We start from the raw sequence: 115,343 nt of genomic DNA, 5'->3' as shown, positions 1-115,343 counted from the left end.
TGTAGTGGCTGAAGGAGTAGAAACGGAATATCAGCTGATGAAGTTAATTGAAAGTAGATGCAAGATTGGTCAGGGTTATCTCTTCTCGAAACCTGTTGAACCCAGTCAGCTTGAAGAACTACTAAAAAGAAAACAGCTTTAAGCAACGGCTAAACTGTATTTAGTATTTGAATAAATTAAAAATGTCGATTCCCTATTCAATTAGAGAATCGACATTTTCTTTTATTTCTATCATGAATAAATAGAAGGTAAATCACTAGCAGGGGTTGGATAAGCAAAGATGTGGCTAGCAAGTTCACTAGCTGAAACCTTTTGCTCGATTAATTGACTGAAGTAATTGATCAATTCGTCTGCTTCGTTATTCAAGCAAGCTGCACCGACTAATAATCCGGATTGTTTGTCTTTCACGATTTTGATTGTTGAAATAGGTTCGTTGGTTCTGCGGTAATTGAACCACTGGGTAGCGTCAATTGTAGACAATTCGTAATCATCATTGGTTTCGTCTACCATCATGCCGATTTGAGCCATTTTAGGACCAGAGAATACCATTGTGGGAATACTTGGATAAGCTATCGGTTCTGTCGTTTTCCCAGTCATATAAGAGACGACGTAATTGGCCTCAAACGTACACACAGGCGTTAGTTTCGGTTGGCTCTTAGATAAGATGTCTCCGATGGCAAAAATAGCTGGATTGCTTGATTGAAGGTACTTATTGACCTTGATCCCTTTTTTGTCATACTCTACACCGGCATTTTCGAGTTTCAGCGTATCTGTGTTCGGAATTCTTCCGGTTGTACAGAAGACTAGGTCTGTGTTTAATTCAAAATCGGAATCATCTGTTAATGCATAACCAATAGAGGTTTTTTCAACTTTAGAAATATCTATGTTGAAGTGGAATTTAACACCTTTAGCTTCAAGTTGTTTAACTAACTGTTCGACAAGTTCTTGATTGAAGTCTTTAAGTGGTCTATCGTTATGTTGAATGACGTGAACTCTAGAGCCAGCTGCATTAGCAATTGCTGCAAACTCAAAAGCGATGTACCCTCCACCTACCAAAGTGATTGTCTCAGGCATTTCTGGAAGAGATAAGAAATCGTCGCTGGTCAAAAAATGCTCTTTTCCTTCAATGTCCAATATAGAAGGTCGTGCCCCAGCAGCGAGGATAAAGTGAGTTGCTTTCAATTCATCGCCATTTACCTCTAAATGGTTTTCGTCAATGAAGGTCGCTTTCCCAGTGAATGTTTCTACACCAGAAGATTCTAGACTACTCTTCATCTGTTCAGGAACGGGAGAAGTGAATGTTTCTTTAAATGCCATAAGTTCTGGCCAATTTACTTTAGGAGCTGAATTGAGTCCTTTTCCTTGTAGTTGGTTGACGTGAACTCTTGCTTCAACCGCTGATACGAGTACTTTTTTCGGATCACAGCCTCGATTCGGACAAGTCCCGCCCCATAAACTTTCCTCTATTATAGCAACGTTCTTACCTGCGGAGGCTAGACTAGAAGCTGTTCCCATTCCGGAAACCCCACTACCAATAACGACGACATCAAATTCTTTTACCATAGGTTTAATCTCCTTCACTACGTGTTTCCTTGAATGATCTGCATATTATTTTTAACACAGATAGTAAAATAGAGAAAATAAAAGAACTTAGAGACAGAATTACCAGGAAGGAAATTAAGCATTGAAAAGTAAAAAAAAGGATAATATTTTAAGATTTAGTGTTGATACAATATTAACCGAATAATCCACGTATGCGTTTTGAAAACGAATGAATGTTTTAATGAAAAAAGTCTTTTTAGAAAGATATATTGGAATTATAAGAATACCGGACAAACAGGGTTGCGGTAGTCAGGAAATATGTTAGTATATATTCTTATCAAATTCTACTTTGTAGTCTTAGTGAGGAATTTATAAATGAAACTTCCGATTGAAGATCCCGTTTTGATTTTTACCTCGGCAATGATTCTTTTTTTCATTGCTCCATTAATTATGAAAAAGTTTAAGATACCAGGAATAATCGGTCCAATATTAGCAGGAATTATAGTCGGCCCATATGGTTTACAAATCTTAGAAAGAGATCAGACGATTGAGCTACTAGGCAATATAGGGTTATTATTCATTATATTCATTGCCGGTCTAGAACTGGATATCGATGGATTCAAGAAATACCGAAATAGGAGTCTTTTATTTGGTTCCTTATCTTTTAACATCCCTTTAATACTAGGTACAGTTGTAGGAGTCGTTTTGGGATATAACTTAACAGGATCTATCCTACTTGGCTCCATAATAGGCTCCCATACATTACTGGCCTATCCGATTGCAAGTGCAATGGGTATCTCAAAGAACAAAGCTGTTACAACAGCGGTGGGAGGGACACTCTTAACTGATACATTTGCTTTGTTGATACTAGCCATTGTTACTGGCTCAACAGAAGGACAGTTAACCTTACAGTTTTGGTTAACTATGCTTTTATCACTGGTGGGATTTGCTTTATTAATTATGCTAGGCGTTCCAAAATTGTCAAAATGGTATTTCAGAAATTCAGAAAACGAAGGTATTACAACCTTCTCTTATGTAATGGTTATACTATTCTTTTCAAGTTCTCTAGCTATCTTGATTGGCATGCAGCCATTAATTGGGGCTTTTCTGGCGGGACTAGCACTTAATCGATTTGTACTTGATTATGGAACGTTGATGAATCGGATTCGCTTTTTAGGAAATGCCATATTTATTCCGTTCTTTTTGTTATCAGTCGGCATGCTGATGGATTTGAGTGTATTATTTAACAATCCGAAAGCATGGGTGGTTACAGCAGCTATTGTGGGTTCTGTATTCATAGGAAAAGCTGTGGCGCCATTTATTGTAAGTAAGGTTTATGGATATTCGCCTGAAGAACGCAACGTGATGATTGGTTTGACTACCCCACAAGCAGCGGCAACGCTTGCTTCTACGTTGGTGGGTTATAGGGTAGGTTTATTGGATCAGATGACTGTAAATGCCGTTATCATCATGATACTGTTAACTTGTTTCTTTGGATCGTATGTTGTAGAAAAATACGGTAGACAAGTTGCGCTCAACGAAGAAAGACAACCGAGTATAATAGGACAAGACATAAACCCAGAACGTATTCTTATTCCCATTGCGAACCTTAATACGATGGAGTCTCTAATTGATCTTGCAAGTATGATTAGGGAGTCTAATACGTATGAAGAGGCCTTGCATCCTTTAACCGTTGTTCAAAAAGATATCAATGCAGCACGTGATGAAGTAGCAAATGCAGAGAAAATGTTAGGACACGCGTTAATGTATGCCTCTGGTGCTGAAATTCCAATTCTTCCGATGACACGAGTAGATCAGAATGTCTCTAACGGTATTATAAGAGCGATGGCAGAAAGACGAATCGATACCGTAGTTATTGGATGGAACGCAGAAAGAAAGTTCAATCAAGTATTTGGAAATGTGATTGATCGTGTCGTTGAACAAACAACACAGTCCATACTGGTAACGAAGCTGGATCATCCTTTAGAGATTACCAGACGCATTGTTTTAATTATTCCTCGAGGCGCGGACCGTAAAGGAGGGTTCAGTAAGGCGATTGAAAAGGTTAAAACACTAGCAGTCCGCCTAAGTGCTTCTCTATTAGTATTGGTTATTGAAGATGCTAAAAGTATTTATGAGGATCATATGAACAAGATTAAGCCGGATCCGCCAGTCGAAACAAGAGAGATAGAAGATTGGAAAACCTTACAAGAGACATACGTGTATAATCTAAAAGATGATGATATTGTTGTAATCATGAGTGCACGAAAAGGAACCATTGCTTGGCATCCTCAACTTGAAGAATTACCAAAGAGTCTGGCTAAAGTAAAACCAAAAAGTTTTATTGTGTATTATCCTGAAGAAATGTAATAATGCTATAACTGATTATTAGATGATTGTATGCAATGAGCGAAGCGTAGACGTACCGCTATAAGATCCTTACGGGATTTTTTAGCGGTACGTTTTTTAAATAGGTTATATATAATCATTAGCAATTAAATCATACCAAAATACTTTGAACCTAGTATGCTATGATTAGAGTTGAGGTGTAAGAAAATGGGTCTAATTTTGAACAAAGAACTGATTTATGAGGTACTCTCGGTAGTCGATGAGATCCCTGAGGGAAAAGTTGCAACGTATGGTCAGATTGCCAGATTGATTGGTAGAGAAAAGAACGCTCGTCTTGTAGGTAGAGTGTTGAGTATGTCAGAGTTTTACGGTAGCTATCCGTGTCACAGAGTGGTCAATCATGCTGGTAGGTTGGCACCGGGATGGAAGGAACAAAGAGAACTACTGGAAGCCGAAGATGTACCGATGAAGAATGAGATACAGGTCGAGTTAAAATCCTGTCACTGGGAAGAATAAGTTGAACGAATAGAAACGAAAAGGGTTATGGCTTCAATCGCCATAACCCTTTTGATTTAATATTCTAGTGCTTTTAATTCTTCTAAAGTAACGTCTTGTTCTGTGTAATTGTCGACCATGAAACCACTTAAGTTTGAGAATTCTTTGTAAAATAAATCGTAAGCTGTTTTATCAGAATTGAAGTTATCTTCGTTTAACTCTAGGATCAATTCTTTTGTTTTTGCTTGTGTATCACTGTCTAGTTCCCAGCTATCAGGTCTTAGACGGCCCACTTCATCGTATTCAGGTTTGTTGCCGTAAATCATTTCACGGTAAATACGGTCTTGGTGCATAATTGGCGTTTCGTGGGTGCCTTTTTCTTCCATGATTTTATACAGACCAATGCAGTACACAGGGAAGAATGGAATTACAGAACTCGCTTTAGTGGTTACAGCCGTTGCGACAACAATCAGCGCTTTACCATTGATATCTGTTAATAATTCATTGATATTTTCTGCTTTTTCATCACAATCTGCTTTGGCACGGCCAAGTGTACCGCCACCGTAGTAAGGGTGATTTAATTCTGTTCCTAGATAAGAATAATTAGCCGTTAGAACACCGTCAGATAGAACGCCAGCTTCTTTTAAAGCTTTCATCCATAATTCCCAGTCTTCTCCGCCCATAACTTTAACAGTATCGGCAATTTCCTGGTCAGTTGCAGGATCCAGTGTTTCAGTGTAGAAAGTTTGTTCTTGCATGTTGATGTTTGGTCCAACGACTGGTTCACCAAGGGCCTTGATAGAAGACATATACGTTTCTCCTGTATCAGGATCGTTTCTACGACCACTTGCTAGACTATATACGACTAAGTCGACTTTGCCGCCGAATTCATTTTTAATATAATCAATGACTTCTTGTTTACTTTCATGGCTAAAGGCATCTTGTACGAAGTTTTTCGCCACAAGGCCTTCTTTTTCAGCAGCTTCTTTGAAAGCAATGTTATTATACCAGCCAGCTGTTCCTAATGAACGCGCACTTTTAGGTCCTTTTTCAAAAGAAACCCCAATTGTATCTGCGCCTGTACCGAATGCCAGACTGATCCTCGTTGCTAAGCCATAGCTTGATGATGCGCCAATGATCAATACTTTTTTAGGACCTTCAAATGATCCTTTATTTTTAACGTAATTGATTTGATTTTGTACTTCTTGTTTAAGTCCAACCGGATTGATACCCAAGGCAACGTTTCCTCGAATATTTTGTTTGAATTCCAACATGATTCATTTCCTCCATTAACTTGTTATAGTCATATCATATCAGAAAAAAGGATTACTGATATGACTTACTTGCGAAAAAACGCTTAACTTTTAGTATTTTATAAAATGATCTTTTGAAACTTGTCAGCAGAATGATTTAAGGATATGCTAAGCTTAAATTGCGATAGATAAATATAAGGAGTTGTTTCTTATTTGGAAAAAATTTCATCTGCTTTAAAAGGACTATTTTTAATTTTCGTTGCTTTTATTCTTACGATAATTGGTTACCTATTATTTGGTTATATTCAACGTATCGTACTGGTGCCCGATGACTTTTTACTGTGGACAGTTAATTTTTCTGTGAATACAGTGGTTGTGATTGTTGAATTAGCCTTGATTATCGGTTTATATTACTTATTCCACAAACCTTTCAGAGATCATATCAAGTCGGTTCTTTTGAAAATCACCTTTGTCGAAAAATTTAGAAAACCCATAATAAGGTCTATTATCGCCATAATTCTCTTTTGTTTTTATAGCATGATCACAGCGGTCACTGTGATAACCCCTGACAAAATCATTGATCACTCTTTTTTACATCCACTAGGACGCGAATTTACATACAAAGATGTCGTGAAGATCGATGCAAAAGTGAAAGGCGAAAGATTCTTAATACCCTTTTCGTATTCAGAAGGAGAATTTTTTTACGTAAATTTCAAGTTTAAGTTAGTCACCTAGTTAAAAAAGATATTTGACCTTAATTGTTAGTAGGTTGTTGAAGGATATAGTCGTCATTTCTTTAGCACTAACGTGCTTAGACCACTTGGGACAACAAGCGTAGAGCATTGGCAAAACAGTCATGAGGGGTTTTATAGCCAAGTATTTTCCGAGGATAGTCATTCATCCATTGTTGTATTCTCAAGCACTGAGTTTCACTAAAATGACTGATAGCTTTACCTTTTGGAATAAATCGGCGGATAAATTTATGCTGGTTCTCGCTTGTGCCTCTTTCCCACGAAGCATACGGATGACTAAAATACACTTCAAGTGTCTCTTTCAGCGCTTCGTGAAGCCCTGCAAACTCAGATCCATTATCCGAGGTGATGGTCTTAAATACTTTAGAAAAGGTATCGCCGGCTTTAAGCCGTAATTGTTGGATTGCCTGATCAACGGATTCTTTATCTTTACCTCTGAGCTTAAGGATGATTTCAAAGCGTGTTTGACGTTCAACTAACGTCAATAAAACCGAATCGGTTTTCACTTTATTTCCGACAACTGTATCGATTTCCCAGTGTCCAAAAGTCTGTCTATTATCAATTTCTGGAGGTCTTTGTTCAATAGATTGGCCTAAAATCCGTTTGTTTGTTCGTCCTCTATAAGAAGTGTCTTTTGGTTTTCGTGATAGTTTTTCAAGTAGATCCATATTCTTGGTTCTCATGATACCTTTGTCAATCCATCCATAAAGAGTCGTTGTACAAGGAATAATAGAAGAGTCAAACAAGTCATGTGTTTTAGCAAAACCAATGACCACGTCCGGAGACCACTTTTCTAGTATCAATTTATCATCTGCCCACTCAATAAATGCATCCGTGTCAGCCCATTTTGGCCGACGGCCACAGTTCAATCGAAGCCTATCGTAAGCTGCTTGTCCGGTATCGGGATCGTAGATAGTCGTATAGTAATCATAAACTTTGCCGTTTTGCTTTTGGCGTTTAAGTTGAGTGATAGTTCCACGATGGATTTCACTATTGATGGTTTGCGGGACACGTCCCAGTGCATTCGCAATTTGACGATTGGAGTAGTTCTCAGTTTTTAAAATAGCAATTTGAGACCGTTCTGAATAAGATAAGTGTTTTCCCTTACGTGCTGATGTGTTATCGTTAGAGTGCGTCATGTGAATTCATCCTGTCTATTGAGAGTTAGCGGTAACTTCAATATAACATGAAATTCACATGGCGTTTTTTGTAGGTTAGCCTAAGTGGCTAACTTCATTATAAAATCCAGCGAGAATTTTTTTATGTAATAGAGTTGAATGATGGGAAAAAAATTAATTTGAATAGTGTTGGAGGAACGGGATATTATGAGCACGAAGTTTTCGTAATCGAAAAGATTGACCAGGAGCTTGTACAAATAGGCATTCCTAAAAATTCCAGTATGGATCACTTCGAGTTAACGACTGAGAACTTAGGTAAGGTTTATACTGATGGAATACGGAGGATACTCGAGCACACGGAAGTAACAAATTGAAAGTAGTTTGGGCGTGTTCGTTGAAGTCTACCATTGGAAAAAGCTATACTTTAAAAGTAAGCAATGAGATAAAGGAGCGATAGATATGAATGTTCAACCAATAGAAGCCTTATCCGATAATTATATCTGGGTTATGGATGAAAGTAATCGAGCAGTGGTAGTCGATCCAGGTGAATCTGCGAAAGTTTTAGGCTATTTGAAAGAGAACCAGTTCAATTTAGAAGCCATTCTTTTAACACATGAGCACGATGATCATATTGGCGGGGTCAAAGAAGTCTTAGCGGATTATCCGGATACACCTGTTTATGGTCCAAAAGAAACAGAACAGTTGAACACACAGACTGTTAAAGATGGCGATACCTTTGAAGTATTGGATCAAACGGTTCAAGTATTTAAAACGGCAGGACATTCTAAGGAGCATATTAGCTTTCTGATAGGAACGGCGCTATTTTGTGGAGATGCTCTATTCTCTGGTGGGTGTGGACGTGTCTTTACTGGAGATTATCAAGCCCAGTATGATGCTTTGCAAGTGTTTAATCAGTTAGATGACGGTGTGTCTGTCTACGCTGGTCATGAATACACTCAAACCAATTTGCGATTCGCACAATCCATTGAATCTTCAAATGAATCGATCTCTGAAGAACTAGAGCAAGTAAATGCGTTGAGAGAACAAAATGATCCCACATTACCGTCGACGATTGGAAAAGAAAAACGAATCAACCTATTCTTGAAGGCAGATTCAGTCGAAGCCTTCACGGATCTAAGAAATGCACGTGACAGTTTTAGCTAGAGTAACTGAACGAACGTTACGAGAAGTTAGCATGTTGGAAAGTAGGTAGACTATGCAGAATGATACTGTGGTTCAATTATGGAGTAGGTTTAAAAAAGAGTATCCCGATGCTCCTGTGCACTATGAAGCTTGGGCGTTTGGAGATTCCAAAGAAATGGCGGATGAACTTGCAACGCTGGTTCTCGAGGGAACTAAGACAGCAACGGCATCCAATTATACAATGTACGAAGAGCATGAACCTTTGCCTTACGTAGGTTTATACAATGTCTTGCTAGATGGAAGTGATCAGGCTGTAGCTGTTCTGGAAACAACTTTTGTAGAAGTGATGCCTTTTGATGAAGTGTCAGAGGAACATGCTTTTCTGGAAGGTGAAGGAGACCGAACGCTGACGTACTGGCGTAGAGTCCACCAGGAGTTTTTTGAGAAAGAACTGAGAGAAATAAAACAGGATTTTCACGATAAGATTCCTGTTGTCTGTGAAAAGTTTGAGGTAATTTTCAAATAATCATAAAAAAGGACTAGCGATTTTTCGCTAGTCCTTCTTCTTTTCATCTAAATAGTTCTAAGAACCGTTGTCATGAACGTTGAAGTTCTTTTACAGACTTGACGGTTTGTTTCCTATAGATCATTATTTTTTACCGAGATTCCCTAAACCACCAAGGTCAATATTACCAAAGGATTGTTTTGCCGTATCCATTAATTCATCACGTTCGTTTTTATCGATTTTTCCATCTGAATGAGCTTCTTTAACTTCTTTAACCAATTGTCCGGCTTTATCTTTGTCTACATTTTTGATTTTTTGCTTTAATTCATCAAATTTCTGACTCATCTAATCCATCCTTTTTTGGGCTATTTAGTACAAGTTCACCTTAAGAGAAATCGTTAAAATATTCAAATAATAAGATTGTAAAGTAGGAGTCTAAACGATTCTTTTAAAAGATAAAGTAGCAAGTCTATTTAAATAGGTTCAGAAATTTTTGCCATAAACTTTCATGTTTTTCTGAATGATCAGTTGTTGTAGTATCGACTTCTTTTTCTGGTGCACGATATTGAATTACGAATTGAACATGTTCAGTTTGTTCATTTCGTTCATCCATATAAGACTGGATCTTGTAGTCTGAATTAGAAAATTCTTCAATCACTTCATCAATCTTTTCTTTTGTTTTATCCGGTAGACCGGTTGTTTCTTCTCGGAGCTCTGTCGTTCCGTCCGCTAGTTCACTGGCTCCCTCAGAAAGATCTGAAGAACCGGTTTTTGCAGAGCGTACACCATTAAATAAGTCATCTGCGCCGACATATAAAGCATGCGTACCATCTTTTAATTGAGCCGTTCCAGAATGAAGCTCGCCGATGCCGTCTTTGAAAGCTAGAGAACCTTTGTGTGCAGTGTTTATTCCCTGATTGAGTGTTGAAGCACCTTCTTGTATTTGAGTGGTTCCGCTAGAAAGATCTCTGATACCAGATTGAAGAGATTTTCCACCACTGACTAATGTACTTGAGCCATCATCAAGCTGTTCAGCGGCTATGGTGGCTTTATTGATTCCATCAGACAATTGGTGGACACCAGCTGTATAGTCAGTTACGCCTTGATCTAGTGTACGGTACTGATCGGTCAACTGGCTGATTGCACTTTGAAGCGGTGCGATTTCTTCAGGTATGGAAGACAGACCGTCGACAAGATTCGTTATAGCTTGATCAAATTCTTTGTAGCTCGACACAAGTTGGGTACTACCCGATCTTAATGCACCATCCTCTTTTACTTGGCTGTGAATACCATTAATCAATTGATCGCTACCAGAGATATATTGTGCATTAGCAGAAGTCAGTTCCTCAGTCTGTTCGATCGCTGTTTGTAACTGGACGAGTACACTTTCTTCGATTACACCTTCTTCAACTAGTGGTTGTAATACAGTGAGTTGTTGCTTCAATTGAGATAAACTGTCTGCTGCATTCTGATTTAGTCCAGCTAATTCTGAAGGGTTAACGCCACCATCAGCTAGGTTACCTTTATATTGAGAGATACTGCTGTCCATACCAGCTACACCATCACGAAGTGTCGTTAAACCGGTTTGAATCGAACGAGAGGCTTCTTTTAATTGCGAAACGTTATCCAAAGAAAGTTCGACTTCATTCACTTTACGTTGCATGGTTTCCAGCGCTTCAAGTACAGCAGCAGAGCCACTAGTTAAACTGTCTGACTTGCTATCAAGTTGGCTCAAACCTGTTTCAATCTCTTCAAGCCCTTCTGACAAACTGGAAACACCTTGATTCAAGTCTGTTAAACCAGTGAAAAAAGGTATTGAATCTTCCGATAAGGCTTGACCGCCAGCTTTTAGTTGTCCAGTAGCTTGATAGAGCTGAGTGCTACCTTGTGTTAAAGTGGACAACCCTTCTTCTAGCGTTTTTGACTTCGTAAAAGCTTGACTGGTTCCTTCAACCAATTGCTGACTGCTGCGGTCTAACTGAGAAGTTCCGTCAGTCAGTTGGTTACTTCCGTCAAGTAGGTCTTGCATACCATTTGTCAGGTCTAGACTACCATCGTAAAGTGTTTGAGATCCTTCATCTAAAGTTTGAATACCGGTCTCTAACTCTTTAAGCGGATCAGTGAATTCAGAAAGATCAAAGAGGTCATCTCCAATCGTTAAACTCAAAGGCGCACCATTAATGGACCAGTTTAGTTCCTCAAAATCAGTGGTTCTCACAGTGAAAGAAAGGTCTTCTTCCTGACCAGGCAAAACAGTCCACTGAACTTGCCGATTGTTACCAGCGGTACTTGTAATCCCATTTGGACTATTCAAATCAAAATGAGTATCTAGATCCATAGACGTACTGACTTGCAAAGCGTAGTGATCTACAAAATCCATTAACTGTTCATCTGTCGTGTCTGTTGGGTTGATTGCGATCTTCACTGTGAATGTACCTTCTGATCCTGTGATTGTTTGAGGATCCACTTCTTTTCCATCCATCAAATAAGTGAACTGGAAAGTCCAGGGAAGACGCTTGTCTGTGACTTTTCCTTGTGTGAATACACGTGCTTCGTCTGTTTTGATCGATGTTTGATCATTTTGAGAAGATAGCTCAGAGCGAGATGTGTTGAGCAGATGCAACGATTCGTATTGACCATAGTCTGTTAGATCTTCTGTTGATGATTCGGTTAGCTCAAATAGATTCGTTACATACATACTTTCTAGATTTCCTGACAAATCGATCGTTGAGTAAACAAGTTCTTCTTTGGAATAGGATGGTTCTTCTTGAGCCATAACCGGAAAAGACAAGGAGCTTGCGATGATTCCAGCGGTGCTTAGACTGATGAATGCTTTTTTCATGAGTTTGATCCTTTCTGATGTTTGAATGTCATGTTCAATGAGCCTTTTGCAATCCAGCGATCTGTTAAATAAAGTAGAATCGGTAATCCGAAAAAGACGACGAACATGGAAAGTAGGGTACCTTGAGCTAATAAATAACCGATTTGAGCAGGTACTTGGTTCGTTGAAAAGGTTCCAAATAAAAATCCTGCGGCGGTCATAATAACACCAGAGACGATAATACTTTCTCCAGATTTTTCGATTGCTGCAAGTAAGGCATCTTTTTTAGTTTGAAGATGTCGTTCCTCGATATAACGGTCGGTCAGCAAGACGGCATAGTCAACCGTTGCCCCTAGTTGAACAGAACTTAAGATGAGGAACGCGATATAAAATAGTGCACTTCCTCTAAAGTAGGGAAGTCCTAAATTGATCCAGATGGCAGATTGAATACTGATCACTAAAATCACTGGCAAAATAAGGGATTTGAAGGCAATCGCAATGACGATCAGAATGCCTAAAATAGAAGCGATATTCACAATGCGTTGATCAGAGCTTATGACATCCTTCAAGTCATACGTTGACACACTGTCGCCCGCTAACAGATAATCGTCTCCAAATAAGGAGACTGCTTTTTCGCGAATCTCTTCGATCATGTCAAAGGTCTCGCTACTTTCAGCCGGTAGCGCTGTTTTGAAAGCTACTCGGTTATAGTCATTTGAATGAAGCATTTCTCTGGAAGCCTCTGGAACGTATTGAATCGGGATGGCCCAGCCGACTTCATTTGAATAAGCTTGGACTTCTGTAATGGCTCCTAAGTCATCTAAATACTCGACCATTTCTTTTTCGAGTGCTTCATCTTCTGTTGGAATCATTAGTGCCATAAGGTTTTCATGACCAAAAGACTGTTCAATCGCTTGTTGTTCTTGCATGACCGTATTGTCTTCAGGCAGCCATCTTGAATTACCGTAGTAAAAATCGTTGTGCTTTTGAGCAAGGAAAAAGATGCCTGCAAAAATGATCAGTAACGGTACAGTGAAGTAGCGTACCTTGTAAACCAATTTAGCTAGAGGTCTTAACGACGGGATAAATGATCGATGGATCGTTTTCTCTAATAGGTTCGCACAAACGAGTGTCATAGCTGGGAGGAAGATAAAGACAGAAAGTAAACTGAAAATAACCCCTTTCGCTAAAACAATCCCCATATCCGCACCAATACCGAATTTCATTAAAATCAGCGCCGCAAATCCAATCACCGTAGTTAAACCACTAGACAGTACAGAGCCCAAAGAATTGTGCAGCGCCTTGACCATCGCTTCTTCTTGAATGAGGCCTTCTTTTCGATACTCCTCATACCGGTGGAGCAAGAAGATGGAGTAGTCGATTGAGACACCGAGCTGTAAAATAGGAAAAGCATTCTTTGTCACAAAAGAGATTTCGCCTAGAAAAATATTTGTTCCACTATTGATTAAAATAGCGAGACCGATCGTACCCAGGATTAATACGGGTTCAATCCAAGAAGAGGTTGAAACTAGTAGAACAAGAAAAGCAATGACAACAGCGAGACTAATCGTAGTAAACAAATCGCTACTTGTATGCTGATCCAATTCATAATCCTGAACGACGGGTCCTTCCATGTTTCCTTCTTCTCCGATAACGGTTCTGATTTCTTGAATCACCGCATCTCTTTGTTCGTCTTCCTCAATATCTGCTGAAACGATAAATAAATCTTTTCCATCCTTAAGGTAGTGCTGAACCGTTTCCTGATCCATCATTTCTAAGGGTTCTTCTATGTTTTCTTCATCATTGAGCCACTCTACTGAAGTGACCTGCTCAATTTGAGTGAGCTGTTCTTTCAATTCGAGTGCTGTCGTTGTTCCTTTGTCTTCTACAGCAATACGAATGGTAGAAGGTTGAGGAGGAAACTCATCTTCCATTAAATGAATCGCTTGTGTCGAAGGGGAGGAACTAGGCAGATAATCGACCATATCATTATTGATTCCAACAAATCTTGCTAGAAAAACGGAAAGGATTCCTAGAAAAATAAACACAAAAATAATGGATTTCCTAAATTTCACAATAGCTCTAAATAATCTTTCCTTCATCATACCGACTTCTTTCTTAAATTTTTGACAAATGTTCAAATTTAAACTAGTGTTAATTATAAGGACTAAGTTAGAAAGTACAACATACAGTCATTCTGCATATGTTGAAATTCATACAAAAAGAGCAAAAGTGTTGAAAGAGGGAGAATCATGAAAGAAAATCGGAGCGTACAGAAGACAAAACGCAATTTAAAAGACACATTGATCGAGCTTTTAAAAGAAAAATCTATTCATCAAGTCAAAGTTAAAGAACTAACGGAAAAGGCAGATATCAATCGTGGAACCTTCTATTTCCACTATTCAGATATCTATGAGCTGCTGGATGAGCTAGAAGATGATGTGTTCACTGAATTAGAAAGTCTATTTGATCAATATGATGGGGTTTTACCAGAAGATACAGTCAACCCCCCTTTACTAGAAGTCTTATTTTCAAGTTTGTTTGAAAAGAGAGATATTATCTATATCTTACTGGGCCCAAACGGTAGTCGTTCATTTTCTTCTCGGATTGATGGTTGGGTCGATTATCATTCACGCAACATTTTACAAAGTGCCTTTCCACAAGTAGAACCGGACTATCATCGATTGGTCTCAGCTTTTCTGATTCGAGGTGTAATCGGAACCTTTAAAACATGGTATGAAACAGGTCAAAAACAAACGCATCAAGAATTAACCGATATTATTAGAAATATCATCTGGAATACACCTGTCAAAAGAACCTAGAAGCAGTCAACTTAAGGTCAAGATATAGCGAAAAAGTGTTATAAAGGCAACTTTTAGCGTTTTTTACTATAATGAATATGGGTCATTACAAAAAGGAATCGATAAGGAGCGTATAGGGAAATCTGATAGAAGAGGAGAAGTGTCTTATGAACGAGATAGAACATGCGTATATTCAAACAAATGGTATTCAACTCCATGTTGCTCAGCAAGGACCGGATGATGATGAACTGGTCTTGTTGCTCCATGGATTCCCGGAATTCTGGTACGGATGGCGTAAACAGATGGCAGAACTGGCAGAACAAGGCTACCGAGTATGGACACCTGATCAACGTGGTTATAATTTAAGCGACAAACCAGAAAACGTAAAAGACTACGACATGAAAGAATTAGTGGAAGATATTGCAGGGTTGATTCGACAATCGGGTAGAGATCAAGTGATCCTTGCCGGACATGATTGGGGTGGAATCGTCTCTTGGAAAGTAGCAGAAATGTATCCAGAACTCATTAAGAAGATGATGATTTTGAATGCACCGCATTTAGCGGCCATGAGCAAACATGTCCTGAAACATCCATCACAACTACTGAAAAGTTCTTATATTTTGTTTTTCCAGCTAAGAGGCATTCCTGAGAAATTGGTCAGTCGTGCGAACTGGGGAGTAGCTACAAGTGCTTTAATTGGAAGTAGTATGAAAGGTACATTCAGCTCGAGAGACCTACAGGAGTATCGGTTAGCCTGGTCTCAACCGAATGCTATGACCACCATGATCAACTGGTATCGGGCCAATGGGAAAAATATGATGAATGCAAGTACGACTTCCAACATCACCGTGCCAACCTTTATCATTTGGGGTGTGAATGATCAATTTTTAGGCAAAGAGCTTGCAGAGATGAGTCTAGATTATTGTGAGGATGGCAAAGGCATCTTCGTTGGAGATACAACACACTGGCTGCATCACGAGAAGGCAAGACAAATCAGTCAACTGATGATTGATTATATCAAAGAAGATTAAAAGAAGGAGGGGTTGTTTTGAAAAGAATTTATTCGAGAAGGTTGTTGTTAGGAGCCATTCTCTTTATAGCAGCCTCTACAGTTTATTTAACCGCAGAAGCCATTTCTGCTCATGCTTGGATAGATCCTGAGTATGGGTATACCTTTCATTATATTAGTGACTTAGGTGTTGCCAAACGCATGACAATTGATGGACGAGCGGTCTTTTCACCACTTGCGAGTGTGATGAATGGTGGGTTTATCTCTTATGGGATCTTGTCAATGAGTGCGTACCTACTGACTATCCGTTTAGTGCAGAAGAAAGCACGCGTACTCGTTTCTGTTGCTGCAGTTGTTCAAGGTGTCGGGAATATTTTAGTTGGACTGTTTCCGGGAGAATCCTATAGTTATGCGAATATGCACGTTATCGGAGCAGCTATGGCGATTATTGCTGGAAACCTCACCTTAATTTTAATAGGAATCTACCTAAACAAACAGTATAGGGTTCCAAAAAGAATCGGTATAGGATTGGGTGTTTTTGGACTACTTGCATTAAGTATCATGCTGACATACGATTTTGGTTATCCAGCTGTATTTGAGCGCTTGTCTGTCTATACGATGACTGTCTGGAATTTGATTGTTGGCGTCTGGATTGTCAGGAGACTTAGAAAAGGACCCTTACGCATATTAGGAAAATAAAGAATCCGTTGTATGTACTAGAAAAAGCCAATCTCATTATGGTGAGATTGGCTTTTTCTGGTTATATCGTCATAGGCGTACCAGATCCGATTGTAAGGTCTGAAAAACGGGATCAAGGTTGTGATAGTGTGCTATACTTTTCAACAAAGTCTTCAATGGGTAATTTCAAGTCTTCATAACGTTCTTCTAGTTCTGCTCTTGACCAGTTCCACCATTTGATTTGCAAAAGCTTTTCTTGGATGTCTTTAGAGAATCGCTCTTTTAGTGGTTTAGCAGGAATCCCCCCTACGATTGTATAAGGCGCTACATCTTTAGTAATGACGGCTCCGGCTCCGATCACCGCACCGTCTCCAACGGTCACGCCGGATTGAATGGTCACACCATGACCGATCCAGACATCATTTCCGATTGTTGTGATTTTCTGTTTTCTTTTTTCAAGAAATTGGGTATCTTTATTCGGGAAGCCGTACCCATCTCCGTTATAGGCAAATAAATGCTGAGAGGGTCTCTCGTATGGGTGGTTTGTGGGCCCAATTCTGACCATATCTGCTATACTGGCAAAACGACCAATCACTGAATTTTGGACATAGCAGTAACTACCAGTGTAACTATAACCGCCGATTTTTGAATTATCGACGCTATTGGATGATCCTAACTCAACGTATTCTCCAAAGGTTGTATCTTTGATTTGACTATTGTCTCCAATAACGGGACGATCCGGATAAAGCTTAACCGTTTCAATGTGCACTGTAAAACACCCTCTCCAAACTTTTATTTTAGTTTAACCAATGATAGAATAAAATGCAAAGTGTAAATGAGCAGATTCAAGAAGTATTATAGGAGGCGATAAAGTGTACGACATCAAAGCCATAGATTCCTTTTCCAGTAAACAGTTGGCTAAATTAAAGCATGCAAAAGCTAAAGTGGTGGAAACGGAGCGACCACATGGCATTATGGTCAGAAGTTCTGTTGTTCCAGATCATTTGTTGACAGAAGATCTTCTCGTGATTTCAAGATCTGGTGTTGGGGTCAATACGATCAATGTCGATACCTCTACTGAAAAGGGAATTGCCGTTTTAAATACACCTGGCGTCAATGCAAATGCTGTAAAAGAAGCTGTTCTCAGCAGTTTATTTACCGCTGTTCGTCCAATCGGTCCAGCATCCGAAATGGTTCAGACATTGAAAGGACCGGATTTACTGAAACAAGCAGAAGACAAACGAGAAGACTTTGTAGGTAGAGAACTACAAGGTAAAGTCATCGGTGTTGTAGGGCTTGGATCAATTGGTTCTCAGGTTGCGAGAAGTTGTTACGATTTAGGAATGGAAGTGCTCGGATACGCCAGATCTGACAAAGACTTAGACTATGTAGAACAGTTGGATCTTGAAGAACTGCTGCGTCAATCCGATTTTGTTGTGTTGACCTTACCATTGACGGACGAAACAAAAGGCATTTTGTCAAAAGAGCAATTGCAGTTGATGAAACAAGGGGCTTATTTATTGAATTTTGGAAGAGGGCCACTTGTAAACAATGGAGATTTGATAGAAGTACTAAATACCGACCAAATTGCTGGATATATAACGGATTTTCCAGAGGAAGTTTTATTGGGGCACGAAAAGATAACCCTACTCCCACATATCGGCGGGAATACTCAAGAAGCCTTGGAAGGCGGAGAGCGCTTAGCTAGAAAGTCACTCAGTGATTTTCTTTTATATGGAACAGTCAGAGATTCAGTCAATTTCCCTGGGGCGAGACAATTATTTCATTCTCCCTACCGTGTAACGGTATTTTACGAAGAAACGATGGATACTTTGCCGGAAATCATTCAGATGTTCAATCATTTCGATTTGCGCATGGGGGACATGACGAGTAATCGAAAAAACGGTTACGTTTATGTACTGATTGATCTGGAGGAAGGGCTTGATAAAATCGAAGGGGCTGTAAAAGAAATTCAACAGATTTCAACCGTCAAGCGCGTTCGAATACTAAAAAGACCACACTATAAACGGTCAAGAGGACGTCGAAATAAGAAAGCTAAAGTTGTCCCTAAATTAAATGAACAATAAAAAACACCATCCAATGTTGATTGGATGGTGTTTTTGTAGGATCAAATAGATCGATTTATTTCACTTCGCCTAAAGGCATAAGGTTTTTCTTGTATAATTCATTGATGACTTGAGCTAAACCAGCATAAATTGCTGAGAAACCACAGATGATGCCTTCATAACCAGCAATTGTGATAATCAATTCTGAACCAGTGAAATCTCCAATAGCTAATAAAAAGAATAAAAGCGCTAATGTACCGAAAACAACTTGTAAGGCACGACTGATTCTAAGTGTTCCAATAAACATGACTAAAGTAAATAGTCCCCACATGAACAGGTAAGCGGCCATAGCTTCTGAAGAAGTTGGTTCCCCTAATCCCATCATTGGTAATAAGTTCAATGCAGCAAATGATAGCCAGAAAAATCCATATGATGTAAAAGCAGTTGTACCAAAAGTGTTATTCTTTTTAAATTCCATGATACCAGCAACGACTTGTGCCAATCCTCCATAGAAAATACCCATCGCAATAATCATTGGGTTGATTGGAAAGAATCCAGCATTGTGGATGTTCAGTAATACCGTTGTCATTCCAAATCCAAGCAATCCAAGTGGTGCAGGATTAGCAGTTATTTCACTAAAAGACATGTGTTTGCCTTCTAAATTACCATTACTCATTTTTTGTTCTCCTTTTAGGTCTTGTCGTGGTTAGTCACGCGTTTTCAATTATACAGTAGCGCCAAGCCAAGTCAAATAAAATATAAGGAGAAAAAAAGACAATTTTTGCTAAAGGAGCAAGCTTTCAAAGAGGTCTTTTCAAAACAAAGGGGTATCTCATTCAGGAAGCGTTTCATATGCTAATTTAGTGATAATTTCTTTGTGTTCAGGATACTCTTTTAGCAATTCGGATTGAGTAAATAATTTAAAGTCTGAGAAATCAAAACCAGGAACGACGGTGCAGCTGACTAGAGCGTATCCATCTTCAACAGTGGATCCAAAAATGGTTCCAGCTGGGACGGTATACTGGGGAAATTCCCCTTGGGAAAAGTTTAGTCCAAGCTTATTTTGGCTATAGGATCCATCTGGATTCAGAGAATGGACAGTCAAAGGAGATCCAGCATGGAAAAACCACAGCTCATCTGAAGTCAGTTGATGGAAATGAGAAGCACTTTCTTTTGTGAGTAAAAAGAAAATATTCGTATATAAGGGTAAATCTTTTTTACTATTAGGGTATTGTTGAGCGCTGATATCTGTTTGAACAAAGTAGCCTCCTTCAGGGTGAGCTGCTAGATTCAATTCTTGTATCCATTCTTTAGCAGTCTTCAATTATACCAGTCCTTTCAGTCTTTATTGTGAACAAGTTTACCATATCTATACACAAAATCTAGATGGGGAATAGACTGTTTTAATGTCTGTGAAAGGTTTTCGTGATAAACTGTAGAAAAGTTAAAGATAATGAGGCCGAATTATGAATCCATTCTTCAAATTGATTTTAAAGCTGATGTCTTCTCCGAAAATTGATATCCAAGAAGATTATCAGTCAATCAGAAAATTTCAGCAGATCTTTTACGCTAAGCCTAAAAGATCTTATCGAATATTAAATGAACAGATTTATTCTGAAGACCGTTCGCATAAAATCGACGTCCGAATTTTTATGCCTAAAAAGAAAAAACACGAAGAACCAATTTTATACATCCACGGCGGCGGTTGGGTTATTGGAGATATCGATTCCTATACAAGAGCCTGCATGAACCTTGCGGATGCGCTAGGAAGGGTAGTGTACTCAGTAGACTATAGATTAGCACCTGAATATCCTTATCCAGCTGGTCTTGAGGATTGTTTTCGCGCGGCTGAAATTTTACTTGAACAGTTAGAATTCACTGGTCCAGAAGATACTTCTAAATGGATCATTATGGGGGATTCTGCGGGAGGAAACTTGGCGGCTGTCGTCAGTATCTTATTAAGAGAAAATGGGCTGACACAACCTTATAAACAGATTTTACTCTATCCAGTCACTTATTGGGACCATTCTGAATCGTCTCCGTTTGACTCAATCCGACGCAACGGACACGATTATGGATTAACGATTGAGAAAATTCAGAGTTATATGAAGTTATACGTTCCTGACGAAGCAGAGCGCAAAAACTACAAAGTTGCGCCTTTAATGGCTGAAGATTTATCGAACCAGCCAGAGACATTAGTGATTACAGCAGAGTATGATCCGCTTTGTGATGAAGGCGAAGCTTATGCGAGTGCTTTATTTAAAAGTGGCAACAAAGTCCGGCTGCATCGAGTAGAAAACGCCGTTCATGGATTTATTACATACCCAAAATTTGCAACACCGTTAGATGAGTCTTACCGTATTATGAATGATTTTCTGACTAGAAATTAAAATGAGACGTCGCACTAGAGAGGGGATACGGCTTGGAGAGAAGGAATTGGGTCAGACTGGATAACGCGTCCAATATTTTTCTGGCAGCAAAAAATGATGTGGATACAAAAGTGTTTCGACTGAGTGCTGAATTAGAAGGGGCAATCAATCCAAGAATTTTGCAGCGTGCGCTAGATGCTGTTTACAAGCAGTACGCATTATACCGTAGTGTGCTTAGAAGAGGATTATTCTGGTATTACTTGGAAGAAAGTAACTTGAGACCGGTCGCCAGACCAGAAACCAAACCACCCTGTGCCCCGATTTATCATTTCGACCGAAAAGAATTGTTGTTCCGAGTACTTTACCATAATAATCGTATCCATCTGGAAGTGTTTCATGCATTGTCTGATGGAACAGGGGCGCAGTGGTTCTTTGAAGATTTGGTCTCCAAGTATGTTGCCTTGATGTATCTAGAGGTTCATGATGAAGAAAATCAAAAAGAACAAGCTCGAGTAGCTGACCAAAGAGAAGACAGTTTTGCTAAATATTTTAGAAAAAGTCGTCAGAAGAACTTTAGAAAAGCGGCTTTATCTGCTCTGGAAAAGATTTATCTGGAAAGAGAGTCAGATATGCCTGCAAATAAGCGTTCTATGCCCTCAGCGATGATGGATGCGCCTGATTTAGTGAATCAAGAAGACGATCAAAAAGCGATTTACAGAATTAAAGGGCAAAAGACACCTGATAATCGAACAAGAGTCATTGAATTAGATCTCCCTTTAAATCAGACACTGAAACTGGCTAAGTCATTTAATGTATCGCTGACCGTCTATCTGACCGCACTCTATCTTTTAGCCGTCGAGCAAACAAAAGATAGAGAGGCTAAACCTTCAGCGATAGCGGTCTCGGTACCTGTTAATCTAAGACAATATTTTCCATCCACTTCGGCTAGAAATTTTTTTACTACGGTAAAATTGAAAACGGTAATTGAAAATAGAGAACGACCAGACTTTCAAAAGCTCTGTACAACCCTTTCCGAGCAGCTCAAAGCACAAACAGGGCCAGAGTATCTAGAAGAGAGACTAAATCGGTTTATTTCATTTGAGTTGAACTCGTTTGTTCGGATACAGCCACGACCACTCAAAGATTTTATATTGAAAGTGATTAACAAATTCCATAACCGGAAAGTGACGGTTGCTATGTCCAACTTGGGTAGAATAGAGTTTCCAGAGCAAGTCAGACCTTATGTGCGGTCTGTTTATTTCCATACGTCTGCGATTCGACCGCAATTTTGTATGATCAGTCATGAAAATAGTCTGACGGTTAGTTTCACAACGCCTTTTGTGGATACAATCATTCAAAAACGCTTCGTGGAATTGCTGAGTCAAGAACAGATTCCCGTGACGGTCACAGCTAATAAAGTCACCAAAGAAGAACTGGAGGAGAAAGCAGATGAATCCATGTCCTCACTGTAAGACGATTGTAAAAGGTGAATGGTCAGAATGCCCGCTTTGTGGGAAGCAGATCGTGAAGCTTGAACAAGCAGAAGTGGCGTCTGATCCATTCCCAGCTATTCCTTTACGGTTTAATAGAGCACGTATAACAAAGTTGTTGACGCTAATATCAGTGGTGGCTATTGTGATCTACTTTTTGGTTCAATGGCTCTGGTCTTTTGAGTTTTTTGGATTGGATTACGTTGTCTTTGGAATTATGAGTATGTGGATGGTCGTTTTAATTATTATCCGCAAACGCCGAAATATCACGAAGGGGATATTGTATCTGATTCTGCTTTTATCTGGCATTAGTTTATATTTTGACTTTATCAATGACTGGTCTGGCTGGTCCATTACGTACTCTATTCCCATCATCTGCATATTTGCGCTGGTTGCCATGTTTCTCGCAATCCAAATGGTACGTCTGGATACGGAAGAGTACGTTTTGTATCTTCAAGCAGCTGCTTTACTGGGCTTTATTCCACTGATCTTCCTTTTGCTAGGCTGGACGACTCAGCCCTTACCGAGCTTGATCTCATTTATGATCAGCACCATGATGTTCTGGTCTGTGATTATTTTACAAGGAAAAGAAATTAGAAGAACCTTGAGAAAAATCGTAGATGTATAAGAAGAGTTGAATAGAGAAAAAACGCGCTGAGGTGCTGACCCCCAAAAGTTAGAGTTTTAATATTATGCAGCCGACTGGCTGGCTTGAGTTCGGTATTCTACTGGACTTAAGCCAGCCAGTTTTTTCTTTCTACGAGTGGTATTGTACCACTCAATATATTCTTCAATCTGTTCTCTTAGTTCTTCATAGCTTACTTTAGGTTCTCCGTGATACATTTCTTGCTTCATAATCCCAAAAAAGTTTTCTATAACGGCATTATCAGAACAGGTTGCTTTACGAGACATGCTCTGGAAGATTTTATTCTGTTTTAATAAATTTACCCATTTTTTATGTTGATAGTGCCACCCTTGATCGGAATGAATCGTAGTGCGAACAGTAGCTTTTTGCTTTATCGTTTTAATAGCTTCTTTTAAAGGTTCCATTGCTAAATCTAAAACAGGACGCTTATTAATACTGTAAGAAATAATTTCACCATTATACAAATCTACTATGGGATTAAAATAAAGTTTTTGATCTCCACTACATTTAAATTCAGTGATATCAGTCACTAGTTTCTGTAAAGGAATTGACGTATTAAACCGGCGGTTTAACTTGTTCTTGGCAACTTTTCCTACAGTTCCTTTGTAAGAGTTATATTTTCGAGTCTTACGTGTGAATTTAATACATTTCAACCCTAACTCCTTCATTAAGCGATAGACCTTTTTATGGTTGATTACTATTCCAGCGTCATTCAATTCGTCCGTGATTCGCTTATATCCGTAACGCTCTTTGGATTGATAGAATATATCAGTAATCTGTTCTTTTAAAGACAAATCGTAATCTTCTGCGCCTGTTCGTTTTATATGATAATGGTACGTAGCCTCAGGAATGCCCACAACTTTGAAAATATCTTTCAATCTATATCCTTCTTTTCCATAAGTTTTATAAAGGTTGGTCCATCTTCTAATAGGAGAAGAATCTGGTATACCGTACTTTTTAGCTAGTGATTTATATCCCAATTTGCCATTTTCGTATTCTTTTACAAGTTTTAATTTGAATTCTTGACTATATTTCGCCATGTAAAAAGCCCCCAAAAGTTAGAATGTTACTCTAACTTTTGGGGGTCGGTACAAAACGGGGCTTTTTTGATTCTCTTCCCAGGTTATGTTAACATAATTAGTGGAGTCTATTGGAGATCAAAAAGAGTATGTCGTTCAATTTCTGATTTTAGGAAAACAAATTGAGTAGAAATACATATCATCTCTTTTAAAAAAAAATCTTCAACGGACTAATTTTGGAGGAGGAAAAGAATGTTTTATCAAAAATCTATAGGAACACTGTCAATTGTATCAGGGGCTTTGCTACTCGCAGGATGTAGTACCGGAGAAGGAGCAGAGGATACAGGAGAAACCCATTTAGGAGAAGCGCTCGATTACACAATCACCGGGACAGAACCGGGAGCAGGCTTAACTCAAATGGCTAAAGATACTATAGAGACATACGATAACTTGAATGGTTGGGATTTACAGGAAAGTTCTGCTGCTGGAATGCTGACAGAATTGGATCAAGCGATCCGAAATGAAGAGCCAATCATCATTACAGCTTGGGCACCACACTGGAAATTTGAAGAGTATGATATTAAATTTTTAGAGGATCCAGAACTGACTTTTGGAGAAACAGAGAGCATCCACACAGTGACCAGACTCGGATTCGAAGAGGATATGCCAGAAGCTTATAAAATCATAGAGCAATTCAACTGGGAAGTTGAAGATATGCAAGATGTTATGCTTGAGGCAAGAGACACGCCCTTTGAAGAAGTTGCTGCGCAATGGGTAGAAGACAATCAAGACAAAGTTGAAGAATGGGTATCTGGAGCAGAAAAAGGTAATGGAGAAACCGTTGAACTTCTTTCGACGCCTTGGGATACGGAACGTGCTTCAGCAAACGTCATGAAAGTGGTACTAGATCAGCACGGATTTAATACAACAATTTCTAGTGTTGACCCGGCCATTATGTTTAGTGCCATTGCAGCAGGTGAAGGAGATGTCAGTTTAGCACCTTGGCTACCAGGTTCTCATGGCGCGTTTATGGAAGAGTATGGAGAAGACATCAATGATTTAGGGGCAAACTTAGAAGGAGCCCGCAGCGGCTTGGCTGTCCCAGCGTATATGGATATTGATTCTATCGAAGACATCCCGAATAGAAACTAAATAGATTTAACGTTTTAAGAAATAGACAGATCACTCATAGTTGAACGAGTGATCTGTCTATTTTAGTTATTTGTCATAAATTGTTCTCAAAGCGTTTTGTTCGAAGTCGAGATAACTGTGCTATAGTAAAATAAAAACAGAGTATAGAGGTACAAACTATGCATGGACAACTATTAGCTTACATATCCGTTACCGCAACATCGGGTGTTCTAAATTTATACTTATTTCTATATATTTTTCGTAAGAGACATCTGTACAAAAGCATATCTTCTTATTTTCTACCGTATATAGGCACAATTACCATCTACTGCTTAGGGTCTGCCTTCGGAATGCTTTCTTCAAATCTTGTTGAAATGAAATTTTGGACAACTGTTCTGTACTGTGCGTTGCCTTATGCTTCTCCATTAGGTTTGCTGTTTATTTTGAAGTATCTAGGATTCAATCTTAAAAAGAAACAAATTGCTGGATTATTAATTATTCCGGTGATCACAACCACTTTGGTAGCTACCAACGATTTTCATCATCTGTACTATAGAGTGTACGAAATCCATCCAACATTAGGCGCGCCTTTTTTCTATCAAGAGATTGGGTTCTGGTATCTACTTCAGGGGATTCTAACATTTGGTTGTATGCTAGCCGGTTTCTTGTTGTTGGCATCTAGATATAGAGAGATGTCTAAACAGTACCGTCCACAAATTCTGGCACTTCTTTTTGGGCAATTCCTACCTATGACGACAGCTTTTGTTTATCTGGTTGGTTTAACACCTGAGGGGATTGATCCTGTACCTATGGTGATGTGGATTTCGACCTTACTTTATTTTTGGGCCATCAATTCATCTAGATTATTCAGCTTGATGCCCGTTGCAAAAGATGTGATATTTAATAGTATTAACGATGCTGTTATGGTACTAGATGAATCTTTAAGGCTAGTTGAAATGAATCAGGCTTGTAGAAGGCATTTTACGCAAGTCAATCGGTCGTTGATTGGTTTAGATATTCAAGATATATGGGAAACCTTATTTGAGACACCGTTCAATATGAAAATTGGTATGGCAGAAATTAAAACGCAGTTAAACGATGAAAAAATTTATCAAGTACGCTTGTCTTTACTAGATCCTGCCCATAATGTAGATGGGTTTTTAATTATCTTTACGGATATCACAAAAGTCAAAAAACTTCAGAAGGTGCTGACCCCCAAAAGTTAGAGTTTTAATATTATGCAGCCGACTGGCTGGCTTGAGTTCGGTATTCTACTGGATTTAAGCCAGCCAGTTTTTTCTTTCTACGAGTGGTATTGTACCACTCAATATATTCTTCAATCTGTTCTCTTAGTTCTTCATAGCTTACTTTAGGTTCTCCGTGATACATTTCTTGCTTCATAATCCCAAAAAAGTTTTCTATAACGGCATTATCAGAACAGGTTGCTTTACGAGACATGCTCTGGAAGATTTTATTCTGTTTTAATAAATTTACCCATTTTTTATGTTGATAGTGCCACCCTTGATCGGAATGAATCGTAGTGCGAACAGTAGCTTTTTGCTTTATCGTTTTAATAGCTTCTTTTAAAGGTTCCATTGCTAAATCTAAAACAGGACGCTTATTAATACTGTAAGAAATAATTTCACCATTATACAAATCTACTATGGGATTAAAATAAAGTTTTTGATCTCCAGTACATTTAAATTCAGTGATATCAGTCACTAGTTTCTGTAAAGGAATTGACGTATTAAACCGGCGGTTTAAATTGTTCTTGGCAACTTTTCCTACAGTTCCTTTGTAAGAGTTATTTTTTCGAGTCTTACGTGTGAATTTAATACATTTCAACCCTAACTCCTTCATTAAGCGATAGACCTTTTTATGGTTGATTACTATTCCAGCGTCATTCAATTCGTCCGTGATTCGCTTATATCCGTAACGCTCTTTGGATTGATAGAATATATCAGTAATCTGTTCTTTTAAAGACAAATCGTAATCTTCTGCGCCTGTTCGTTTTATATGATAATGGTACGTAGCCTCAGGAATGCCCACAACTTTAAAAATATCTTTCAATCTATATCCTTCTTTTTTGAGCTCAAATGCCAACCTTGTTTGTGCTCTGCGAGGAAGGCATTTGGATTCTCCTCGTAAGCTTTTACCTTTTTTAAATAAGCGTTCTCTAACCTAAGAAGTTCATTCTCACGCTCTAGCTCTTGTTCTCTAGACATACTCTGACTCTTATTCACTTTTGTTTTTTTAGGTAATTTAGACATAGAAGGTCGTCCCTTTTTTTTAGGTTTCAGGCCTTCTATCCCTTCTTTGTTAAAAGCTTGATTCCAATTCGCAATAACAGAAAGTTCTCTGATTCCGAAGGAATTAGCCGTTTCTTGGTAGGAAGAACCTGTTCGTTTCATAAATTGTAATACATCTAATTTGAAATGAACAGGATAGACTTCTTTCGATTTCTTTGGGCTTAATCCTTCTTTTCCATAAGTTTTATAAAGGTTGGTCCATCTTCTAATAGGAGAAGAATCTGGTATACCGTACTTTTTAGCTAGTGATTTATATCCCAATTTGCCATTTTCGTATTCTTTTACAAGTTTTAATTTGAATTCTTGACTATATTTCGCCATGTAAAAAGCCCCCAAAAGTTAGAATGTTACTCTAACTTTTGGGGGTCGGTACAGAACCTTCTGGAACAACAGGCTTATTATTATGATTTGACTCAAATTTATAATCGGAGAGCTTTTTACAGCAGTGCGAACTGGACTATGAACAGTCAGTTTTAGAGCAAACCCCTTTTTCTGTCATGATTATGGACGTGGATTATTTCAAAAAAGTGAATGATGTATATGGTCACCACATGGGAGACCGCTTATTGGAACATATTGTTAAAATTTGCCAGAATAATTTAGTGAATGAAGAACTTTTCGCTCGGTATGGCGGAGAAGAATTTGTTTTTGCAATTAAAAATTGTCATCAATCCCAAGCGGAAATGCTAGCAAATCGTATTCGAGTAGAGGTTGAAAGTACGCCGTTGATTACGTCAGAAGGTGAAATTAGTATAACGCTTAGTTTAGGCGTGGCAGAGTCCATCAGAGATGTAGGAGAAACGGTATCAAATCTTTTAAATAAAGCGGATACGGCTTTGTATCAAGCGAAAGAAACAGGAAGAAACAAGGTGAATGTCTATATGGAAGAAATAATCGATTCAAGTTCGTCCCACTTGGAGAATCCAACTAATCCTATTATGATGGAGAGGTAACAACTCGTATAGGACAGGTGGCATATAGTATGAATTGGTTTTTTTATATCTCAGGAATTATTGTAATTGGAATAACGATTATAGATTTAATCTGGACGACGCTTTGGGTTGATGGTGGGGTAGGTCCGCTTTCCAAGAGATTAGCAGAAATGATTTGGAAAGTGTTCAACCGACTGGGAAATATAAAAAATAAGTTTTGTGATTTCGTCGGTCCGATAACATTAGTGAGCACGTTATTTTTATGGTCCTTTATGATTTGGGCGGGGTTTTCATTATTCTTTTCAGGAGATCCTACTTCTATAAGCAATACGTCCAGCCCAGATAGTCCAATCGTCTGGTATGAACGCATTTATTTCACTGGATTTACCTTGTTCACGCTCGGTCTTGGAGATAACGCACCAAAAGCAGGATTTTGGCAGATCTTGACAACTTTAAATTCAGGTGTAGGGATTCTATTTTTGACTTTATGTGCTTCGTATATTATCTCTGTTGTAGACGCCGTTGTTCAAAAACGCTCGCTGGCAATGAGCATAACAAGTCTTGGAAATAAAAGCACAGAAGTGATTGACAATATTTGGAATGGTGAGGATTTCCATAATATTGATTTGGTACTAGTAGATGTTTCTTCTAAAATCAGTCAGTTAACGCAACAGCATCATGCCTATCCTTTACTCCATTTCTACCATAGTAGTAATCCAAAGGAGTCTGCTTCTGTAGCGATTGCCATACTGGACGAAACGCTTACGGTTTTGAAAAATGGGTTAGCAGAAGAAAATAAAACGAATTTCTTACTGATTAAAAGTACAAAATCTAGTATAAAGACTTATTTGGAAAGCCTGACTGAGGCGGTTGTCACTCCTTCTGAGACTACACCGCCGATTCCTGATATAGACCCTTTAATCGAAAAGAACGTACCGCTGATATCTGCTCAAGATTTTGAAGAGTTATTTGCAAATCAAGAAGAGCGTAGGAAAAAACTGATGGGAGCCATACAAATCGATCATCACCAATGGCCGGATCAATAAAATAGATTAAAAACGATACTTACGCAGAGGAATAGCTTCTGGCAAGTATCGTTTTTTATTTACAAGGTGTGATCTAATGTTACGTAATGTTTAAGGAAGTGAGAAACTCTACTACGATAAGTCTCCTTGTCGGTTACATAGGCATAGGCATGTTCTGCTCCAGGCACGATGTAAAGTTCTTTAGGAGAAGCATTTGCTTCATAGAGCTCATACACCATCCAAGTTGGGACAAAGTGGTCAGCGTCTCCATGAATGAATAACGTTGGTGTTTGATTTTTTTTAACTTGTTCAAGCGAGCTAGCTTCTTCAAACCAATAACCAGCACGAATTTTTGTGATTAGGCTGGTCATTTGAACTAGTGGAAACTTCGGTAGTTTGTACATATCTTTTAACTGATGGGTAACTTCCTCTTCTACGGAACTGAATCCACAATCTTCAACGATGGCTTTAACTTGTTTCGGTAGCTGTTCACCACTGACATTCAATACAGTGGCGCCACCCATGCTAATGCCATAAAGAACGATTTCGGACTGTTCCCCGTGACGTTGGATCATTTGATCAATCCATCTTAAATAATCATTTCTTTCATGCCAGCCGAATCCAATATAATTTCCTTCGCTAGAACCATGACCTCTTGCATCAGAAACCAAGATATTAAACCCTAAGTCATAAAACAATTTGGCGAAAGGTGCCATATCTTTTAAGCTACCACTATAACCATGGGCAATCAAAGCGACTTTATCTGACGGCTTTGCTGCTGGAATATAAACACCTGAAATTTTTAGTCCATCTTCAGAAACAATATGCGTTATTTCGTGGTCTACATCGTTATACCATTGTTTCTCAGCCGCCCATGGATCATCTGGGTGGATGGTAGCGTGATCGAATTCCTCAATAAAAGGTTTCTTCGTATTGGCTACAGCGGTCTTGTAAAAGTAATTACCGGTCAAGGTCAAAGCACCTACGGCAGCACCTAGTCCACCTAATACTGTAGCGATTGTTTTCTTTTTCATACATTCGGCTCCCTCAATACGTTCTCATGTAAACTATCGTAACATATTTTCATGATCATTTTATGAAGGAAGTCCTTTACTTTAAGAGCGATTTTTTAAATCCTACTCTTTTAAAGTTGTATCATGAGACATTAGTTCTCCAATTCGAATTTTTTTCATTTTATTTTCTCTTTTTATGAGATACTATGGAGTATAGAAATGATCCACTACTTGCAATAAGGTTGAAAAGGAGTGAAGTGAAATGCCCGAAATAACTATTGAAGAATTGAAAAAACACTTGGATGAAGTCAACTTGATCGATGTAAGAGAAATAGAAGAGTTTGATCAAGGGCACATTGAGCAAGCGAGAAATATACCGCTATCTACGTTAGAATATCAACTGGATGCATTTGATCCAGCCAAGACTTATCATGTGATTTGTCGCTCTGGTAAAAGATCAGCTAGAGCAGGGGACATTCTTGAACAGCGAGGTATAAAAACGGTCAACGTAACAGGTGGCATGCTAGCTTGGGAAGAAACAGTAGAATAACTGAAAAGGCTCGACGATAGATGTCGAGCTTTTTTAAGCGGCCTATAAGAATTGCTGGAACAGTTTTCGAAAAGTTTCTTTATCCTCAGCAGTAAACGCCTTTGGTCCTTTTGTGCGCTGACCACTTTTACGTGCCATAGCACTAAAATGTCTTGTCTCGAGTAACTGATTGATATTATCAGAAGAGTATTGAAAACCTTTATGATGCAAGACAATACAACCTTTTGGGAGCAGAAGAGAAGCTAGACCATAATCTTGTGTAACGATGATGTCTGAGAGTTTAGCAAGTTGAACGATTTTAAAGTCAGCGGAATCTGCACCGTGCTCTACGTAAACCCGCTTTACGTATTCTGGATAGTCTTGAAGAGAATAATGCGCAATACTGGAAACTAAAACCACTTGAATTTCTTTATCTTTAACTTCTTCGATGACAACGTCTTTCACTGGACAGGCATCAGCATCAATTAGAATTTTCATAGGACATTAAACCCTTTCTTTTAAATAGAATGAGGAACTCAGTACAATGATCTGTTTTCCACAGTGTAGCATAAATATGGTAGACTGAGAAAAAGAGTAGAACGGAAAGAAGGAATTCGATGAATGAGGAAATCGTCTTGAGTACAGCGGAAATGGTCCGCTCTAGATTGACAGGAGAAGGATCCGGTCATGACTGGTTCCATATCGAACGCGTTTGGAATAATGCAATTAAAATTGGTAAAGCTGAAAAAGCAGATTTATTCGTCGTTCAATTAGCTGCACTCCTGCATGATCTTGCAGACGATAAGATTGTTTCCAGCGAAGCGGAAGGTGTCTCTGAAATTAATTACTGGCTTGAAGGAGAAGGTGTACCGTCTGCTATCATTGAGCATGTTTTATCCATCATCCAGACAATGTCTTATAAAGGTGGGAACAACCACTTGTACGGGTCTCTGGAAGCGAAAGTGGTTCAAGATGCAGATCGCTTGGATGCTATTGGAGCAGTTGGAATTGCTAGAACCTTTGTATACGCCGGGAGTGTGGGCAATCCGATTTTTGATCCGCAGTATACTGTTCGAGAAAACATGACTAAAAAGGAATACCGCGAAGGAAAAAGTAGTGCAATCCATCATTTTTATGAAAAATTACTAAAACTAAAAGAACTTATGAATACCGAAACAGCCATCCAGCTTGCAGAAGACCGTCACCAGTTTATGGAAATCTATCTGGAACAATTCTTTAAAGAATACACGCTAGAAGAAGAGTAAAAAAACCGCAGTTTCGACACTTGAAGGCTTGTAAGCCTCATAGTCGAAACTGCGGTTTTTAAATGATGTTAGTTTGAAGCATACGTGTCTGATTGTTGGAACTAAGATTGAAATAGCCAATGAGTTTGAAGAATACGTGTCTGATTGTTGGAACTAAGATTGAAATAGCCAATGAGTTTGAAGCATACGTGTCCGATTGTTGGAACTAAGATTGAAATAGCCAATGAGTTTGAAGAATACGTGTCTGATTGTTGGAACTAAGATTGAAATAGCCAATGAGTTTGAAGCATACGTGTCCGATTGTTGGAACTAAGATTGAAATAGCCAATGAGTTTGAAGAATACACGTCTGATTCTTGAAATTGAGGCCGTTAAGTATGTTAATTTGAGAAAATCCTACCTTAAATTCGATCTCCAAGGTGTAAAATGGTCGCACAAGTTGTTCGAATACCATCTAAATATTCTTTTTCGCCGATGTTTTCATTAGGTGCATGGTTATCTTCATCCACATTGGCATAAGGAATTGTTAAGGATGGGATACCCAAAATATCTGTGAAGATATACATCGGTCCTGTTCCGCCAAGAGCTGGTAGAACGACCGGAGTTTTGCCATGCGAAATCTCTACTGACTGAATCACTTTTTGGACAATTTCTAGATGCATCGGCGTTCTAGAAGGTTTAACACCACCTAAATAGTCGACAGATATCTTACTTTTAGATTTGAATTGTTCAACGTGAGCTAGAATAGATTCAAAAATCTGATTTGGATCTTGATCAGCGGCCAAACGCATATCGATTTTCACTTTCGCTTCGCTTGGAATAATGGTTTTAGTTCCTTCTCCAGTATAGCCACTTCCAAACCCCGCGATATTAAAGGTTGGCGAGAGACACAGTTTTTTATAGTACTCTTCAACAGTCATGTTGATTTCGTCAATCCCGATGACTTCAGCAGTCGCTTCTGGATTGAAGGGTAACGAGCGGATATGATCCAGTTCTTCTTTTGTTGGGGTCAGAATGCCGTCATAAAAGCCATCAATTAAAACGGTACCTTCTTCGTCAATCATGGAACGAATCAAGTTAATGAGATCCATCGCAGGATTAGGTGCAATATTTCCTTTATTACCAGAGTGGTTATCTCTTAAAGCCCCTTTAGCGTTTAATTCAATATATAAAAGACCTCGGTTCCCTAAAGTAACAGAAGGCTGATCTTTGCCTTCCATTGGACCATCGGCTGTGTAAGCAATATCTGCTTTGAGCAAGTCTTTATGTTTTTCAGCAAAAGGTTCTAAATGAACACTTCCTTTTTCTTCTTCTCCTTCGAACAGGAATTTTACATTGATCGGTAGTTTACCATATAATTCCAGCAAGGTTTTCACAGCGAGTACATGTGCAATCAGCTGTCCTTTGTTGTCACCAGTACCTCTCCCAAAAATCTTACCGTCACGAATCGTAGGTTCAAAAGGTTCTGAATGCCATAATTCTAGAGGTTCTGGTGGTTGAACATCGTAATGACCGTAAAACAAAACGGTTAAGTCATTATCAGGATGCAAGACTTCTCCGTAGACTACAGGAAATCCTTCAGTTTCTAATAGTTGTGTTTCAATTCCGGCATCAACCATCATTGATTGAAGCAAATCAGCACACTCTAGAACCCCTAAATTCTGAGCGCTAATACTCGGTTGTCTAATCAATCTAAATAATGACTCCATATGAAAGGTTTTTTCTGAAGCTAGTTTTGCAGCTACTTCTTTGAATGTTTCATTCTGATGCATGACAATTTCCCCCTTATTTCAATCCATCATACCGTTTCCTTGGAATCAAGTATACATAAAAATGAGAATAGATACACCGAATTTAAAGAAAAATCTCATAATAAATAAAAGTCCCAACAACTCAATTAAAAAAAAGAAAGGTGTTGAGACAAAGTAGATTCATTTAATAGTGAGTTCACTTATAGTTTTAAGATTAAAAATCTTCAAAGTTTTCGATATCGTCAACATTCTGTACAGGCTCGTGCTCTAAAAATTCAGACGGAATATTCGTCAAGTAAGGAGTTGCTTCTGCTTTTAACCCCTTACCGTATTTTTTAATGAATAAGATGGTTACAGCCAAAACAATCACGAAAACGATGGAATAAAGCGTGAGTTCCTGGATGAATTCTGCAGTAGGATTGGCGATAATGTACAATTCTTCCAGACTAGCAGTGTCACTTGTAAACAGAGTAGGTATAATAACGATAAGGTTATAAAGCGCGTGGGTCAGAATAGGATAGATGAGCTTTTTTGTCTTGGTGTAGACTACAGCACACAGGAAACCTAAAATCAGTTGCGGAAAGAACAAAGAATTGAAATGGATAATCATAAATATAATGGAACTGAATAGAATCCCTTTCCAAACGCCGTATTTCTCCGACCATTTATTCATTAATACGCCTCTAAAGAAAACTTCTTCAACGATCGGTGCGGCAATCACTGTAAGAGGGAGAAGGTATAGGAACGAAGGCGTTTCGACTATCAACTCATTTGGATTCAAACCCATATAAGAGATAAAAAAGGTATAAAAATCTGTAAAAGATAAAAAAATACGCAAAGCAAAATAGATAAACAGACTTCCACAGATAGCAACTAAAATGGTTAGTCCAGCTACCGGAAGTAACTGCTTTTTCTCAGGTGGGCCTTCTCCAGTGATTCCAGTCGTGAAGACGTTCTGCTTGGATAATTGACGAAGAATAATTTTATAAATCAGAAAATATAGAAATAAATTAACCATTAATCCAAAGACTTCCGGATAATTCTCTTGCATGGCAATAAGTAAAAAGGCATTAGCTATTTCAACGCCAATCATCGTCAGCACGCTTCGCCAGACAATTGCCCAGATAGATAACTTTTTCAACGAATTTATGTACATATAGAACACCCTCCAGATTTAGATGAAATCGTTTATATAGTAACATAAAGAATGTATCATACATTTGCGTGTTCAGGTAAAGAAATGTCCAATCGTCCCTATTTTCTGCGGATGGTGTATGATAAAATACTCCTAATCGTAACTTATGGAGGTACATATATGGATAAGATTTTAGAAATGAAAGAAGTCACGAAATCTTTTGGAGGCAATCACGTTTTAAAAGGCGTTGATTTTTCAGTCTATCCGGGAGAAATTATTGGATACATTGGACCAAATGGCGCTGGAAAAAGTACGACCGTTAAAATAATTTTGGGATTACTCCAACCAGATATGGGGGAAATCTTTATATTTGGAAAGTCCCTTAAAGATTCAGGAGATACTTATAAAGCTCGAATCGGATATGTGCCTGAGAATGCAGAACTATACGATACCTTATCTGCTGAAGAGTACTTGCTCTTTGTAGGTAGACTATATGGACTGGAAGAAGACATGGTTCGAGAGAAGAGCTTGAAAATGATGCAGATCCTAGGTATCGAAGAAGCCTTTAAGAACCGCTTATCGTCTTTTTCAAAAGGAATGCGTCAGAAAGTTCTGATTATATCTAGCTTATTACATAATCCAGATATTCTATTTTGGGATGAACCGTTAAATGGGCTGGACGCCAACAGCGTACAAATCGTAAAAGAAATTCTTTCAGAATTGAAAAAAGAAGGAAAAACAGTCTTTTATTCTTCGCACATTATGGATACGGTGGAGAAACTCAGTGACCGTATTATCATCTTGAATGAAGGGCGTGTGGTAGCTGACGGACATTTTGATGAGCTTCAAAAAGAGGCAGATGGAACACTTGAGCAGTTGTTCAATCAGTTGACGGGATTCAACGAATATGAAGAACTCGCCAATGCCTTCGTTTCAGTCATGAAAGGAGAAACGCCTTATGATGCGTAATGTTTTTGGTGGAAGTCAGAAACAAGAGGCAGGTTTCTTTATCAAGATCATCAGAAAATTAGCGCCAATGTACCGACGTTTGGGTGTGGATTATCCCATCATGGAAAAGATCATCGATACAAAGCTGATTATGGATAGCCGACAAGAAAAAGTGATTCCAACGAACTCTATGTGGGGAAACAGTAAGGAAGAGGACGAAGATAAAAATGCTTTCTTCCAATCTTTATGGGTCTATGCACTGATCAGCCTGATTCTATTATTTGTCTTCGCCATCGATAATATTCAGTTCCAGTACACGGTGTTCTTCAGTTTTATTTTCTTGATGCTGTTATCGACTTTAATTGCGAATTTCTCTAGTATTCTACTTGAAACAAAAGACCAGATACTGATTGGAACGAAACCGGTCTCTTCAAGAACGCTGAGTGCCGCAAAAGCGACCCATGTCTTTATTTATCTTATCTCGCTAACACTCGCGCTCTCTGTACCAATGGTGATTGGAACCTTCTTTATCCACGGGATACTAGCAGGGTTGTTGGCTATTTTACTGACAGTTGTGGCATCCATCTGGTGTCTACTACTGACAATTATCACTTATGCCACTGTACTCAAGCGTTTCAACGGGGAAAAGCTGAAGAACATTATCGCTTATAGTCAAATTGGGATTTCTGTTTTCACGGTCATCGGCTATCAGGTGATGAATCAAGCTTTTCAATTTATTAATCCAAGCATGCTTGCGATTGAATTGAACCTACAATGGTGGCATATTTTTGTCTTTCCACTATGGTTTGTTGCACCATTTGGCCTATTAGAAAACGGCTTTTCACTCACTTATTTAGTGTATATCGTTTTACTTATTGGAGGGACTGTTGCGCTGGCGGTTCTATATTATTTCAATAGTGACAAGCTGGAAGCGAACTTACAGAAACTTGAAAGTGGAGAAGGCGATACAGACAAACGTTCATGGTACGAAACGCTCTCGAGTAAGTGGCTGTGCTGGGATAAAAAGGAAAGAGGCTACTATCACTTCACGTGGCAACTGACCAAAAACGAAAGAGAATTCAAGACAAGACTATACCCGTCTCTGGCGACCATTTTTGTCTTTCCGATTATACTTATAGGATCAACATATCGGTTAACGGAAGATAGCGGAGTTGGAATCAATCAATTATCCGTATTCAAATACATGCCTTATTATGCACTCTTAGTAATTCCAATGCTGGCCGTTTCAGTGAAGTACTCCAAAAACTTCAAAGGAAGTTGGATATTTGGAATGAGTTCGGAAGATCATGCGGGGGTTTTTATAAGAGGTATGATCAAAGCACTGACCATGAAGTTGCTTTTTCCAATCTATTTGATTTTATCGAGTGTCGTCCTAGTCTTCTCGGGCTTGGGGATTTTACCAGCTTTGCTGAATGGGTTATTGTTGGTTATCTTGATTTTCTCAATAGAAGTTAAACGTACGATACAAACCTTTCCTTTTTCAAAGAGATATAACGCTTCTGAAGCAAACCAAGGATGCTTTGCGACGGTTATTTTTATAGCCATTACAGGGATTGTTGCAGTAGGGATGTTTGCTATACAGGAGTTAATGCCGTTTGGTGTTTATATCTTGATGGTCATCTTACTGGCTATAGATGGATGGATTCTGACAAAAGGTTTCGACAAAATCACACTTAAAATGGACTAACTAAAAAGCAGCCGAACACCTTTTAAAAGGGCGTTCGGCTGCTTTTATTTGTTGACTCCGTTTTTTCTTTTAAGACTCTTTGCTAAAACGTCCAGTGTACTAATTAACGTTTCTTTTTGTAGAGCAGAAATAGATGAAACCGAGATCGTTTTACTATAAAAAGTGTGATCTGTTAGTGCAACGAATTCAGATAATATCTCTGCATCTTCTTTTGTCAGCGTTTGGAATACAGTCACATAGTCATGAACTGTCTGACTTTTTGACCTTTTTTGCTTCTGATCAAATAATCGTAATGTCCAATGGCAGGCTTTTTCAAGAGAAATCTTATTGCCTTGAATCGCTTTTTTTAGTAACCAAGTCATTAAACGCAAGTGTAGTGAGAAATACAATGTACTAAATACGAATAAGATCAGACTGAAGATCATAAGCATAAATGTAACGATAGAAAGCGGAGAACGATCAGGGGATTCTGCTTCTTCTGTTTCGCTTTCTTCTTCAGCTATGGGATCCTCTATTGATTCTTCTCCGACTTCTTCAGATAGTGCTTCTTCTTCAGTAGTTTCGTCGACTGCAGTGTCTGTATCTGCTTCAAGATCTTCCAATGTTACAGCTTGATCATCGAAAGAAAAACGGTCATCTTCAGGAGAAACATCGTCTTCTGTTCGTGTGATCGGATTAGCAAAGGAAGGACTAGGTTCAAAAGGGACCCATCCAGTACTTGGAAAATAGACTTCCGGCCAAGAATGAGCATTCGAATTGGTGATTTGATAATATTGTTCTCCATCAGCATTAGTCTGGCTACTTCCAGGAGTGAATCCTTTGACCCATCGAGCGGGAATCCCTATAGAACGCAGCATGGTAACCATTGCACTGGAAAAATTATCACAATAGCCAACTTTTGTTTCAAATAGAAAATGTTCAACATAATCTTCTCCTGACGGTGTTTGAGCGGTATCTCTTAAACTATACCGAAAACCACCTTCACTTTTCAGATACAATTCTATAGCTCGAACCATTTCATATTCGCTATTCATTCCCTCGGTTAGTTCTTGTGCTAGCTCTTTCACGCGTTGTGGGAAATCTAGTGGAAGTTGAACGCCTTCTGGGGCAGCTAGAGACATCCATTCAGCAAGCGACTGATCACCTGATTCAATCAGCGTATCGTCTAGTGGCTGGCTAGACATTTCTTCCCAGAATAACATTCTCCAACCGTCATCTTCTCGGAGTTGAGCCTCATCCAGCCGGTCCGGGAAACTGGAGTCGTAATCTACCTTGTATCCTTCCAGTAGGCCTTCTTTGTCTTGGACATTATTGTACTCGGTTGAGTAATTGTAAGACAGAGAATAGTCTACAGGATCAGCGTCTATTTCTATGGTTGTCCATCCATAAGGATAAGCAATGTACTCAATTGGAGCCTGCCAATCAACAGAAGCAGTAGTGAGCACACCGCCTTCAGAAACATCAGCAGCAGCCAAGGTAGAAGTTTCATAATCTCTTCGTTCATAAGGAGAATAGACTTCTTCTGATAGTCCCGCGGGGGAACTGCCCCAGCCCTCGCCAGTATAATTCCAGCGATGCAAGACTTTCCAGTAATTAGGTTCTGGAGTATACGCTTGAAATAGTCGCGTGTAGTCTTTTCTCAAGGGACCACCCAATTGTTCGTCATTGGTCCCTATGCCAGTCTGGCGGTATCTTGAACCTGGAGACTGGGCATCAATCCAGTCAAAAAAACCACGACTTTCGAGTCTGTTTTGATAACCGATCGTACTAATTTCAACCCATTCCTGAGAAGGCATAAACCAATCGACTCCCCAGTAAGCCAATCCAACCAATGCACCGGTGAGAAGGCTCGTCAAAGTAGAAAGTTTAAAAAAGTACCGATTACTCTGGCTTTGATTCAGTTTTGTAAGACCAATCAAGAGCATACCAAACCCAATAACGGTTACCGCCTGAGAAAGAATCGCGTAACTTGTAAAGGTGTGTAAAATCATGAGATAACCAAAAGCGACAAGAAAGGATGGATAAGCAAAATTTTGACGAATCGTGGTAAAGGTTAGTAAAGTTGCTAACACAAATAGGGCTAAAATAGCGAGAAATAAGGGTACGGAAGACGTACTTCCAGTAATCACTTGATTCCATTCTTGTTGTCCCAATTGCCATAAGTTAAAGAGCCACTTAGTCAGCGATGCTTCAAGAGTCAAAGACGGAAATGACCGATAAAGAAAGACGAGAATCACACCGATCTGGACTACAAAGTACATCCACCATTTTTTGAAAAAGGCAGTCGTCAACTGAGTGATTGCGAAAAAGAGGACAATAGATTCAAAACCAGACAATTCATTGATCCGTAAAAATAAAAAAAGTACAGGAAGAATTAAAAAACTATGAACCAATCCTATTAGTAAAGAACGAATACATTCTGATAAAGAGCTGATATAAGTTTTCAATCTTCAGAGCCTCCTTTCAGTGAATCCAATTGACGCTCATCTAAAATAAAAAGATTGGGCGTATTTTTGATCGTATCAGGAAATGACATATTCCGTGGCGCTATAATCAAAATAGTCGTTTTAAACGTATCCAAAGGACCTAGCAATTTGAGTAAGCGCTGATCATCCTCACTTGGTTGAATGGTTAGATAATCATAAGGTTGACTGCGTTTATCAGTTTGTCCGTTAAATGAACCTAGTAAGTGAAGGTCATTTTTGGAATAAGCAGATAAATACTGATCCAGACTGTAGGCTAAACTGAGCAAGTCTTCAAATTGTGAAGAAGAGAAGCCTACAAAGTACAAACTGATAGATAGGTGGTCTTCACGATCATATTCTTTGATCATCCACTGTTCCCGCTTCAGGCTCGACTTCCAATCAATAGAGCCAATTGCGTCACGAGGTTGATAAGCTCTTAATTCCTTCACTTCAAAGGCATGGGAGAGAGAATCTAAATCTGTTAAGCGAATGGCTTGTTCAGATAAGAGGTTTAATATTCGTTCTTGTGGCGCTTTTTTTGGATAAATTGCAAAGTCTACAGAAAGCGAATGTGTAAAACGATGTCTAAATAAACCAAACAAACCGAGTCCTCGGGTCTGAACCGTCAGCTGTTCATAATGGCCTCTAGTCATATGTTGAGATAAAGCACGAAACTCGGAGCGATTTTTTAAAAATAAATCCGGATAAACCGTCTGAAAAATCTGTTTGCCTTGTTGATCGGTTAAAATCAATTCAAACGAAGACAATAAAAATAAGAGATGCCATCTCCGGTAAAGGGTAAAAGAAAGGTCTAAACGATTATCTTCCGTAACAACCCATTGGATATTCTTGAAATAAATCTTCAGGCGAGATGAAAAAAACGCGACAAGTAGAACAAATGAAAAGCTATAAAAAATAAACCAGGATACAGAAGAAGGAAACGTTAATGTGTAAAGAATGATAAAAAAGTACAGTAATACGAACATTAATCCACGCCAATTGATAAAACGCTGCTTCATTTCGTGCTCCTGATTTTAGTAGGAATATCTACCTGACTGATTAGTTCGTCAATAAAGGCATCAATTGCTTGAGCGGTCATCCTATTTACAAATAAAAGGCGATGTCTGAATAAAGGTTTAATAATGGATAAGATATCTTGCGGGGTGACATAATCACGACCACTTAAAAGAGCCTGTCCGCGTGCAGCAGCTAAACAATACTGGGTTCCTCTCGGACTAATACCGAGTCTAAGTTCAGAATGGTTACGAGTACGGTCAACAAGCATAATCATATAATCCAGCAGTTGTGGATTGACATAAACAGATTTCACCAGCTCTTTAAGCGTATTGAATTCGTTTAAAGACAAAATTGGTTGTAACTGTTCTATCGAGTTTAATTGATCTGGGGATTCGAGCATTCGGATTTCCTGTTCTTTACTAGGGTATCCTAAAGAAAGTTGAAAAAGAAATCGATCGAGCTGCGCTTCAGGTAAAGGATAGGTTCCTTCATAGTCGATAGGATTTTGAGTAGCCAAAACAAAGAAAGGGTCCGGTAATAAATGGGTCTTACCATCAAGTGTTACTTGTTTCTCAGACATGGCTTCTAGCATGGCCGCCTGTGTTCTAGGAGAAGTACGATTGATTTCGTCTGCTAGTACGATTTGATTGAACAATGGGCCGTGCCGAAACTCGAATTGAGCATCTTGCATGTTGGGTACGGAAAAGCCGATAATGTCAGAAGGAATTAAGTCTGGTGTGAATTGCACTCGTGAGAAATCAGCTTCCAAACACTTGGCAATCGTTTTGATCAGGAGCGTTTTACCTACACCGGGAATATCTTCAAAAAGGACATGACCGCCCGCTAGCATGGCAATCAAGGTATATCGGGTAACGTCTTTTTTACCGATTACAATTTGATCGACGGTATCAATTAATGTATGTAATTTTGCAATAGATTGCTCTGTTTGTACTGAATAAGTCAAAGGTATAGCCTCCTGAATTACTGATTTAAAAGAATAAGATCGAAAATCAAACCAGTTGAATATGTTTATATAATTGTAAATAGAATGAGATAAGAATACAATGAGAAACATGCAACCTTAGTAAAATTATAAATAATCAATTCAATTAAAAGGGGTATTTATTCTATTTAGATAAAAAAAGAGAAAGTATCGAGTCAACCTCAAAACTTTCTCTCTTTCATATAAATCCAATTGTTAACGGTTAATCATTGAATAATTTTTTGTAAATAATAGCTAGATCAAGGCTCACTTTCTTAAGGTCAAGCTGTTCAGCAGCTTGGCGACCTGGTGTAGTCAGTGAGGGTAATTTTTTCTCTAAAATCAGAGGAAGTATTTTTTTGAATCCTTCTGGAGTGGCTGCTTTATAAACCACTGTCTTATCGGGTAACCACTCTTTATAAATTGGGATATCTCTAACCAATACAGGAATTTCGTTGGCTAAAGCTTCTAGCAGTACAATACCTTCTGTTTCTTCATGCGTCATGAATAGAAATAAATCACTACCAGAATAGACATCTCGTAATTCAGAAGAAGAAATGAATCCGGGAAATCGTACGTTATCTGAAGCTTGTTTAATGGCATTTTGCACGGCACGAGTCATAAGAGACTTTGATGTATGTCCAAACCAGAAAAACAAGTATTCAGGATACTGTTTAGCTAAGGCTAAAAAGTCTAGGATACCTTTACGTTCAATCAAGTGTCCAACGGAAACAATGACTTTCTGGTCTTCAGCCAAGTGATACTGCTTTCTAAAACGCGCACCATTAGAAGATACTTTAGTGAAGTAAGTAGTATCGACTCCGTTCGATAAAGAAACGATGGGTCTGTTTAAACGGTAATTCAGTAAAAGCTTTTTAGAATACTCTGTTGGTGTGACAACGATATCTCCTTGGCGGTAGCAATACTGCAGCCATTTTCTGAAAAGTGGCGCAATCATATTGGATCCACGGAAAGAATTCCTAAAATCTTCCATAGTGGAATGTCCATAATAGATGACTTTTTTCCCATCTCTACGAGCTTTTTTCGCCATAAATACGGAGTCGGGAAGTATCGTATTCAAATGCACTACGTCATAGTCTTCTTTAGAATTTTCAGTATAAGCTACATTGAGGGATTCTAACATTTGTTTCTGGTGACGAAGTGCTTCACCAATCCCACTTTGAGTGATGACTTTTTCTGAACCTTTATACAGTAAGACTTTCTTGTTGAAGTGTTCCAATTAAATCCTCATTCCTAAAGAGAGAAAACGTGCTGATGCGTATGGGTTCTGATAGCTTCTAAATAGACCAGTTCCACACTTTTTCCAAAAGCTTCGATAGAGTACGTTTCTTCGATTTTGTTTTGTGCTGCCAGTTTTTTTGAATGATCAAAATCATCTTGCGTTAGTAGGGTATAAAGAGAAGACTTGAATTCAGAAAATTGAGTATACTGGAATCCATTCTCTCCATCTTCAATTACGTCAATTAGACAATCATCTTTTCTACATAAAGCAAATACGCCGCTTGCAAGGGCTTCGATATAAGAAAGACCTTGTGTTTCACTAGTAGACGCACTGACAAAAAGATCTCCTGCCTGATAGTAAGTGGCAATTTCATTAGGATCGACCATGCCGGCGAAGACTACAAAGGCACGAGCGTCTATTTCATCAATAAAGGCCTCCAGTGTTTCTCTGTAAGGGCCATCTCCAACGACTAGGAGTCGAAGTTTCGGATCATCAAGCTCTTTAAGATAAGAAATAATTTCTTCCAGATTTTTTTCTTTAGCGATTCTTCCGACACTGACAAGTACGGAACAATCATCAGGTATAGAAAGAGAGCGTCTCAATGCTGTAATCTCTTTCTGTTCAACTGGCTTATTGAATTTCTCTAAATCCAGACCAGTAGGAATCACATGTACAGGCTGATTTACCTTGTATCCTTTTAAAAGAGATTCGACTTTTTTTGTCGGAACAATCACAGCATCAGAATGGTTCAAGACTCTTTTGCTGAATAAAGCAACAGCCTTTTTGCCCCATTTTTTATTTGGTGAAAAATAATGCGTATAATCTTCATAGACAGTGTGATATGTATGCACTATTGGGATCATCAGAGTCTGAGAGATTCTACGCGCGATTCTAAACGTGCTGAACTCACACTGAGTGTGAACAACGTCAGGGTTCCAGTCCACAATATGAGACAACACATCATCATCCATCGTCAAAGCCACTCGTGCACCGGGATAAATTTTTCCGACACCATAAGAAGGCATTGAATATAACCCCTGCTCTTCATCTATATGAGAGTTGGATTTTTCTGATAGAGTCAGTATGCGGACTTCGTGTCCCATGTCTGTCAAAATCTCTTTTAGGTTGATAATAGAAGTGATTACACCGTTAACAGTTGGAGTGTACCATTCTGTTGTAATTAATATCTTCATATCGTCCTCCAAAATTGATTGTCTTCATTATACTCTAAAAATTCTATAAAATAGACTGAATTTCAAAATTATCACGCAAATTTTACGAATTGTTAAAAGTACGTGTAAGAATGTTCCTATGTGTGAATGATGCTATTATTACTGTACCCTTATCCAACTCATTTTACATCAGACCTTAGACTGGTTTTTGGTTGTATGAAAGGGTAGAAAGTTCTTTAAAATAAACAGATTCTACATTGTTTTATATAGTATGGTTACGATACAATAAGTAAAAGCCAATTACAACATTAAGGAGCTAGGATTTATGAAAAGAATTATCTTGACAGGAGACCGTCCTACAGGGAAATTGCATCTAGGACATTATGTAGGATCTCTTCAAAATCGTTTGAAAATGCAACAAGATCCAGATAACCATGTTTATGTTATGATTGCTGACCAGCAAGCTTTAACAGACAACGCTAAAACACCTGAAAAAGTTCAGAAAAGTGTAACAGAAGTGGCACTTGATTATCTTGCAGTGGGGTTAGATCCAGAAAAGACAACCATTTTTATTCAGTCACAGATTCCTCAATTAGCTGAATTAATGATGTATTACTTGAATATTGTTACAGTATCCAGGTTGAACCGAAACCCCACAGTGAAATCTGAAATTCAAGAAAAAGGCTTCAATGAAAGCATACCTGCGGGGTTTTTTATGTACCCTGTCAGCCAGGCTGCCGATATCACAGCTTTCAAAGCAACACACGTACCAGTTGGAGAAGATCAGAGACCGATGCTGGAACAGACAAGAGAAATTGCGCGTGACTTCAATAGAATTTATCATACAGATGCTTTAATTGAACCAGATATCATTTTGCCGCCAAAAGGACATGGAAGATTAGTTGGAATCGATGGCAAAGGTAAAATGAGCAAATCACTCAATAACGGCATTTACTTGTCAGATTCAGCAGATGATATTCAGAAAAAAGTTATGAGCATGTATACAGATCCGAATCATATTCGAGTCGAAGATCCGGGCCAGATCGAAGGGAACGTTGTATTCACTTATCTTGATGTATTCGATGACGATACAGAAAAAGTCCAAGAGTTGAAAGACCAGTACCAAAAAGGTGGATTAGGCGACGTTAAAATCAAACGTTACTTGAACGATGTACTTCAAGCTAAACTACAACCGATTCGCGAACGCCGAGAAGAAGCTTCAAAAGATTTGGATGCCGTTCAAGCTATGCTTAAAGCCGGCAGTGAGAAAGCAGAAAAAGTCGCTGCACAGACACTTGATGAAGTGAAAAATGCTATGGGAATCAATTACTTCAAATAAATCAGTTTAAAAGATACACGAGAGGCGCATTCAAGCGTCTCTGTGTATTTTTTATATTCTAAAGAAAGTGGGCGTTTGTATGCTAGAAACAGAAAGATTAAGACTCAGAGACTATACAGAAGAAGATTTCGAGTTCCTTTATGCGTTAACTTCTAATCCAGAGGTTGTAAGGTACATAGGTATAGGAGAAGTGTATACAAGAGAACAAACAAAAGCTGCTTTAGGACGAATGTTCAAGTTATATGAAAAAAATCAGTATATGGGACTGAAAGTCCTCGAGTTAAAAGATAGAGGAACACCGATTGGCCAGGCTGGGTTTCTCCCGCAAACTGTAGAAGGCGTAGATTATATGGAAATCGGATATTGGATTGCGGAAGAACATTGGAGAAATGGCTACGCTACAGAAATTGCGACGGCTTTGAGAACATTTGGAGAACAGCAACTACACTTAGATGAGATCATTTCTTTGGTTCAAGTAGGAAATAAAGGTTCAAGAAAAGTTGCAGAAGAAAATGGGATGCAGATCAAGAAAACGGTGAATTTGAAAGGGAAAGACGTTTACGTGTTTTCAACATTAAAAAAGTAATTTAAAAAGAGGATCTTCTACCGATTTAAGTAGAGGATCCTCTTTTTAGTACCAATCTCTTCTCTGAGTTCTGGCTTTTTTGAAAATAGATTTTAAAGCTACCTCATCATCTTCGACTAATGTTTGTTTGAGTTTGTCGAGTTCGTTTTCAAATGCTTCGATAGAATTTAAGAGAGCAGAACGATTATTCAAAAAAAGTTCGCTCCATAAGTCACCATTGATATCTGCGATGCGGGTAAGTTCTTTGAAGCTATTTCCTGCAAAAGTTAATGTCTCTTCAGATGCTTGAGTACTGTTGACTACAGCAACAGAGAGCGCATGCATCAACTGACTAACGTAAGCAATTTGTTCATCATGTAGTTCTGGAGAGACCCGAGAGAGGCTTTCAAACCCGATATCCTGGTATAGTTGTTCCACCAGTGCAAGGTTAGCTTCTTTATTAGAAGGAATCGGTGTGATGAGCGCATTCGCTCCAATAAATCTTTTATGATCAGCTCCAGAAATCCCCTTTTTTTCACTTCCGCGCATAGGATGAGCGAAAATAAAATCGGCTGATTCTGGTAGGAGCTCCATGACTTGGTTGATAATGGCTGTTTTAACGCCCGTAACATCTGTTAAAACTACAGAAGGTTTGAATACGTCACGGTGTTCTTTTACAAAACTCGGAATCTGATTTGGATAAAGCGAAAGCAGCACAAGATCCATATCAGGTAAGAGTGCTTTTGCATCAGTATAACCTTTAATAATCAGCTCTTCTTTTTCTGCAGTTGCAATCGTTTCTGGATCAAGATCCACGCCGTAAACGTCTTTGTATCCTGCCGCTTTGAGGCCCATAGCAAATGAGCCCCCGATTGCGCCTAAGCCTATAAGTGCAATTTTCATTTCAAACTCCTTTAAACGGATTTTTCTTCTAAAGCATGAATCGCTAGTGCATAACCTGTAGGACCAAATCCAGAAATCTGCCCAATACAAGCTGGTGCCACAACTGATTCTTTTCTGAATGACTCTCTAGCATGAATCGCACTCAGGTGGACTTCTACAGTAGGGACAGAGATGGCTTTAATGGCATCGTGAATCGCATAGCTATAGTGTGTATAAGCCGCTGGATTAAAAATAATACCGTCTACTTCATCCATATGGGCTTGTTGCAAGCGGTCAACAAGGGCACCCTCAGAATTACTTTGAAAAAAAGTACAATGATGGCCAAGCTTGGTAGCATATTGCTCAATATGATCTTCTATATCTTTTAAAGTCTGAGTACCATAGACATCCGGTTCACGGATACCTAGAAAGTTCAAATTCGGTCCATTGAGGATCAGTAAATTCATTTGCTTACTCCTTTTTTAATGGTTTCAGGAAGATTTTTTTCAATTGTTGTTAGCACATAAGCTTCATCGGAGTGATTCTCAACAATAAAGTCAGCAGCAGAACGATAAAGATCGATTCTGTCATCATATAATTGGTATAGTTTGTTGACACCCTCTTTTAATAAAGGCCGATGATCCAGTTGAATATCTTTAACAATGTTCTCTACAGGTCGATCGATAAATACAATCCATCCAGTTTTTTTGAGTGCCTGTACATTTTCTTCTTTTAAGATCACACCACCACCGCATGAGATAATACTATAGGAAGACTCGGAAGCGACTTGCTGACAAATCGTTGTTTCGATTGTTCTAAAATGAGGTTCACCAATCTTGAATAATTCTGGTATCGTCTGACGGGTTGTATCTTCAATAATTTCATCTGTATCAAGAAAAGGACGGTCTAATTTGATACTTAATGTTTTACCGAAGCTTGTTTTCCCACATCCGGTCATACCGATTAAAACGATATTTGTTTTCACTTTGTTTCACTCACTTTATTTTGAAAGTAATCGATCAGTTCATCGACTAGGCTGTTCTCGATTGTGCAGTTTTCCCAGATTTCAACTGCTTTGACAGCTTGTCCAACTAGCATATCTAATCCATTAGCGACTTGCTTATGTTGCTGGACACCTAATTGCAACAAAGTAGTCATTTCTGGGTTGTAAATTAAATCTATAATTGTATCAAACTGATGAACAACGCTCGCATCCAAAGGGGAAGACGCAATATCTGGATACATACCAATAGGTGTCGTATTAATGAGATAGTCTCCGTTATAAGAAGACAACGATTCATAATTGGTATAGGTGTTTTTATCAGTGTTCTCGAATCGTTCAGGAGATCTTGAAACGATAATGAGGTGATCAATACCATGATCAAGGAGGTACGTTTCAACAATCTTTGCAGCACCGCCTGTTCCCAAAATCATAGCCGTTTTACTTTCAATAGTCCAATTGCGTCTTTCAAAAATCAAACCAAAACCTGCATAGTCTGTATTATGTCCGATTAATTTGTTGTTTATATGTTCTATCGTATTAACAGCATTCAATTTTTCAGCAAAGGAATCGAGTTCATCGAGATAAGGAATGACCTTTTCTTTATAGGGAATCGTGACATTCACGCCATTGATTGTTAAGGCGCGTACTCCAGAAACGGCTTGTTCAAGAAGGTCTGGTTTGAATGCGAAAGCTTTATAAGCAGCATCGATTCCAAGCTTTTGATAGATTCGTTTATGTAGAGCTGGAGAAAGAGTATGGGAGAGTGATTCTCCAAATAAACCGTAAAAGTGCATGATAAACTCCTTTCGTAATCCATATATTGGTTTGAAGTATAGACAAAAGAAAAATAAAACACAAATAGAATTTTTTTTGCGAAGATAAATTCGGTAATAAACCCTTATGGTTGAGCTGAAAAATGAGAATTTGAAAAAGAACATTAAAAAAATATTTGAGATTTTTTGAGAATGACTGTTGACAAGGATAAATCTAATTGCTAGTATTGGGTCACAGTTGAACAACAGCTGATACTAATTGATTGAGGAGAGAAATTGAGATGAATAGACAACTACAATCACAAATCGCAATGGCTCCACAATTGAATAGTTATTACTTTAGCTTCTTTAGGATCAAATCTATGGAGGCTGAAGAGCTTTAAGCTGCTGACAACAGCGTCCCATAGATTTCACGAGAAATCGAATGGGGCGCACAAGTAAAAATTAAGTAACATTTTATGAGTGAATTTAACCAACGCCGCATTCGAACTTCTCCCAAAAAGAGAACTCGAATGCGGCGTTTTTGCTTTGCCTGTTCGAAGCGAAGCGAGTTACAGGCAAAGCACTAGGCGAGCGACAGCGAGCGTAGTTATAACAGCCGTCAGGCAAGCCCGTTCGAAGCAAAGCTAAAAATGTTGTTCAATCGTACTGAAAAGTCTGTTAAGAGAGAAACCACCTACATTTAAAGAAATAGTGAGGGATGCACAAATGAGGATTCATACATTAGGTCCAGAAAGTACAGATAGTTATGCAGCAGCTAAATCTTTAATCAAGTCAGAAGAAGATGACATTGTCGCATATCCGTCCTTTGACAACTTGATTCATAAGATTGAATCGTTGAAAGGAGAACACGTACTATTCCCAGTTGCCTTTAAAAGCGCTCGAAAGGAATACGGTTGGAAAGAGTTTAATTATGATTACTGGGACAAAATAGAACTTGTTGAAGTCTTTCAGAAAAAAACGAAGCCTATGGTACTGGTTAGAAATAAAAGTCATTCCGAAAACACAGCAATGATTCATCCGGCTACCACTATTTTTTTGAAAAAGTATTTGGAATCGATCGAAGATCCAACACTGATCACATATACAGACAGTAAATACAAAGCATGGACAGCTTTTTGTAAGAAAAACTTGAAGTATACCATCATTAGTGAGGACGTGTTTGAAAAAGAGAAAAACCCTGAATACAAAGTAGAAGAACGATATGAACCAGTAATGGTCTGGTGTCTTTACAAAATTATTTAAAAAAAGAGGAGAATGATCATGATCATCGTATTAAAACAAGATACAACCGCAGCAGCAGTGAAGGATATTACAGCAAGACTTGAAGCAAAAGGTGTATCCGTTAGTCATTTTTCAGATATTAAAAGAGACTTCTTAGGATTGATTGGAGATACTAGTAGCATCGACACTCATCAGTTACAAGCATTGAAAGAGGTCGACCAAATCGTACGTGTAGAAGATCCTTACAAACGTGCAAACAGAAAGTTCCATCCAGAAAACTCTATTATAAAAATTGACAACGAAACAATCGGTGGCGGACAATTAGGCATCATCGCTGGACCTTGTTCAGTGGAAAGTGAAGAACAAATCATTCACGTTGCCAAACGCATCAAAGCTGCCGGAGCGAACTTCCTAAGAGGTGGAGCATTCAAGCCTAGAACCTCTCCGTACAGCTTCCAAGGACTTGAATTAGAAGGCTTGAGAATGCTACAAGCAGCTAAAGCTGAAACGGGTCTACCAATCGTTACAGAATTGATGTCGACTAAATGGATTGACGAGTTCGTTGACTCTGTTGATATGATCCAAATCGGCGCCCGCAATATGCAAAATTTCGATCTTTTAAAAGAAGTCGGCAAAACACAGACACCTGTCTTGTTAAAACGAGGCCTATCTGCAACATACCAAGAATGGTTAATGTCAGCTGAATACATCATGTCTGAAGGAAACGAAAATGTCATTTTGTGTGAACGTGGTATTCGTACATTTGAAACAGAAACAAGGAATACACTAGATATTCAAGCAGTACCAGTTATCAAAAAATTATCTCACTTGCCTATTATTATAGATCCAAGTCACGCAGGTGGAATGTCCTACCTGGTTGAAGCTGGAGCAAAAGCAGGTATCGCTGCTGGGGCAGATGGTCTTATGATTGAAGTACACGATGATCCAGCAAATGCATGGAGTGACGGGGAACAGTGTCTAACACCGGACGAATTTGAAGAATTAATGATCAAAGCAAGCAAACTAGCTGAAATCGAAGGACGTTCCATTCAAGCAGCATCAACAATCTTATCTAAATAATTTAAAGGAGGGAAGACATGCCTGAATTAATCGTAGAAGTTCCTGCTCAGGAGACAAGTTATGTATTAAAAATTGAGAAAAACCTATTGAATCAGGTTGGTAGAGAAATTTCTGCGCTATTCAACGGTCAAAAAATTATGATCGTAACAGATGAGACAGTCCATACACACTATGGAGAAATTGTTTTGAATCAATTAAAGAAAGCAGGATTCGAAGTTCAGTGCATTGTCTTACCACCAGGAGAACAAACCAAGACCTTTAGTTCCATGCCAGCTATATTCAGTCAATTGATTGAATTTGGCTTGACCAGAAGTGATTTAATTATTGCACTTGGTGGCGGTGTAGTGGGAGACATTACAGGGTTTGCAGCTGCAACTTACTTGAGAGGCATTTCTTTTGTACAGATCCCGACAACGCTACTAGCACAAGTAGATAGTAGTGTTGGTGGAAAAGTCGGTGTAGATTTGCCAGAAGGTAAAAATCTGGTCGGTGCTTTCTATCACCCTGAACTCGTTCTGATCGATCCACTGGTTTTAACGACCTTAACAGACCAGGCATTCGCAGATGGTATGGCAGAAGTCATCAAGTACGGATGTATCAAAGACCAGACTCTATTTGATCGTTTGATGGAAATGTCTTCAAGAGAAGAAGTAATGAATCAAATCGAATGGGTGATTGAGACGTGCTGTACAATAAAGAAAATGGTCGTCCAAGAAGATGAAAAAGACACAAGTGAACGTATGTTACTGAACTTTGGACATACCTTGGGTCATGCCATCGAAGCTTACTACCATTATGAAGTTTATTCACACGGTCAAGGTGTAGCGATTGGAATGGTTGAACTATCCAGAATCGCAGAAGAACAACAATTAACAAAAGCTGGAACAACAGAAAAAATCATCAAGATTCTTGAAAACCACCAATTACCGACAAAGTTAGAACAACCAGCAGATTACGCTGAAATTTTACCTTATATAGAAAAAGATAAAAAGAATTTTAAAGGTAGTTTGAATGTGATTGTCTTAGATACAATCGGACAAGCACGAAGGATCAAAACAGATCGACAGTTTTTCAGTATACTTGAAGCAGGAGGAATCAAACCGTGACAATGATAAAAATAGAACCAAACAAATTAAAAGGCACGGTGACTGTTCCTCCTTCTAAAAGTATGGCGCATCGAGCGGTGATCTGTGCAGGTCTAGCAACAGGACAGAGTGTTATTCGCAATATTCAATTATCTGATGATATTATAGCAACGATGGAAGGTATGCGTGCTTTTGGCGCAACGATTGAACAAGCTGGAAATACCCTAACCATTGATGGGTGTGGACTAGAAACAGCTAGAACTAGTCAAGAAATTGACTGCAATGAATCAGGGTCTACATTAAGATTTTTCGTACCTTTGGCTACCCTGTTTGAAGGACCGACGCATTTTGTGGGTAGAGGAAAATTAGGACAGCGCCCATTAGATACATATCGGGAGCTATTCAGCCTTCAGAATTTAAGATATGAATCGGGATCATCAGAGAACTTGGATTTGACGATTGAAGGTCAGTTGAGTTCGGGTAACTATGAGATGCGTGGAGATGTTAGCTCGCAGTTTATTACAGGTATGCTACTGACGCTTCCTTTACTAGATGGTAACTCAACGATTGATATCACGACCCATCTTGAATCTAAAGGGTATATAGACTTAACTTTGTCTGTCTTATCAGCATTCGGGATCATCATCAAACATGACGATGACTATAAAACCTTTGAAATCAAAGGAAATCAACGGTATCAAGCACAAGACTACACAGTAGAAGGAGATTATTCTCAAGCAGCTTTCTGGTTAAGTGCACAATTACTTGGTAACCCAGTCGAAGTAGACGGACTAGATCAAGAATCCTTACAGGGAGACCGTGAAATTGTTTCGATACTAGAACAGCTTCATTCTGATGAAGAAGAGCGTATCATCGACGGTGCACAAGTACCGGACATTATTCCAACCGTAGCATTGGCGGCTTCTTTAAGCAAAGGCAAAACAAAACTGATCAATCTTGAAAGATTACGCATCAAAGAAAGTGACCGATTAGTTGCTACTCAAAAAGAACTATCAGCCCTTGGTGCACATATTGAAATCGTAGGAGATCAGCTGCATATAGAAGGTGTATCAAGCCTTAGAGGTGGCGCAGAAGTCTGGAGTCACAAGGATCACCGAATGGCCATGATGCTTGCGGTCGCATCTACAGTTTGCGAAAAGCCGATACAGTTAAAAGATTCTGAATGCGTTAAAAAATCATATCCCGATTTCTGGGAAGTGTTCAAAGAAGTAGGAGGAGAAATAAATGAGCGGAGTATGGGGTAAGAATGTCCAAGTCTCGATATTTGGAGAATCACATGGGGCTGCGATAGGCATTACGATTAACGGTCTGCCACCAGGCTTAATAGTGGATATGGACGAAGTGTTGGTTGAAATGGCTAGAAGAGCTCCCGGAAGAAACGAGTTAACCACACCTAGAAAAGAAAAAGACCTTCCTGAAATCTTGAGTGGACTATTAGACGGAAAAACTACAGGGGCACCGCTAACTGCAATCATCTGGAATACCAATACGCGCTCCAAAGACTACAGTGTACTTAAAAATGTGATGCGACCAGGACAAGCGGATTATCCGGGACGTATGCGCTATAAAGGGCACAATGACCACAGAGGTAGTGGACATTTTTCAGGAAGAATTACGGCACCTTTGGTATTTGCCGGTGCAATCTGTAAGCAATGGCTGAAACAAAAAGGCGTTACCGTCGGTTCTCATATCCAGTCTATTGGAACCATTGAAGATGAAACATTCGCTGATCAGACCGAAGTTACAGTAGAACAAATTGAAAAGTTCAAAGAACAACAACTGCCTTTATTTAACGAAACAAAAGAAGTAGAAATGAAAGACTTGATTGTGGACGCTAAAAACGATGGGGATTCTGTCGGGGGTGTTGTAGAGACGTTTGTTTTAGGACTGGATGCTGGTTACGGTAACCCATTCTTTGATTCAGTGGAGTCTCAATTAGCGCATCTTGTCTTTGCCGTTCCTGCTATCAAAGGAATCGAATTCGGAACAGGTTTTGATATCACGAAGATGCGTGGATCAGAAGCAAATGATGAATACTACTACGATGAAGATGGAAAGATCAAAACCCGTTCAAATAACAATGGCGGAATCATTGGCGGGATCACTTATGGAATGCCGGTCGTATTCCGAGCGGCCGTTAAGCCACCAGCTTCCATCAAAAAGAAACAACAAACCATCAACGTAGAAGAAGGCAAAGCAGCAGAACTCGAAGTAGAAGGTAGACATGATCCGTGTATCGTGCCACGTGTACTGCCTGTATTAGAAGCGGTAACGGCTTTAGGGTTGATGGATCTGATGATGGGAGGACAACACAATGAGTGAGTTAGAACAGTACCGTCAAGAAATTGATGCAATCGATCAGGACTTGACGCGACTATTTGAAGCACGGTTAAAAACGGTCTTAAAAGTCGGAGAATACAAAAAACAACATGATTTACCGGTTTTAGATGCCAGTAGAGAACAAAAAGTGATCGAGAAAAACCTTGGACGCTTAGAAGACAAGCAGTTTGAAGAAGAATTAACCAAATTCTTTCAGGCAATGATGGATATCACTAAAGAAACTCAAAAAAAGATGATGGACTGATCATTCAGCTCAAAAAGAAAGGCAATGGAGATCCGAATTGGATGTCCATTGCCTTTTTGAATTATCTGATTTGTCCTTCTCCGAAAATGATATATTTTGTAGAAGTTAGTTCTGGTAAGCCCATCGGTCCTCTAGCATGCAGTTTCTGAGTGCTGATGCCGATTTCTGCACCGAATCCAAACTCGAATCCATCGGTGAAACGAGTCGAAGCATTCACGTAAACAGCAGCCGAGTCGACTTCTTTATGGAATTGTTGGCTAGCGCTATAGTCACTTGTTACAATGGCTTCAGAATGACCGGTGCTGTATTGATTAATGTGAGTAATTGCCTCATCTATAGAAGAAACCACTTTAACAGACAATATATAATCCAAGAATTCTGTCTCCCAATCCGCTTCAGTTGCAGGTACAGATTCATTTAAGATAGCTTGAGCAGCTTCGTCAGCTCGTAATTCAACCTTCCATTCTGCAAGAGCGGATTCAATGACAGGTAAGAATTCTTCTGCTACAGATTCATGAATCAATAAAGTTTCTGCGGCATTACAAACAGAAGGTCTTGTAGTTTTGGCGTTAACAATAATCTCTTTAGCCATTTCAAGCTCTGCCGACTGATCAATATAAACGTGACAGTTTCCGGTTCCAGTTTCAATAACCGGAACGGTTGCATTCTCAACAACTGTTTTAATCAAGTTCGCGCCACCTCTAGGGATCAGAACATCCAAGTAGCGGTTCAACTGCATCAGTGCACGCGCTGTTTCTCTGGAAGTATCTTCCACAGATTGAATCACTTCTTTAGGAAAAGCTGTTTCCTGAAGTCCGTCTTGAAGAGCACTAACAATCATTTTATTGGAATGAAAAGCTTCTTTCCCGCCTCTTAAAATTACAACATTACCAGATTTAAAACATAAGCCGGCAGCGTCTGAAGTAACATTTGGACGAGATTCGTAAATGATCCCAATTACACCAAGGGGTACAGTCTGTTGACCGATTTTAAGACCAGCTTCGTTTGTCCACATATTTTTAACTAAACCGATTGGGTCTGGAAGCAGGGTGATATCTACAAGTCCTTCAGCCATCGCATCAATGCGTTCTGAAGTCAGCTTTAGACGATCAATCATAGCTTCTGAAATGCCATTTTCTGTTGCTGAAGCCCTATCTAATTCATTAGCTTTCAAAATAGATTCTTTTTGGTCAATTAAAGACTGAGCCATTTTACGAAGAGCATCATTTTTATCTTTTGTAGCCGCGTGTGACAACAGTCGTGTAGCTGCTTTTGCCTGTTTTCCTAAAGTCATTAAGTCAGTCATGAAAGTTCTCCTTTCTTTAGAGGGGTGAATAAAGTTCCAACAGCGTTTCCTTTTAAAATTTCAAATAGTACGGTAGGATCTTCACCATTTGCCAGAACCATTTGTTTTTTCAAATCAAGCACTTGTTCGGCAGCACTGAGTTTGGTCGTCATACCGCCTGTTCCAAAACGAGATCCGGCATCATTCGCCAGAGCATAGGTATCTTCAGTGACCTCTTGAATCGTATCGAATAGTACTGCGTCTTCGTTATGAGTGGGGTTCTTGTCATAAAAACCATCGATGTCAGAAAGTAAGACCAACAAATCCGCATCGGTAATTTCCAGTACAATGGCCGATAAAGTATCATTGTCGCCAAAACGTGTTAAATGATCCAGTTCTTCTACGGATACTGTATCATTCTCGTTTACGATTGGAATGACATTTTTGATAAGTAACTGTTCAAAAGTGTTGGCCGTGTTTTCTCGACTAACAGGAAAGTCGATGACATCTTTGGTCAAAAGGACTTGGCCAACTTGATGACCATAATGATAGAAGAATTGACTGTATAAGTTCATGAGTTCTGTCTGACCGATCGCAGCGATAGCTTGCTGCTCGGGGATTGTTACCGGTCTTTCTGTTAGATTCATACGGGAGAGTCCAACACCGATAGCTCCTGAAGAGACAAGAATCACTTGTTTTCCCTGATTTTTTAAGTCGCTTAACACGAAAGCCAATTTTTCTAGTCTCTGCAGATTGATAGAACCATTCGGGTACATAATCGTACTGGTTCCAACCTTAACAACGATTCGGTTACTTTTAGTTAAGCTTTGTCTTGAAGAGTGTGACATGAGTTCATCCATTCTAGAATTCGTAGATTCAATTCGTTTATTTAACGTACTATAATTTTAAAACAGTATAACAATTTATATTAAGAAAATCTAGGGTACAAAAACAGAGAGCGTCAGATAAATTTACGGTAAGTTTGAAAATTCTCTTCATCTGAATAGTCCATAAATGAAAATAGTCCCAATGCAAAATGATCGGTTGTATCGATTTCTGGTTCAATCGCTTCTATTCCATGTTGTTCGAATAAAAGTAACTGGGTTTTAAATAGACTCTTTAAAAGTAAGAAAGAAGATGGATAAGCTTCTCTCATACCTACCCAAGCGACTTCTACAGAGGTATTAGATCGAAAAACAGTAATATAGGCTGTAACCCCTTGATCATCTAGAGCAACGAGACTTAATTCTAGGTTGGGGTCTTCATTAAGCAGAAACGTTTCCCACTCGTGTAAGGTCATGTCGGCAGTGGGATTGACTAAATGCGTATTTTCATAATTTTGTCTAAGTAAAGTGACTAACTGATTTTTAAGATGAGTATCCTGAAGTACTTCTTTATAAGTTAAAGTATTTGTATGTGCAGAATTAGACAGCTCATTCAGACAATGATTTGGTGTCCACTCAGGCTCATAAGTTTCACGAATTAACTCATAATGATTGGTTTTTAAGGTATGAATCATCTCAACTTGATTGCTCATCAAAGCATAGATAAAACGATCAGCAGTAAAAAATGGAGAAATTTCCAAACTTTCAAGAATCTGATTTTTGAGTTCATTGGATTCTTTCACAGAATCATCTAAGTAAATCCTGAAATACTTAGCATGAGGGTGAAATGGATTAGACCAGCTGACCGCTATAGCAACAATAGACTGATTTATAGTCACTTTAAGTTTAGTATTATAGTAATCTGATTCCAATCGAGTCAGTAGAGGTGCAATCTGTTCAAGTAAGTTTGACGAGAAAGAGTCCGTTTCAAACGGAGCTAACATAGAAATATTATACTGTGGTATGTCAACACTTTTTTGAACAAAAATTATAAGGTGTAAATGATGATTGAGTTCACTTTCCTTTTGCCTCTCTAACTGAATGAGAGGCTAGTTTCGACCAGCTGGGGAACAACGGATTTGCAGACTTCCATTTCAGACTGTTCCTGTTCCCAATCTTTTCGATAATCGATAGGAGATTCGTAGTCCAATGATCCATGTGGGCGAAAATGATTCCACCAATGGACGTAGTCCATAAGTTGGACCTGCAGTTCATAGAGTGTATGGAATGTGTTGTCGTAGACAAATTCAAACTTAAATGATTTATACGTGGACTCCGCTACGGCATTGTCGTAAGGATTCCCTTTTCTACTTAACGAGCGCACAATATCAAAGGTATCCAGTAACTCATCAATAGTATGGTTGTCGAATTCTTTTCCCCGGTCAGTATGGAACACGTTGACCGTATGTAAATCACCCTTAACTGTAGCGAGAGCCTGCAGGACTAAGTCAGCTGTCTTAGTGGGACCAGCAGAATACCCGATGATCTCGCGGTTAAACAAGTCTAAAATAAAACAAACATAGAACCACTTATTGGCAACTTTGACATAGGTCAAGTCCGTGACGATAGCTTTCATCGGCTCTTTCGGATTGAACTCACGGTTCAATGCGTTTTCAATCTTCGCTTGATTGACTCCACTCTTTTGTGGTTTGTATGATGGTCTATCATACTTGGACACCAGATGAAACTTTTTCATAATGTGTCCAATTCTCCGACGAGATACGATAAACGCACGCTTCTTCAATCTTTTCTTCAGTTTACGCGTGCCATAATTGTTTTTGCTTTTGGCAAACTCTTCAATAATCGCTTGTTCGAGTTCCGCGTCACTTTCTTTCTTTATTACTTCGTAATAATAAGATCCTCTACTGATCTTAAGGGCACGGCACATCGCTGATATAGAATAGTTATGTTTGTTGCGTTTGATTACTTCGACTTTCGCCCGAATATCAGCGCCGCTTGCTTTAAAATATCATTTTCCATCTTAAGCTGGGTATTTGCTTTCCTTAATTCTTTCAATTCTTTCTGTTCAGGTGTTAAGTTATCTCTTTCTTTGAATGAACCGGTTTGACTATGTTGACGTACCCATTTGTCAAAAGCCGATCCTGTAAGATCATATTCTTCTATGATTTCTTTTCTTGATTTTCCTGCTTTGTGTAAATCAACAATTTGTTTCTTAAATTCTTCTGTATAAGTTCGACGTGGACGACGAGTAGACATGATAGATTCCTCCTGTGTATGTTGTGTTTAGTATACACACCTTATCTTTTCTGTCCAACTGAGTGTAACCTATCCACTGCAATGGGTAGCCTCCTTTAGTCATTTTATAGAGTGATTTTACCATACAAAAAGAGACTAGTCTTAGAAGGCTAGTCTCTTGCAAAAAATTAATCAGTTAAATAGTAGTTAGATGACCAAACATCTACATCATTGGGTTCTATCATACCAAAGTATAAAAGCTCACCTGTTTGAATATCGTTGACTTGAAGACCTTGTCTACTGAGATCTTCTTGATAATCCGATATACCTGTGTAAAGAGCACCGTCTTTAATGCCAATTGTATCATAGTAAAGGTCATCTTCCTCCGAGTTTTCTCTCTGAGGTAATCTTTGTTTTTCAAATTCTATTGTATCCTCCGAACCCCCACCTTCAAAGGCGACTTGTTGAAGGGTGAAATGATCTTCGGTTTCACCGTAAAGGTAAATATCGTCTTCATTGAATACTGTATTCAAAGTATCTTCATTTTGGATTGTATCGATTTCAAGTATGTCACCCGTATCGTAATTATAAAGATGAGATAACTGTGTTTCGTAACTGGAATAAGATCCAGTCGCTACTAAAGTACCAAGCTCCAAGAAAGTATTGTTCGCATCATTAGAATTAAACATAGAATAACTAGTAGTATTAAGTCCTAATTGATCAGTGAAGTTCTGCTCCAGTGTTAAGGTTGGATTAGTATCCGTTAAATTCGTTGAGTACAGTTTCAATTCTTCAGAACTGTTAATCAGATAGTAAATATTTGGATAATTAATGGATACACTCTCTAGTGTGAATATGTTAGATTCATCTTCAGGGAGGTTTAATGTGTAATCTGAAACGGACTCATCGGTTTTATTGAGTATAGAGACTTCTATACTATAATCACTACTTTGCCAGTAAGTTTCATAATTAGTATTCGTATAAATGACTAAATCCTCTGTCTCACTGTAGTAACTAAAAGGATTCTTTCCTCTGACAAAAGACCGATAGTTTTCTCGAAGAGAATCAATACGTGGATTATCTATTTGATCTACCTTTTTAAGTAAAGACTGTTGTTTCTGATAAGAAAATTGGCCGTCTTTATATGTGAAACGAGGATCTGTTTCGTTTGGATTACTGGAAGCGAATCCCGTTAGTACAAGTGGCTCCAAATAAGTGTCATCGCCTTCAAAGGTAGTAAATACAAGGTCAATATTACTTGGTTGAGCGACAACTTTAGATATACAATAGATACTTAAAAAGGCTATTGAAAAAAGGGAAAAGGCGAATAATTTTGTATATTTTTTCATAGGATTCTTCCTTTCTATATAGTAATTTTATGTTTTAACAAATATCGACTTAACCCTATAGAAACTATTCCAACGAAAATAGATAACAAAACAGTAGCTAATAACTGCTCAGAGGGAAAAAGTATATAGTAGTTTCTGAAGATAGTAGGCAACAAATGGGGCGACATAATTAGTAACAAGCTAAAAATACCGAAGGTTAAACCCATCAAAAAGCCTCTTAACTGATAACTTCTTTCAAGTAAAATAGCTGTATAAAGGACTAGGATAAATAAAAAGCCTAACAGGTAAAAAGTGAAAAATAATTCTGTTAAGCTCGGTAGAAGCAATTGAAGAATTTGATTTGAATCAAAGGCGTCTGCCAGACTTACGTGAGTATAAAATTCGGATGAAATTAGAGAACGACTAATGAATTGTCCAATCCAAATCATAATATATTGAAGTGTCAGTAAACTAAATATTCCGAGAAAAACCGTAAGAATCTTCGCATAGTAAATGTACATTCTAGAAATAGGTAACATGAGTAAACGATAAACAAAAGTGTTTTTCCCGAACCACTCTCTATACCAAGTGAAGATAGCGAAAAACATAAATCCGATTATGCCTAAAGCCAATGGGCCAAAGACCCATAAAGAGCCTAATACGTTATTCAAAGAAAAAGGAGAATAGGTTGATAAAAACTGTGCTATACTCAGCGACTCTGAAGCCATAGTTTCCCTTGCGTAACTCATATAAGACAAGGGAACATAAATGAACCCAATCAAATTGGATACGACCACAACGGCCATGATCCCAACTAAGAATTTATACATACGTTCAAACTCGAAATTCAATAAGCGAATAAAATGCGTTAATGACTTTTTCATGCGTTGTACACCTCTCTCATAACATCTACGACAGAAAGTCCTTCTTTTTCTCTCATTTCTTCAGCGTAGAATTCTTTTAAAATAGTTCCTTCGCCCAGTAAGACAACTTTATCGATCAGATGCTCGATATCATTGATCTCGTGCGTTGTAATCAATACGCCGCGGTCGTCTACAAGGTGACTACTGAAAACTTCTGTGATTTGTTCTCTAGTAAAGATATCTATACCAGAAAAAGGTTCATCCATTAATATGTAATCTACATCCAAAGCGAGTCCGACAAGTAAATTCACTTTAGCTTGATTACCTTTAGATAGATCTTGAAGCTTATCGGTAAGTTTTAGTCGGAAAAATCGGATTAAATCTTTCGCGCGCTTATCGTTCCAAACGTCATAAAAATCTTTCATAAATTCGATTGTTTCTTGTATCGTCATTCCAGGCAGCATGATAGAGGCATCGGGTATAAAGGCGATCTTGTTATACATGTCCGTGGACTGAGATTGTCCGTCTATTAGAACTTCGCCTTTTTGGATGGGGGTAAGCTTCATAATAGAATTCAAAATCGTTGTTTTACCAACGCCATTGATGCCAATCAGACAAGTGATATCTCCTTTCTCAGCGGTAAAGGATACACCTTTTAAAACATGTTTTCTTCCAAACTTTTTGTGAATATCTTTAATTTCAAGCATGAGCTAACCTCCTAAGGTTGTTTGTTCATTTCAGTTTTGATCATATCGGTTACTTCTTCAATTGAGATATCGACTGTTTTAATGGCAACGACGAAGTCTTTCACAGCATGATTAACCCATTCATTTTTCAAGTGTTTTAGAATGTTAGGATCTTCAGTGACTCTGCTTGGACGGTTCGGTTCTGTATAAATCAATTGTTCGGCCTCCATTTCGCTATATGCTCGTTGAACAGTATTGGGATTGATTTTTAAATCATTTGCCAGTTGTCTTCTAGAAGGGATTTCTTGTCCCGGATTTAGCTGACCAGAAATGATCTCTTGCTTTAAAAATTGTATAACTTGCAAGTAAATTGGATCTCGCTTATTTAGTGTCAATTTCATTTGAAGAACTCCTTTCTTAAGGCTGAATGGTTCTGTCAAAATGTTTCGCGTGAAACATTTTGAATAGAGTGAAAAAAAGTTTCCTTGAAAAGCCTACAGAGTAAATATTTCCCATCAGAAAAAGTTAGCATTAGACTGTATCACTTAGTTAATACACACAGGGTAAAAAGAAATGTGGAAGTGTACTCTGCGATTAATACACCTTGTGACTGTATTATATAGTGCATACACTTTTGAAGTCAACATTTATTTATAATATTTGCTATACTTTAAAAAAGACAGTCGTTTTGAGGTGTAGAAATGGAAAAAGTGATTTTGACGAATATGATCATGATTGAAGATGGTAAGGGAAATGTTGTTGTTCAAAACAGAGTGAAATCTTGGAGAGGTCTGGCCTTTCCTGGAGGAAAAGTAGACGCTAGAGAATCTTTTGTTGAATCAGCTATTCGAGAAGCAAAAGAAGAAACGGGTTTGGATATAGAAAATCTCCAGATTTGCGGTGTAAAACAATTTCAGACAGACTCAGATGTGCGTTATATCGTTTTTCTTTATAAAACAAATACATATAAAGGGACTTTAACATCCTCAGATGAAGGTGAGGTAAACTGGATCTCGCTCGACCGATTAAAAAATGCAGATACAGTGGAAGATTTTGATCAGTTGCTTGAGGTGTTTTTGAATCCTAGGTTATCTGAACTCTATTATGAGCAAGATCAAGCAAGGTCAATTTAAAGAAAATAGGAGAATAGCATTTGAAACTAGAAAGAGTGAAACCATTCCCGACAAAAGACGGGGCTTTGCTATATTACTTTGATGTTGGAAATGGAAGACCGCTTATAGTATTGGCAGGTGCTCAGACCAGCGTTCAGACTTATCGATATGTTGTAAAGAATTTAAAAAACAAGTACCGTGTTATTGGTCTGGAAAGACGATTTGAGGGAGAAACGAAAGCAAAACTAGAAGAGTTGACGATGGCAAAGCAGGGAAAAGATTTAGATGAATTTATCCAATTCATGCAATTAGATCATCCCGTACTCATTGGCCATTCTTTAGGTGCATCTGTCATCATGAGTTACTTGGAACAGGTTGGAGATCAGGATATTGCGGGGGCTATTTTTGTAGATCAAACACCCAAAATGCTAAATGATGCTACATGGAAAGAAGGTTTTGCTGGAAAATCTGTAGTTTCTATTACGAACCACACGAAACGCCTGACCACTCCGGTAAGGCGTATTCCTAAGCCTAAAGTACTTTGGTTATTATTGAATACTATGGTCCTAAGACAGGTCTCTCTTTTTTCTGTAAAAGAAAAACTGCCTTTGTTTGAGGATTACGTAAAAGGGGACTGGCGAGAGAGTTTGCAGAAAATGAAGAAGCCGTCCTTATTCATTGGAGTGGAGCATAGTCCGCATTGGCCTGGAGAATTTGCTGCTACCTGTGCAGATCTTGTCGAAAATGGTACGTCTTGTATAATGAAGAAAGTTGGTCATGGTGCGCATTTGGAAGACCCCAATCAGTTCGCTAATATCGTAGAAGACTGGGTAAATCAGCTAGAGAAATAAAAAGAAGTCCACCGCTTAAATATCTAAGCAATGGACTTCTTTTAGTATACATTTTTAACGGATTAATTCCGCAAGTTTAGGAAGTAATTTGGGACGTTCTTCGCCAGATAATTGACGTTTCAAGCTGTAGTATGAAAAAGTCAGTGGAATCAAAGCAGCTAACCAAGCTAGCGCATTAGAAAGTGTTACGCCTGCAAATCCCATAGTGCTAGAAAGAAGGAGCGCAGCAGCAACTCTTGAAAATAATTCCATAATTCCCGCTAAGGTAGGTGCCGTACTTCTGCCCAACCCTTGTAAAGTGTAACGGTAAATAAATAGCATAGCTAGTAAGAAGTAGAAAGAAGCGTTGGTTATAAAGTACAATTGAGATAGTTCTAATATTTCAGTGCTTTCTGACCCAACAAACAAGCTAGTCAAGTTACGACCGAATAAGACCAATAAGAGCCCTACAACAGCACTGTAAGTTAATACAACTTTCATTGTTGTACGCACACCTTGCCATACACGCTCAACTTTTCCAGCACCGTAGTTTTGAGCAGCAAAAGTTGCCATTGTGATACCGAAAGATACTAATGGAAGTGTTGCGATGCCATCAATTTTCTGAGCAGCAGTCGTTGCCGCCACAGCAGTAGGTCCAAGGCTATTCAATGTCATTTGAATTGCAATAGAACCAATCGCAATGATAGAACTTTGGAAACCCATTGGGAAAGCAATTGCAGCATGTTCCTTGATTTGTTTGAAACCAGCTGCCCAATCTTCTTTATGAATTCTAAGAATTGGGACATAACGTTTGATGTAAATCAAGCCAACAATACTCGCAACAAATTGAGAAATAACAGTCGCCAGACCAGCGCCAGCAACGCCCATATTGAATACAAGAATAAAGAGTAAATCTAAACCAATGTTTAGAATTGAAGTGATGATTAAAAAGAATAGTGGTGCACGGCTGTTTCCGATAGAACGTAAAACGTTAGAAATCAAGTTGAACATCACAGCTGCGCCGATACCTGAAAATAATACAGACAAATAACTATTAGAATGTTCAATCAATTCAGCGGGTGTGTTCATGAATTCCAGAATTTGACGTGTGAAGATCACAGCCAAAATCGTTAGAACGACACTCATTGTTCCTGAAATAATGACACTTGCTGCTAAATTCTGTCTGATTTTCGCTTCATCTTTTTGACCAAAACGTTGAGCCGTGATAACAGATAGTCCGGCCGTTAGACCGATTGCTAGTCCAAGTATCAAACCGTTGATACTTCCGGTAGCGCCTACTGCAGCGAAAGCTTCAACGCCGATCGTTTTACTAACGATAAACGTATCAGCCATTTGATACATTTGTTGGAATAAGTTTCCAAGAATCAGTGGGATGGAAAACATTACGATCAATTTAAGTGGGTTGCCTTTTGTCATATCTTTGTACAATATAATAACCTCCAGTTATTCGTGAGTCGTTTATAAGCAATAATGTAATAGGGTGAATCTAAGTTAATTCAAGAATAAGTTCACATACTTAATAAATAAGGAAAATGCTAAATTCAACTGTATATCGAATCTTTTGAATTGGTAACACTTTTGCCAAGTATAGGGACTTTATTTTGGAAAACAACCCACTAAATTAATTCTTTGTGAAAGAATTGTGAACGCCTAAATAGAAGGTTATTGTTACACGTTTTCATTGTTTACACATCAACAATCGATGATACTATATGTGTTTTCTGAAAATGAGACAGAAAAGTGAACAGCTACTAAATATGAGAATATCTTGAGATTTCACAAGCATTATTTAAGTATCATCAAATTAGAGATGTTAAAAACGTCCCTTTCAAATTTCTGAAAGGGACGTTTCAATGTATGCTTCACTATTTATTTAGCTTTTTGTGGTTCGAATTCAGGAACAATTTCTTCTATATCATCTGTAGAAAGTGAAACACGACCTGACAGACTTCTTCTAGTCGAATAATAAGCAATAGCTAACGGAACTAGCGCAGCGATCCATGCAAGTGGATTGGACAGTGCAGCACCTAAAAATCCGAATGGAATAGATAACAAGGTTGCAGCAAGTGCTCGCCCGACCAGTTCGCCGATACCTGCTACGGTAGGTGCAAAACTATTACCCAAACCTTGTAGCGTATGACGATAAATGAATAATAATGATAAAACAGCATAAAGGGTAGCGTTTGTTAGGAAGAATTGTTGAATCATAGCGATCACTTCAGGTGAAGCATCTGAGCCGATAAAGAGTAAAGCAACTTGTCTTCCCCATAAAAGGAGAATAATACCAATTACAACACTATAAGTGATGCTCAACTTGATAGCTTGATTTACACCGTACCAGATTCGATTGAACTTACGTGCGCCATAATTCTGTGCTGCGAAAGTGGACATCGTTACACCAAATGATTGCAAGGGAAGCATAGCGACCGTATCAACTTTTTGAGCCGCTGTAAAAGCAGCTACCGCATCTGCGCCTAGTTTGTTTAATGTAATCGTAATGGCTACTGCACCAATGGCGATAATCGAATATTGGAACCCGTAGGGAAGTCCAATACGCAAATGTTCTTTGTACTCGGCCCAGTTGAACGTCCAGTCTTCTTTATGAATTCTAAGAAGAGGCACTTTCTTCCATATAAAGATCAAGCATAAAACACTTGAAACGACTTGTGAGATGACCGTTGCGACTGAGGCTCCTCTAATCCCCATATCAAAAGTAAGGATAAACAAGTAGTCCAGACCAACATTCAACATAGAAGTTAAGATCAGGAAATACAGAGGTGTTTTGCTATCTCCAAGAGCACGCAATAAATTTGCCAGCAGGTTGAAGAGAATCGTTCCACCAATACCCCAGAAAATAATATTCAAGTAGTCATAAGCATATTCATACGTTTCAGCAGGTGTCTGCATAAGGGTGAGAATCTGTCTGGAAAAAGTTGTTGTGAGTACAGTCAGTATAATAGCAATCACACCACTGATGACGACACTGGCAGCGAGATTTTTTCTAAGCGCTGCCTCGTCTTTTTTACCAAATCGTTGAGCAGTGATTACGGATAACCCGGCGGTTAGACCGATGGCCAAACCAATAATTAAAAACTGCAGACTAGTCGTTGAGCCGATAGCAGAAAAGGCCTCGACACCGACTGTTTGACTGACGATATAAGAATCCGCCATATTATAAAATTGCTGAAACAAGTTACCGATCAACAAAGGCACCGCGAAGCTCAATATTAATTTTATTGGGCTACCTTGTGTCATGTCTTTCTTCATTTATACACTCCTTCAAATAATCATTTTTTCCATTTTTATAAGTCCAATTCCGTTATAAATAAGAATAATAGATGGTACCAAGTTATTATAGCTTTAACCAAGATAAATGCAATAGAATCGGAGGTTTTCTATACAAAAAATAAGTAAGCAATTAGAAGAATTGAACAAGAGGTGACAATTGTTAGAAATGACTGAAAAAGCTTATTTATGATTGATTTTGATTGTATGAGGTGGTATATTATACAGTGAGAGGTGAAGTAAGTGCTTACAGATGAACGACACGCTTATATCATTAGACAGATCAATCAAAAAAACACCGTAACCGTCCAAGAATTAGTGGATAGTCTAAATCATTCAGAATCCACTATCAGAAGAGATTTAAGTCAACTTGAATCGTTAGGGAAGCTGATTCGTATTCATGGAGGTGCCAAAAGAAGAGTTGCCGTTTCTACAGAAGATACAATGGAAGAAAAAACAGTCAAAAACGTTCATGGTAAGCAATTGATTGCGAAAAGAGCAGCTGATATTGTGCAAGATAATGAAGTCATCTATCTTGATGCTGGAACAACGACTTATGAAATGATCCCATTTCTCAAAAATAAAGAAATAACTGTAGTTACAAATGGAGTGCCACATGCTTCGTTGCTGACTGATCTCAAAATCGAGACCATTTTGCTCGGTGGTAGAATCAAGCAGAATACGAAAGCGATTATTGGGACACTCGCGCAGGAACAAATGAAGAACTATCGTTTTAGTAGAGCGTTTCTAGGTATGAATTCCATTGATAAGGAAGTCGGTTATACCACTCCGGATTTGGAAGAAGCTTCTATGAAGAAGGTTGCCATCTCTCAGACGGATGAAGCATATGTTTTGGTCGATGAATCTAAGTTCAATAAGGTCAGTTTCGTTAAAGTAAGTGACATTGAAGATTGTACGATCATTACAACTCAATTGTCAGAGGAAAATAGGGAACTCGTGAAAATGACGCGAGTAGTAGAGGAGAATACCAAGTGATTTATACAGTTACATTAAATCCATCCATTGATTATGTTGTCTATATGAACGGAGAGGTTCAGCCTGGTGCTGTAAATCGTATTCAAAAAGACCGTAAATTTCCTGGTGGAAAAGGCATCAATGTTTCCAGAATTTTATCGCAGTTATCTATAGAAAATAAAGCACTAGGATTTATTGGCGGATTCACTGGGAAATTTATCGAAGATGCTCTGGAAAAAGAAATGATCCAGACGGATTTTGTTCAAGTAGATGAAGATACAAGAATTAATGTGAAAGTTAAAAGTAGTAATGAAACAGAAATCAACGGTCCTGGACCACAAATTTCAAGTATAAAAGCAGAAGAACTGATAAATCAATTGTCTGGATTGACAAAAGATGACGTTGTCGTTTTGTCTGGTAGTAAACCAGCAGGTCTTTCAGAAAGTTATTATCAGGAAATCATAGAGAAACTGGTACAATCTGGTACGCAGTTCGTTGTAGATACAACAGGGAAAGAACTTCAAGATTCTCTTGCTTCAAAACCACTTATGATCAAACCGAATAATCATGAACTTGAAGAGTTATATAATGTATCGATTGAAACTGAAGCAGATATGGTTTTCTATGGTAAAAAGCTAGTAGAAGAAGGCGCACAGAACGTCATTATTTCAATGGCAGAAAAAGGTGCGATGCTATTCACTGAAACGGGTGTTTATCATGGAAAAGCACCAAAAGGGAATTTGAAAAATTCTGTCGGTTCTGGTGACTCAATGGTAGCTGGCTTCACAGGAATATTTGCAAAAACGAATGACTCACTAGAAGCGTTTAAATATGGTATTGCTTGCGGTAGTGCAACAGCTTTTGAAGAAGACTTAGCAACGATAGATAAAATAGAAGGTTTGCTCCCACAAATCGAAATCAATGAACTGGAGGAAAAATAAATGCAAATCAATGACTTATTAAGAAAAGATTTGATGATACTTGATCTTCAAGCAACTGAAAAAGAAGCTGCGATCGACGAAATGATTGCACGTTTGGCAGAAAAAGATGTGATTTCTGACGTTGCTACTTATAAAGAAGGCATTATGAAACGTGAAGCTCAGACTTCAACAGGCCTAGGTGATGGAATTGCGATGCCGCATTCCAAAAACTCTGCGGTTAAAAACCCTGCCGTATTATTCGCTAAATCAACGCAAGGTGTGGACTATGAAGCATTAGATGGACAACCATCCCACTTCTTATTTATGATTGCTGCACCAGAAGGCGGAAATGACTTACATTTACAAGTACTCGCTTCTCTTTCTCGTAAATTGGTAAACCCGGAAGTATTGGAACACTTACGTCAGGCAGAAACACCAGAAGATGTCCAAGCAGTCTTTGCGGATTCAGAACAAGAAACAAATGAAGTTAAACCGGACACGGAAAATGTTTCAGGAAAAGAAAAATTTGTCGTAGCCGTAACAGCTTGCCCTACAGGAATTGCCCACACATACATGGCTGAAGATGCTTTGAAACGTAAAGCAAATGAAATGGGTGTAACGATCCGTGTTGAAACAAACGGTTCAGATGGTGCGAAAAATGTATTAACTGAAGACGAAATTCGTCGTGCTGACGGTGTTATCATCGCAGCAAGTAAAAAAGTTGAACTGGCTCGTTTTAACGGTAAACACGTTTTACAACGTCCAGTTGCTGAAGGTATCAACAAATCAGAAGAACTGATTACAAAAGCGATGAACCAGCAAGCACCCGTATTAAATGTTGACGATGAAGGGTCTAGCGAGAAATACGAAGATGAAGAAGGCGGAAGCGTTTGGAATACTTTGTATAAAGATCTGATGAACGGTATTTCTCACATGCTACCATTTGTTGTTGGTGGCGGGATTATCCTAGCGTTATCATTCGCAATCGAGCCTTTCTTAGGTAGTGACAATATCGTAGTTGCTTCATTGAACACGATTGGTAGTTCAGCATTTCAATTCCTTATCCCGATTCTAGCAGGTTACATTGCTTATAGTATTGCGGATCGTCCGGGACTACTTCCGGGTATGGCAGCAGGATATATGGCTGTACAAGGTGAAGCGGGATTCTTAGGAGGACTAATTGGTGGTTTCTTAGCTGGTTATCTCATGAACCTCGTGAAAAAAATGTTACGCGGTGTACCGCAAGCATTCGCTGGGTTAAAAACGATTCTTTTATATCCAGTATTGGGTCTATTGGTAGCCGGAATTGTCATGGTGCTAATCATTCCAATCTTTACAACCATTAACACAACAATGATTAGTTTCTTAAACAACTTAGGAACTGGTAACGCAGTACTGCTTGGAGCTGTATTGGGTGGTATGATGGCGATTGATATGGGTGGTCCTTTCAACAAAGCAGCTTACGCGTTCTCAATCGGAATCTTTACAGATACCGGTGATGGTAGCTTGATGGCTGCAGTTATGATCGGTGGGATGATTCCGCCACTAGCAATTGGTCTTGCAACAATCATTTTCAGCAATAAATTTACTGAGCTTGAAAGAAGTTCTGGTTTATCTAACTTTGTATTAGGTCTTTCATTTATCACTGAAGGTGCGATCCCGTTTGCAGCATCTGATCCACTACGTGTGATTGGATCATCTGTAGTAGGAGCGGCTATCGGTGGAGGATTGAGCCAGTTGTGGAATACAGCTGTGCCAGCACCACACGGAGGAGCTGTTGTCGCTTTAGTACTAGGAGAAAATCCATTTATGTTCTTCCTAGCATTACTGATTGGTACAGTGATTTCTACAGTCATTTTAGGACTATGGAAACCAAGAGTTGAAGATACAAACAAAGAAATTTCAGCAAAAGAATTAGCTTAATTTAAAAATCGTTAACGAAATCGTCTCTCTTAAACAGAGAGGCGCTTTTTTTATCGCATTATGAACGTTTAATTAAAATATTTACATTATTCTCTAACTCTGATATCATTTTCATAAATAAAGATATACATCATTAACAGTTTCTAAAGAGGAGAAGCTATGAAAGCTTATTTATTATTTGAAACGAAACTATTTCTTAAAGAAACAAAAAATAAACTGATGTTTGTGATATTCATCATTTTTTTACTATACGTCTATTTTTTGATTGCGGTACAAGGATCTGGAAATATAGAGCAAGAGCAAGCAGAACAGATGAATGCTAGTAGGGTAGCTATTTCTAGTATTGCTGCCACTAATAGTGAAAATGAAGAGACTTCTGCTTTATATGAAAATATTTATCAGCAGCAGCAATTACTTTCCCAGCAAGATAACGGTATTCGCTTTGAAGATAGAGATTGGTATCTTGATTCTGCAATTGAACTTGCTCAACTCCAAATTGAGCTCTATGACTATGATGAATTCAATGACTTAGATACACCGCTCAGAAGTGTCATTCCTTCAATACATACTGCAAGAAAAGATTTAGCACGATTTATTTATATTAGAGATAACGATATCCCTATTATGTATGAACAAGATAACGCAGCTGGCTTTATGATGCTCTATTTCAGTACATTTGGAGTAGCCGTTTTTCTATTCCTGCTTTTATATAGTGGTAGTATACTTACGAATGACCTAGATCATGAAACGATGGTCAAAGGCTATCCCGTAACCCATAGACAGAAGGTAGTCAGCAAGATTCTGATCTATACGGTTGCTAGCTTTTTCAGTATTTTTGCAATGACTGGACTTGTAGTACTGATTATTTGGGCAATAAAAGGGAGCGGGGATCTTACTTATCCGATGATCATTTATAATCACGGATTTTACAGAGCTATCTCAATCGCTCAATATACGTTAATTTATTTTAGCTATTTAGTAATTTTAACGATTCATGTCGTTTCTCTCTCATCGTTCTTAAATATCCTCCTTAAAAATGTGTACGCAACGTTACTTGTAGGGGTTGTATGTTTCGCAATACCTTTAGTCGCGCAGAATTGGATCGGTTGGCTTCGGTGGACACCTATACCTTACTACAATCCTTTTGCGATACTATCTGGCGACACTTCATATCTAGCGAACCAGGAACATCTGACGTTAGTTTATGGTGGAGGCGTTTTACTGATTTGGAGTATGCTATTTTTGATAATCGTTTACGCGATTAATAGCTTGGAGAATAAAAGTTACAGTATCGAGTAGTGCGAAATCTATCAAAAGGAGGGGTAACATATGCTTCAAATCAAAAAAATTAGTAAAGCTTTTAAAGATCAAGTCATTTTAGATGACGTTTCCTTAACCGTTCAAAAAGGGGAAATCATTGGACTGGTAGCTCCTAATGGTACCGGTAAATCGACCTTGCTTCATATTGTTATGAATTTTTTAAAACCAGATAGTGGGCAAATAATTATGGATGACCAATTGGATTATAGTACAAGAAAAAAGGAAATTAAAATGAGAAAAGAAATTGCCTTTTTGCCAGAAATTGATGATCTCTATCAAGAATTAACCGGTCTGGAACATATTGCTTATTATGCGCTTTTATGGAAACGGTCTGACAAAGAAGTACAAGAGATTGTTCAAAGGTTGGAAATGGGCCACTATGTTAAAAGACCAGTCAAGACTTATTCTTTGGGTATGCGCCAACGACTTTGCTTTGCAATGGTGCTAGCTGCGGATACACAAGTAATGTTGATGGACGAAGTAATGAATGGATTAGATCCTGATAATGTTCAATTATTGACGAAAATATTGATCGAACTAAAAGAGAAAAACAAAATCATTCTGATTGCCTCTCATTTGCTTGAGAACCTTGACTTGTATGCAGATAGTATTTTATTTTTGAAAGACGGAAAGATTGTACTCGAAAAAAGAGAGTCTGGAGATAAAGATGGGATACATATTAAAGTAGTGGTACCGGAAAAGATATTTGTCGCAATGAAAGACGAGTATCAACTTCCTGATGGAGCCAAGTATATTGCAGGAAGACTCGTTTGTATACCGGTCCAAACATTGACCGCCCAAGATGTTGGAAAATGGACAAGCTTTTTTTATGAGCGAGGATATACAGACTTAACTGTAGGCAGAATTGGAACTTCAGAATGGTACAGTGAGTTCTACCATCAAGAACAGTAGGGAGAAGATTATGTACGCACATTTTATACTTGAATGGAAACTATTTAGTCGAAATCTTAAAAACCAGCTACTCTTCCTACTTTTTTTCTTTGGGGCTCTTTACTATGGATTATTTGTAGCGCCTGATTATACACCAGTCGAAACATTTGCGGACGAAGAAGCCATCACTCAGCGAATAGAAGAACAGCGTTACCTGATCGATACATATGGAACAGACAGACCTAGGACGCTTGCAAGTGCGCAGAGTATTATCGAAGTGAGTCAAACACAACTGAACGCATTAGAAGAGCAAGATTGGCCTACTTACTTATCTCAGACATTGAATGTACAGAATCAGATTCGTTTCGCTCGTTACGGTCAGTCGATTGATCCAAGATATTTCAGTTTTGGAGAGCGATATCCTCAAGAAGAAGAACGTTTCTGGGTAGGGTATAAAAATAGTCGGTATGAAGGTTATATCAATATGGAATCCAAGAATATTACCCCTGCAGTGATAGAAGAAAGGACGGTTCTACAGACAATTCAAAGACTATTAGTAGGGGAACTACCATTTATTTTGATTGGATTAGTAGTTTTATTCAGTGTAGATAGCATTACTAAGAACAAAGGTCATTTTACAATCGTCAATGCTATACCATTATCTTTTGTGAAAGTATTATGGGTGAAAACAGCAGCAGTGTTGATGGGAGTTACTGTAACAATTATTGCAGCTACTCTGGCACTCGTTTTGGCAATCATGCCGAGGTATGGAATGGGTGCTTTGTCGATTCCTGTTCCAACATATGGATTCAACTTAGATGGTGGTTTTTTTGTCCGGTATCCGATGGGGATTTGGCTAGGACAGGCGCTAACTTTATTTGTTTTGTGCGCACTATTGTTCAATCGAGGAGTTACCCTATTAAGCTTGTTGTTTAACCAGGAGATGCTCAATCTGGTCTTAGGTATTTCTGTTATTTTTTCTGAAACCCTCTATTATTCTAGAGGAATTGGCTATTTTAGTTCTATTGGACTTTTACCTCCTACTTTTTTCTCAATAGGATCCGTGCTGATTGGGTATCACAACCATCTATATAATGCTTTGATTTTAACATATAATACTGCTGTGCTAATCATTTCAATTGCTATCATAGTTATAGAAATCATGATATTTTCAACTCTTAAATTAAGTGAAATTACGAAATGAAATATTCTTATATGAATATTTCAGTTCATTCTAATTAGTATATGGTATGTTAATGTAGTAACAAAATATAATATACGGGTACATAATATTAGGGGGGAACTTAATAATGAAAAAAGGTATATTTATTTTAGGAACTGTATTAACATTAACTCTATTTTCGTCATTTGTGGACCCGGAAAACGTAGAAGCTGCTGAAATTTCTATAGAGGCCGCTTCTAGAACAGAGGTCTTTGAAGTTCATAGATTGGCAATAGGAGCAAATAGGATTTGGCATTCTGAGTATAGAAATGGACAGCTTTATCAAGGATATTTGAGCTATTACAGAAGCTATTATAGATCTTCTGATGGAAGAAGAATGGAAGTTTATAGAGGAGCTTTAAGAGCGGGTAATCACTTACCCTCCAGAATAGCCAATGAAAAGAAATAACTATAAATGATAAAATAGTCATTCAAAGAAATCAGTAGTACTCGCTGATAAAATTTGAGTGACTATTTTCTTAATAAGATTAGAGATGTTAGGGTGAGCGGAATGAAAAAATTAATATTAGTAATAGCGTTTTTATTTTTGACAGGATGTGCTCTTAGAGAAAATTCAGGAGACAATCGTGTTCAAGAAACAGAAAATTCTGTATCTTATAATCAGGAAGTTGGGAAACGATATGCTGAAAAACAATTAGCATACGAAGAACAACAGCGAGAACTTACCTTTACAGGACAAGTAGAAGATTTTGAAAATGTTCTTTTGACAACAAACAATATGACTATAGGGATGCCTTATAGGTATCAGTTTATCCGAACTGGAGAAGAACTTGAGGTGACAGTCTGGTCTGTCGCAGATGATACGAGCGATGAAGAGACAGTGTACGTTGTGGAAGATATTCAATATGAAGACGAGCGGTATTCAGTCTATGCAGAGGGTCAAATGTTTGAATTTCAAACACTCAATGAATCAATCAAACGTTTAAAAGATGACGAGGGCCGATTTTATTCAGCGGAACGTTATATCCCAGAAACATTGAGTCAGCAATGGCTCGAAGAAGCTAGAAAAGAAGTGACAGATGAGTCATAGTATAAGCAAAAAAACTCTATTCCTTTTGATCAGGAGTAGAGTTTTGTACGTTTGCTTGACTTTTTTACATAATCTAGTAACGTGAACTTAACTAATAAGATTAAATGAATCGCATCTTTTTCGTTCAATAAAGAATAGGGAGTACCTACATGACAAACTATATTACAGAACAGATAAAAAAAGAAAGTCTTGTTGCGTTAAAAAGGCTCGTCGATATTCCATCTTACTTAGAGCCGGCAGATTCAAGTAAACCGAGCAAACCTTTTGGAGAAGGCGTTGATCAGGTGTTGAAAGAGGCACTGGCTTTATGCAAAACATTTGGTATGGAAACCTTTTGTGATCCAAACGGCTATTATGGCTATGCAGATTACGGTAATGGAGAAGAAACTGTCGGAATACTATGCCACTTAGATGTCGTGCCTGAAGGTGATCGCTCGAAATGGGAAACAGATCCTTTTGATGCTACAGAAAAAGGATCTGTACTTTATGGAAGAGGGACGCAAGATGATAAAGGTCCAACCATCTCTGCACTTTACGCTTTCAAAGCACTAGTCGATGCAGGCGTACCATTCAATCGTAAGATCAGGTTTGTCTTTGGTACAGATGAAGAAAACCTATGGCGTTGTATGGAAGCTTATAAGCAACATGAAAAAATGCCGGATATGGGCTTTGTCCCAGACAGTGCTTTTCCCCTAACCTATGCTGAAAAAGGCTTGATGCAATTCAAACTAACCGGTCCCGGTTCTGAATCTTTGGAACTCAATTGTTCGGGTGCTTTAAATGTCGTGCCTGCTGTAGCGACATATAGAGGAGAACAACAAGCGGAGCTAGCTGAAATTCTAAAACAACAAAACTTTCCTTATGAGCAGACTGAAGAAGAGATAGTCACTTACGGAAAAGCCGTTCATGCCAGTACAGCTTTTGAAGGAGCCAATGCAATTACAAGGTTGGTAGAAGGCTTGGCGACACTTCAGTCACATCCGATGCTATCCTTTATTGCTGAAAAAATTGGTCAGGAAACAAATGGCTATCGTATTTTTGGAGAAATCGAAGATGAGATGACAGGAGAGCTGACATTCAACGTAGCGTCACTTGAAATCAATAAACAGAGATCAGAAGTCATGGTCGACATGAGAATTCCTGTTTCTTACAACCAAGAAGATTTAGTGAAAATATTAGAAGAAGTCACAACCGAATACGGACTGACTTACCAGATGTATGATGCTTTACCGTCTTTATATGTACCAAAGGATAGCCCACTTGTAGAAACATTAATGACGATTTATAGAGACAAAACGGGTGACATGCAAGAACCATTAACTTCTGGTGGCGCAACGTACGCCAGATCTATGCCGAACATGGTCGCGTTTGGTGCACACTTCCCTGGAAGTCCAAGTCTGGCTCACCAAGAAAATGAAGGCATCATCTTAAAAGAGTTCTATCTCGCAATGGAAATCTACGCTGAAGCCATCCATCAACTTTGCTGTCAGTGAGTGAAAATAGGTTAAGTTAATTTTAAGATTTCAATTCAGTTAAACAACTGGTAATTCTACAAAAAACATACAATATGATGTATAATAAGTGGACATGTGTCGATCCTAATTATCAGTGAATAGAAACTTAAAGTTTTCTAGATGTTCACAGGAGAACGATGCACAATAATTATAAAAGACGAACGCTCATAAGAGAAAGAGAAGGAATTTAAAATGACAGAACAGCACAAAGCAGTCGTACTCGGCGCAAACTATTATATAGGATTAAGTATCATTCGTTGCCTTGGTCGTGTAGGTATACCAGTCGTAGCTGTAGAGTATAAAAGAGACGGCGCGTATGGACTTCATTCAAAATATTTATCAGAAGAATTGATTGGACCAAATTACAAAGAGGAACCAGAAGCATTAAAAGATTTTTTAATAGAATATGCTAAAAAACAGGATAAGAAACCAGTCTTGTATCCAACAGCTGATCCTTATGTAGAATTTATTGATGCTTATCTAGATGAGTTAGGTGAGTATTATCTGATTACACAAAAAGAAAAAGGATTATGGACAAAACTGATCGACAAAGACAATCTTTACGAAATAGCAGAGCAGCACAACGTCAGAATGCCAAAATCTATTCAGACATCGCGTTCAGATTTGATCGAAACAGTTGAAGCAGAGCTTGGTTATCCATGTCTCGTTAAACCGGCAGATTCCACTAAATTTGTAGCAAAATTCCGTAGAAAACTATTCAAAGTTCAGAACCGTACAGAATTAGAAGACGCTTTGAAAAAAGCAGCGGATGCAGAGATCGAAGTCGTTGTACAGCAACTCGTGCAAGGGTTCGATGATCACATGTATACATTTGATGCTTATTTGAACCAAAATTCTGAAGTGACCCACTGGATGACTGCTCAGAAACACCGTCAGTATCCCATTCACTTTGGCGCATCTGTTTACACAAAACAGCGTTATGTTCCTGAATTATTTGATATTGGTGCACCTTTCCTTGAAGCGATTGGTTACAAAGGCTTTGCTGAAATTGAATTTAAAAAGGATGCCAATACAGGTGAGTATTATCTGATTGAAATCAACGTTCGGACAACAAACTTTAATCAAATGATTGCGGACGTTGGACTAAACATGCCGTTGATTGCTTACAAAGAATTAACAGGTCAGCCAATTGGTACCAGAGCTATCAAAGAGGATACAGGACAAGTATTCCATTACATGTATGAAGACCTACATGCTTCAAGAGCTTATGTCAAAGCCGGAGATTTAACCTGGAGTCAGATCCTCAAGTCTTATAAAGCGAGCAAGACAGGTGCAGTATGGGCAAAAGATGATCCTCAGCCAGGGATCCAGTTCATCGGTAAATTTGTCAAACGTGTAGCTGGAAAAGTGACCAGAAGAAACGGTTAAATCAAAAGGTTAATCGATAAAGGAGAAACGACTAATGATTCAAATAGCAGAATTACTTGACGCGATAAAAGTAAAAGAATCCAAAGATCATAAAGAACAAATGATATCTGAAGTGGCTTACCATTCAGGTAAGGTCAAAAAGGATACGTTATTTGTTTGTATAAGAGGATATAAAACGGATGGACATCAATTTGCCAAGCAGGCAGTTGAACAAGGCGCAACGGCTCTTGTAGTCGAAGAGTTTATTCCGGGACTCACTGTAGCACAGTACTTGGTTGAAGATTCACGTCAGGCACTTGCGGCTTTAGGAGATCAGTACTATGGACACCCTTCTAAAGATCTGAACCTTATCGGTATAACGGCAACAAATGGTAAAACCTCTACTTCTTTTATGACAAATGCCATACTAGAAGAAAATAACTGGGAGACAGGCCTAATGGGTACCGTTATGGTCAAGTTTGGAGATACGTTGATTCCGAGTGTATTGACGACTCCTGAATCACTGGATTTACATGAATATTTTGCAAAAATGAGAGATGAAGAGATTTCTCATGTCACGATGGAAGTATCCTCTTCTGCCTTAGACTTGGCTCGTGTGGGTAATGTAGACTTCAATATTGTCGCTTTAAACAATATCAGTAGAGAGCATATTGATCTTCATGGATCTTTTGAAGAATACTACAATGCAAAAGCCAGCTTGATTAGAGACGCAACAGAAAAAGAGTTTGCTGTTTTAAATCTAGACGATAAGTATTCAGCATCCTTAGTAAATGAAACCAAAGCTTCTACCGTGACTTACGGTATCGAAAGTGAAGACGGTCATTTACATTGCTCTAATATTGATCTTTCTACAGGTCGTGGGAACTTTACTGTTGAGATCAAACGTCCATTTATGACGGTTGATGGAAATCAAGTGGAAAAAGCGCGTTTTGATATTAGTCTATCAGTGGCAGGCTATCACTCTGTCTATAATGCCTTAACGGCTATCGCAATCGGTTTGATCAGCGGAATTTCAATCGAAACCATTCAGTCGGGAATCAAAAATTTCAAAGGTGTTGAAAGAAGATTTCAATTCATTTATGAAGAAGAATTCAAAATCGTAGATGATCACTTCGCCAATGCAGGGAATATTGATGTAACGCTGGAAACACTGACAAAAATGGATTATAACAACTTACACCTCGTCTATGCTATTCGTGGAAGCCGAGGCGTTACAACGAATCTTGAGAATGCAGAGACGCTTGCGAAATGGGTACCGGAACTTGGTCTGAAAAAAGTCATTGTTTCTTTAAGTGAATCTCATGTTACAGATAAAGATGTCGTTACGCCTGAAGAACTGGCAGCCTTTGAGAAAACGATGAAAGATGTGGGTGTAGAAGTAGAATTGCACCACGAAATGCCGGACGCCCTACAATCGAGTTTGAATCAAGTAGAGCCAGGAGACTTAATCGTCATTGGTGGAGCTCAAGGAATGGACTTCGGTGCAAAATATATTTTAAATCAAATTGTTGAAATGAATCCATCGCTGAATGCTGAAACGATTTTAGCGCCACTTGAAGATAGAGTAGCGGGTATTGATGAATCATTTTTAACTGAGGATGATGTAAAGTGAATCACCACCAGAAAGTAATTGGTGTTGTCGGCGGAATGGGGCCGGAAGCAACGGCTAGTTTTTTCTATAAGCTGATTCGATCTACTGAGGCAAAAAAAGATCAGGATCACTACCGAATCGTGATCGACAACAACCCGAAAATTCCAGACAGGACGAAAGCGATTCTTGGCGAGGGAGAAAGTCCCTTATCGGCACTGATTGAAACGGCAAAAAATGTTGAAAGAGCTGGTGCAGACGTCATTGCTGTACCTTGTATCACGTCCAATTATTTTTTAGCAGAAGTTCAAAAAGAAGTTAAAACGCCGATCGCCAATGTGTTTGAAGCACTCGAACAGTATTTGAAAACGGATGGATTCGATGTCCGAAAAGTGGGCATACTATGTACGACCGGTACACGTAAAATGGGACTTTTTCAAAAAAATCTTCCCTTCGATATTTGCTATCCGAGTGAACAGTCACAAGAAAGCAAAGTCATGGAGGCGATTTATGGTCCGGAAGGTATTAAACAAGGCAATACAGGTATTGCGCCTAAACGCTTACTTCAAGAAGCGGCTTTAGAGCTCATTGATGCCGGAGTAGACGTCATTGTATCGGGCTGTACAGAAATTGAACTAGCCTTAAAACAAGAAGACATTGAAATTCCGTTAGTTGACCCTATGCAAGTCTTGGCACAAAGCCTAACAAATCCTACAAATTAAAGACAGATTTTTTACTGTATGTTCAGTAAAAAATCTGTCTTTTTATCTACTGCCAGCTGACAAGCTTCAAACATTTCATTTATATCACAAAAGGATCAGAAGATAGAATAGAGATGTGAATAATAGTATGATGGAAAGTATTCAATGGAGAAATTTTAAAGTAGTAAGGGGAGAAACGATGAGTAAAGTATATATTTTACACGAGAATATGGACTGGACAAAACATTTGATTGAACGGTTAGAGGAGCTCGCGGTTCCTTATGAAGAATGGGACCTTTCAGAGGGATTAGTAAATCTTTCAAAAGTACCACCAGAAGGCGTTTTCTATAATCGGATGAGCGCTTCTTCACATACTCGAGACCACCGCTTCGCACCAGAATTAACCGATCATGTCTTGAGCTGGCTAGAAGCACACGGGCGGAAAGTGATTAACGGGACTGACGCGATACAACTGGAAGTCAGCAAACTAAAACAATATATTGCTTTGAACAACGCGGGAATAGAAACTCCGAAAACGATTGGAGCAGTCGGGAAAACACAAATTCTGAAAGCTGCAGAACAGTTGAATGAGTGGCCTTTTATTATTAAACATAACCGTGCCGGCAAAGGATTAGGTGTTAAACTTATTTTTACGATGGATGAACTAGAAAATTATGTCAATGGATCAGAATTTGAAGACTCTATCGATGGAATCAGTCTGATTCAGCAGTATATCCAGTCAGATACCGGTAGTATTGTACGCGCTGAATTTATTGGAGAGACCTTTTTCTATACCGTTGAAGTCGACTCCAATGGTGAGTTCGAACTTTGTCCAGCAGATAACTGTCAAATACCGGGAACAGAACAATCCGAAGTCAAACAAACAGATCCGTCTCCAAAATTTGAAATCAAAGACTCCTTGTTGACTGATACGGAAATTGAAACCTATCGTCAGTTTCTGTTACAAAGTCATATACAAGTTGCTGCAATCGAGTTTATTAGAAACCGTAGTGGCAAATTGTATACTTATGACGTGAACACAAATACAAATTACAATCCTGATGCTGAAAGAAAAGCTCAAAAATTTGCGATGCTAGAGCTAGCAAGCTATTTAAAAGAAACGCTTAATGCTATAAACATTAAGACAATATAAGAGACAGATGATTCTGTAATGGAGGACTTATGGAGCACAATTTAGAAAAACTCGATCGAGTTAAAATAGGTCTCAATGCAAATGTATTGAAGCTAGTTGCAGTAACAGCGATGTTTTTCGATCATTCACTGCAGGTATTTGATCCGGGAGACACACCTCTAAGGTGGATCGTTCATTTTTTTGGCAGGTTGGCTGCCCCGTTGATTTGCTATCTCATAGCAGAAGGCTATCACTATACTTCTGATAAACGGTCTTATACTAAAAGGTTATTTCTTTTTGCACTCATTTCTCACATCCCCTATGTAATATTATTTAACCTTAACTGGTGGATGGCAACAAGCGTCATGTGGTCACTCACCTTAGGACTGGTTGCTTTGACAGCTGCAAAACATAAGCAGATGCATGTACTAGTTAAAGTAGGTGTTGTACTACTATGCTGCTTAGCAGCGTATCCAGCGAACTGGCATTACATAGCAGTTCTATGGATTGTTAGTTTTGGAGTATTTAGAGAACAATTCAATAAAAAAATGCTGGCGTATACGTTGATTGGTTTAATGTTTTACGCTGTTCCGGGTTTGTTTAGCATGGGCACTTTTGTAACCTACCGTTTCGGATTTTTGATGGCTATTCTATTCTTTTATTTATATAATGGAAAACCGGGAAAGAGAAATCCTTTCTATAAATGGGCATTCTATTGGTTTTATCCAGTTCACTTAGTGCTGTTCATTCTATTAAGCATGTTATTTATATGATAGAATAAGAAGGTATACTTAAAACAAATCAAACTAAATGAACGTTAGCTATTTAAGGAAGGAGTCGATTATTTGAAGGATAAAAAACCTGCTATTATTGCGGTTTTAAGCATTATACTGGTTCTTTTATTAGTATTTATAGTGCAAGACGTGAGAACAAATCAAAGTCGTTCGAGTGAAGAGACCACATACACGAATCAGCAGCCTTCTACAGAACTACCGGCAGAACCAAATGAACCCGATCAAGAACCAGTGGAAGAACCTGAAGTAGAATTGCCAATCTGGAATGAGGTAGGACCGTTTGAGTTGCCTATTGTTGGAGCCGGCGGGTATACGTCTATTAAACAAAATCTTCATGAACAGCCTTCGGTAGGAGCACCAAAGACTACCGAGTTAGCTGCAGGGACAGCATTTTCAATCGAAAATGAGCTGAACGATTGGTGGCAAATCCGAACAATCTCTGGAGAAACGGGATGGTTGGAACAGCGATACGCTATGATCAATTTACCGGATATCATTCCATCTATCATTTATGATCACTCGAACAGTTACGATGCAAAATTTACATCTTCATTTGTACCGATACCTGAATTGACAGGTCAGTCTCTTTACGATATGCGGGGGTACAACGAACGCTTGAGTGAAGAAACCTTTATTATGCCGATTCTTTATCAAACGGCAAGAAAGGTTCAGGAAGCGCAGCGGATCGCTTTACAAAACGGAGAGTCTTTGAAGGTATATGAAACTTTTCGTCCAAGAGATGTACAGTTACTCGTTAACGATGCATTGAATAGACTTGCAGATACGAACGCTGAGGTTAAAAAAGGCATCACAGCAGAACCTTGGAGTATGACTTGGTTCATTAACACAAGTGTGTCTAATCATCAGCGAGGACTGGCAATTGATTTAACCTTAGTAAAAATCGATGAGCTGTCTGAACAGATTGTTGGAGATTATTACGTTCCGGAAATTTCAAATTACACAGAATATCAGATGCAGACACCATTCCATGAATTAAGCACGGCTTCTGCTATGTTTACAGAGCCAATCGCGGCAAGAGATCAACAGGGCTGGAGAAATATGGAGTTGAGTAATGCGGTCACGGAACCGGCTCTGAGAATGCAAAACTATATGACAGAAGCTGGTTTTACACCGCTCGCTTCTGAATGGTGGCACTTCAATGATATTGATGCTTTAGATAATTTAAAAGAAAGTGCTGGAACAGGAGAATTCCGAATTACAGATGTTAAAAACTATCCTCCGAAATGGCAGGTAGTAGAATAAATCCATTCCCAAAGACTTGAAGCGAAATCTGCTTCAAGTCTTTTTTACGAATAGAGTAAACTGACTTGACATATTAAGTTTACAGTTGTAAACTAAAATCAAATAATAGATTACAACTGTAAACGAAAAATCGAATGAAATGAGGAATAGCGATGAAAGAGAATCAAATGACCACTTCTGAAAGAGAAGTTATGAAGGTTGTCTGGGCAAATAACAGTACGACCAGTAAATATATCAGCACAATTTTAGAAGAGAAAATGAGCTGGAAAGCAGCAACGACAAAAACGCTCATTGGACGCTTAGTTAAAAAAAATCACCTGAAAGCGACAGAAGAAGGACGGAAATTCAAATACTCGGCTCTCATCACGGAACAGGAGAGTCTTCAAGAATCGAGTCAGGCATTATTGCAGCAAGTCTGTACAAAAAAGAGAGGAAACGTTCTTTATCAAATGATAGAAGAAACAACTTTAAGTTTAGAAGATATCGAGCAGCTTGAGCAATTATTAAGTGAAAAAAAACGAATTGCTCCAGAAACGGTCTCTTGTCAATGTACACCAGGCCAGTGCGAGTGCAAACAGGAAGGAGAGATACATTGTGGACACTAGAACTTATCCAATAGAAGGGATGACTTGCGCATCTTGTGCAGCCACTGTAGAAAAAACAGCTGGGAGTGTTCCAGGTGTTGAACAAGCCACAGTCAATCTAGCGACTGAAAAACTTCAAGTGAAAGTAGCCGATGAAACATTTGAACCAGAAAGATTACAAAAAGACATTGATGCAGCCGGATATGCAGTCAGGTTACCTGAATTCAAAACTACGTCGTTTTCAATAGAAGGGATGACTTGCGCATCTTGTGCAGCTACTGTAGAAAAAACGACGGCGCATTTAAATGGAATTGAAAAAGCGTCAGTTAATTTAGCGACTGAAAAAATGACAGTGACTTATAATCCTCTTGAGATTTCTACTCGTCAGATAACGGATGCAGTGCATCAAGCAGGATATGAAGCGATTTTGGAACAGGAACCTACAAACGATTCTACTTTGACAGAACCTGCAGAAGAAAAACAGTCTAGTGAGCAACGCTACCGTAACCGAGCAATTTTATCCGCAATTTTCACAATCCCGTTACTCTATATTTCTATGGGACATATGATGGGTTTATGGTTGCCGGAATTTCTTGATCCTATGATGTATCCCGTGACCTTTACACTAACCCAACTCATACTCACCCTACCGGTCATGTGGAGTGGTATTCCTTATTTCAAGCAAGGATTCAAGACTTTGAGAAAAGGTCATCCGAATATGAATTCATTGATTTCTTTAGGAACTGCAGCAGCTTTTGTTTACAGCTTGGGTGCAACAATGGCAATCGTGTTTCAAGGAGCGGATCTTGCAATGATGCTCTACTATGAAACATCCGCTGTGATACTCGCTTTCCATACGCTTGGTAAATATCTGGAAGAGCGGTCTAAAGGTAGAATGTCAGAAGCGATTCAAAAACTGATGGATCTAGCGCCTGATACAGCTCGTATTGTACACAACGGCATAGAAGAAGAAGTTAAGCTTGAAGAGGTTACAGCAGGGGATATCGTAAGGGTTCGTCCAGGAGAAAAATTTCCAGTAGATGGTGTAGCCATCAAAGGACAGACAACAGTAGATGAATCGATGTTAACAGGAGAAAGTTTACCCGTAGAGAAACAGGTAGGAGATACACTGATTGGAGCGAGCTTAAATAAAAATGGTAGTGTAGATTACCGAGCAACAAAAGTCGGAAAAGACACGACGTTAGCTCAAATCATTCAACTGGTAGAAGAAGCACAAGGGTCTAAAGCGCCAATTGCTAAACTAGCAGATATTATTACAGGATATTTTGTTCCGATCGTCATTGGTCTCGCAATCCTGTCTGGTCTGGTCTGGCTGATCGCCGGCCAATCCCCTTTATTCTCACTGACCATTTTAATTTCTGTGTTGGTTATTGCATGTCCATGTGCACTAGGACTGGCAACACCGACTGCCATTATGGTGGGCACTGGAAAAGGGGCAGAACATGGAGTTTTGATTAAAAGTGGAGATGCTCTAGAAACCATGCATAGTATAGATACCGTTGTTTTTGACAAAACGGGCACTTTGACTCAAGGAGAACCAGTTGTAACAGATATTGTCGTCTCAGAAAAAGGGAGATTAACGAAAGAAACCTTATTGCAACTAGCAGCCTCACTGGAGCAAGGGAGTGAGCACGCACTTGGAGAAGCCATTGTAAAAGAAGCTCAGAAAAAAACCGTTCAATTACTTGAAATTGAATCATTTGAAGCAATCGTCGGACACGGTATCACAGGACATTCAGAAAATGCTACGATTTATTTCGGTAATCGAAAACTGATGAATGAACAGGGAGTCACAATCAGCCACCTTGAATCTGAAGCAGATCACATGGCTGATGAAGGTAAAACACCGATGTTTCTTGCGATGGATGGTCAACTACAAGGTTTGATTGCCGTAGCAGATACACTCAAAGAAAACAGTAAACATACGGTTCGTAGTTTACAGGATAAAGGGATCCAAGTCGTGATGATCACTGGAGATAATACCCGTACAGCAAAAGCCATTGCTCAACAAGCGGGTATTGATAAAGTGTTAAGCGAAGTGTTGCCGGAAGATAAAGCAAAAGAAGTCAAAAAACTTCAAGAAGAAGGTAGAAAAGTAGCTATGGTAGGAGACGGGATTAATGATGCGCCTGCACTCGTGCAAGCTACAATCGGTATGGCAATAGGATCTGGGACCGATGTTGCAGTCGAATCTGCAGATATCGTGTTAATGAGAAGCGATGTGAACGAAGTCGTCACTGCACTGGATTTAAGTCAAGCTACACTGAAAAATATTAAGCAAAACCTCTTCTGGGCTTTTGCTTATAACTTGGTTGGTATCCCGGTTGCGATGGGGTTGTTGTTTATATTTGGTGGGCCATTACTGAACCCAGCACTCGCTGCAGTAGCTATGAGTTTCAGTTCTGTATCCGTCTTACTGAACGCTTTAAGACTAAAACGGTTTAAACCATATCATCAAGCAATTCAATCTTAGGAGGAAAAAATGATGAGACAAACACTTAATATAACGGGTATGAAATGTGAAGGATGCGCAAGAAACGTCCAGAAAAATCTGGAGTCGATTGCTACAGTGGAGACTGTTACGGTTGACCTTGAAAAACAGATCGCCTATGTTGAAAGTCAAGGTGAGCTGTCGAAGGATCGCGCGCAAGAGTCTCTTTCAGCTACAGCTTATCAAGTAACTGGAATTCAATAAGTGCATCATTTAAAAGTCGTACTCTAACCGGTACGACTTTTTGTTTAGAATAAAGAAGATCAGTGGACGAGTTGAAATCGGTCGTGTGTCCAGAATGAAATAGGGTATAATAACTTTATCAAGCAGATGATTGCCTAGCAATTTCTTGGATAGAAATGTTGTAGATGAAAGGTGAGTGCTATGGAAAAAGGTAAAGCGTATGTCCCATTCAGATTTAAACTTTCACCAATCAAAAAGATGGCCATGTTTCATTTCCATAAAGATCCGGATGAAGAGTATGTTGCATTCGAATTGCAGTACCTAAATGGTAGTGGTTACGGAGAAGGATTTAGAGTACTAGCCTGGAGAGCAGATGGCTACAGAGATTCTTATTTAGATGTAACTCTGCAGATGTCAAAAGAAGAAGAACCCTTATCGGTTGGCGGCAAGGGGCTGAAAGAAAGAGTAAGAACGACTTTCGATGAAGCATATTTTGATTATGAGGAAGGACAGTTAAATGTTGGTTTTGTGTTTCAGGATAAGTTTGACCGGAGAATTGTTCTTTATATCAACGAACAGATTGAAAAAGATACGAAACCATTGACTTGGTTACCTTCGGTTGGAAATCACACAGAGCAACCACATTCGATGCCATTATTTTTCTTATATGAGTTTGATTTTGCTCGAAAAAAAGATACAGAAATTTTTCTATCTATCAATAATATTGAAAAAACACTGGATACTTTTGCTTTCCCAAAAGACTTCCAAACGAGGTACTATGTGGAATTTTCCTTAAACGCAGTGATTACGAATTTCAATCAAAAAGGTCGTTACACACTGAAAGAGATAGCAATTGATGAAGCTGGCATTGCAGAAGATGAGACGCATCTCTATGAATATCACTTAGTAGATGGTTTGTATCATTTAAAAAAAATGACCATTAAGCATGATTCTGAACCAGTGCAAGTAGTTTTTGACCCCCCGTTTCCTAATCACGCAGAAATCAAAGAAGCTATGCCTCAATTCGGCACATTTAAAATTCAGCCTTCTGGAGAAGTTGGAACACTTAGCGGGAAGTATAATGTGGTTAAGCAGCAAGAAAAGGCAGTCATCAACCTTTCTTTTCCAGAAGCGTGGCAGACACCTAAAGGAGCTACCTATGATAAGTTCATCAATAGCATGACGCCCAACATCAAAACGTGGTACAAAACCTATCAATGTACTCAGATAGTAGATTTAGAGACTATGGAGACAGATATCATATGGAATAGAATTGATCCTGATAGAAGAGCTGATTTTTAAAGACAAAAAAAGGACAGGCGTACTCGTAAGAGCATGCCTGTCCTTTTGAATAGAGTCAAGGGATTAACGAAAGAGTGATTACTCTTCAGAAACACCAGCAGTCCATTCATCAACTGTATCTTGGTTTGCATCTACCCAGTTACGAGCAGCTTCTTCAGGATCCACACCTTCAGAAATTTCTAGCATAACGGCTTCCATGTCTTCAACAGTCCAGTTAAAGTTTTCAAGAACTTGGTGTGCTTCAGGCATGTCTTCTGCTAGTCCTTCACGGGCGAAAGTATCGATTGTCTCTGCATCTCCAAAGACGCCTTCAGGATCATCAAGATATTTAAGATCATAAGTCTGGAATTTCCAGTGAGGAGACCATCCAGTTACAACAAAGTCTTCTTCATTTTGATAAGCTTGTCCTAATGTAGTGACCATTGCACCAGAAGAAGACGGTTGTAGAGTCCAATCAGATAGGTTTTCATAAGTGTCTAATGCAGTTTCGGTTGCAGTCATAACACCAGCACCAGCTTCGATACCTGTAATCGTTTGATCTGCTTGATCAGTAAGATCAGCGATTGAGTTAACATCCATGTACTCAGGAACAACTAAACCGACTTTAGCACCTTCAAGGTTCGTTCCAATGTGATCTAAGTCATCACCGTATTGTTCAAATTGAGAAGCGTGAGTATTTGGTAACCAGCCTGCTACCATTGCATCAGCTTCATCATTAGCGACAGCTTCCCACATAATCGCGTTATCAAGAGGTGTTAAAGTTGTTGTGTAACCAAGATCTTTGAATACTTCTCCTACTACATGAGTTGAAGCCACTTCAGAGTCCCAGTTAACGTAAGCCAGGTTGATTTCTTTAGATTCAGAACCACTATCGGCTGAATCTGAGTCGTTTCCGCAAGCTACCAAAAATAGTGCTGAGGCAGATGCTGCTGTAAGTCCTAATTTTTTCCATGTTGATGTCAAAATAAATCTCTCCTTCTTTTTTAGTCGTCTTGTTTATATACAAGACGAAGAATAACAACTTTATGAATGATACGATTGTAAAAAAAATAGAGTAGATCGTATCAAGCTACTCTATTTCTAGTACTTAAATTATTTCTTCGTGTTAAATCCTTGCATGATTCTATCTAAGATGATAGCCAAGACAACGAGTGCTAGTCCAGAAACAAATCCTGGTCCAACTTGAGCACGTTGCAATGCGTTGATAACACGTTCACCTAATCCTGGAGCTCCGATCATAGAGGCAATAACAACCATTGATAGGGCTAGAAGGACAGTCTGATTAATCCCCGCCATCATTGTCGCTTTCGCTAAAGGCAATTCAACTTTGAACAAACGCTGAGATCCTGTACTACCAAATGACTCAGCAGCTTCAACCATTTCATCAGAAACCTGACGAATACCTAAGTTCGTGAAACGGACAGTTGGTGGTAAGGCAAAAATTACAGCCGAGAATACACCGGGAACCATACCAATTCCGAAAAACGCTACTGCTGGAATCAGGTAAACGAAAGCTGGCATTGTCTGCATAAAGTCCAATACTGGACTTAAAATGATATTCGCAATTTTACTTTTAGCCATTAAGATACCTGCTGGAACGCCAATCAGGATAGATACTAAACTGGCTACAATAACTAGTGTGAATGTATACATCAACGGCTCCCATAGTCCTTGGTTTTGAATATACATCAAACCAATAAGTGTAAAAACGGGTAGACCGAATTTTCTAGTAGCCAAGTAAGCTAAAGCGACCATAATCAGAATAAATACGATTGGTGGAATCAAAAGCAACATTTCAGTTACAAAGTTCATGAAATCTGAACCGCCATCTTGAATCGCTCCAAAAAGCCAAGATAGATTGATTGTTAACCAGTCAATGACGCTCGAAATCCAATCGGATACTGGAAGACGTGGGATGTTGTCTAAAATACTATTCTCCATCAATTGTTACCTCCTCTGGTTCTTTAGCAAGTGCACCGATGACTAGTCCACGAACAACGATTCCAAGTAATCTATCGTTGTTATCGACTACTGCTACAGGTGTCTGTGCTTCGTGAATCACATCGTACAATTCATGGATCAAAGTACCTTTAGATACTTTAGGAATATCTGTACGGATAATTGATTCTAATGAATTGACATTTTCCTTAACCAGTCGAGCAGCGTCGTCAGCTACAACGTATCCTAATAATTTTTGGTTTTCACCGACAACTAGTAAACTAGATAAGCTTTCTGTTTTCATACGGTTCAAAGCAACACGGGGACCACTTTGTCCTAAACGAACGGTCTGTGGACGAACCATAATGTTTTCAGCCGTTAAGACTTTAGAACGGTCAACATCTTCTACGAAACGTTCAACATAATCGTTTGCAGGATTTGTTAGAATTTCTTCACCTGTACCGACTTGTACAACTTCTCCATCTTTCATGATAGCGATGCGGTCACCGATACGTAATGATTCATTCAAATCGTGGGTAATAAAGATAATGGTTTTGTGCATAGATTCTTGCATTTCAAGTAACTCATCTTGCATATCACGACGGATCAGTGGATCTAATGCAGAGAAAGCCTCATCCATTAATAGAATCTCAGGATCATTAGCTAGTGCACGAGCTAAACCGACACGTTGTTGCATACCACCAGATAACTGGTTTGGTAGTTGGTCTTTATATGGAAGAAGCCCAGCGTTGTCTAGAGCTTTTTCAGCTTTAGCTTGGCGCTCTTCTTTATCAACACCTTGTACTTCTAAGCCGTATTCAGTGTTTTCAAGAATCGTACGATGTGGGAACAGACCAAAGTTTTGGAATACCATTGAAACTTTTTTACGTCTGACGTCTCGTAGTTCTTTTTTATCCATCTTAGAAATATACTCACCGTCGATCAGAATATTTCCAGCTGTCGGCTCGATTAAACGATTCAACATACGGACAAGGGTAGATTTACCACTACCAGAAAGTCCCATGATAACAAAAATCTCGCCTTCTTTAATTTCAAAGCTTGCCTGGTTTACCCCGACAGTTGCTCCGGTTTTTTTCAGGATTTCATCTTTACCTTTTCCTTGATGAACAAGCTCAAGGGCTTGCTGTTCTTTTTTACCAAAAATCTTTATCAGATTTTGGATTTCTACTTTTGTATTCAAGAAATTAGTACCTCCTCTTATGATATGGTTCTTTCTTGATTTAATAATCTTATTGATCGCAGCTGCTAACTAAGAATAGTGGCTTTGTTTACATAACGTTGGAACATTGCCACTTTTCACACATGTATAATCGTAACAAACGAAAGTGAGCGTGTAAAACAATCTAGTGTGTTCCGCAGTGTATCTAACGGATGTTAACGTTTCACTACGTTGATACAAAAGCTTTCTAATAATATGATTAGAATTAGCCGTGTTCTATTGCGAATGTAATATCATTGTAACGTAAATATTTGTCAAAATCACGCGATAACTATTGATGAAATACTACGAATTCGAGAAATTGAACAATTTAAATAAAGACTATTGTAAGTTGTTGTTGAGCTGTTTATCTGAATAATGCGTAAGATACAAAGTCCTGCATAAGTATTGTACGTTTATGGAAGTCAATTAAAGGATTGGGGACAATGTTAAAATTATTGCAGTAAAAATGACAAAAAAATAAAGAAACTCTGATCCTGAATAATTCATAGCTCTACATTAAAGTTATTTTTATTGGACAAATTGCTTTTTTTTAAAAAGCCAAATACGTTTTCTCAAAATGATGCGATTTCGAACAGGATACCTGTGGAAGAAGGTTCTTAAAAAGTCTTTTGTCTATTTAAGTGCAGACTGACCCCTTAAAAAAGAAGCGAATTAAAAATTTATGCGAAAATTATTCTAAATCCATTGCCTGGATCGCCGCTGGCGTTCGAAAACCTTATAAAATTCAGTTTGATGCACATGATAACTCGACAGTTTGAGATAAACCTTCCTACCTGTTTGAACGAGTTTACCGGCAACTTTAAGCAAATTCAGTCGAATAGAATGAATAGTCATACCTTGATTTACTTTATCAAAGCCAATAGTCTTTAGAAAATTAACAAGGTTATAAGCCAGGACACTCATCATCATTCTGACTTGATTTTCTAAGAAGCGTGGACTGTCGGTTTTATCAAAATAAAAGCCTGCTTTGGCTTCTTTGATATAGTTTTCCATTGTCCCTCGTTTGCCATAGAGAGAGAAAATGACTTTAGGTGAAACAGTTTCTGATAGATTAGTCACAATAAACGTATGGTGGAAGAGTAGTTCTCCTCCTTCACGAACGGAGCGAATACAGATACGACGAGGTTTCGACCATGATCGAGCTTGGTAGGATAGTGAAAAATACTGGACTTCTCGCTCTTCCCATTTTTGATTATCTCCATAGAGGATGGACTGTTCAGCTAGCTGACCTAAGCGTTTATTGTTCTTTAATCGAATCACATAGTGACTATTGTTGGATTCGCAAGACTCATACACCTCTGGTGTAGCGAATCCGCTATCTCCTCGAACCAGAATGTCGGTATGGGGTAACGCATTAGAGTAGTGATCGAGCAGTGGCTCTATAAACTTTTTTACGCCTTTGGATGTGTACTGGTTACTTGAACGCAGTTCAGCTTTTAAGAAATCCCCAGTCAGTCCATCAAAGGCAACTAGAGGATGATACCCATAGGTTTTATAATGGGCATTATAATCTGTTTGTTCTTGATGACCATAGGTATCTGAATGCGTTGAATCGATATCAATGATTAACTCGGTGTCATTGCGGATCAGACGTTCTTTGTCAATTAATGCTTGATTCAATGACTGAAATTGATCCATATTCTCTTCAGTAAAACGATCTAGAAATCTTGAGATCGAGGACTGTGATGCTAACTGCTTACTACCTAGTACTATCTGGAATACGGGATCTTGTCTTAACAAATTAGCTGACGAGTCCGCCGAATAGCCAGCGATTAGCTGCATAATGAGCTGTTCAAATATCGCTAGATTATCATGTGTGAAGTAAGCTCGATTATCTTTTATGTGAAGCAGGTATTTAGCTAAATCTGAGAAACCGAAGGTGTTCATTACTTCTTTAACTAACACTAAACCCGAATCACTCGATAATCTGCCACTTGTATGTGAAATGGTCATGTTTGAATTGAAATTAACTTGATTTTTCTGTAAACTAATCAATAGAAGAACTCCTTTCTTATGGTTGGTTTAGTCACCTTTACCATATCAGAATGGCGTTCTTTTTTCATCACTTAACAGGTGAAAATTAAAAAGTAATTATAGACTGCCGTTGAGCAGTTTCAGACGGTTTAAATTAAAAGTATGAATTATTCAGGTCTGATAGATGTTTCAGAAACTAATTATTAAGTGGTTATAATTTAAATATAAATTTGAGCATTACGAAAATGATTAAGCAGTATTTTAAAGAAAAGTTGACAATCACACAGTAGTGATGAAAAATAGGACTCACAATGTAGGGAAGTAGGAGAATACATGTCAGCACAGGCTTACACTATACGAACACATCAATTGGGAGATATGGGGTGGATCACCTACCGTCACGCGATGACCGTAGCGTTAGATTATGGTTGGGGGCAGCCTTTTGAAAGTATGATTGGAGAGATCTCCGCTCAGTTTCTGAAAACATATGATCCAGATAAAGAGCGATGCTTTATTGCTGAACGAGACGGGAAAATGCTAGGTTGTGTATTTGTAGTGAATTCAGGCAAAAAGACTGCCAAGTTAAGGCTACTATTTGTTGAACCAGAAGCACGTGGTCTTGGACTGGCCAAAAGACTAGTAGATGAAGTGGTTCAGTTTTCCAGAGAAGCTGGGTATGAGGCGATTTTGTTATGGACAATGCAAATATTAGATTCGGCTCGACATGTTTACCGAAAAGCTGGATTTGAAATCATTAGTGAAGAAATCAATACAGAATTTGGAGAAAATCTTGTTTCGGAGACATGGGAACTACGCTTAACAGAAAACGAATCTATATAGGAGGGGAAGGGATGACACAAAGATGTGAATGGGTCACTAGTGAACCACTCTATATTGCCTATCACGATAAAGAGTGGGGTAGACCGCTTTACGATGACCAGAGATTATTTGAACTGCTTTGTCTAGAAGGTGCACAAGCCGGACTGAGTTGGTGGACGATTCTCCAAAGGAGAGAAGGGTACCGTAAAGCTTTTAAAGGGTTTGATCCTGAAAAAATCGTCGCGTTCGGTGAAGAAACAATCCAAGAATTGATGTTCAATAAAGAGATCATTCGAAATCAGTTGAAAATCAGAAGTGTACAGTCAAATGCAGCAGCTTATTTGACTATTCAAGAGAGCGGTCAGTCATTTTCAGAATATATTTGGCAGTTTGTTGATGGAAAACAAATCCAGAATCACTGGGTGAACCAAGAAGATGTACCAGCCTTTTCTGAGGAAAGCGTTCGAATGAGTAAGCAGCTTAAAAAAGATGGATTCAAATTTGTAGGTCCAACGATTTGTTATGCCTACATGCAAGCGGTAGGGATGGTTAATGACCATTTAACAACATGTGATTGCTATGAAGCGTGCTGTCAACAGTAGGTATTAGTTGATTAAGGTATCTGTTCAAATAGAGCAGATACTTTTTTTGATTTCAGGGTAACACTTTTAAGGTCGATATCGTTATTAGGAGTGTAAGACGTGATCACAACTTACAAACATCGCTTAAATGATTCGAGTACGAAACGAATCACTACTATTACAAGGAGGAATTTTCATGCAAAAGGAATGGGCAGACAGCAAAGTAGATATCTATCTGGAGGATCTGGAAAATGACCGATTAGTTCGTCAAAGTTTCAATGGGGTCGTTCAAGCACCTACGGATGAACAAATCACAGAATTTATCAATGCAATCGACACGGTCAGTGAATTACCAGCAGCACACGGTATGGTCGTCGAGCAGTATCGTTATTCATTTTAGGAATTAACAAAAACACTATATCATCTATCCCTTATATACAAACAAATTATTAGGAGGAATGCTTTATGGCAACAAAACTAGAATTACGCTTTGAAACAGGCGAAGGAAAGAACAAAACAATTGGAATCAATAAGCCGGCACTTAATCTAGATGTCGAAACTGTGGAATCTGCTATGGAAACAATCGTTTCTCAGGAGCTGTTTGAAAAAGACGGAATCAAGTTGTTTGATTCAATCAAAGGTGCACGTTACGTTACGAGAACTGTAGACGATCTATTTGAAATAAAATAAGGTTACAGAAGAGAGAAGAGCCACTAGAGGCTCTTCTCTTTTTTTAATCGTTTGGTATAATAGATTCAATTGAGAGCCAAGGAGGAATGGGTGTTGAAGAAAGTCGCCATAGGGTTCGTGAAAGGATATCAGAAGCTGATTTCTCCATTATTTCCTGCAACTTGTCGATATTATCCAACCTGTTCTAATTACGCTGTACAGGCGATCGACATGCACGGAGTAGTCAAGGGAAGCACCATGGCAATTTCCAGAATCATTAGGTGTAATCCTTTTGTTTCAGGTGGAGTAGACAAGGTACCTGACCATTTTACCTTGCATAGAAACCAGGATACAATCAATGACATTTACTTGGGAGATGGATTGACGATCTCAATGGATGAAAATGACGTTAAACAAGAAGAAATAGACGCAGTCATCGCTAAGTTAGAAGATAAGATACTTGTAAAAAACAAACAACTTCGTACAGTGAATTATTTGACTGATTTAGTAGACGTTGAAGAACAATCAGTAGCGGAATTGCCGGATGTTTATAAGAATATGAATGATCGTCAGATTTTGAATAAGCAATTTTATCATACACAAGAAGAGTTGGAGAAATTTAAAGAGTATCATTTTTATAAAATTGTTAAAAATAAAAAAAGTGAATCGTACTTCGAACATATCCATCCTAGTCCAATTCACAAAGCGTATCAAAGCGGACAGGAAGTTTATTGTTTTATAGATGAAAGCAGCGGTCATATTGATACAAATAGTCCCTCTCTTGAACAGGCACTGCGTAAAAACAGAGGGATTTCTCAAAAGGATTTCAACGAGAGAAAAGCTCAGTTGATTGATTATTTGCTTTTTCTGGAAAGTCTTCCACATCAGCATTGATTGGAAACTAGCTATATAATGAAGAAACACGATTTTTCGAATAGATAGAGGTGAATAAAATGAAAGAACTCAATAAGAGAATCAAATCCGTTGAAGCTTATCGCACACCCGAATTCAATTGGAAAGCATTGTTGAAATCAATCTTGACATTAGGGTTTGCTAAACCGAAAAAAATGTCTGAAGCAGCTTTATTGTATAAAATTTTGCAAACCGATCATCAAACAATCACAGTATTTTCTGAGACGATGAAAGGTGAACAAGAAAAAATTGCCACATTTCATTTAGAACCAGCAATGTTTTACCAGAAGGTGACGGATGAGGAAAAACTTTCATTAGATGGATACGTCTATCACTTTGATTTAGAAACTATTAAATATGAGTCATAAACATCAGAGGATATAGTGAAAAAAGTTTATAGATATTTTACGGATGTTTATATGGAGGGAACTATTATGAATATAACAATGAGTCCTGAACGTATTGAAGAAATCACAGTTATGCTAACAAGACAGAGAAGTGTTACAGAAACAATTGAGGAACAACTTGTAACAGAAAAGGTCACTCACTTTTTCAAGGAATTAGATTACTTTCAACAAAACCCAGAAGATTTAATGACAATACAGGCACCAAACGATCCTTGGGGTAGGAAAAGTTTGATTTCTATATTACGTGGAAAAAAAGACCCGCAGAACAATAAAACGGTCATTTTGATTGGGCACACGGATACAGTAGGGATTTCTGATTATGGAGACTTAAGAGATTTTGCGCATCTTCCCTATGAAATCACAGAAAAACTTCGTGAAAGAAAAGATCAACTTCCAGAAGAGGTGCAAATCGATCTAGATTCAGGAGACTACTTATTTGGCCGAGGGATTTTTGACATGAAAGCTGGGAATGCCATCATCATGCACTTGATGGAAGAAATTGAAAAAGATCTTGAGAATTTCTCAGGGACAATCATCTATTGTGCAGTCTGTGATGAGGAAGCGAACTCTGTCGGGATGCGTTCTTGTGTTCCAGAGCTCGTCAGACTTCGGGAAGAAAATGGATTTGATTATACAGCTTTGATCAATACAGATTATATGACATCCGAATATCCAGGTGACCAGAACAAATATGTATATGTAGGGACAGTCGGGAAATTGATGCCATCCTTTTATGTTGTTGGTAAAGAAACCCATGTAGGGGAAGCTTTTAAAGGACTCGATCCTAATCAGGTCGTTGCAGAGCTGACGAGAAAAATTAACTTGAATACAGATCTTTGTGATATCGTTGAAGGAGAAGTCACACTACCGCCGATGAGTCTGAAACAACAGGATCTGAAGCCGGAATATTCTGTACAAACAGCTAAGACGGCACATGCTTTCTACAACTTCGCCACTCATTATTCGACTCCGGATATGGTTCTGGAAAAAATGAGAGGAGTAGCGATTGAGGCTTTTGATGCTGTTTTAAAAGATGTGAATACTCAGTATGAAAAATACAGTCAGATGACGAACCGTGCATTCGAGCAGCTTCCTTTCAAAACAAAAGTCATGACCTACAGTGAGTTATACGCTGCTGTCCGAGAAGAAAAAGGCGCTGAACTGGATGAGCAGTTTGAATCCGCTCGGAAGAAATGGCTGATTGATGACTCAATTGATGACCGAGACTATGCGCTAAAAGAAGTAGAATGGTTGCAGACGATGTGGACGAATCAGGAACCCGTTATTTTAATTTACTTTACACCACCTTACTATCCGCATATTTACGTGGAAGGGAAAACAAATCAAGAAAAAGTTCTACTCGAAGCGGTCAAAGAAGCCGTTGATACGACAGAAACAGAGTATCAGCTTGTTTACAAAAAGTTCTTTCCGTATATATCAGATTTGAGTTATGCTGCTGCCCCAAGAGAGGCCGATGCCGTAGACGCATTGAAACTGAATATGCCAGGTTTTGGAGTGAAGTACTCTTTACCATTAGAAGAGATGCAGCAACTTCAGTTACCGGTTGTGGATATTGGACCGTTCGGGAAAGATTCTCACAAATTTACAGAGCGACTAGAAAAAACGTATAGTTTCAATGTAGCACCGATCTTGGTACAGAAAACAGTTTTCAATTTACTAGATTCATAGAATAGGTTGGGCACTTTTCATCATGAAGAGTGCTTTTTCTATGTTTATAACGATTTAAGGAAAAGTTTACGAACTACCCTAATAGAACATGATAAAATAAACTAGAATGAAATTAAAGGGGGCAGAATTATGAAAGTGTTAATTGCAGACGACGATAAAGAAATTTGTGACCTACTGGAAATCTATGTGAAAAACGAAGGGTTTGAAGTAGAGAAAGCACATGACGGTCAGGAGACGCTCGACAAATTATACAATCAAGAAATTGACTGTGTTGTACTAGATGTTATGATGCCTAAGAAAACAGGTCTTGAAGTTGTAAAAGAAATCAGAGAAACGTCTCAACTACCGATATTAATGTTGAGTGCGAAGACGGCTGATGTAGATAAAATTAGAGGACTAGCCAATGGGGCAGATGATTATGTTGTTAAGCCATTCAATCCTTTAGAAGTGGTTGCGCGAATCAAATCTTTAATGAGAAGAAGTTCGTATACAAATAGAGAATCTGAAGCAGGCGAATTAGAAATTGGACCATTAATTATTCGCAAGGATCAGCATCAAGTAGAAACAGTAGATGGAACACTGATTCAATTGACTGCTTTAGAATTTGGTATTTTGTTCTTGCTTGCAAGTAATCCCAATCGAGTATTCAGTGCAGATGAAATTTTTGAAAGAGTCTGGAAACAGGAAAGTCTTGTGCCTGCCAAAACCGTAATGGTTCACGTCAGTCATTTGAGAGATAAGATTGAAAAAGCTACTGGTGGAGAGAACGTCGTCAAAACGGTTTGGGGCGTTGGGTACAAAATAGAAGAAAAACAAAGTTTTGAATAAAGCGTACGACCGATTTAATGAATGGAGTAGATAGATGAAACTCACCATGAGAGAACGATTTCGGTTACTGATCGAAGCGTTTGTTACAGCAGGGATTATTTTGCTTTGCTATCTGGCAGCTTATGAGATACTCGGCTGGTTCATAGAAGCTTTTCCAAGTGTTTTTGATGATCTATGGCTGATAGAAGATATTTACAGACAAAATAATCGACAAGGTTTCTGGGGACTTACACCGTTCGTCTTCTTTTTATTAATCCTAATCGCAATGGGCGCCATCTACTGGAGGCTCAAAAGAAGATACAGGCAATATGAGTTGCGACACATTATTGACGAACTGCATTTTATAGCTCAAGGGAACTATACGCATAGAATTAGAGGGAACTATAGTGGTGGATTCGATAAAGTAGTCGATAGTATTCATGTATTAGTGGATTCAACCGTAGAAGCAATGGAAGAAGAGCGTAGGATAGAACAGTCAAAAGATGAGCTGATCACTAATGTCAGTCATGATATCCGAACCCCACTGACCTCGATCATTGGATACTTAGGGTTGATAGAGGAAGGACGATTTCACTCTACAGAGGATCTTCAAAAATATGTACACACTGCCTATAAAAAAGCTAAGCAGATGAAAGTGCTGGTAGATGATTTGTTTGAATATACAAAAGTTAGACAGACGACTACGCCACTTCAGTTGGTCACTTTTGATATGGTGCAGTTGATTGAGCAATTATCAATTGATTTTGAACTAGAAGCTCGGAGTCATCAAATGGAAATCGTTGTCTCGTCAAATGTTGACCGGATTATGATGACTGCTGATACAGAGAAACTTGTCAGAGTATTCAATAATTTGATTTCCAATGCATTGAAGTACGGAAAAGGTGGCAATACGATTGCAATAGAAATCAATAGAGTAGGTGAAAAAGCTGTGATTTCTGTTAAAAACGATGGAGAGCCTTTACCTAAAGAAGCGGTCGACCAGATATTTGAACGTTTCTACCGAGCGGAGACATCGAGATCTCAAGAAACAGCAGGTACAGGACTCGGTCTCGCAATCGCTCAGAGTATTATAGAGTTACACGGAGGTACCATCACAGCGCAGTCTAGTAAAAAATGGACAAGCTTTGATATTCAATTACCCTTGATCCAAGAAGAATAGCTAGTTTTGAAAAGCATCTATCCTCCCAAGGATAGGTGTTTTTTTGTAACAATCATCTAAAAAAAGAAGCTAATTGAAAATAGACGTACATAGTCATGTCTATTTTATGAAGATACTGGAAAAGTAGTTGTTTTTTCATAAGCGAGAGAGTACCATGAAGAAGGTTGAAATTGAAGAACAATCAGTAACAAGCCGACCAGAAAAATTCAACCCAAAAAAACTCGATGTAAATCGCATCATTTAGGAGAACGTATTTATTTATGAAACTATTCAAAAAAACTTTTAAAAGTATGATCATTTCAGGAATCACCGCTAGTATAGTCGCGCCTATCGCATTGAATGCAGAGTCAGTCGCTCAAGCAGCGCCTCAAGCACCGGAAATTGAAGCAGAAGCAGCATTAGTAGTAGACTTTGATACAAATCAAATTTTGTTGAATCAGAATGCAGATAGTCAAAGAGGTATCGCTTCAATGACTAAAATGTTAGTAGAGTACTTATTATTCCAAGAGATTGAAGCTGGGAACCTTGATTGGAGCACAGAAACGACGATCAGTGAATATGCTCATCAGGTCAGCCAGAATTATGAATTGTCTAATGTTCCTTTAAGACAAGGTGAAACGTATACCATTGAAGAGCTGTACCAAGCGTTGGCAATCTATTCTGCTAATGGTGCGACGATTGCGATTGCAGAAGAAATTGCAGGATCTGAACCGGAACTTGTTGACCGTATGCGTGAGCTTGTTGAATCTTGGGGTGTAACCGAGTTTGAACTATATAATACAACAGGACTGAGTAACGCTTCTTTAGGTGACAATATTTATCCAGGAAGCACAGCGGAAAATGAAAACATTATGTCTGCAAGAGGCATCGCTACTGTTGCCTCTCATCTGTTGAAAGATTATCCAGATGTACTGAAAACCTCTAGTATCCCGAGTATGGTATTCAGAGAAGGTACAAGCGATGCTATCCAGATGAAGAACTGGAACTGGATGCTGGAAGGGTTAATCCATGAAAGACCAAATGTAGATGGACTTAAAACAGGTACAACACCTTTTGCAGGTGCGACATTTACAGGTACTGCTATAGAAGATGGTCGAAGAATTATTACCGTTGTTATGGGTGCAGGAGATGGCGTAACGAATCGTGAACAGCGTTTCAATGAGACAGATAAACTGATGAACTACGGATTTGGTGACTGGGATTCTGCAACGATTATGGAAGAGGATACTGTTCTTGAAGATGTAGAACCTTTAATGATCCGAAATGGTCAAGAAGACCAAGTGGAACTCATGACATCAGAGTCAGTAGACTATTTATTGCCAGAAGGTGTTTCGCAAGAAGATGTCGAGTGGACATTTACACCTGATGAAGAAGCACTAAGTCAAGACGGCACGCTAGAAGCTCCTGTAGAAAAAGGGCAAAATGTAGGTACGTTAACCTTTTCGTTTGAAGGAGACGATTTAGGTTACCTTGACGGAAGCAAGCATAAGGCTATTTCTGTCGTTACTTCAGAAGCAGTAGATCGTGCTGGATTCTTTTCAGTGCTCGGAACATGGTTCGGTGACTTCTTCAGTGGCGTAATGAATCGCTTTTAAGTAGCGAAATAAACGTATTGATTTAATAGGGTAAGTGAAGTAAAATAAATGCATAATAGAATTGAACGTTATAGTGTGAACTAGTAAGTGAAGCGAAGGTCAAGAGAGTCAGTGGGTGGTGTGAACTGATACTTCGTAATCTGAATCCATTGCACGAGTAAATGGTGATGCAGGACTTTTCTTGCTTAAATCATTTCGGTAGAGCCCGTTAAAACTCTTAGAGAGCAGAAGGATTTCCTTCTGAATCAGGGTGGAACCGCGAGAAGCAGTCTTTCGTCCCTTCATAATTGAAGGGGTGGAGACTGCTTTTTTTGTACCCGTTCAACAACAAATAGAAAAGAGGGAATAAAATGTTAGATATAAAGTTAATCCGAACACAATTTGATGAAATCAAGCAGAAATTAGAAACGCGTGGTGTAGACCCACAGGAGTTGATGCAACTTAAAGAGTTGGATGAGAAGAGAAGAGACTATATTCAAAAGTCTGAACAGTTAAAGAAAACTAGAAACGATGTGTCTGACGAAATTGCCAATAAAAAAAGAAATAAAGAAAATGCAGATGATGCCATTGCTTCTATGCAAAAAGTAGGCGCTGAGATCAAACAGATCGACAAAGATTTAGAAGAAATCGAAGTACAATTTCACGGAATTGCTGCTGGCTTACCAAACTTGCCACATGATTCTTTGCCAGTAGGAGCTGATGAAGAGTCGAATCAAGAGATTCGTCGTTGGGGAGAAATCAATGAAACACCTGCGTTTGAGATGAAACCACACTGGGAAATTGGAACAGATCTAGATATTCTAGATTTTGAAAGAGGCGCTAAAGTTGCTAAAAGTCGTTTCTTGTATTACAAAGGCCTAGGAGCGAGATTAGAAAGAGCACTTTATAACTTTATGTTAGATGTGCATACTGAAGAACACGGCTACTATGAAATGATTCCACCATATCTGGTGAACGAAGAATCTCTCTATGGAACCGGTCAGTTCCCGAAATTCAAAGAAGATGTCTTCCAAATCAAAGATACAGCTTTAACGCTAATTCCGACAGCTGAAGTACCACTGACAAATTACTACAGAGACGAAATTCTAGAAGAGGCAGATCTACCGAAGTACTTCACTGCTTTATCTCCATCATTCCGTTCTGAAGCAGGGAGTGCCGGAAGAGACACTAGAGGTCTAATCAGATTACACCAATTCAATAAAGTTGAAATGATCAAATTTGCAAAACCAGAAGACTCTTATGAAGAATTAGAGAAAATGACGGCAAATGCTGAAGCAATCCTTCAGAAACTGAATCTTCCATATAGAGTTGTACTTCTATCTACTGGGGATACAGGATTTGCTGCAGCTAAAACATATGACCTTGAAGTATGGATTCCAGCACAAGACACCTATAGAGAAATTAGTTCTTGTTCAAATACGGAAGCTTTCCAGGCCAGAAGAGCAAAAATCCGTTATAGAAAAGAAGAAGACGGCAAAATAGATTATGTTCATACATTAAATGGTTCAGGACTAGCTATTGGAAGAACCGTTGCAGCTATTCTAGAAAATTACCAGCAAGAAGACGGTTCAGTTAAGGTGCCGGAAGTCCTTGTTCCTTATATGGGTGGTATAACAGAAATCAGGTAAAAGAGTTTATAAGTTGTTTCGATTAAAGGGTGGATTGAATTGGTGATATAATGAGTTGTACCCAATCGATTAGGAGGGAAATTATGTCTGAGAAAAATTTTGAAACAGCGATATTTGCAGGAGGTTGTTTCTGGTGTATGGTGAAACCATTCGATAGTTTGCCAGGAATAGAAAAAGTAACTTCAGGATATACTGGTGGCACTGTAGAAAATCCAACTTACAGACAGGTGACTTCAGGAACAACAGGTCATACCGAAGCTGTTGAAATCAAATATGATCCTTCAAAGATTTCATATGAAGAGTTAGTAGAAATTTACTGGCAACAAACCGACCCTACAGATGCAGGTGGACAATTTGCTGACCGTGGAGATTCTTATAGACCCGTTATATTCTATAACAACGATGAACAAAGAGAAACGGCAGAGGCTTCAAAAAAAGCATTAAATGAAAGTGGTCGCTTCGATCGTCCTATCGTAACGACAATTGAACCAGCTCAACCGTTTTATGAAGCGGAAGACTATCATCAAGACTTTTACAAAAAAGAATCAGCGCACTATAAGAGATATAGTAAAGGTTCAGGAAGAGTCGATTTTATTGATCAAAACTGGGACAAATAAGCTTTTTCTAGGTATTGTTCCAATAAAAGGGAAATGTCGGAAAGCTTGTTCCGGCATTTTTCTTTTATTTTTTTATTAAAATGATTGACAAAGATATAATCCCATTGTATTATATAAGAGTTGCTGCTAATTGATTATTTCTTTTAGCGCCAGCACGAAAACTGTATAGCGGTTATGGCGAGAAGGATCCACCTGTTTCCATTTCGAACACAGAAGTTAAGCTTCTCAGCGCCGAGGATAGTGAGGGGTTTCTCCTTGTGAAAGCAGGACGTCGTTATGCAGCAATCGTTTGATTGTATTATTGGAGGTTTAGCTCAGTTGGGAGAGCATCTGCCTTACAAGCAGAGGGTCAGCGGTTCGAGCCCGTTAACCTCCATAATTTTTTCGGAGCCGTTAGCTCAGTCGGTAGAGCATCTGACTTTTAATCAGAGGGTCGCAGGTTCGAACCCTGCACGGCTCATTGCATAGTGATGTGCAAGCTAAATAGAACAGCGCGGATGTGGCGGAATTGGCAGACGCACTAGATTTAGGATCTAGCGCTTCACGGCGTGGGGGTTCAAGTCCCTCCATCCGCATAGTTCATTTAAAAGATTCAAGCCGGCTTAGCTCAGTTGGTAGAGCAACTGATTTGTAATCAGTAGGTCGAGGGTTCAAATCCTTTAGCCGGCATTTCAGCGAAAGTAGTTCAGTGGTAGAACATCACCTTGCCAAGGTGGGGGTCGCGGGTTCGAATCCCGTCTTTCGCTTGGTTATAGATAAAGCGAATGAATATTTACTTAGTCTTAACAGTAATTGCCGGGGTGGCGGAACTGGTAGACGCACAGGACTTAAAATCCTGCGGTGAGTTTTCACCGTGCCGGTTCGATTCCGGCCCTCGGCATTTGAAATACTCGCACCCTTAGCTCAATTGGATAGAGTACCTGACTACGAATCAGGCGGTTAGAGGTTCGACTCCTCTAGGGTGCATTTCCGAAAGGAAAAAGTAAAGTACGGGAAGTAGCTCAGCTTGGTAGAGCACTTGGTTTGGGACCAAGGGGTCGCAGGTTCGAATCCTGTCTTCCCGATTTTTCTAAAAGAGCCATTTTATAATGGCGGTGTAGCTCAGCTGGCTAGAGCGTACGGTTCATACCCGTGAGGTCGTGGGTTCGACTCCCTCCGCCGCTATCATTGTTTTTCAGAAAATTGGACCTTTAGCTCAGTTGGTTAGAGCAGACGGCTCATAACCGTCCGGTCGCAGGTTCGAATCCTGCAAGGTCCATTTTCAATCGTTCGATATTATCGCGGGGTAGAGCAGTTGGCAGCTCGTCGGGCTCATAACCCGGAGGTCACAGGTTCGAGTCCTGTCCCCGCAATCCAAACAAAATTAACTTGGTCCCGTAGTGTAGCGGTTATCACGCCTGCCTGTCACGCAGGAGATCGCGGGTTCGAATCCCGTCGGGACCGTTCAACTTTATGCGGGTGTAGTTTAGTGGTAAAACCACAGCCTTCCAAGCTGTCGTCGCGAGTTCGATTCTCGTCACCCGCTTTTTGTTTGGGGCCTATAGCTCAGCTGGTTAGAGCGCACGCCTGATAAGCGTGAGGTCGGTGGTTCGAGTCCACTTAGGCCCATTGTTTCATATTAATAAAGTCACTTAACCGGCCCCTTGGTCAAGCGGTTAAGACACCGCCCTTTCACGGCGGTAACACGGGTTCGAATCCCGTAGGGGTCATTAGCAGGAGACTGCTACTATAGATTTACTGGAGGATTACCCAAGTCCGGCTTAAGGGAACGGTCTTGAAAACCGTCAGGTGTGTAAAAACGCGCGTGGGTTCGAATCCCACATCCTCCTTTTAAATGATCGCGGGGTAGAGCAGTTGGCAGCTCGTCGGGCTCATAACCCGGAGGTCGCAGGTTCGAGTCCTGTCCCCGCAATTCAAAATTGAATAATTATATGGTCCCGTAGTGTAGCGGTTATCACGCCTGCCTGTCACGCAGGAGATCGCGGGTTCGAATCCCGTCGGGACCGTAGTAACATTTTCCAAGGCGCAGTAGCTCAGTTGGTAGAGCAACGGATTGAAGCTCCGTGTGTCGGCAGTTCGACTCTGTCCTGCGCCATTGGAGGGATAGCGAAGTGGCTAAACGCGGCGGACTGTAAATCCGCTCCTTCGGGTTCGTAGGTTCGAATCCTACTCCCTCCATTTTTAGGGGTATAGTTTAACGGTAGAACTATGGTCTCCAAAACCATCAATGTGGGTTCGATTCCTACTACCCCTGTGGTTCAATTAAATATTATGGCGATTGTGGCGAAGTGGTTAACGCACCGGGTTGTGGTCTCGGCATTCGTGGGTTCGATCCCCATCAGTCGCCCTTTGATTTTTGGGCTATAGCCAAGCGGTAAGGCAGCGGGTTTTGATCCCGTCATTCCCCAGGTTCGAATCCTGGTAGCCCAGTTTCATACCAAATGAATAAATTGTATGGCGGTATAGCCAAGTGGTAAGGCAGAGGTCTGCAAAACCTTCATCACCGGTTCAAATCCGGTTACCGCCTTGTCTGACAGTTAAATAGACTTAACAGGCCGGCGTGGCGGAATTGGTAGACGCGCTGGACTCAAAATCCAGTGCCCGTTAGGGCGTGCCGGTTCGACTCCGGCCGCCGGTATTGAAAAAGCAAATACTTTTTCAAAAAGCTGTTGACACTAATGTAGCAGCGTGATATGATATATAGGTTGCTGTTAAAGATATCAACTTGATCGAGTAACTTGATCAAAAACAACTTTTAAAAAAGTTGTTGACATCAAAACAACAACATGGTATGATATATGAGTTGCTGTTAAAGCGGCAACGACATAACACGAAACAATAAAGAGTAGATCTTTGAAAACTGAACAAAGTAAAAACAACCAAATGTGCAGGGGTCTTCGATTCATTTATGAATCAAGACAACTAAACGAATGAACAAGGTTCATTCACAATTTTTAATCAATGAGCAAGTCAAACACTTAAAACGAGAGTTTGATCCTGGCTCAGGACGAACGCTGGCGGTATGCCTAATACATGCAAGTCGAACGATGAAATTCTCTGCTTGCAGAGAATGGATTAGTGGCGAACGGGTGAGTAACACGTGGGTAACCTGCCCATAAGAGGGGGATAACATTCGGAAACGGATGCTAATACCGCATAGGTCTTTGAGACGCCTGTCTCTTAGATGAAAGGTGGCTTCGGCTGCCACTTATGGATGGACCCGCGGCGTATTAGCTAGTTGGTAAGGTAATGGCTTACCAAGGCTTTGATACGTAGCCGACCTGAGAGGGTGATCGGCCACACTGGGACTGAGACACGGCCCAGACTCCTACGGGAGGCAGCAGTAGGGAATCTTCCACAATGGGTGAAAACCTGATGGAGCAATACCGCGTGAGTGAAGAAGGTCTTCGGATCGTAAAGCTCTGTTGTTAGAGAAGAATAAGTCGGGTAGTAACTGCCCCGACCTTGACGGTATCTAACCAGAAAGTCACGGCTAACTACGTGCCAGCAGCCGCGGTAATACGTAGGTGACAAGCGTTGTCCGGATTTATTGGGCGTAAAGCGAGCGCAGGCGGTCTTTTAAGTCTGATGTGAAAGCCCACGGCTCAACCGTGGAATGTCATTGGAAACTGGAAGACTTGAATGCAGAAGAGGAAAGTGGAATTCCATGTGTAGCGGTGAAATGCGTAGATATATGGAGGAACACCAGTGGCGAAGGCGACTTTCTGGTCTGTAATTGACGCTGAGGCTCGAAAGCGTGGGGAGCGAACAGGATTAGATACCCTGGTAGTCCACGCCGTAAACGATGAGTGCTAAGTGTTGGAGTGTTTCCGCCCTTCAGTGCTGGAGCTAACGCATTAAGCACTCCGCCTGGGGAGTACGGCCGCAAGGCTGAAACTCAAAGGAATTGACGGGGACCCGCACAAGCGGTGGAGCATGTGGTTTAATTCGAAGCAACGCGAAGAACCTTACCAAGTCTTGACATCCTCTGAACACTCTAGAGATAGAGCTTTCCCTTCGGGGACAGAGTGACAGGTGGTGCATGGTTGTCGTCAGCTCGTGTCGTGAGATGTTGGGTTAAGTCCCGTAACGAGCGCAACCCCTATTGTTAGTTGCCAGCATTCAGTTGGGCACTCTAGCGAGACTGCCGGTGATAAACCGGAGGAAGGCGGGGATGACGTCAAATCATCATGCCCCTTATGACTTGGGCTACACACGTGCTACAATGGATGGTACAACGAGTCGCCAGACCGCAAGGTTGAGCTAATCTCTTAAAGCCATTCTCAGTTCGGATTGTAGGCTGCAACTCGCCTGCATGAAGCTGGAATCGCTAGTAATCGCGGATCAGAACGCCGCGGTGAATACGTTCCCGGGTCTTGTACACACCGCCCGTCACACCACGAAAGTCCGTAACACCCGAAGTCGGTAGGGTAACCCTTAGGGGAGCCAGCCGCCGAAGGTGGGATGGATGATTGGGGTGAAGTCGTAACAAGGTAGCCGTATCGGAAGGTGCGGCTGGATCACCTCCTTTCTAAGGATATTGCCTTAAGGGCAAACGGAACCTTGCACAGGTTACTTTACTTTGTTTAGTTTTGAAGGATTTATTCCTTCTATACTTTGTTCTTTGAAAACTGGATAGTTGAATTAATAACAAACATGTTAAGAAACAACACCGAGATTAACAAATTGAGAAAGTTTTGTTCCTTGAATAGAACTCTCATCGCTAATTAATATCATACTCTTAACCGCAAGGTTAAGTGAACAAGGGCGCACGGTGGATGCCTTGGCACTAGGAGCCGACGAAGGACGGGACGAACACCGATATGCTTTGGGGAGCTGTAAGTGAGCTTTGATCCAAAGATTTCCGAATGGGGGAACCCATCACCAGTCATAGGGTGATATCTTTTCAGTGAATACATAGCTGAGAAGAAGGTAGACGTGGGGAACTGAAACATCTAAGTACCTGCAGGAAGAGAAAGCAAATGCGATTCCCTGAGTAGCGGCGAGCGAAACGGGAAGAGGCCAAACCAAAGAGCTTGCTCTTTGGGGTTGTAGGACCGGCGATATGGACGAGTAAAGATAGTAGAAGAACCTGGAATGGTTCGCGAGACAGGGTGAAAGCCCCGTATACGACATCTGATCTTACCTAGCTGGTATCCTGAGTACGGCGGAACACGAGAAATTCCGTCGGAATCCGGGAGGACCATCTCCCAAGCCTAAATACTTCCTAGTGACCGATAGTGAACCAGTACCGTGAGGGAAAGGTGAAAAGAACCCCGGAAGGGGAGTGAAACAGCACCTGAAACCGTGTGCTTACAAGTAGTCAAAGCCCTTTTACGGGTGATGGCGTACCTTTTGTAGAATGGACCGGCGAGTGACGATGTCATGCAAGGTTAAGCCGAAGAGGTGGAGCCGCAGCGAAAGCGAGTCTGAATAGGGCGTTTAGTATGCCGTCGTCGACCCGAAACCAAGTGACCTACCCATGTCCAGGGTGAAGGTGCAGTGAAATGCACTGGAGGCCCGAACCCACGTACGTTGAAAAGTGCGGGGATGAGGTGTGGGTAGCGGAGAAATTCCAATCGAACTTGGAGATAGCTGGTTCTCTCCGAAATAGCTTTAGGGCTAGCCTCGGATAGTGCATCGTGGAGGTAGAGCGACTGTTTGGACTAGGGGCCCTTATCGGGTTACCGAATCCTGATAAACTCCGAATGCCACTGTATGTAGATCCGGGAGTCACACTGCGAGTGATAAGATCCGTAGTGGAAAGGGAAACAGCCCAGACCGTCGGTTAAGGTCCCAAAATTCTTGTTAAGTGGAAAAGGATGTGGGACTGCTCAGACAACTAGGATGTTGGCTTAGAAGCAGCCATCATTTAAAGAGTGCGTAATAGCTCACTAGTCGAGTGGTCCTGCGCCGAAAATTTACCGGGGCTAAACAAGATACCGAAACCACGGATAGAACCTTATGGTTCTATGGTAGGAGAGCGTTCTAAGGGCATTGAAGCAAGATCGTGAGGACTTGTGGAGCGCTTAGAAGTGAGAATGCCGGTATGAGTAGCGAAACACGGGTGAGAATCCCGTGCACCGAATGACTAAGGTTTCCTGGGGAAGGCTCGTCCTCCCAGGGTTAGTCGGGACCTAAGCCGAGGCCGATAGGCGTAGGCGATGGACAACAGGTAGAGATTCCTGTACCAGTCTGCTTTGTTTGAACAATGGAGGGACGCAGAAGGCTAAGATAAGCGCGCTGTTGGATATGCGCGCCCAAGCAATAAGTCTTGATATGAGTCAAATGCTTATATCTATACGGACAAGTTGTGATGGGGAGGGAAATTATAGTACCGAAGTATCTGATGTCACACTGTCAAGAAAAGCTTCTAGTTAGAAGTAGGCTGCCCGTACCGCAAACCGACACAGGTAGTCGAGGAGAGAATCCTAAGGTGATCGAGAGAACTCTCGTTAAGGAACTCGGCAAAATGACCCCGTAACTTCGGGAGAAGGGGTGCTGACCATCTGGTCAGCCGCAGTGAATAGGCCCAAGCGACTGTTTACCAAAAACACAGGTCTCTGCTAATTCGAAAGAAGATGTATAGGGGCTGACACCTGCCCGGTGCTGGAAGGTTAAGAGGAAAGGTTAGCTTCGGCGAAGCTTTGAATTGAAGCCCCAGTAAACGGCGGCCGTAACTATAACGGTCCTAAGGTAGCGAAATTCCTTGTCGGGTAAGTTCCGACCCGCACGAAAGGTGTAACGATTTGGGCACTGTCTCAACGAGAGACTCGGTGAAATTATAGTACCTGTGAAGATGCAGGTTACCCGCGACAGGACGGAAAGACCCCATGGAGCTTTACTGTAGTTTGATATTGAGTGTCTGTACAGCTTGTACAGGATAGGTAGGAGCCAATGAAGCCAGAACGCCAGTTTTGGTGGAGGCAATGGTGGGATACTACCCTCGCTGTATGGCCACTCTAACCCGCAACCGTAATCCGGTTGGGAGACAGTGTCAGATGGGCAGTTTGACTGGGGCGGTCGCCTCCTAAAGAGTAACGGAGGCGCCCAAAGGTTCCCTCAGAATGGTTGGAAATCATTCGCAGAGTGTAAAGGCAAAAGGGAGCTTGACTGCGAGACCTACAAGTCGAGCAGGGACGAAAGTCGGGCTTAGTGATCCGGTGGTTCCGTATGGAAGGGCCATCGCTCAACGGATAAAAGCTACCCTGGGGATAACAGGCTTATCTCCCCCAAGAGTTCACATCGACGGGGAGGTTTGGCACCTCGATGTCGGCTCGTCGCATCCTGGGGCTGTAGTCGGTCCCAAGGGTTGGGCTGTTCGCCCATTAAAGCGGCACGCGAGCTGGGTTCAGAACGTCGTGAGACAGTTCGGTCCCTATCCGTCGCGGGCGTTGGAAATTTGAGAAGAGCTATCCTTAGTACGAGAGGACCGGGATGGACACACCGCTGGTGTACCAGTTGTCTTGCCAAAGGCATCGCTGGGTAGCTATGTGTGGACGGGATAAACGCTGAAAGCATCTAAGCGTGAAGCCCCCTTCAAGATGAGATTTCCCATTCCTTTAAGGAAGTAAGATCCCTGAAAGATGATCAGGTAGATAGGCTGGAAGTGGAAGTACAGTGATGTATGGAGCGGACCAGTACTAATCGATCGAGGACTTAACCACAAAACGGGGTTAAGAGTATGAGGGTGTTGCGTCAAAACATGTTTGCAAGCATTCAACTATCTAGTTTTCAGAGAACAACGTTCTCTTATAAAAAGAAAAAGAGTCATTGTGCGGTAATGATGGCGGGAAGGATCCACCTGTTCCCATTCCGAACACAGCCGTTAAGCTTCCCAGCGCCGAGGATAGTGAGGGGTTTCCCCTTGTGAAAGCAGGACGTTGCCGTGCAGTTCTTTTTTTTTATCTAATACCATTTTTTGATTCCGCAATAGCTCAGTTGGTAGAGCGCGCGACTGTTAATCGCGTTGTCGCAGGTTCGAGCCCTGCTTGCGGAGTTTTTTTGTACCTATATTTAGAGAGCAGAGGCCTGATTACTCGATTATCAGGCCTCTTTTTTGCGGTTAATTTGTTAAACTTAGAAGGTAAAAGTAATTTTATTAATGTAATTATGATAGATCTAACTAGTTTTAGTTATTAAGCGCTATTCATCATCACAAAGAAAATATACCAATAAAAAGACTATGGAGGAAATTTATGATCAATATTGAAATCGTATGATGCACTAACATCATTAATATTTACCGAATACCAACCAGTTTTTTTATAGAAAGATAAGGAATAGATAATAAAAGAATTGATATACCAAGTCAAGAGATTAAGGGGAAGTGAAATGCTAACAAGCGTTAAAAATGTCCTTTCAAATTTTAATAAAACTGTTTACTTTGACACTTATCATTTGCTTCGTGAGAAGACACGAGATACAAATATAGTACAGCAGTGTAGTGAACAGTTAATTGGATTCTTGAAAGGTTCTTTAAATAGACAGGATGAGTATTTTATTAAAGGTGCCCTTGGAAATTTATATAGGATAAATGGAGAAACAAAAAAGGCAATTCACTATCTTACCTTTTGCCTTCAGTATGCTAGGGAGTGTCAGGATACCTCAAAAGAAATAGTTTCACTAATAAGGCTGGGAGAAGCTTTGAAATATAGTGATGACCATCAAGGTGCACTGAATAATTTTAATCAGGCATTAGAAAGAAGTCAGTCTGATAATATAGAGAACTATGTCGATTTCGTACAACAGCATAAAGGAAAGTGTCTTATGGAAATGACAGGGTTTGATGAGGCAGAGAGTTGCTTCTTAGAGGCATTTTAAATAAGGGAGCAAAAAGGAGATAGAGAGTTGATTAGGTCTACTCAAAAAGCAGTCAACTTTTTAAAAGAGTTAACCAAGTCAGAGACTAACGTAACTTAAGGGTTGCTTGGTAAATTGGCGGTGTAGGTTAATGAACCTTGTAAAATACGAAGTGGCTTCCAAGTCTATGGAAGTGCTATTTTGTACTCAAAGTAAACATCAACCAGTAAACCAGCATAGTTGAGAATGAATAGGTTAATGGTTAAGAAGGCGTAAAGCGATTAGCGTAAGAGGAATAAAACAATAGATACGAAACTAGCCAAGCAACTCTGTATTTGTAGAGTGAAGTATCAGATATCAAATCTATAGCAATCTGTTATCATACTGAGATAATCGAAGTTTAAGCTTATACAGAAATCACACTAGCGTTTTCTGCATAAGTCTAATCATTAAGAAAGGAAATTTCCAAAAGAAGAACAGTTGAATAATAATAAATATCAATAGTTCTTTGTCAGTAATATAGTTAAGTATGAAGATATATGAAATCAGTATCATTGGATATCGGCGTTTTGATTAATAAAATTCGATTATCTAGTAAATGTAAAAGAGGATTAAAAGATTTATTTGAATAAGTATTGCCTGAAGTAGAGAGCGAACGACTGAGCGATGATAAAAAATACTATATAGAATCCTTAATGACTCTCTACTGTATAAGATTGTATACATAGGATTCAATAATAATTAAATCAAAGTTCCAAGTACTACTAGGCAATGGCCAAACGACGTTAGCGACAAGGGACTAAACAAAATTAATAATTGGTAGAAGGATTGTTCACTACATACATAAAGAAGTTGAGCTAGATTTATACAAAAATAAAAAAGATACTTTCTTCATGTTATCTGTAACGATTCACAACTGAGAGAACGGATGAAAACAAACCATATATCTAATACATTATGTTTGTCATAAAGTAGAGTAAAAAAAGAGAACACACTCAAGTGATTTAAACATACCTGTTAGTAAAAAGATAAATACACTTCTTTGTATAAGAATATTATTGGATATTTATTTGAACTGGAATAAAATCTAATGACTGCTTAGAGAGAGAATTTCTCTAACCAAATAAAAAATAATTAGTAATTAAATCTATTCTGAAACACTGATATGATAGACTTTTACAAAGGATTCATATATACTAATGAGTGATAAAAATAGGAGATTTCAAATTTCGCTGTTGACGGAGTCTCAATCCCGTGATATTATATAAAAGTTGCTGATAACGACGTTGACTCGATTGAATAACTTGATCGAAAACATCTTTAAAAAAATGTTGACATCAAAGGTGACAGCGTGGTATGATATACAGGTTGCTGTTAAAGATATCAACTTGATCGAGTAACTTGATCAAAAACAACTTTTAAAAAAGTTGTTGACATCAAAACAACAACATGGTATGATATATGAGTTGCTGTTAAAGCGGCAACGACATAA

General features: G+C 39.2%; 101 protein-coding genes, 26 tRNA genes, 4 rRNA genes, 2 pseudogenes and 1 other annotated feature (1 of these 134 running past the window's edge). Of the genes and pseudogenes, 94 read left to right on the top strand and 39 right to left on the bottom strand.

Annotated features, from left to right (window positions below; all coding sequences use genetic code 11):
* Nucleotides 1-142, top strand: the end of a protein-coding gene (locus LG377_RS00665; RefSeq protein WP_225742812.1) for a bifunctional diguanylate cyclase/phosphodiesterase. 2,117 nt of this gene lie to the left of the window's left edge; only the last 142 of its 2,259 coding nucleotides appear in the window; its start codon lies beyond the left edge, outside the window; the stop codon is at nt 140-142.
* Between the two features lie 89 nt (nt 143-231).
* Here the strand turns inward: LG377_RS00665 and LG377_RS00660 are convergent, their stop codons facing one another.
* Nucleotides 232-1,563, bottom strand: coding sequence for an NAD(P)/FAD-dependent oxidoreductase (locus LG377_RS00660; RefSeq protein ID WP_225742811.1), 1,332 nt, complete (start codon nt 1,561-1,563; stop codon nt 232-234).
* Between the two features lie 354 nt (nt 1,564-1,917).
* Between LG377_RS00660 and LG377_RS00655 the strand changes: the two genes are divergently transcribed.
* On the top strand, nt 1,918-3,912 hold the full coding sequence (locus LG377_RS00655) for a cation:proton antiporter (protein ID WP_225742810.1): 1,995 nt from the start codon (nt 1,918-1,920) through the stop codon (nt 3,910-3,912).
* 186 nt (nt 3,913-4,098) lie between these two features.
* Nucleotides 4,099-4,407, top strand: a complete 309-nt coding sequence (locus LG377_RS00650) for an MGMT family protein (protein ID WP_225742809.1) — start codon at nt 4,099-4,101, stop codon at nt 4,405-4,407.
* A gap of 56 nt (nt 4,408-4,463) precedes the next feature.
* On the opposite strand, the gene fabV is transcribed toward LG377_RS00650, so the two are convergent.
* Nucleotides 4,464-5,660 (bottom strand): enoyl-ACP reductase FabV, encoded by a 1,197-nt coding sequence (gene fabV, locus LG377_RS00645; protein ID WP_225742808.1) that lies wholly within the window; start codon nt 5,658-5,660, stop codon nt 4,464-4,466.
* Nucleotides 5,661-5,852: 192 nt separating this feature from the next.
* Here fabV and LG377_RS00640 point away from each other — a divergent pair, with 192 nt between their 5' ends.
* On the top strand, nt 5,853-6,374 hold the full coding sequence (locus LG377_RS00640) for a hypothetical protein (RefSeq protein ID WP_225742807.1): 522 nt from the start codon (nt 5,853-5,855) through the stop codon (nt 6,372-6,374).
* 76 nt (nt 6,375-6,450) lie between these two features.
* Here LG377_RS00640 and LG377_RS00635 read toward each other — a convergent pair whose 3' ends face one another.
* A complete protein-coding gene (locus tag LG377_RS00635; RefSeq protein WP_225742806.1) occupies nt 6,451-7,530 on the bottom strand; it encodes an IS30 family transposase in 1,080 nt (359 codons plus the stop codon).
* A 158-nt stretch (nt 7,531-7,688) separates the two neighbouring features.
* Between LG377_RS00635 and LG377_RS00630 the strand changes: the two genes are divergently transcribed.
* The 3 genes from LG377_RS00630 (at nt 7,689) to LG377_RS00620 (ending at nt 9,178) form a co-directional block, all read left to right on the top strand.
* Nucleotides 7,689-7,883, top strand: a complete 195-nt coding sequence (locus tag LG377_RS00630) for a hypothetical protein (RefSeq protein ID WP_225742805.1) — start codon at nt 7,689-7,691, stop codon at nt 7,881-7,883.
* A gap of 85 nt (nt 7,884-7,968) precedes the next feature.
* Nucleotides 7,969-8,673, top strand: coding sequence for a hydroxyacylglutathione hydrolase (gene gloB / locus LG377_RS00625; protein WP_225742804.1), 705 nt, complete (start codon nt 7,969-7,971; stop codon nt 8,671-8,673).
* Nucleotides 8,674-8,725: 52 nt separating this feature from the next.
* Nucleotides 8,726-9,178 (top strand): ASCH domain-containing protein, encoded by a 453-nt coding sequence (locus tag LG377_RS00620; RefSeq protein ID WP_225742803.1) that lies wholly within the window; start codon nt 8,726-8,728, stop codon nt 9,176-9,178.
* A gap of 123 nt (nt 9,179-9,301) precedes the next feature.
* Here LG377_RS00620 and LG377_RS00615 read toward each other — a convergent pair whose 3' ends face one another.
* The 3 genes from LG377_RS00615 to LG377_RS00605 form a co-directional block, all read right to left on the bottom strand.
* Nucleotides 9,302-9,502, bottom strand: a complete 201-nt coding sequence (locus LG377_RS00615) for a hypothetical protein (RefSeq protein ID WP_225742802.1) — start codon at nt 9,500-9,502, stop codon at nt 9,302-9,304.
* Between the two features lie 124 nt (nt 9,503-9,626).
* Nucleotides 9,627-11,999: a hypothetical protein gene (locus LG377_RS00610; RefSeq protein WP_225742801.1), complete on the bottom strand. Its 2,373-nt coding sequence runs from the start codon at nt 11,997-11,999 to the stop codon at nt 9,627-9,629.
* The gene (locus LG377_RS00605) at nt 11,996-14,080 is read right to left on the bottom strand and encodes an RND family transporter (protein ID WP_225742800.1); all 2,085 of its coding nucleotides are present in this window, start codon (nt 14,078-14,080) and stop codon (nt 11,996-11,998) included. The genes LG377_RS00610 and LG377_RS00605 overlap by 4 nt, the downstream gene beginning before the upstream one ends.
* Nucleotides 14,081-14,230: 150 nt before the next feature.
* Between LG377_RS00605 and LG377_RS00600 the strand changes: the two genes are divergently transcribed.
* The 3 genes from LG377_RS00600 (at nt 14,231) to LG377_RS00590 (ending at nt 16,487) form a co-directional block, all read left to right on the top strand.
* Nucleotides 14,231-14,800, top strand: a complete 570-nt coding sequence (locus tag LG377_RS00600; protein ID WP_225742799.1) for a TetR/AcrR family transcriptional regulator — start codon at nt 14,231-14,233, stop codon at nt 14,798-14,800.
* 146 nt (nt 14,801-14,946) lie between these two features.
* Complete coding sequence (locus LG377_RS00595) at nt 14,947-15,810, top strand: alpha/beta fold hydrolase (protein ID WP_225742798.1); 864 nt, start codon at nt 14,947-14,949, stop codon at nt 15,808-15,810.
* A 17-nt stretch (nt 15,811-15,827) separates the two neighbouring features.
* Nucleotides 15,828-16,487 carry a DUF998 domain-containing protein gene (locus LG377_RS00590; RefSeq protein WP_225742797.1) on the top strand — a complete coding sequence of 220 codons (660 nt, stop codon included), beginning with the start codon at nt 15,828-15,830 and terminating at the stop codon, nt 16,485-16,487.
* Between the two features lie 112 nt (nt 16,488-16,599).
* Here the strand turns inward: LG377_RS00590 and LG377_RS00585 are convergent, their stop codons facing one another.
* Nucleotides 16,600-17,235: a DapH/DapD/GlmU-related protein gene (locus LG377_RS00585; protein WP_225742796.1), complete on the bottom strand. Its 636-nt coding sequence runs from the start codon at nt 17,233-17,235 to the stop codon at nt 16,600-16,602.
* Nucleotides 17,236-17,338: 103 nt separating this feature from the next.
* On the opposite strand from LG377_RS00585, the gene LG377_RS00580 reads away from it, so the two are divergent.
* Nucleotides 17,339-18,553, top strand: a complete 1,215-nt coding sequence (locus tag LG377_RS00580; RefSeq protein WP_225742795.1) for an NAD(P)-dependent oxidoreductase — start codon at nt 17,339-17,341, stop codon at nt 18,551-18,553.
* Nucleotides 18,554-18,608: 55 nt separating this feature from the next.
* Here LG377_RS00580 and LG377_RS00575 read toward each other — a convergent pair whose 3' ends face one another.
* Nucleotides 18,609-19,208, bottom strand: coding sequence for an acetate uptake transporter (locus LG377_RS00575; protein ID WP_225742794.1), 600 nt, complete (start codon nt 19,206-19,208; stop codon nt 18,609-18,611).
* A 156-nt stretch (nt 19,209-19,364) separates the two neighbouring features.
* Nucleotides 19,365-19,856 (bottom strand): cupin domain-containing protein, encoded by a 492-nt coding sequence (locus tag LG377_RS00570; RefSeq protein WP_225742793.1) that lies wholly within the window; start codon nt 19,854-19,856, stop codon nt 19,365-19,367.
* Nucleotides 19,857-19,998: 142 nt separating this feature from the next.
* On the opposite strand from LG377_RS00570, the gene LG377_RS00565 reads away from it, so the two are divergent.
* Genes LG377_RS00565 through LG377_RS00555 form a run of 3 tightly spaced genes read left to right on the top strand, consistent with a single transcriptional unit; the run spans nt 19,999 to nt 23,019 of the window.
* The gene (locus tag LG377_RS00565) at nt 19,999-20,922 is read left to right on the top strand and encodes an alpha/beta hydrolase (protein WP_225742792.1); all 924 of its coding nucleotides are present in this window, start codon (nt 19,999-20,001) and stop codon (nt 20,920-20,922) included.
* A 32-nt stretch (nt 20,923-20,954) separates the two neighbouring features.
* Entirely contained in the window at nt 20,955-22,373 is a 1,419-nt protein-coding gene (locus LG377_RS00560) for an alcohol acetyltransferase (protein ID WP_225742791.1), read from the top strand.
* On the top strand, nt 22,351-23,019 hold the full coding sequence (locus LG377_RS00555) for a DUF6320 domain-containing protein (protein WP_225742790.1): 669 nt from the start codon (nt 22,351-22,353) through the stop codon (nt 23,017-23,019). The genes LG377_RS00560 and LG377_RS00555 overlap by 23 nt, the downstream gene beginning before the upstream one ends.
* 62 nt (nt 23,020-23,081) lie before the next feature.
* On the opposite strand, the gene LG377_RS00550 is transcribed toward LG377_RS00555, so the two are convergent.
* On the bottom strand, nt 23,082-24,077 hold the full coding sequence (locus LG377_RS00550) for an IS3 family transposase (RefSeq protein WP_225742789.1): 996 nt from the start codon (nt 24,075-24,077) through the stop codon (nt 23,082-23,084).
* 231 nt (nt 24,078-24,308) lie between these two features.
* On the opposite strand from LG377_RS00550, the gene LG377_RS00545 reads away from it, so the two are divergent.
* Entirely contained in the window at nt 24,309-25,208 is a 900-nt protein-coding gene (locus LG377_RS00545) for a glycine betaine ABC transporter substrate-binding protein (protein ID WP_225742788.1), read from the top strand.
* Nucleotides 25,209-25,366: 158 nt separating this feature from the next.
* Nucleotides 25,367-26,413, top strand: a complete 1,047-nt coding sequence (locus LG377_RS00540) for a histidine kinase N-terminal 7TM domain-containing protein (RefSeq protein WP_225742787.1) — start codon at nt 25,367-25,369, stop codon at nt 26,411-26,413.
* A gap of 10 nt (nt 26,414-26,423) precedes the next feature.
* Here LG377_RS00540 and LG377_RS00535 read toward each other — a convergent pair whose 3' ends face one another.
* Together LG377_RS00535 and LG377_RS00530 are read right to left on the bottom strand one after the other, a co-directional pair.
* Nucleotides 26,424-27,290, bottom strand: coding sequence for an IS3 family transposase (locus LG377_RS00535; RefSeq protein ID WP_225742786.1), 867 nt, complete (start codon nt 27,288-27,290; stop codon nt 26,424-26,426).
* Complete coding sequence (locus LG377_RS00530) at nt 27,254-27,817, bottom strand: helix-turn-helix domain-containing protein (protein WP_225742785.1); 564 nt, start codon at nt 27,815-27,817, stop codon at nt 27,254-27,256. Before LG377_RS00530 ends, LG377_RS00535 begins: the two co-directional genes overlap by 37 nt.
* A 125-nt stretch (nt 27,818-27,942) precedes the next feature.
* Between LG377_RS00530 and LG377_RS00525 the strand changes: the two are divergent.
* Together LG377_RS00525 and LG377_RS00520 are read left to right on the top strand one after the other, a co-directional pair.
* Nucleotides 27,943-28,449, top strand: a pseudogene (locus tag LG377_RS00525) (GGDEF domain-containing protein); the annotation flags it as partial.
* A 29-nt stretch (nt 28,450-28,478) separates the two neighbouring features.
* The gene (locus tag LG377_RS00520) at nt 28,479-29,474 is read left to right on the top strand and encodes an ion channel (protein WP_225742784.1); all 996 of its coding nucleotides are present in this window, start codon (nt 28,479-28,481) and stop codon (nt 29,472-29,474) included.
* Nucleotides 29,475-29,533: 59 nt separating this feature from the next.
* Here the strand turns inward: LG377_RS00520 and LG377_RS00515 are convergent, their stop codons facing one another.
* Nucleotides 29,534-30,487, bottom strand: a complete 954-nt coding sequence (locus tag LG377_RS00515) for an alpha/beta hydrolase (protein WP_225742783.1) — start codon at nt 30,485-30,487, stop codon at nt 29,534-29,536.
* Nucleotides 30,488-30,728: 241 nt separating this feature from the next.
* On the opposite strand from LG377_RS00515, the gene LG377_RS00510 reads away from it, so the two are divergent.
* Nucleotides 30,729-31,016 (top strand): rhodanese-like domain-containing protein, encoded by a 288-nt coding sequence (locus tag LG377_RS00510; RefSeq protein ID WP_225742782.1) that lies wholly within the window; start codon nt 30,729-30,731, stop codon nt 31,014-31,016.
* A gap of 42 nt (nt 31,017-31,058) precedes the next feature.
* Here the strand turns inward: LG377_RS00510 and LG377_RS00505 are convergent, their stop codons facing one another.
* Nucleotides 31,059-31,493 carry a YaiI/YqxD family protein gene (locus LG377_RS00505; protein WP_225742781.1) on the bottom strand — a complete coding sequence of 145 codons (435 nt, stop codon included), beginning with the start codon at nt 31,491-31,493 and terminating at the stop codon, nt 31,059-31,061.
* Between the two features lie 119 nt (nt 31,494-31,612).
* Here LG377_RS00505 and LG377_RS00500 point away from each other — a divergent pair, with 119 nt between their 5' ends.
* Nucleotides 31,613-32,260 (top strand): HD domain-containing protein, encoded by a 648-nt coding sequence (locus LG377_RS00500; protein ID WP_225742780.1) that lies wholly within the window; start codon nt 31,613-31,615, stop codon nt 32,258-32,260.
* 400 nt (nt 32,261-32,660) lie between these two features.
* Here the strand turns inward: LG377_RS00500 and LG377_RS00495 are convergent, their stop codons facing one another.
* Both LG377_RS00495 and LG377_RS00490 read right to left on the bottom strand, forming a co-directional pair.
* Entirely contained in the window at nt 32,661-34,031 is a 1,371-nt protein-coding gene (locus tag LG377_RS00495; RefSeq protein WP_225742779.1) for a M20/M25/M40 family metallo-hydrolase, read from the bottom strand.
* A 193-nt stretch (nt 34,032-34,224) separates the two neighbouring features.
* A complete protein-coding gene (locus LG377_RS00490; RefSeq protein WP_225742778.1) occupies nt 34,225-35,166 on the bottom strand; it encodes a CPBP family intramembrane glutamic endopeptidase in 942 nt (313 codons plus the stop codon).
* Nucleotides 35,167-35,325: 159 nt separating this feature from the next.
* On the opposite strand from LG377_RS00490, the gene LG377_RS00485 reads away from it, so the two are divergent.
* Together LG377_RS00485 and LG377_RS00480 are read left to right on the top strand one after the other, a co-directional pair.
* Nucleotides 35,326-36,114 (top strand): ABC transporter ATP-binding protein, encoded by a 789-nt coding sequence (locus LG377_RS00485; protein ID WP_225742777.1) that lies wholly within the window; start codon nt 35,326-35,328, stop codon nt 36,112-36,114.
* The gene (locus LG377_RS00480) at nt 36,104-37,801 is read left to right on the top strand and encodes a hypothetical protein (protein ID WP_225742776.1); all 1,698 of its coding nucleotides are present in this window, start codon (nt 36,104-36,106) and stop codon (nt 37,799-37,801) included. Before LG377_RS00485 ends, LG377_RS00480 begins: the two co-directional genes overlap by 11 nt.
* Before the next feature lie 44 nt (nt 37,802-37,845).
* On the opposite strand, the gene LG377_RS00475 is transcribed toward LG377_RS00480, so the two are convergent.
* The 5 genes from LG377_RS00475 to LG377_RS00455 form a co-directional block, all read right to left on the bottom strand.
* Nucleotides 37,846-40,248 (bottom strand): transglutaminase-like domain-containing protein, encoded by a 2,403-nt coding sequence (locus LG377_RS00475; RefSeq protein WP_225742775.1) that lies wholly within the window; start codon nt 40,246-40,248, stop codon nt 37,846-37,848.
* Nucleotides 40,245-41,285: a DUF58 domain-containing protein gene (locus LG377_RS00470; RefSeq protein WP_225742774.1), complete on the bottom strand. Its 1,041-nt coding sequence runs from the start codon at nt 41,283-41,285 to the stop codon at nt 40,245-40,247. Before LG377_RS00470 ends, LG377_RS00475 begins: the two co-directional genes overlap by 4 nt.
* Entirely contained in the window at nt 41,282-42,247 is a 966-nt protein-coding gene (locus tag LG377_RS00465) for a MoxR family ATPase (protein WP_225742773.1), read from the bottom strand. Before LG377_RS00465 ends, LG377_RS00470 begins: the two co-directional genes overlap by 4 nt.
* Before the next feature lie 241 nt (nt 42,248-42,488).
* On the bottom strand, nt 42,489-43,505 hold the full coding sequence (locus LG377_RS00460) for a glycosyltransferase family 4 protein (protein WP_225742772.1): 1,017 nt from the start codon (nt 43,503-43,505) through the stop codon (nt 42,489-42,491).
* A 14-nt stretch (nt 43,506-43,519) separates the two neighbouring features.
* Entirely contained in the window at nt 43,520-44,701 is a 1,182-nt protein-coding gene (locus tag LG377_RS00455) for a glycosyltransferase family 4 protein (RefSeq protein WP_225742771.1), read from the bottom strand.
* Between the two features lie 304 nt (nt 44,702-45,005).
* Here LG377_RS00455 and trpS point away from each other — a divergent pair, with 304 nt between their 5' ends.
* Nucleotides 45,006-46,019, top strand: a complete 1,014-nt coding sequence (gene trpS / locus LG377_RS00450; RefSeq protein WP_225742770.1) for a tryptophan--tRNA ligase — start codon at nt 45,006-45,008, stop codon at nt 46,017-46,019.
* A gap of 79 nt (nt 46,020-46,098) precedes the next feature.
* Nucleotides 46,099-46,605: a GNAT family N-acetyltransferase gene (locus LG377_RS00445; RefSeq protein ID WP_225742769.1), complete on the top strand. Its 507-nt coding sequence runs from the start codon at nt 46,099-46,101 to the stop codon at nt 46,603-46,605.
* Between the two features lie 45 nt (nt 46,606-46,650).
* Here LG377_RS00445 and LG377_RS00440 read toward each other — a convergent pair whose 3' ends face one another.
* Genes LG377_RS00440 through aroE form a run of 4 tightly spaced genes read right to left on the bottom strand, consistent with a single transcriptional unit; the run spans nt 46,651 to nt 49,263 of the window.
* Nucleotides 46,651-47,487 carry a prephenate dehydrogenase gene (locus LG377_RS00440; protein ID WP_225742768.1) on the bottom strand — a complete coding sequence of 279 codons (837 nt, stop codon included), beginning with the start codon at nt 47,485-47,487 and terminating at the stop codon, nt 46,651-46,653.
* Between the two features lie 11 nt (nt 47,488-47,498).
* Nucleotides 47,499-47,933 (bottom strand): type II 3-dehydroquinate dehydratase, encoded by a 435-nt coding sequence (gene aroQ / locus LG377_RS00435; RefSeq protein WP_225742767.1) that lies wholly within the window; start codon nt 47,931-47,933, stop codon nt 47,499-47,501.
* Nucleotides 47,930-48,451, bottom strand: coding sequence for a shikimate kinase (locus LG377_RS00430; RefSeq protein ID WP_225742766.1), 522 nt, complete (start codon nt 48,449-48,451; stop codon nt 47,930-47,932). The genes aroQ and LG377_RS00430 overlap by 4 nt, the downstream gene beginning before the upstream one ends.
* Nucleotides 48,448-49,263 carry a shikimate dehydrogenase gene (gene aroE / locus LG377_RS00425; protein WP_225742765.1) on the bottom strand — a complete coding sequence of 272 codons (816 nt, stop codon included), beginning with the start codon at nt 49,261-49,263 and terminating at the stop codon, nt 48,448-48,450. Before aroE ends, LG377_RS00430 begins: the two co-directional genes overlap by 4 nt.
* A 687-nt stretch (nt 49,264-49,950) precedes the next feature.
* Here aroE and LG377_RS00420 point away from each other — a divergent pair.
* Genes LG377_RS00420 through LG377_RS00395 form a run of 6 tightly spaced genes read left to right on the top strand, consistent with a single transcriptional unit; the run spans nt 49,951 to nt 55,236 of the window.
* Nucleotides 49,951-50,487: a hypothetical protein gene (locus LG377_RS00420; RefSeq protein WP_225742764.1), complete on the top strand. Its 537-nt coding sequence runs from the start codon at nt 49,951-49,953 to the stop codon at nt 50,485-50,487.
* 18 nt (nt 50,488-50,505) lie between these two features.
* Nucleotides 50,506-51,546, top strand: coding sequence for a 3-deoxy-7-phosphoheptulonate synthase (gene aroF, locus LG377_RS00415; protein WP_225742763.1), 1,041 nt, complete (start codon nt 50,506-50,508; stop codon nt 51,544-51,546).
* Between the two features lie 17 nt (nt 51,547-51,563).
* The gene (gene aroB / locus LG377_RS00410; RefSeq protein WP_225742762.1) at nt 51,564-52,652 is read left to right on the top strand and encodes a 3-dehydroquinate synthase; all 1,089 of its coding nucleotides are present in this window, start codon (nt 51,564-51,566) and stop codon (nt 52,650-52,652) included.
* A 2-nt stretch (nt 52,653-52,654) separates the two neighbouring features.
* Nucleotides 52,655-53,896 (top strand): 3-phosphoshikimate 1-carboxyvinyltransferase, encoded by a 1,242-nt coding sequence (aroA, locus tag LG377_RS00405; RefSeq protein ID WP_225744600.1) that lies wholly within the window; start codon nt 52,655-52,657, stop codon nt 53,894-53,896.
* Complete coding sequence (gene aroC / locus LG377_RS00400; protein ID WP_225742761.1) at nt 53,877-54,974, top strand: chorismate synthase; 1,098 nt, start codon at nt 53,877-53,879, stop codon at nt 54,972-54,974. The genes aroA and aroC overlap by 20 nt, the downstream gene beginning before the upstream one ends.
* Nucleotides 54,967-55,236, top strand: coding sequence for a chorismate mutase (locus tag LG377_RS00395; protein ID WP_225742760.1), 270 nt, complete (start codon nt 54,967-54,969; stop codon nt 55,234-55,236). The genes aroC and LG377_RS00395 overlap by 8 nt, the downstream gene beginning before the upstream one ends.
* 61 nt (nt 55,237-55,297) lie before the next feature.
* Here the strand turns inward: LG377_RS00395 and LG377_RS00390 are convergent, their stop codons facing one another.
* The 8 genes from LG377_RS00390 to LG377_RS00355 all read right to left on the bottom strand — a co-directional run bounded on the left by LG377_RS00390 (nt 55,298) and on the right by LG377_RS00355 (nt 62,879).
* Nucleotides 55,298-56,542, bottom strand: coding sequence for a glutamate-5-semialdehyde dehydrogenase (locus LG377_RS00390; RefSeq protein WP_225742759.1), 1,245 nt, complete (start codon nt 56,540-56,542; stop codon nt 55,298-55,300).
* Complete coding sequence (gene proB, locus LG377_RS00385) at nt 56,539-57,369, bottom strand: glutamate 5-kinase (RefSeq protein WP_225742758.1); 831 nt, start codon at nt 57,367-57,369, stop codon at nt 56,539-56,541. Before proB ends, LG377_RS00390 begins: the two co-directional genes overlap by 4 nt.
* Before the next feature lie 113 nt (nt 57,370-57,482).
* Complete coding sequence (locus LG377_RS00380) at nt 57,483-58,349, bottom strand: hypothetical protein (protein WP_225742757.1); 867 nt, start codon at nt 58,347-58,349, stop codon at nt 57,483-57,485.
* Nucleotides 58,350-58,438: 89 nt separating this feature from the next.
* A protein-coding gene (locus LG377_RS00375) for an IS3 family transposase (RefSeq protein ID WP_225742756.1) occupies nt 58,439-59,622 on the bottom strand; the annotation gives its coding sequence in 2 pieces (ribosomal slippage) (nt 58,439-59,337 and nt 59,337-59,622; 1,185 coding nt in all).
* Nucleotides 59,623-59,789: 167 nt separating this feature from the next.
* A complete protein-coding gene (locus LG377_RS00370) occupies nt 59,790-60,950 on the bottom strand; it encodes a hypothetical protein (protein WP_225742755.1) in 1,161 nt (386 codons plus the stop codon).
* Between the two features lie 14 nt (nt 60,951-60,964).
* The gene (locus tag LG377_RS00365; protein WP_225742754.1) at nt 60,965-61,813 is read right to left on the bottom strand and encodes a hypothetical protein; all 849 of its coding nucleotides are present in this window, start codon (nt 61,811-61,813) and stop codon (nt 60,965-60,967) included.
* Nucleotides 61,810-62,499 carry an ABC transporter ATP-binding protein gene (locus LG377_RS00360; RefSeq protein ID WP_225742753.1) on the bottom strand — a complete coding sequence of 230 codons (690 nt, stop codon included), beginning with the start codon at nt 62,497-62,499 and terminating at the stop codon, nt 61,810-61,812. The genes LG377_RS00365 and LG377_RS00360 overlap by 4 nt, the downstream gene beginning before the upstream one ends.
* Before the next feature lie 11 nt (nt 62,500-62,510).
* Nucleotides 62,511-62,879, bottom strand: a complete 369-nt coding sequence (locus tag LG377_RS00355; protein ID WP_225742752.1) for a GntR family transcriptional regulator — start codon at nt 62,877-62,879, stop codon at nt 62,511-62,513.
* Between the two features lie 300 nt (nt 62,880-63,179).
* Between LG377_RS00355 and LG377_RS00350 the strand changes: the two genes are divergently transcribed.
* Entirely contained in the window at nt 63,180-63,611 is a 432-nt protein-coding gene (locus tag LG377_RS00350; RefSeq protein ID WP_225742751.1) for an 8-oxo-dGTP diphosphatase, read from the top strand.
* Between the two features lie 20 nt (nt 63,612-63,631).
* Entirely contained in the window at nt 63,632-64,441 is an 810-nt protein-coding gene (locus LG377_RS00345; protein WP_225742750.1) for an alpha/beta fold hydrolase, read from the top strand.
* 54 nt (nt 64,442-64,495) lie between these two features.
* On the opposite strand, the gene LG377_RS00340 is transcribed toward LG377_RS00345, so the two are convergent.
* Both LG377_RS00340 and LG377_RS00335 read right to left on the bottom strand, forming a co-directional pair.
* Nucleotides 64,496-65,869, bottom strand: a complete 1,374-nt coding sequence (locus LG377_RS00340; RefSeq protein ID WP_225742749.1) for an MATE family efflux transporter — start codon at nt 65,867-65,869, stop codon at nt 64,496-64,498.
* A gap of 441 nt (nt 65,870-66,310) precedes the next feature.
* Nucleotides 66,311-67,708, bottom strand: coding sequence for an MATE family efflux transporter (locus LG377_RS00335; protein WP_225742748.1), 1,398 nt, complete (start codon nt 67,706-67,708; stop codon nt 66,311-66,313).
* A 261-nt stretch (nt 67,709-67,969) separates the two neighbouring features.
* Between LG377_RS00335 and LG377_RS00330 the strand changes: the two genes are divergently transcribed.
* The 19 genes from LG377_RS00330 to LG377_RS00240 all read left to right on the top strand — a co-directional run bounded on the left by LG377_RS00330 (nt 67,970) and on the right by LG377_RS00240 (nt 88,990).
* Complete coding sequence (locus tag LG377_RS00330; protein ID WP_225742747.1) at nt 67,970-68,722, top strand: DeoR/GlpR family DNA-binding transcription regulator; 753 nt, start codon at nt 67,970-67,972, stop codon at nt 68,720-68,722.
* The gene (pfkB, locus tag LG377_RS00325) at nt 68,719-69,642 is read left to right on the top strand and encodes a 1-phosphofructokinase (RefSeq protein WP_225742746.1); all 924 of its coding nucleotides are present in this window, start codon (nt 68,719-68,721) and stop codon (nt 69,640-69,642) included. Before LG377_RS00330 ends, pfkB begins: the two co-directional genes overlap by 4 nt.
* Nucleotides 69,643-71,544: a fructose-specific PTS transporter subunit EIIC gene (locus LG377_RS00320; RefSeq protein ID WP_225742745.1), complete on the top strand. Its 1,902-nt coding sequence runs from the start codon at nt 69,643-69,645 to the stop codon at nt 71,542-71,544. It begins immediately after the preceding gene.
* A gap of 159 nt (nt 71,545-71,703) precedes the next feature.
* Nucleotides 71,704-72,843, top strand: coding sequence for a hypothetical protein (locus LG377_RS00315; protein WP_225742744.1), 1,140 nt, complete (start codon nt 71,704-71,706; stop codon nt 72,841-72,843).
* Between the two features lie 30 nt (nt 72,844-72,873).
* Entirely contained in the window at nt 72,874-73,776 is a 903-nt protein-coding gene (locus tag LG377_RS00310) for an ABC transporter ATP-binding protein (protein WP_225742743.1), read from the top strand.
* Nucleotides 73,777-73,786: 10 nt separating this feature from the next.
* Nucleotides 73,787-74,959, top strand: a complete 1,173-nt coding sequence (locus LG377_RS00305; RefSeq protein WP_225742742.1) for a hypothetical protein — start codon at nt 73,787-73,789, stop codon at nt 74,957-74,959.
* A gap of 106 nt (nt 74,960-75,065) precedes the next feature.
* Complete coding sequence (locus tag LG377_RS00300) at nt 75,066-75,386, top strand: hypothetical protein (protein ID WP_225742741.1); 321 nt, start codon at nt 75,066-75,068, stop codon at nt 75,384-75,386.
* 102 nt (nt 75,387-75,488) lie between these two features.
* Nucleotides 75,489-76,028 (top strand): hypothetical protein, encoded by a 540-nt coding sequence (locus tag LG377_RS00295; protein WP_225742740.1) that lies wholly within the window; start codon nt 75,489-75,491, stop codon nt 76,026-76,028.
* A gap of 149 nt (nt 76,029-76,177) precedes the next feature.
* The gene (locus LG377_RS00290; protein ID WP_225742739.1) at nt 76,178-77,521 is read left to right on the top strand and encodes a M20 family metallopeptidase; all 1,344 of its coding nucleotides are present in this window, start codon (nt 76,178-76,180) and stop codon (nt 77,519-77,521) included.
* 213 nt (nt 77,522-77,734) lie between these two features.
* Nucleotides 77,735-78,931 carry a carboxylate--amine ligase gene (locus LG377_RS00285; RefSeq protein ID WP_225742738.1) on the top strand — a complete coding sequence of 399 codons (1,197 nt, stop codon included), beginning with the start codon at nt 77,735-77,737 and terminating at the stop codon, nt 78,929-78,931.
* A 34-nt stretch (nt 78,932-78,965) separates the two neighbouring features.
* Nucleotides 78,966-80,543 carry a Mur ligase family protein gene (locus LG377_RS00280; RefSeq protein WP_225742737.1) on the top strand — a complete coding sequence of 526 codons (1,578 nt, stop codon included), beginning with the start codon at nt 78,966-78,968 and terminating at the stop codon, nt 80,541-80,543.
* Nucleotides 80,540-81,241 carry an aspartate/glutamate racemase family protein gene (locus tag LG377_RS00275; RefSeq protein WP_225742736.1) on the top strand — a complete coding sequence of 234 codons (702 nt, stop codon included), beginning with the start codon at nt 80,540-80,542 and terminating at the stop codon, nt 81,239-81,241. The genes LG377_RS00280 and LG377_RS00275 overlap by 4 nt, the downstream gene beginning before the upstream one ends.
* A 178-nt stretch (nt 81,242-81,419) precedes the next feature.
* Nucleotides 81,420-82,373, top strand: a complete 954-nt coding sequence (locus LG377_RS00270; protein ID WP_225742735.1) for a RimK family alpha-L-glutamate ligase — start codon at nt 81,420-81,422, stop codon at nt 82,371-82,373.
* Between the two features lie 29 nt (nt 82,374-82,402).
* Nucleotides 82,403-83,125 (top strand): TraX family protein, encoded by a 723-nt coding sequence (locus tag LG377_RS00265; protein ID WP_225742734.1) that lies wholly within the window; start codon nt 82,403-82,405, stop codon nt 83,123-83,125.
* A 72-nt stretch (nt 83,126-83,197) separates the two neighbouring features.
* Nucleotides 83,198-84,409, top strand: coding sequence for a M15 family metallopeptidase (locus tag LG377_RS00260; RefSeq protein WP_225742733.1), 1,212 nt, complete (start codon nt 83,198-83,200; stop codon nt 84,407-84,409).
* A gap of 152 nt (nt 84,410-84,561) precedes the next feature.
* Nucleotides 84,562-85,014 carry a CopY/TcrY family copper transport repressor gene (locus LG377_RS00255; RefSeq protein WP_225742732.1) on the top strand — a complete coding sequence of 151 codons (453 nt, stop codon included), beginning with the start codon at nt 84,562-84,564 and terminating at the stop codon, nt 85,012-85,014.
* Complete coding sequence (locus LG377_RS00250; protein ID WP_225742731.1) at nt 85,004-87,487, top strand: heavy metal translocating P-type ATPase; 2,484 nt, start codon at nt 85,004-85,006, stop codon at nt 87,485-87,487. Before LG377_RS00255 ends, LG377_RS00250 begins: the two co-directional genes overlap by 11 nt.
* Nucleotides 87,488-87,499: 12 nt before the next feature.
* The gene (locus tag LG377_RS00245; protein ID WP_225742730.1) at nt 87,500-87,709 is read left to right on the top strand and encodes a heavy-metal-associated domain-containing protein; all 210 of its coding nucleotides are present in this window, start codon (nt 87,500-87,502) and stop codon (nt 87,707-87,709) included.
* A 180-nt stretch (nt 87,710-87,889) separates the two neighbouring features.
* Entirely contained in the window at nt 87,890-88,990 is a 1,101-nt protein-coding gene (locus LG377_RS00240) for a hypothetical protein (protein ID WP_225742729.1), read from the top strand.
* Between the two features lie 78 nt (nt 88,991-89,068).
* Here LG377_RS00240 and LG377_RS00235 read toward each other — a convergent pair whose 3' ends face one another.
* The 4 genes from LG377_RS00235 to LG377_RS00220 all read right to left on the bottom strand — a co-directional run bounded on the left by LG377_RS00235 (nt 89,069) and on the right by LG377_RS00220 (nt 94,166).
* Complete coding sequence (locus LG377_RS00235; protein WP_225742728.1) at nt 89,069-89,953, bottom strand: glycine betaine ABC transporter substrate-binding protein; 885 nt, start codon at nt 89,951-89,953, stop codon at nt 89,069-89,071.
* 129 nt (nt 89,954-90,082) lie between these two features.
* Nucleotides 90,083-90,931, bottom strand: coding sequence for a proline/glycine betaine ABC transporter permease (locus LG377_RS00230; RefSeq protein ID WP_225742727.1), 849 nt, complete (start codon nt 90,929-90,931; stop codon nt 90,083-90,085).
* Entirely contained in the window at nt 90,921-92,129 is a 1,209-nt protein-coding gene (locus tag LG377_RS00225) for a glycine betaine/L-proline ABC transporter ATP-binding protein (protein WP_225742726.1), read from the bottom strand. Before LG377_RS00225 ends, LG377_RS00230 begins: the two co-directional genes overlap by 11 nt.
* Before the next feature lie 717 nt (nt 92,130-92,846).
* Nucleotides 92,847-94,166, bottom strand: coding sequence for an IS1380 family transposase (locus LG377_RS00220; protein ID WP_225742725.1), 1,320 nt, complete (start codon nt 94,164-94,166; stop codon nt 92,847-92,849).
* A gap of 312 nt (nt 94,167-94,478) precedes the next feature.
* Between LG377_RS00220 and LG377_RS00215 the strand changes: the two genes are divergently transcribed.
* The 43 genes and pseudogenes from LG377_RS00215 to LG377_RS00005 all read left to right on the top strand — a co-directional run bounded on the left by LG377_RS00215 (nt 94,479) and on the right by LG377_RS00005 (nt 113,872).
* On the top strand, nt 94,479-94,985 hold the full coding sequence (locus tag LG377_RS00215) for a GNAT family N-acetyltransferase (RefSeq protein ID WP_225742724.1): 507 nt from the start codon (nt 94,479-94,481) through the stop codon (nt 94,983-94,985).
* A gap of 11 nt (nt 94,986-94,996) precedes the next feature.
* The gene (locus LG377_RS00210; protein ID WP_225742723.1) at nt 94,997-95,566 is read left to right on the top strand and encodes a DNA-3-methyladenine glycosylase I; all 570 of its coding nucleotides are present in this window, start codon (nt 94,997-94,999) and stop codon (nt 95,564-95,566) included.
* Between the two features lie 175 nt (nt 95,567-95,741).
* The gene (locus tag LG377_RS00205; protein WP_225742722.1) at nt 95,742-95,945 is read left to right on the top strand and encodes a hypothetical protein; all 204 of its coding nucleotides are present in this window, start codon (nt 95,742-95,744) and stop codon (nt 95,943-95,945) included.
* Nucleotides 95,946-96,010: 65 nt separating this feature from the next.
* Complete coding sequence (locus LG377_RS00200; protein ID WP_225742721.1) at nt 96,011-96,235, top strand: DUF2922 domain-containing protein; 225 nt, start codon at nt 96,011-96,013, stop codon at nt 96,233-96,235.
* 93 nt (nt 96,236-96,328) lie between these two features.
* Nucleotides 96,329-96,559 (top strand): annotated as a pseudogene (gene yidD / locus LG377_RS00195) (membrane protein insertion efficiency factor YidD); the annotation flags it as partial.
* A gap of 608 nt (nt 96,560-97,167) precedes the next feature.
* The gene (locus tag LG377_RS00190) at nt 97,168-97,494 is read left to right on the top strand and encodes a hypothetical protein (RefSeq protein ID WP_225742720.1); all 327 of its coding nucleotides are present in this window, start codon (nt 97,168-97,170) and stop codon (nt 97,492-97,494) included.
* Between the two features lie 66 nt (nt 97,495-97,560).
* Nucleotides 97,561-99,222, top strand: coding sequence for a M20/M25/M40 family metallo-hydrolase (locus LG377_RS00185; protein WP_225742719.1), 1,662 nt, complete (start codon nt 97,561-97,563; stop codon nt 99,220-99,222).
* Nucleotides 99,223-99,351: 129 nt separating this feature from the next.
* On the top strand, nt 99,352-100,050 hold the full coding sequence (locus tag LG377_RS00180; RefSeq protein WP_225742718.1) for a response regulator transcription factor: 699 nt from the start codon (nt 99,352-99,354) through the stop codon (nt 100,048-100,050).
* 34 nt (nt 100,051-100,084) lie between these two features.
* Nucleotides 100,085-101,209, top strand: coding sequence for a cell wall metabolism sensor histidine kinase WalK (locus LG377_RS00175; RefSeq protein ID WP_225742717.1), 1,125 nt, complete (start codon nt 100,085-100,087; stop codon nt 101,207-101,209).
* A gap of 260 nt (nt 101,210-101,469) precedes the next feature.
* Entirely contained in the window at nt 101,470-102,804 is a 1,335-nt protein-coding gene (locus tag LG377_RS00170; RefSeq protein ID WP_225742716.1) for a serine hydrolase, read from the top strand.
* 61 nt (nt 102,805-102,865) lie between these two features.
* Nucleotides 102,866-103,088: a binding site (T-box leader), on the top strand.
* A gap of 66 nt (nt 103,089-103,154) precedes the next feature.
* The gene (serS, locus tag LG377_RS00165; protein ID WP_225742715.1) at nt 103,155-104,432 is read left to right on the top strand and encodes a serine--tRNA ligase; all 1,278 of its coding nucleotides are present in this window, start codon (nt 103,155-103,157) and stop codon (nt 104,430-104,432) included.
* Nucleotides 104,433-104,515: 83 nt separating this feature from the next.
* A complete protein-coding gene (msrA, locus tag LG377_RS00160) occupies nt 104,516-105,049 on the top strand; it encodes a peptide-methionine (S)-S-oxide reductase MsrA (protein ID WP_225742714.1) in 534 nt (177 codons plus the stop codon).
* Between the two features lie 164 nt (nt 105,050-105,213).
* Nucleotides 105,214-105,329, top strand: a 5S ribosomal RNA gene (gene rrf, locus LG377_RS00155).
* Nucleotides 105,330-105,352: 23 nt separating this feature from the next.
* Nucleotides 105,353-105,425: transfer RNA gene (locus LG377_RS00150), tRNA-Val, on the top strand.
* A gap of 11 nt (nt 105,426-105,436) precedes the next feature.
* Nucleotides 105,437-105,509: transfer RNA gene (locus tag LG377_RS00145), tRNA-Lys, on the top strand.
* A 33-nt stretch (nt 105,510-105,542) separates the two neighbouring features.
* A tRNA-Leu gene (locus LG377_RS00140) sits at nt 105,543-105,624 on the top strand.
* A gap of 21 nt (nt 105,625-105,645) precedes the next feature.
* Nucleotides 105,646-105,718: transfer RNA gene (locus tag LG377_RS00135), tRNA-Thr, on the top strand.
* A 5-nt stretch (nt 105,719-105,723) separates the two neighbouring features.
* Nucleotides 105,724-105,795: transfer RNA gene (locus LG377_RS00130), tRNA-Gly, on the top strand.
* 48 nt (nt 105,796-105,843) lie between these two features.
* Nucleotides 105,844-105,929 (top strand) — tRNA-Leu (locus LG377_RS00125).
* A 12-nt stretch (nt 105,930-105,941) separates the two neighbouring features.
* Nucleotides 105,942-106,015 (top strand) — tRNA-Arg (locus LG377_RS00120).
* Nucleotides 106,016-106,039: 24 nt separating this feature from the next.
* A tRNA-Pro gene (locus LG377_RS00115) sits at nt 106,040-106,113 on the top strand.
* A gap of 26 nt (nt 106,114-106,139) precedes the next feature.
* A tRNA-Met gene (locus LG377_RS00110) sits at nt 106,140-106,213 on the top strand.
* Nucleotides 106,214-106,233: 20 nt separating this feature from the next.
* Nucleotides 106,234-106,307 (top strand) — tRNA-Ile (locus LG377_RS00105).
* A gap of 21 nt (nt 106,308-106,328) precedes the next feature.
* Nucleotides 106,329-106,401: transfer RNA gene (locus LG377_RS00100), tRNA-Met, on the top strand.
* An 18-nt stretch (nt 106,402-106,419) separates the two neighbouring features.
* Nucleotides 106,420-106,492, top strand: a tRNA-Asp gene (locus LG377_RS00095).
* Between the two features lie 11 nt (nt 106,493-106,503).
* Nucleotides 106,504-106,574: transfer RNA gene (locus LG377_RS00090), tRNA-Gly, on the top strand.
* A gap of 9 nt (nt 106,575-106,583) precedes the next feature.
* Nucleotides 106,584-106,657: transfer RNA gene (locus tag LG377_RS00085), tRNA-Ile, on the top strand.
* Nucleotides 106,658-106,686: 29 nt separating this feature from the next.
* A tRNA-Glu gene (locus LG377_RS00080) sits at nt 106,687-106,758 on the top strand.
* Nucleotides 106,759-106,788: 30 nt separating this feature from the next.
* Nucleotides 106,789-106,878 (top strand) — tRNA-Ser (locus LG377_RS00075).
* 10 nt (nt 106,879-106,888) lie between these two features.
* A tRNA-Met gene (locus LG377_RS00070) sits at nt 106,889-106,961 on the top strand.
* Between the two features lie 21 nt (nt 106,962-106,982).
* A tRNA-Asp gene (locus tag LG377_RS00065) sits at nt 106,983-107,055 on the top strand.
* Nucleotides 107,056-107,071: 16 nt separating this feature from the next.
* Nucleotides 107,072-107,144: transfer RNA gene (locus tag LG377_RS00060), tRNA-Phe, on the top strand.
* 2 nt (nt 107,145-107,146) lie between these two features.
* Nucleotides 107,147-107,227: transfer RNA gene (locus LG377_RS00055), tRNA-Tyr, on the top strand.
* A 5-nt stretch (nt 107,228-107,232) separates the two neighbouring features.
* Nucleotides 107,233-107,303: transfer RNA gene (locus tag LG377_RS00050), tRNA-Trp, on the top strand.
* 20 nt (nt 107,304-107,323) lie between these two features.
* Nucleotides 107,324-107,396 (top strand) — tRNA-His (locus LG377_RS00045).
* Between the two features lie 10 nt (nt 107,397-107,406).
* Nucleotides 107,407-107,479 (top strand) — tRNA-Gln (locus LG377_RS00040).
* 26 nt (nt 107,480-107,505) lie between these two features.
* Nucleotides 107,506-107,576 (top strand) — tRNA-Cys (locus tag LG377_RS00035).
* A 27-nt stretch (nt 107,577-107,603) separates the two neighbouring features.
* Nucleotides 107,604-107,687 (top strand) — tRNA-Leu (locus LG377_RS00030).
* Between the two features lie 341 nt (nt 107,688-108,028).
* A 16S ribosomal RNA gene (locus LG377_RS00025) occupies nt 108,029-109,580 on the top strand.
* A 220-nt stretch (nt 109,581-109,800) separates the two neighbouring features.
* Nucleotides 109,801-112,716, top strand: a 23S ribosomal RNA gene (locus LG377_RS00020).
* A 109-nt stretch (nt 112,717-112,825) separates the two neighbouring features.
* Nucleotides 112,826-112,941: ribosomal RNA gene (rrf, locus tag LG377_RS00015) — 5S ribosomal RNA — on the top strand.
* Together the 16S, 23S and 5S rRNA genes with 26 tRNA genes alongside form the textbook arrangement of a ribosomal RNA operon.
* 34 nt (nt 112,942-112,975) lie before the next feature.
* Nucleotides 112,976-113,048, top strand: a tRNA-Asn gene (locus LG377_RS00010).
* 335 nt (nt 113,049-113,383) lie between these two features.
* Nucleotides 113,384-113,872, top strand: a complete 489-nt coding sequence (locus tag LG377_RS00005) for a tetratricopeptide repeat protein (protein ID WP_225742713.1) — start codon at nt 113,384-113,386, stop codon at nt 113,870-113,872.
* Nucleotides 113,873-115,343 lie beyond the last annotated feature (1,471 nt).

Origin of the sequence: Marinilactibacillus sp. Marseille-P9653, from assembly GCF_916618885.1 — a bacterium.
GTDB lineage: Bacteria > Bacillota > Bacilli > Lactobacillales > Carnobacteriaceae_A > Marinilactibacillus.
Note: the sequence above shows the minus strand (reverse complement) of the source record. Positions and strands in the feature narration are given on the sequence as shown.

Bases quoted from the DNA above. Each gene is read 5' to 3' on its own strand.
- LG377_RS00295 (WP_225742740.1), top strand. From the start codon at position 75,489: ATGAAAAAATTAATATTAGTAATAGCGTTTTTATTTTTGACAGGATGT.
- LG377_RS00210 (WP_225742723.1), top strand. From the start codon at position 94,997: ATGACACAAAGATGTGAATGGGTCACTAGTGAACCACTCTATATTGCC.
- LG377_RS00545 (WP_225742788.1), top strand. From the start codon at position 24,309: ATGTTTTATCAAAAATCTATAGGAACACTGTCAATTGTATCAGGGGCT.
- LG377_RS00390 (WP_225742759.1), bottom strand. From the start codon at position 56,542: ATGACTGACTTAATGACTTTAGGAAAACAGGCAAAAGCAGCTACACGA.
- LG377_RS00445 (WP_225742769.1), top strand. From the start codon at position 46,099: ATGCTAGAAACAGAAAGATTAAGACTCAGAGACTATACAGAAGAAGAT.
- LG377_RS00600 (WP_225742799.1), top strand. From the start codon at position 14,231: ATGAAAGAAAATCGGAGCGTACAGAAGACAAAACGCAATTTAAAAGAC.
- LG377_RS00395 (WP_225742760.1), top strand. From the start codon at position 54,967: ATGAGTGAGTTAGAACAGTACCGTCAAGAAATTGATGCAATCGATCAG.
- LG377_RS00495 (WP_225742779.1), bottom strand. From the start codon at position 34,031: ATGCATCAGAATGAAACATTCAAAGAAGTAGCTGCAAAACTAGCTTCA.
- LG377_RS00635 (WP_225742806.1), bottom strand. From the start codon at position 7,530: ATGACGCACTCTAACGATAACACATCAGCACGTAAGGGAAAACACTTA.
- LG377_RS00320 (WP_225742745.1), top strand. From the start codon at position 69,643: ATGCAAATCAATGACTTATTAAGAAAAGATTTGATGATACTTGATCTT.
- LG377_RS00485 (WP_225742777.1), top strand. From the start codon at position 35,326: ATGGATAAGATTTTAGAAATGAAAGAAGTCACGAAATCTTTTGGAGGC.
- LG377_RS00610 (WP_225742801.1), bottom strand. From the start codon at position 11,999: ATGAAAAAAGCATTCATCAGTCTAAGCACCGCTGGAATCATCGCAAGC.
- LG377_RS00350 (WP_225742751.1), top strand. From the start codon at position 63,180: ATGGAAAAAGTGATTTTGACGAATATGATCATGATTGAAGATGGTAAG.
- LG377_RS00655 (WP_225742810.1), top strand. From the start codon at position 1,918: ATGAAACTTCCGATTGAAGATCCCGTTTTGATTTTTACCTCGGCAATG.
- LG377_RS00190 (WP_225742720.1), top strand. From the start codon at position 97,168: ATGAAAGAACTCAATAAGAGAATCAAATCCGTTGAAGCTTATCGCACA.
- LG377_RS00595 (WP_225742798.1), top strand. From the start codon at position 14,947: ATGAACGAGATAGAACATGCGTATATTCAAACAAATGGTATTCAACTC.
- LG377_RS00240 (WP_225742729.1), top strand. From the start codon at position 87,890: ATGGAAAAAGGTAAAGCGTATGTCCCATTCAGATTTAAACTTTCACCA.
- LG377_RS00530 (WP_225742785.1), bottom strand. From the start codon at position 27,817: ATGGCGAAATATAGTCAAGAATTCAAATTAAAACTTGTAAAAGAATAC.
- LG377_RS00380 (WP_225742757.1), bottom strand. From the start codon at position 58,349: ATGTTAGCTCCGTTTGAAACGGACTCTTTCTCGTCAAACTTACTTGAA.
- LG377_RS00290 (WP_225742739.1), top strand. From the start codon at position 76,178: ATGACAAACTATATTACAGAACAGATAAAAAAAGAAAGTCTTGTTGCG.
- aroC (WP_225742761.1), top strand. From the start codon at position 53,877: ATGAGCGGAGTATGGGGTAAGAATGTCCAAGTCTCGATATTTGGAGAA.
- LG377_RS00360 (WP_225742753.1), bottom strand. From the start codon at position 62,499: ATGCTTGAAATTAAAGATATTCACAAAAAGTTTGGAAGAAAACATGTT.
- LG377_RS00480 (WP_225742776.1), top strand. From the start codon at position 36,104: ATGATGCGTAATGTTTTTGGTGGAAGTCAGAAACAAGAGGCAGGTTTC.
- LG377_RS00615 (WP_225742802.1), bottom strand. From the start codon at position 9,502: ATGAGTCAGAAATTTGATGAATTAAAGCAAAAAATCAAAAATGTAGAC.
- LG377_RS00505 (WP_225742781.1), bottom strand. From the start codon at position 31,493: ATGAAAATTCTAATTGATGCTGATGCCTGTCCAGTGAAAGACGTTGTC.
- LG377_RS00245 (WP_225742730.1), top strand. From the start codon at position 87,500: ATGAGACAAACACTTAATATAACGGGTATGAAATGTGAAGGATGCGCA.
- LG377_RS00355 (WP_225742752.1), bottom strand. From the start codon at position 62,879: ATGAAATTGACACTAAATAAGCGAGATCCAATTTACTTGCAAGTTATA.
- LG377_RS00205 (WP_225742722.1), top strand. From the start codon at position 95,742: ATGCAAAAGGAATGGGCAGACAGCAAAGTAGATATCTATCTGGAGGAT.
- aroE (WP_225742765.1), bottom strand. From the start codon at position 49,263: ATGCACTTTTACGGTTTATTTGGAGAATCACTCTCCCATACTCTTTCT.
- LG377_RS00620 (WP_225742803.1), top strand. From the start codon at position 8,726: ATGCAGAATGATACTGTGGTTCAATTATGGAGTAGGTTTAAAAAAGAG.
- LG377_RS00300 (WP_225742741.1), top strand. From the start codon at position 75,066: ATGAAAAAAGGTATATTTATTTTAGGAACTGTATTAACATTAACTCTA.
- LG377_RS00550 (WP_225742789.1), bottom strand. From the start codon at position 24,077: ATGGCGAAATATAGTCAAGAATTCAAATTAAAACTTGTAAAAGAATAC.
- gloB (WP_225742804.1), top strand. From the start codon at position 7,969: ATGAATGTTCAACCAATAGAAGCCTTATCCGATAATTATATCTGGGTT.
- LG377_RS00605 (WP_225742800.1), bottom strand. From the start codon at position 14,080: ATGAAGGAAAGATTATTTAGAGCTATTGTGAAATTTAGGAAATCCATT.
- msrA (WP_225742714.1), top strand. From the start codon at position 104,516: ATGTCTGAGAAAAATTTTGAAACAGCGATATTTGCAGGAGGTTGTTTC.
- LG377_RS00515 (WP_225742783.1), bottom strand. From the start codon at position 30,487: ATGAAAAAGAAAACAATCGCTACAGTATTAGGTGGACTAGGTGCTGCC.
- aroB (WP_225742762.1), top strand. From the start codon at position 51,564: ATGCCTGAATTAATCGTAGAAGTTCCTGCTCAGGAGACAAGTTATGTA.
- LG377_RS00270 (WP_225742735.1), top strand. From the start codon at position 81,420: ATGAGTAAAGTATATATTTTACACGAGAATATGGACTGGACAAAACAT.
- LG377_RS00185 (WP_225742719.1), top strand. From the start codon at position 97,561: ATGAATATAACAATGAGTCCTGAACGTATTGAAGAAATCACAGTTATG.
- LG377_RS00180 (WP_225742718.1), top strand. From the start codon at position 99,352: ATGAAAGTGTTAATTGCAGACGACGATAAAGAAATTTGTGACCTACTG.
- LG377_RS00575 (WP_225742794.1), bottom strand. From the start codon at position 19,208: ATGAGTAATGGTAATTTAGAAGGCAAACACATGTCTTTTAGTGAAATA.
- LG377_RS00265 (WP_225742734.1), top strand. From the start codon at position 82,403: ATGGAGCACAATTTAGAAAAACTCGATCGAGTTAAAATAGGTCTCAAT.
- serS (WP_225742715.1), top strand. From the start codon at position 103,155: ATGTTAGATATAAAGTTAATCCGAACACAATTTGATGAAATCAAGCAG.
- LG377_RS00315 (WP_225742744.1), top strand. From the start codon at position 71,704: ATGAAAGCTTATTTATTATTTGAAACGAAACTATTTCTTAAAGAAACA.
- LG377_RS00650 (WP_225742809.1), top strand. From the start codon at position 4,099: ATGGGTCTAATTTTGAACAAAGAACTGATTTATGAGGTACTCTCGGTA.
- LG377_RS00500 (WP_225742780.1), top strand. From the start codon at position 31,613: ATGAATGAGGAAATCGTCTTGAGTACAGCGGAAATGGTCCGCTCTAGA.
- aroA (WP_225744600.1), top strand. From the start codon at position 52,655: ATGATAAAAATAGAACCAAACAAATTAAAAGGCACGGTGACTGTTCCT.
- fabV (WP_225742808.1), bottom strand. From the start codon at position 5,660: ATGTTGGAATTCAAACAAAATATTCGAGGAAACGTTGCCTTGGGTATC.
- LG377_RS00440 (WP_225742768.1), bottom strand. From the start codon at position 47,487: ATGAAAATTGCACTTATAGGCTTAGGCGCAATCGGGGGCTCATTTGCT.
- LG377_RS00280 (WP_225742737.1), top strand. From the start codon at position 78,966: ATGATTCAAATAGCAGAATTACTTGACGCGATAAAAGTAAAAGAATCC.
- LG377_RS00200 (WP_225742721.1), top strand. From the start codon at position 96,011: ATGGCAACAAAACTAGAATTACGCTTTGAAACAGGCGAAGGAAAGAAC.
- aroQ (WP_225742767.1), bottom strand. From the start codon at position 47,933: ATGAATTTACTGATCCTCAATGGACCGAATTTGAACTTTCTAGGTATC.
- LG377_RS00565 (WP_225742792.1), top strand. From the start codon at position 19,999: ATGAATCCATTCTTCAAATTGATTTTAAAGCTGATGTCTTCTCCGAAA.
- LG377_RS00540 (WP_225742787.1), top strand. From the start codon at position 25,367: ATGCATGGACAACTATTAGCTTACATATCCGTTACCGCAACATCGGGT.
- LG377_RS00305 (WP_225742742.1), top strand. From the start codon at position 73,787: ATGTACGCACATTTTATACTTGAATGGAAACTATTTAGTCGAAATCTT.
- LG377_RS00175 (WP_225742717.1), top strand. From the start codon at position 100,085: ATGAAACTCACCATGAGAGAACGATTTCGGTTACTGATCGAAGCGTTT.
- LG377_RS00520 (WP_225742784.1), top strand. From the start codon at position 28,479: ATGAATTGGTTTTTTTATATCTCAGGAATTATTGTAATTGGAATAACG.
- LG377_RS00490 (WP_225742778.1), bottom strand. From the start codon at position 35,166: ATGTACATAAATTCGTTGAAAAAGTTATCTATCTGGGCAATTGTCTGG.
- aroF (WP_225742763.1), top strand. From the start codon at position 50,506: ATGATCATCGTATTAAAACAAGATACAACCGCAGCAGCAGTGAAGGAT.
- LG377_RS00420 (WP_225742764.1), top strand. From the start codon at position 49,951: ATGAGGATTCATACATTAGGTCCAGAAAGTACAGATAGTTATGCAGCA.
- LG377_RS00660 (WP_225742811.1), bottom strand. From the start codon at position 1,563: ATGGTAAAAGAATTTGATGTCGTCGTTATTGGTAGTGGGGTTTCCGGA.
- LG377_RS00455 (WP_225742771.1), bottom strand. From the start codon at position 44,701: ATGAAGATATTAATTACAACAGAATGGTACACTCCAACTGTTAACGGT.
- LG377_RS00510 (WP_225742782.1), top strand. From the start codon at position 30,729: ATGCCCGAAATAACTATTGAAGAATTGAAAAAACACTTGGATGAAGTC.
- LG377_RS00370 (WP_225742755.1), bottom strand. From the start codon at position 60,950: ATGAAAAAATATACAAAATTATTCGCCTTTTCCCTTTTTTCAATAGCC.
- LG377_RS00365 (WP_225742754.1), bottom strand. From the start codon at position 61,813: ATGAAAAAGTCATTAACGCATTTTATTCGCTTATTGAATTTCGAGTTT.
- trpS (WP_225742770.1), top strand. From the start codon at position 45,006: ATGAAAAGAATTATCTTGACAGGAGACCGTCCTACAGGGAAATTGCAT.
- proB (WP_225742758.1), bottom strand. From the start codon at position 57,369: ATGTCACACTCTTCAAGACAAAGCTTAACTAAAAGTAACCGAATCGTT.
- LG377_RS00310 (WP_225742743.1), top strand. From the start codon at position 72,874: ATGCTTCAAATCAAAAAAATTAGTAAAGCTTTTAAAGATCAAGTCATT.
- LG377_RS00215 (WP_225742724.1), top strand. From the start codon at position 94,479: ATGTCAGCACAGGCTTACACTATACGAACACATCAATTGGGAGATATG.
- LG377_RS00335 (WP_225742748.1), bottom strand. From the start codon at position 67,708: ATGAAGAAAGACATGACACAAGGTAGCCCAATAAAATTAATATTGAGC.
- LG377_RS00470 (WP_225742774.1), bottom strand. From the start codon at position 41,285: ATGAAGCAGCGTTTTATCAATTGGCGTGGATTAATGTTCGTATTACTG.
- LG377_RS00255 (WP_225742732.1), top strand. From the start codon at position 84,562: ATGAAAGAGAATCAAATGACCACTTCTGAAAGAGAAGTTATGAAGGTT.
- LG377_RS00170 (WP_225742716.1), top strand. From the start codon at position 101,470: ATGAAACTATTCAAAAAAACTTTTAAAAGTATGATCATTTCAGGAATC.
- LG377_RS00005 (WP_225742713.1), top strand. From the start codon at position 113,384: ATGCTAACAAGCGTTAAAAATGTCCTTTCAAATTTTAATAAAACTGTT.
- LG377_RS00230 (WP_225742727.1), bottom strand. From the start codon at position 90,931: ATGGAGAATAGTATTTTAGACAACATCCCACGTCTTCCAGTATCCGAT.
- LG377_RS00555 (WP_225742790.1), top strand. From the start codon at position 22,351: ATGAATCCATGTCCTCACTGTAAGACGATTGTAAAAGGTGAATGGTCA.
- LG377_RS00285 (WP_225742738.1), top strand. From the start codon at position 77,735: ATGACAGAACAGCACAAAGCAGTCGTACTCGGCGCAAACTATTATATA.